Source organism: Chitinophaga pinensis, from assembly GCF_007896845.1.
GTDB lineage: Bacteria > Bacteroidota > Bacteroidia > Chitinophagales > Chitinophagaceae > Chitinophaga > Chitinophaga pinensis_C.
In genome coordinates this window covers 173015-262319 of record NZ_VOHS01000008.1, presented here as the reverse complement: position 1 = coordinate 262319, position 89305 = coordinate 173015, and the positions used below count along the sequence as shown (strand labels likewise).

The window sequence follows — 89305 nt, the reverse complement described above, 5'->3', positions numbered from 1 at the left end:
TGGCCTTCGCAGAAGCAGGTATCGAAGTAGAATTCAAAGGTGAAGGTGTGGATGAAAAAGGATATGTGAAGAGCTTGCTGCGAATGTAACCGGTGTTACTGCTGGTCAGGAAATAGTAGCGATCGATCCGAGATATTTCCGTCCGACAGAAGTTGAACTGCTGATCGGTGATCCGGAAAAAGCAATGACCAAGCTGGGATGGAAACCAAAATATGACCTGCCTGCACTGGTGAAAGAGATGGTAGCTTCAGATCTGGAACTGTTTAAACGTGAGAATGCTGAAAGAAGCAGGTTATAACATCTTAAATCAATACGAATAATAATGCAGCAGCAGGATAAAATATATGTAGCCGGGCATCGCGGAATGGTAGGCTCTGCTATCGTAAGAAGATTACAGAAGGCGGGTTATGAGAATATCGTTACACGTACTTCTAAAGAACTGGATCTGACCAACCAACAGCTGGTAGAACAGTTTTTTAATCAAGAAAAGCCAGCTTATGTATTTCTGGCCGCAGCAAAAGTAGGCGGCATCATGGCCAACAATACCTACAGAGCTGAGTTTATTTATGAGAACCTGGCTATTCAGAATAATGTGATCCATTATGCTTATAAATCAGGGTTCAAAAACTGATGTTCCTGGGTTCTTCCTGTATATATCCAAAACAGGCGCCTCAGCCGCTGAAGGAAGATTATCTGCTGACTGGTTTATTGGAGCCAACGAATGAACCTTATGCTATCGCTAAGATCGCAGGTATCAAGATGTGCGACGCTTATAGAGCACAGTACGGCAGTAACTTGTTTCTGTAATGCCGACTAATCTTTATGGCCCGAATGATAACTATGATCTGAATAAGTCGCATGTATTACCTGCACTTATCAGAAAGTTTCATGAAGCTAAAAAGAATAACGCGGCGGAAGTTGTTATCTGGGGGACCGGTACACCATTGCGTGAATTCCTGCATGCAGATGATGGCTGATGCCTGCGTATATCTGATGGAACACTACAATGAGAAGTCTGGTAAATATCGGTGTAGGTAGTGATATCAGTATCAAGGACCTTGCACTCCTGATCAAGGATATTGTTGGCTTTGAAGGCAACATCGTATTTGACACCAAGCCTGATGGTACATTCAGAAAGCTGATGGACGTAAGTAAACTGAACAGCTTTGGCTGGAAAGCATCTATCGGACTGAAAGAAGGTATCACATCTGTTTACGAACAAGTGAAAGATCAATTCTGATCATAACTGACAAAAAAAACGCGGATATTGCTGATAGCAGTATCCGCGTTTTTGTTTTATATAACAGATAGCTGCTGTTATTTGAGAGCAACTTTTTTATAAAACTGATATAGCTTTCCGCTTGTCTTGCTGGTGAATAGGTGGTTACCACATGTTCTCTGATCTGCGCTCTGTCAAATGAAGGCTTTTCCCGTACAAAGGTCTGCAATATTTCTTTGAATGATTTTGCACTCACTTCTTTGGCCATTAATCCGTTAAACCCTTCTTTGATAAACTCTCTGATGCCACCAACAGGAAATGCTATAACAGGACATCCGCATGCATTTGCCTCCAGCATAACGTTCGGGAAATTATCTTCTCTGGAAGGAAGCATAAGCGCATCAGACGCACTGAGGATCTGTGCTATTTTCTTTTGATCACTGATCCTGCCTACATTTACAACTGAGGGAAGATGATAATCACCCTGTCCGATATTAACGATCAGCACCTTACTTTTATCTTCTTCAGGTAGCAGATTGATGCTTTGCAGCAATATTTCCAGCCCCTTTCGTTTATTATCCAGACGGTCGCTCAGGAAGGTGAAGATGATTTTATCCTGTGGCAGATTTAAGGCCTCTCTGCTTTTTTGTTTATCCGTCATAGTAAATACACCCGGATCCACGGAAAGCGGAATATGGTATGCGGATAACGTGAGAACATACGACTGGCACTGGACTCGTCCATCATCCATTTGGAAGGCGTAACAATATTCAGATTGTCAGTCTGTGCGTAAGTGTTTTCTTTGATCTGTCTGATCTGCCTGTTGATATTACCCAACATCGCGGAGGTGTTAAACAACTCATCATCCTCATAGTGAAATGCTCCGGAGAAAGGATTCATATCATGCAATGTCCAGACGATAGGCTTTTTAATCGCTTTGAAGAAAGAAGGGATATCTACAAATCCGGATACCCAGTGCAGATTGATAATATCCGCTTCCTGCACGAGTTGCTCTGCTGCAAGATCATACATGGAATACGGAAAGGAAAATGCTTCATGATTAGGCTTACGGATAGGAGTCGCCATGATCATTTTATACTGGAGTTTACACCAGGTATAATGAATAGTTTTGGCCGGAGACTTTTTTTCGGCCTTATATATGCTGGCTGCATCGTCGGTATTACCATGCAGGCAAAGCAGCTTTGATTCGATCCCGGCATTGGAAATATCACGATGTAATTTCAGCGCTGCTACAGCTGCGCCTCCTGTCAGAAAGGTATTGATATGTAGAATCTTCATTTGGAAACCTGATGAACCGGTCGGTTCGTCTGTTATATATTGTTACGTTCCGGAGAGACGTATATGAGTAATAAATGTAGTGATAAGGATAGCGTAATCAGGCAGACTGACGTCCGAGCATGCGGAGGGCTTTCCTTTTGGCACGTTTAAAGAGGCTGCCATTTACCTTACGGTGAAAAGGTTTGAGTAGTCTGATGGCCTCATCACTTTCTTTAAGCGGAATGCCGGATACCTTTATGCTGTCGGCCAGTGCCGGCCAGTCATATATAGAGGTTTGCTGACAGTGTACACCTGAATTATCAAAGCCGATATTATTGACAAGCGATACATTCGGATGCAGACACAGACCTCCGTTCAGGAATACACTTCCGTACCATTTTACGGCCCAGGTGTTTATCTGTCCGGTAATATTGTGCTCCAGCTGATTGAGGTGTGTATAGGTATTTTCTATGTTAAATTTCCGTACACCATCATCCATACGGCCAATACGTTTCTTCAGATCATAGGAGTTTGTTTCAAGTTTATCCCATGCTCTCTTCCAGGTAGCCCATCCCCAGCAACTGGTCGTACGATAAAAGAAAGTTTCCGGAAGCGCCTGTTGACTATTCTTTACAGGGAACCAATAGCCGCTGATATGCATCACTTTTTCCTCCTGCTCATAGTGATCCAGTGCATCATTCATATATCTGAGGAATCCGGGAGAGGTTTCCAGATCATCTTCCAGTACGATTACCTTACCATATTTATTCACCAATTCTGTTACACCGTCTATAATAGAAGCTGCCAGTCCGGAGTTGGCTTCTTTTTCACGGATGATCACTTCTTTCGTCCATTGCTTTTTCCGGCATACCGCTCTCACTGCTTCTATTTTGGCAAGGTTTTCAGGCGATTCGTTCTTCCTGATACCGTCGCAAAAAATATAAAGTGTGGACTGGTCTGCAAATTCGTTTTTGCTTAATGCTTCCAATGTAAGCTCGGTGTGTGCCGGACGATTGTAAACAAATAACACAATTGGTGCGAAAGTGCGCATTAATATATCAGATTGGTTATAAATAACTAAAATCCCAATGGGGAAATAACTCGTATAAATTGTACAGCAAAGAAAGCACTTTTTGGCGGACTTTATCATCGGGGAGTCCGGTGGACGATATACAAATAGCAGCTGCGGCCTATATAGTCTATTTAAATAATGTGTGGGTTTGGTTCGTCCGGGTTCAAAATATCGGACTATGGCGGCTAAAGCTAATCTCTTATATTTGCAACTGGCAAGCAAATTGTTCCTTATGTTCAAGAAATGTATTACCCCTGTGTTTGTTCTGGTTTGCTTAGGAATTTCATTGAGCTCTACCGTTCGCGCACAAAGTATCGGGCGTCAGTATTCCCTTGGATTTTATAAATCCGTATCTGACAGCAACGGCTACCACTCTTCCCAAAGAGATTATTCTATTGAGCCTTCTTTTGATCTCCCGCAGGGAGATACTACGCGTAAGCAAAGTTGGCTCTATCGCAAATTATTCCGGGAACACCTTCTGGAAGTAAAAGGAGAAGACTATACTTTCTATGGAAGTATTCTCCCTGACCTTATTGTTGGTCACAGTAGTGACAATGGTACTGTCTGGACAAATACCCGTGGTTTCGTTATTGGCGGTACTATTGGTAAGAACCTGACATTCAGATCTGAATTCTATGAGAATCAGGCAAAAATGCCTAAATATCTTGATGAATTTGGATGGGATAACAGAATTGTACCGGGACAAGGCGAATGGAAGATCTATAAGAAGACCAAATTCGACTACGCTTATGCTTCCGCATTAATCAACTACAAGGCAGGTAAACATTTTGATCTGCAGTTAGGCTATGATAAGAACTTCATCGGAGACGGTTACCGTTCTATGTTGCTGTCTGATGCCGCGTTCAACTACCCGTTCCTGAAGATCATTGCTAATGTAGGTAAGGTGCAGTATACCACTATGTGGGCACAGTTCATTGATATGCAATATCCTAAAGCGTCTTATGACAATGGATATCGTAAAAAATGGGGGGTATTCAACTATCTGGACTGGAACGTGAGTAAAAAACTCTCTATCGGTTTATTCGAAGCGGTGATCTGGCAGGATTCCGATTCAACGGGTAAGCGTGGTTTTGATGCGAGTTACCTGAATCCTATCGTATTCCTGCGTCCTGTGGAGTTCTCTGTAGGGTCACCCGACAATGCAATCCTGGGGCTGAACGCGAAATATGCAATATCCCGCAACAGTACTATTTACGGCCAGTTTGTACTGGATGAGTTTAAACTGGACCAGATTACTGGTGGTAAAGGCTGGTGGGGTAACAAATTTGGCGGCCAGTTTGGTTTCCGTTCAAATGACCTGTTCAAGGTACGTAACCTCAACTTCCTGACAGAGGTGAATGCAGCGCGGCCATATACATATTCTCAGCGTAGTACACTGAACAACTACGGGCATTATAACCAGCCACTGGCTCACCCGATGGGAGCCAATTTCGTGGAGTGGGTAAATATTGCTGATTACAGATACAAGCGGATCTTCCTGCGTGGACAGCTTACGGTGGCGAAATACGGTCTTGATACCGCCGGTGTGAACTATGGTAAGGATATCAATAAGTCCTATTTCACACGTACCGTGGATTATGGCAACCATATCGGTCAGGGGCTTAAGACTAATTTCCTGTATATACAGGGAACGGCTGCTTACCTGTTGAATCCGAAGTATAACCTTCGTCTGGAAGCATCTGTGACCGCCAGAAAGGAAAGCAATAGCAACTGGGATAAGAAAGAACTGATTTTCCAGTTTGGTCTGAGAAGTTCTTTCCGTCAGCTTTATTACGATCTTTAGTCATACTGAAAGCTTTATATGAGCCTCCCGGGATACCGGGAGGCTTTTTTTATTCCAACTGTCAGGCGTCCCTACATTTTACTAACTTCGCGCCATGCATTACGTTACGGTTGAAGGACTCACTAAATCTTACGGCGCAGGGCCGCTTTTCAAGGATATTTCTTTTCACATTGAAGAAGGGGACAAGATAGCTCTGGTCGCATTGAATGGCGCCGGTAAATCCACCTTGCTACGCATTCTGTGCGGGCAGGAGTCACCAGATGCCGGTACTGTCTGGATTCATAAAGACGTGACGGTGGTAATGCTGGAACAACAGTCAGATTTTGATCCACAGAAGACGATCTCTGCGAATATCTTTTCACAGTCAAACCCTGTGCTGGCTGCCATCAGAGATTATGAATTGCTGACAGACGATCAGGAAGCTGAACCGGATCTGGATAAACTGACGGCTGCTATTGAGCGCATGGATGAACTGAATGCGTGGCATTTCGATTCTAAAGTCAAACAGATCCTCGGTAAACTGAACATCCATCATCTGGATCAACGTATGGGCAGCCTGTCTGGTGGACAGCTGAAACGTGTCGCATTGGCGAAGGTGCTGATTGACATAGGTTTTGAACACCGTCACACCCTCCTGATCATGGACGAACCTACCAACCATCTGGATATCAACATGATTGAATGGCTGGAGAACTATCTGGATCAGGAAAATGTGACCTTGCTGCTGGTAACGCACGACCGTTACTTCCTTGACAGTGTTTGTAACGAAATCATGGAACTGGATCAGCAACAGCTGTTCATTTATAAAGGGAACTACGAAAATTACCTCGAGAAGAAAGCTGCCCGTGAGGAAAGCGATCGCGCCAGTGTAGAAAAAGCCCGCAATACCTTCCGGAAAGAGCTGGAATGGATGCGTAAGCAGCCAAAGGCCCGTACCACCAAGTCCAAGTCCAGAATTGACGCTTTTGAAGAAGTAAAGGAAAAGGCCAGCGTACGGCTGGAAAGACAGCAGCTGGAACTGAACGTGAAAATGAGCCGTCTGGGAGGAAAAATCATCGAACTCAAGAAAGTCTATAAAGCCTTTGGAGATCTGAAAATCCTGAACGGATTTGACTATACCTTCAAGAAAGGAGAAAGAATAGGGGTTGTAGGTAAAAATGGTGTGGGTAAATCCACCTTTCTGAATATGCTGCAGGGTATTGAAGCACCGGATTCCGGTAAGATCAATACCGGGGAAACGGTGATCTTCGGTAACTACGATCAGCGTGGTCTTATTATTAAAGAAGACATGCGTGTGATTGAGTTTGTGAAAAACATCGCAGAAAACTTCCCGCTGGCAGATGGTACCAAGGTAAGTGCCGCCCAGTTCCTGCAATTATTCCTGTTTACGCCTGAAAAACAATACACTTATATCTCCAAACTGAGCGGTGGTGAGAAAAGAAGGCTACACCTGCTCAGTATTCTTTTCCGTAATCCTAACTTCCTGATACTCGATGAGCCGACCAATGACCTTGACCTGCCAACACTGAGTATATTGGAAGAGTTCCTGCTGTCTTATCAGGGTTGTATTATCATTGTAACGCACGACAGGTACTTCATGGATAAACTGGTGGACCACCTTTTCGTATTCGAAGGGGCCGGTGAGGTGCGTGACTTCCCGGGTAACTATAGCCAGTACAGAGACTGGGAGAAAGACCAGAATGAGAAAGAGAAGGAAGAAAGCCGTAATGAGACAAAAGTAGCAGTCAAACCAGTGGAAGAAGCACCACAGCCCGCTCCGGCCGCTAAGAAAATGTCTTTTAAAGAGAAACGTGAGCTGGAACTACTGGAAAAGGAGATTGAATCACTGGAGACAGAAAAAAAGACTATCGATGAGCAAATGGGAGCCGGTACGCTGCCTTATGAGCAATTGGAGCCACTTTCACGTCGTGTAGGTGAGATTATCCGGTTACTGGACGAAAAAGGCATGCGTTGGATGGAATTGAGTGAAATGGGTTGATTATAAATGACTTATATAAAAAGGGACGCCATCCGGCGTCCCTTTTTATTGCTTGTATTAATTTTCCTGCTTATCACGGATCTCAGAAGGTTTCAGATAGACCTTTTTACCTTTTTCATCCACGTAGTACTTCCTGTCTTTTTTGTCTATATACACAGTCTGGCCACCGGGACCTTCTTTTCCTTTATATGTTTTATCGGTGATCTTCATGGCTCCTTTTACGGCCACAGAAGCGGTTTTGTTGCCTATTTTCTTAGCGGTACTATCTACACCCTGAGCCATGCTGGTATGGCCGGCAAGAAGGGCGGCGATTGTCACTGAAGCAGCAACAAATCCTATGCGCAATGTTCTCGAGATCATAACAATAGATTTTAAAAGTTGTGTAAAGTCAGTATGAATATTATTATTCAATTTTGATGCCAGCAACATCTTCCATATTTTTAGACTGCCACCATATGTATAGTATATTTTAATTTTAACGGTAAACGGTAATAGTTGGAGGAGATCTGGTATAAGAACCTTTCAGATCAGGAGCTCTGGAGCAGGCTGATAGATAGCGATGAAGGCGCACTGGCTTTCATTTATGATACATGGTTCGCATCACTCTACAAATACGGAATGAAGATACAGGCCGACAGCAGCCTCGTGAAGGATTGTATACACGATCTTTTTACCTCATTATGGCATAGTCGTCAACAGCTTTCTGTGACGGACAGTATCAAATTCTACCTGTTTGCCAGCCTCAAGCGGAATATTGTCAAACATAGCAAGGCTGAGGGGCTTTTCAATCTGTTTAAACAGCAGCCTGTTGCACAGGAGTCACACATGCCTTCCTACGAGGAACGGCTAATCGATGAACAAACCAATAACGAGCGCAACCTTAAGCTGGCTAAAGTAATTGATCAGTTACCGAAGCGGCAGAAGGAAATTTTGTACCTGCGTTATTATGAAGGTCTGTCTACACAGGAGACAGCCGAAATTATGTCACTAAGCGTTAATTCTACATATGTACTGTTGTCGAAAGCATTGAATTATCTCAAGAGCCACAGTGGAGAATTAATGACTTTATTGATCATATCAGGGTATAGACCCAATGGTTTCTAAAGAAATTATAGTTTTTTTAAAAAAAAGTCGAAAAAGACGCTAAGATTTTTTGATTTCATTGCTTTATGTATTTAAAGCCTATCAGGAACAACGCTGATTATGGATTATAAAGATTACACAGTAAGGGAGTTTCTTCATGACAGAATGTTTCGGAAATGGATCACAGATCCGGATCACGAAACCAATGTCTTTTGGGAAACCTGGCTGCGTGAAAACCCAGATCAACGTCTTACTGTAGAACAGGCCCGGGATGTCCTGCTGATGATCGGCCCGGAAGAGCATATACCTACAGCGGAAGATCAGGCAGAAGTCTGGAGCCGCGTTGCTTATTCCATCCGTCAGGTACCTGAAAAAAGGCGAATTTTCATTGCATGGCGCTATGCGGCGGCATTTGCCGGTGTATTGGCTGTAACTGCTGCTTCGTGGTATTTAATGCATAAGAAAGAGCCCATACAGGTCAGCTACGTCACACCCTATGGTGAAACCAGAAGAATCACTTTGCCGGATAGCTCCGTGGTGAGACTGAATGCCAATTCAAAGCTCAGATTCAACATGGGAAGTGATGGCAAACGTGATGTATGGATAGATGGAGAAGGCTTTTTTACCGTTCTCCACGAAAGCCACAATGCACCATTTGCCGTACATACTTCAGACGTGGACGTACAGGTGATCGGAACTGCATTTAATGTCAGTACCAGACGTATTATGACACGTGTGGTACTTAATAACGGTGCCGTAAGACTCAGACTGAATGGCGAAGGACAACAGGACCTGAGCATGAAGCCGGGTGAAATGGTGACCTTTTCAACCAAAACAAATCAGTTATCACGCCGGAAGGTGAATCCGGCCGATTATAACGCATGGCCCGACAATATGCTTGTCTTCAATGAAGCAACTATTGCGGAAGTAGCCGAAGTATTAAACGAAAACTTAGGGATTAACATAACGATCGAAGAGCAGGAACTACAGAAGGAGTTATTTACAGGTAGTATACCAATGTCAGATGTAGAAATATTTTTCAGAACACTGTCACGGTCCTTACATGTGGTGATCGAAAAGAAGGACAATCAAAACTACAGCATCAGGAGAAAAACAACCTAGTGAAGTTTAGTCAATAAAAATTCAACCTACCAACCTTAATCTATTGCTTATGCCTGGAAATTACTTTAGGTGTATAGGGAATCGTATTGCCCTGTTATTACTGTTGCCGGCCACGGGGTATGCTGCTTCAGATAATATACACTACCACACGCAGCAGGAGTTGTATGCTGCAACAGGATTGAATCAGTCCAAGGGAAGACAAACATTAAAAGATATCCTTGTTGCATTGGAAACAAGGTATAAGGTGCATATTAACTATGTTGGTCAGTCTATTGGTAGTATTCAGACCGAAGCACCTGCCGCCAAAGGACCTGCTGTTAAATTCATTCAGTATCTCAACCAGTTTCTGAAACCACTCGGACTGGAAGCTGAAGAGTCAGGTGCTAATATGTTCATCATCTACAAACAGGAAGGCACAGCACCTGCACCAAAACCAGCGGCACCTGTTGAAAAAAAAGAAACAGCAGAACAGGCAAAACCGGCAGTGATCATTCTGTCAGGTATCGTAACGGATGATACAGGGATTCCTTTACCGGGCGTAACAGTTGTTGTAAAAGGTACCTCCAATGGTGTACATACCTCCAATGATGGTAAATATGAACTGAAGAATGTGCCTGAAGGTGCACATATCGTTTTCAGCTTTATTGGTTTCAAATCACAGGAAATTATTCTTAAGGGTCAGCATAAACTGGATGTACGCTTAAAGACAGACGTACAGGCAGTGAAAGACGTGGTAGTAACCGGGTATTATGAGATCAAAAAAGAGAGTTTTACTGGTATTGCAACAGTGCTTACTTCTGACGATATCAAAAAAGTAAATCCACAGAATGTACTGAGCAGCTTACAGGCATATGATCCTTCCTTTAAATTGGTTGAAAACAATATACTGGGTTCCAATCCAAACAGAATTCCTAATATCAATGTAAGGGGTACCACCGCATTACCAAGTGCAGATGTATCCAAACTGACGAGAAACAGTATGCTGACCGGTGTTACCAATCAGCCCACTTTTATTCTTGATGGTTATGAGGTGAATGTACAAACAGTGTTTGACCTCGATCCAAACAGGATTGCATCTATGACCTTACTGAAAGATGCTGCCGCAACAGCGATCTATGGTTCCAGAGCAGCGAACGGTGTTGTGGTAATTCGTACAAAAGCACCAAAAGAAGGTAAACTCGCTGTGAACTATGGTTATGAGATGACCCTGAATGCGCCAGATCTCTCCGACTATCACGTACTGAATGCAGGAGAAAAACTGGAGTATGAGCGACTGGCTAAGCTGTATGAATCAAATAACGTCGACGCGCCGCTCGAACTGGAACAGCAATATTATCAGAAAAAGAAAAATGTACTCGCAGGGGTAAATACTTACTGGTTATCACAGCCATTACAGGTAGATCTCGGACACAAGCATTCCTTATACCTTGAAGGTGGTACACCTGTTGTGAAATATGGACTGGATATGCGTTACCAGTCCAATAACGGTGTAATGAAAGGTTCTTACAGAAAACGTTATGGTCTCGCCGCATCACTGTCCTACAATGTGCAGAACAAAATACAGTTCAGAAACCAGATGTCCATCACACAGGTAGATGGAAGAGAATCTCCTTACAGAGAGTTTTCCAACTATGTAAGAATGAACCCTTACTATCCAAAAACGGATTCTACAGGCAGACTGTTACGTGAAGTAGATAAATGGAGTTATCGCGGTGGTGCTAATGGCGGTGCTGTAACTGATGCCGTATTGAATCCGATGTATGAGGCAACAACAGGTAGTCTGGAAAAGAATCAGTATGTGGAATTCATGGATGCATTTTCCGGTGAATGGACGATTAATCCCGCACTGAGATTAAGAGGACAGATTTCCCTGACAAAGAGAAGATCTACAGCAGATAAATTCACCTCTCCATTCAGCAATGAATATTATAATGTAACGGGTGGCGACCTGAAAGACCGTGGTAAGTATACCTATGCGGATGAAGATTTCTGGCAGGCAGATGGAAGTCTGACACTGAGTTATGCAAAACAGATCAGGTCTAACTTTCTGAACGTATCATTAGGTACAAATATTCAGGATAGAAGTAATGATGCGAAATCTTTCACAGCACAAGGTTTCTCCAATGACAGATTTTCTCAGATCGAGTTTGCCCGTACTTATGAAAAAGACGGTTCTCCAAGTGGAGAATACACACAGGATCGGCTGATTGGATCTTTCCTGTATGTGAACTATTCCTATAAAAACAAGTTCCTGATGGACGGTACCGTACGTCTGGACGGATCCTCCAAATTTGGTACCGACTCCCGTATGGCTACTTTCTGGTCTTATGGTCTGGGATGGAATGTACACAACGAAAAATTCATTCCTCGTAAAGTGATCTCACAATTGACTCTGAGAGCTACAACAGGTCTGACTGGTGATGTATCCTTCCCATCTTATTTATCTAACACTACTTATCAGTATTATAGCAATGACTGGTACTCTACCGGTGTAGGTGCCATCTTCAGAACATATGGTAACTCTTCCCTGAAATGGCAACGTACCAAAAACTATGATGCCGGTATGGAACTGGACCTGTTCAATGGTCGTTTCTATGTTGCGCCACGTTATTATTATAAACTTACTAAAGACCTGCTTGCAGATATCATCGTACCTCCGTCTACCGGTTTTACAGATTACAAAGCGAACCTTGGTGAAATGGTGAACCGTGGTTTTGAGATCAACGTCCGCAGTAATGTGCTGAGAGGAAAGAACTGGTCTTTCAACCTGTTTGCTAACCTTGTGACAAATAAAAACAAGATCACCAAGATATCCAATGCGCTGAAGAGCTACAATGATAAAGTGGATGAGAAGCAGGAGAGTGATCCTAATCTGAATTCTGTTCCATTGCTGCGCTTCCAGGAAGGACAGTCACTGAATACTATTTATGCAGTAAGATCAATGGGTATAGATCCGGAAAATGGTAAAGAGATATTTGTGAAGAAAGACGGTACCTATACGCATACTTATAGTGTGAAAGACATGGTGCCTGTTGGTGATATGACCACCAGACTGGAAGGTACATTTGGTGGTAGCCTGTATTATGGCAACTGGGTGGCTGAAGTAAGATTCTATACAAAAGGTGGTGGTGATCTGTATAACCAGACATTGGTAGACCGCGTAGAGAATGCAGATCCAAGATATAATGTGGATAGTCGTGTACTGGAATCCAGATGGAAACAACCGGGTGATCATGCACTGTACAAAGACATCGCTGATCAGGGTTCTACCCGTACATCTTCCCGTTTTGTACAACGTGATAACGCAATAGAATTAAAATCTGTTTATCTGGCATACAACGTTCCGATGGCTGTGGCCAAACGTTATAAGATGAATAACCTGCGTTGTTCACTGAACATGAATGATGTGTGGAGAACATCCACTATAGATGCGGAAAGAGGTATTGACTATCCTTTTGCGAGAACATTTACATTCTCATTATCTACTCAGTTCTAAAAAGCAGCAAGATGAAGAAATATTATACACTTATAATAGTGATGGCGACCGGTTTGATGTCCTGCAGTAAATGGCTGGATGTAACGCCGAAATCAGAAGTGTCGCAGGGGGCTTTATTCAGCACACAATCAGGTTTTGAAGAAGCACTGAACGGTGTGTACAGCCGTTGTACACAGGAAGATAGTTACGGTAAGGAGATCACTTGTGGTTTTCTGGATGTGCTGGCACAGAACTATGTTATTACGAGTCAGGATCCACAGGCTTATAAACAGACCTCCTTGTATAACTATGCAGAGGAGAACTTCATGAGAAGAAGAGACGATGCATGGAAAGCGCTGTATGCTGCTATAGCAAACAGTAATCTGATACTACATCATATAAAAGGACAGGAGAAATTATTTGCCGGTAAGGAATATTCACTGATCAAAGGTGAAGCATTAGCTTTGAGAGCATACCTCCATTTTGACCTGCTGCGTTTGTTCGGTCCGTCTTATGTGGTTGATCCGAATGCATTGGCTATTCCATATGTAATGGATTTCTCCAAAAAGGTTACACCTATGTCAAGTGTACGTCAGGTACTGGATTCTGCTATTCTGGACCTGACCGAGGCAAAAGCATTACTGAAAGTATCTGATCCGATTCTGGATGCCGGTTATAAAGTTGGTTATCCTGCAAAAGATTCCAGTACAGAAGAATCAGGTGCTTTGTTTCTGCAGAATCGCCGTCATCGTCTGAACTATTATGCTGTTTGTGGTGAACTGGCAAGAGTCTATCTCTATAAAGGCGATAAGGCAAACGCACTGGTGAATGCGCTTGAGGTAATTAATTCGAATAAGTTCCCATGGACGCGTCAGAATGATTTCCTTAATCCGAATGATGAAAAGAAAGATCGTATCCTCTACAGAGAATTACTGTTCGGGTGGTATGTACCTAATATGTCTGGTGCATTGAACAGCCGCTTCAGAAATGGTGAAAGCGCATTGTTTATTACCAGCTCTGAAGGGCAGAATATGTACGAAACCGGTGGTGTTGGTGGAGACGACTTCCGTTACAAACAATGGTTCAGTGAGCAGAGTGGTGGTCTTGGTACCCGTTTACAGCTCGAAAAATACTACCGTGACGGTGATGCGAACATCCACTACCAGATGGCTCCAGCTATCCGTCTGAGCGAAATGTATTATATCGCGGCAGAGTGTACGTTTGATACTGATCCTGCAAAAGCATGGGATTACTTTAATGAAGTAAGGCTTCACAGAGGTATAGGTACCCGTATTACGGAAGAGCGTTCAAAAGATGTATTCATGACAGAGCTTGTAAAGGAAAGTCGTAAGGAGTTTTATGGTGAAGGTCAGATCTTCTACATGTATAAACGTCTTAACAGGGCAGTAACAGGGCTGGCGGGTATCCAGTATCCGGCTACGAATAAAATGTTCGTATTCCCTTTACCTGATGATGAAATCCAATTCGGTAACAGATAAAAACCTACGGCCAGATGAAAAAGATTTATTTATTCGGAGTTCTTTGCTGTATGGTCTTGTTTGCCTGCAAGAAAGACGAAACTCCTTTATTTGATACAACAGAGAGCGTTTATTTTGATTTCACACCTGATGATCCGAATGATAAAACAGACAGTCTGTTGTATTCATTCGCCTATTTCCCTGATAAAGGAGAAGATACCGTATATGTGCCGGTGAGAATTTCAGGTTTTCGTGTTTCACACGAACGCACCTTTATATTGGAAACGGTAGATAGCAGTACTACTGCGAAATCAGGTCTGGATTTCAAAGCTCTGGAAAAAGAGTATGTCATGCCGTCGGATTCAGGTGTATGTATGGTACCATTGATCCTTTATAACAAGGATACCGTGTTAAAGTCTAAAACACTCACCATCGGCCTTACCCTGAAAGCATCCAAAGACTTCGGTGTCTCCTTCAAACTGCAGAATAAAGGTATTGTGAAGTTTTCCAACAGACTGGAAAAACCAAACTGGTGGAACACCTGGGCTGGTGAACTGGGAGACTACTCCCGTGTGAAACACGAGCTTTTCATCAGGGTATCCGGGGCAACCGAGTTGGGTACAAATTTGCAGGATTTCAACACGATTCCGAAGGCACTCTATCACACAAGACGTTTCAAAACCTTCCTGCTCGATCCTTTTAAATGGGTAGAGCAATTCGCCACAGAGGGTTATGTCATTACGAAAGAGACAGACGGTTTTTACTATTTCTACAGTAGCAAGAACCCTGATAATAAATACAAGCTGGAACTGAACCCGGATGATGGCAGATATTATTTCAGGGATGAAAATGGTAAACGTATCTAGGCAAAACTTACAACAATGAAGAAATCACTTTTTTATATACTTATTGCTGCTTTGCTTCCCGTTCTGTCATCCTGCTTCAAGGATAAAGGGAACTATGATTATGTAAAAGTCGAAGAGCCGGTTATTTCCAATCTGGATACAGCCTATACTGTTTTAACCGGTGATAGTCTGATCATCGTGCCTAAAATAACACTTCCGGGTGGCAGAACTGATATGACCTGCCACTGGATAATACAGATCCCTTCGGAAGCCCGTTCGGATGATTACGATGGGCCTGCACTGAGAATTTTGTATGGTCTTGGTTCAAACAGATACAGCTGTATCCTGACCGTAAAGGACAATACAACCGGTATGAAGTATTTCTACGAATTCTTCATCAACGGTAAAACAGAGTTTACTTCAGGCACATTGGTGCTTTCTGATGAAGGCGGACAGGCGAAACTTTCCTTTGTTAAGCCGGATGGTTCTGTGAAACCTGATCTGTATCCGGCAATCAATGGTGAAAGTCTGGGTACAAATCCATTGCAGATAGTACCATTGCGTAACCAGTATTATCTGAACGTAACGCTTTCTTACTGGATCGTGTGTGCCGGAGGTACTAATCCTGCGGTGCAGATCAGCCCTGATGATCTGAAACGTATGAAATACCTGAAGGAGAATTTTTATGATCCACCGGGAGAGATCCGCCCCTCTTATTTTCAGAAGTTGCTGGATGGAACGACTACTGCTGTAATGAATGATAAATTGTACTTCGGAACAGTAGAAACAGCGCCTTTCGGTACCTATTATGGTTATTTCAGTAATCCGATTGCAGGCGATTATAACCTGTCCGGAGACCTTGTTTTTACCAGCAATGATAAAGGCTTATACTACCTCGGTTTTGATAAAGCGAAGAAGCGTTTCCTGCGTTTTGACCGTACAACCTATTTCGGTACAAATTATACACAGGAAGATTCACTGTTTAATCCAAAGGATCTGAAGATGGATCTGCTGGATCTTGAGAAGATTACAGAAAACGATGTATACGCCTTTTGTGACAGTGTTGGTCAGACGTATGAACTCAAGTTCGCCCTGAACTTTCTGGAAGGAAATTCAAGGTTCAAAACCCTCTACAAACGTAAGTTTAAAGGAGACAGTCTGATGACAGCACAAACCAAATGGCAGTCCTCGGCCTTAGGTGTATTTTACTTCACCTCTCATGATAAGATCTATCGTTACAATCCGCTTAATCAGGAAATCAGACAGCTGGATGCGAACTTTGGTGGCAAAGACGTGACCATGATCAAAGTAATGGATGAGGTGAATAAAATGATTGCAGGCACCGATGGAAGTTATTACACCCTTGATATAAGTACCGGGAAGAACGGCAATATTCTTAATCAGACACATGGTCTCCCCGGAAAAGTAGTTGACGTCTTTATACGATGATAGCATCTATAACTATCCTGAAACCCTATCAACCAACCATTACAAAAAACGGAACGCCCCACGATTCAATCGTGGGGCGCTGTTTTTCCTGAAAGGAACAGATTATTTGCAATCTCCTTTTACAAAAGGAGTTTCCTCATATTTCAGCTTCGTCAGGTCTTTTTCGAATACAGGTACACCTTCCTTATCCAAAGAAGACGGAATAGCCTCATATGCCTTGTTATTTTCCAATTTGAATACAACAGGCCTTAAACTGGTCTGTCCCTCACTCATAAAGTGGTATTCCGCCTCAATGATGTTATTATTGATCGTACCGGTGATCGTACCCTGGTTTTTGTCTTTTTCAAAGAGATGGTATTCCAGCTCGCCATTGATTACTTCATTGTCTGTATGGAACTGCAGATAAGAAGTATCCTTGCCGGAGATACGGGTAAAGCATTGAGGACCTGCTGCTATGATGGCCGGATCAGGAGCGGTAACTGTGCTGTCTTTCCCTTCCGTTTCAGAGCTGGTATTGCCGGATTGTTGACAACTTAGCATGGTCAGTAAGGCTGCAGCTGCAAAATATAGTTTCATGTGACTGGTTTTTGCCTTATAGAACGAATAGTGTGCCAAGGAGTTACTTTACCAGATTAATTTATTTTCCCCAGAAACGGTCTTCCTGTTCCAGATCTGTGGAGTAGATCTTCGCCTTGACAATTTTGCCGCCCGTAACGGTGTAAACGTCAATGTTATCCACATTCAATGTAGTGCCTGCCGCCCCTTCCGCTGTCCATTGAATAAGACAAGCCACACTGTTGCCACTTACTGCCATCTCCCTGACCTTTGCCAGTGCAAGCGTATTATTGGTATGAGCAAACATACCGCCCACCATCTGGAATACCTCATTAATGTCCTTTTTAAAACCGGAGAAACGGTTATTGCCGGGTTGTTCCCACTCTACAGCCGGATCGAGTAAAGCTGCCAGTGTTTGATTGTCTCCCTGCTGTACCGCAGTCAGAAATTGCGTCACTACCTGTTTTGCCTGATTTTCCATGTTGTTTGTTTTTATTTAGGTGATTGTTTAATGCAAAACTATTTCCGATAAGGCGGGGGCTTATTATCTTTATACGACAAATAATTACCATTTCGCGACAGGTTATGGAGAATATGCGCCGGCGTTTTGTACTGAATCTTATTGCATACGCAGCTTTGCGTGATGTGCCGGCTATACAGTTATGTCGTCTGGCTGGTATAGATCTGCCGGCATTACAGGGTACCGGAGACTATATTATCAATAATCAACAGCTGAATAATCTGTGGCGGGAAGCCAGTACATTGGCAGACGATACCATGTTTGGCCTGCATTTCGGAGAGTCATTACAATTGTCCGCATTGGGAATTGTAGGGGAAATTATCCGGACAAGTAAAACTGTCGGAGAGGCAGTAGAGCAGGCGGCCGCATTGTCACACCTTCTTACTGATTTGTTTCGCGTGATTGTTGAGCGGAAGGAGTCTCATTTTATTATACGATTTCTGCCATTGACAGAACGGACGGATATGTTTGTTTTCAGACAAACAATCGAACTGTTTATGGTCTTTGTTGTGCATGAACTGGATGGGCTGTTGTTGCGTAAAGTGAAGCCGGAAGCAGTACAACTGCCTTACAGAGTAGAACAGGAAGCCGAATATACACGTGTGTTTCGCTGTAATATAGAAAAGAGTACAGACGACTATGCGCTGGTGTTTGACAATCGCTATTGGTCAGAATCTTTACTGAGTGCCAATTATGAAATACAACGTACGCTGCTACAGAAGGTGGCTGCGCATAACAGCACGGAAGGCGATTCATTAAGAGAAAAAATACATCAATACCTGCTGACGAATGCTTATCTCGGAATAAGATCTCTGAGCGAGATCGCAGCTAATTTTAATGTCAGTCCGAGAACACTACAACGTAAATTAAAAGAAGAAGGAATTAATTATCAGGATGTAGCAGACGAAGTCAGGAAATCACTGGCCATACATTACCTTGAAGAAGGCGGTTATGCCGTCAAGACAATCTCCTATATGCTGGGGTACAATGAACTGAGCGCATTTACAAGAGCTTTTAAAAGATGGACAGGAAAAACACCTGTCAGTTATCAGAAAAATTAAATAACAGGTCCTACTTACTATTTTTAACAACTACACTATGGAAGCTAACAAGCCGCTTGGCTGGTATCTGAAAGAAGCAGACAAACGTATTACTGCTTTTTTAAATGATGAATTTGCAGATCTTTCTATTTCCCGTCATCACTGGATGATCATGCAGCGGATCGCAGATGAAGGAAGTATTGTTACCTGGGAGTTTTTTCAGGAAATAAAGTCAACGGTCTCCGTACAGCAATTCGGAGAAATTATACAATCAATGCTTGATCGGGGCTGGGTAACTGTTTCGGTGGAGGATAAATGTATCTTCACTGCGGAAGGAATGGAAGCGTACCGGCAAATAGGAATTATGCAGCAAGAGAGATCAGGCCGTATGTTGAATGGTATCACCGAAGCAGAGTATAATCTGATGATCAGCGTATTGAACAGGATAATCGGGAACATAGGGTAACTACGACTGCAGCAGCTAAAAACTGTTTTGGCTGTAATTGATTAATCGATACTTTTGTCTGGTCCCTGTGGGACTTTTAATGTTAAAATAAAACAATATTAATATGGCAAAGTTACCCAAGTTTATGATTGCTGATGATCCTGTTACGGATCCTGACAATGAGTATATCTTCCACACAGAGCAACCCCGTTTCTTCGCTAAACGTGTTGATGAAGACGAGGAAAACGGTCATATTGATATCGTTGCTGAACTGGATAACGTGGATGAGTTCTTTAAGAACGATCCGGGTAAGAAAGAAGAGTTACTCGGACAGCTGGAAGAATGGTACTATTCTTATCTTGAATGGCTGGAAGAAGATGAGTTTGATGAAGAAGATGAAGAATAGTCAGACGATATTTTATCTTACTATGTAGAAAGTCAGCAATTTGCTGACTTTCTACGTTTAATACCCTTTCCCATGACCGAATTGAATTTATATCAGGTTGACGCATTTACTGCAGATGTTTTTGGCGGTAATCCTGCCTGCGTTATCCCTTTGGAAGAATGGCTGCCGGATGAACAGCTGTTGTTACTTGCGAGGGAGAATGCTGTGGCTGAGACCGCATTTTTATCCCGCAGGGAGATGGATTTGCATTACGCTGGTTTACACCGGAAATAGAAATGGACCTGTGTGGTCATGCTACTTTGGCTGCAGCACATGTGATTAAAACGTTCCTTAATTACGATAAAGACAGTATACTGTTTTCTTCTGCCAGTGGACCATTAAAAGTGACTTTCAGCGGGGAGCGGTATGTACTGGACTTTCCTTCCAGAAAGCCGGTATCCGCTGCATTACCCGATGTGATCAGCCGTTCTTTGAGTAAGCAACCACAGCTTGTATTAAAGGCGAGAGATTATGTACTGGTATATGCCGTTGAACAGGATATCCGTGATATACAGATAGACCGGCAGATGCTGGACCAGATCAATCTTGATCCGGGAGGAGTGATCATCACCGCACCCGGCGAAAACTGTGATTTTGTATCCCGCTTTTTTACGCCACAGGCTTCGATATTGGAAGATCCTGTAACAGGCTCTGCCCATTGTTCACTCATTCCTTACTGGAGTGAAAAGCTGGGGAAAAAGGAACTGAAAGCATTACAGTTATCTGAACGACTAGGAACCTTATTCTGTACTGATAATGGAGAGCGGGTACTCATCGCAGGCCATGCCCGTACCTACTCGGCAGGTAAATGTTGGCTATAGTTACTGTGTGTATCCCATCTTTACACTGACTATTGTTTTATTGGTAAATGCTACGGAGATAAATCAATGATTTTTTACAATTCGGCGTGGCGGCTGGTAGCTAGTTTTGTAAAAAACAAACAATGAAATTTTTAGTATTCCTGTCGGCTGTAATAGTAATGCCTTTATTATCAGCAGCGCAGACAATAAAAAAAACGGAGCATACCATGAACAACAAAGCAGTAATCAAAAAGATGTATGAAGAAGTCTTCAACAAAAGAGATATGTCCAATGTATCTCAGTTCGTTTCAGCTACTTATCCGGGTACATTCGGGCAACAATTACAACCATTGATCGCTGCCTTTCCGGATGCACAATGGCTGATTAAAGACATGGTAGCAGAAGATGATAAAGTGGTTGTATTCCAGCAATTCGAGGGCACCCATAAGGGAACTTTTCAGGACATTCCTGCTACAGGAAAACATGTGACAGGAGAGGGGATTGTCAAGTATGAACTGAAAGATGGAAAGATCATCAGCAGTCATGTGCTTACTGATCGTTTAGGCTTTTTGCAGGCATTGGGCGCCCGATAAATCCTGTTGGCTGTCCAATGCATAATATCGCTTATGCTTACCATCCCATTTTTCAAGAATAGTGTAAGGTCTTAAAATTTCTACTCTCTTTAAAGGTACGGTCGTTGCATATCCTACATATGTGTCACGGATGATCAGTGTATCTGTACTGTAATATGTTCGTAGTGATGCAACGTCTTTTTCATGAAGAGGCGTATATGGTGGTTGTTGTGTTATTCCGCCCGTTTCCTGCAGTGTGGCGCAACCAGAGATAAATAACATAGCAGATAACAGTACTATAGGAAATTTCATATGGTGGCGATATCTATGAATATACAACAAACTATACAAGCATATTCTATAATTTTGCCCGCATATAAACCGTCTTTATGAAACTTGCATTAGCGTCACCTCCTTTCCCGAAGTCCTTGCAGGATGGACTGTTCTGGCTGGAAAAACTGGTAAAAGAAGCCGTTGCTGAAAACGCTGAAATTATCTGTTTTCCTGAATCATATCTGCCTGGTTATCCGGGTATGGGATATACCCCGGAAGATCGTTCCAGAAAGTCTTTATTGCATGCGCTGGCGAAAGTATGCGACATCGCAGCGGAACACGCTATTACGATTATTGTTCCTATGGATTGGTATATAGATGAGCAGCTGGTGAATCTTGCCTTTGTCGTTTCCGCTAAGGGCGAAGTATTGGGCTATCAGACGAAAAACCAGCTTGATCCGACAGAGGATGAGTGGTGGACAGCTGGCACTACCCGTAGTATTTTTGAAGTGAATGGAGTGAAGTTTGGTATTACGATCTGTCATGAAGGATTCCGTTATCCTGAATCTGTGAGATGGGCTGCACAGCAAGATGCGAAGATCGTATTTATGCCTCATTTTGGTGGAAGTGAAACGGAAGGTGTGGAACTGAAAGAATGGGGCGCAAAAGAGAATCCTTACTACGAAAAGGCAGTCATGCTCAGAGCAATGGAAAATACAATTTATACGGCCAGTTCTAATTATGCATGCCGCTACTCACATGCTGCCTCTTCACTGGTCGCTCCCGATGGTACTTGTATCGCACATGCAGCATATGGGGATGTCGGCGTTGTAGTTGTTGAAATTGATCCGGAAAAAGCAAGCGGATTATTGGCGAAGCGATTTAAGCATGCACTCTATCATTCCTGACGTACAAAATAACAGGTCTGCTGAAACGTGGCTGCATAGCAGTAGAGTAGTTTTGTAGCGTTCAGCTCTTTCATATATGGTCTGACTATAGTCTGACTATACTCATCTTACGTTAATGCTACGTAAAAAAGGTAGCATTAACGTAAGATGATAAGGAGATAATCAGGAATAAGACTTCTTTAGCGGTCAGGACTTATTCTTCTCTGATGAAAATAAGGACTTCGCCTGCGTCGGGATCGCCTAGTGTGATTATAATGTCATAAGGTGGTTTATTACCCAAGAATCCTATGCTGGTATATTGTTTATTGAAGTTTGTTAATCCGATGCCCCAGTGTGTCTCTACGTTTGATCCGTTATCTACATTGCCTACACTTTCGATATTCCATTTTCCTTTGGCAGAAACATTGCCTTTGATCCTTTTTTTTGAACTGTTCACATGCTCTGGAAAGACGTCAGGCATATCGCAGATCGTATAAGTGCCGTTTTTCCTTAGTTCGATGTAACTCTCTTTTCCAGCCTTGTTAACTGTGTCCTGCGATACTGTTTGTTCGCCGAACCTATAAGTGCCGATAAGATCTTCGAAGTCCGGTTTATGGGTCGTATACATGTGTGCGTATGGATCATACTGACATGCTGAGTAGAATAATAGTAAAACAATAAGAAACAGGTACTTGTAAAATGTCATAAACGGGAATTGTGTGTTGAAAATGGCTAACTGTGTTACAAAGGTAAGAATTACCATTTTTCCTGTAGCTGCGTTCAGTCCCCGCCGACTAAAAGGACGCTGGTTTATGGATCGTTCACGCGCCTTTTAGTCTGCATATGGGTTGAAATGGGGATAAATAGTATATCCCCCGACTTTGTAAGAAGGAGTTAATTGATATCGTCAAACAGTTGGATATAGGCCGGAGTAATTTCGACGGCGTAAAGAAAGCAGAAATAAGGGAAGAATGTGAAAAAGGGGCATTTACAAAGCGTCTACAAGTCCTAAATATTATTGATTATCAATTGCTTATTAAGGCGGTTTTATTGGACTTTCCGGGTTTTATGCAGCTTGATAATGAAGTACTCAGACGACCATAGAGGGCGAAGTACCGAATAGCTTTTTGAATGCCGTAAAGAAATGTGAGTAGTCATTAAAGCCAACCTCCATATATACGTCTGTAGGCTTCATTTTCTTTTCTTTTAACAAGACATGTGCTGCTTCCAGCTTTTTCTGTATCAGCCACTTGCCAGGAGTCGTGTGAAATATCTTTTCGAAATCACGCTTAAACGTGGAAATGCTCCGGCCGGTGAGATAAGCCATATGTTCCAGATCGCCGCTGTATTGATAGTGCTCTTCCATAAACTCCTGCAGGTCTATTTTCCCCGGTTCACTGAAGTCAAAGAGAAGACGTTTGAGTTCGGGGTTGGCCTCCATGAATATCAGTACGGCTTCTTTCACTTTTGTTTTTAGCAATTCTCCGGTGATCTGGTGGCTATGTTCGAGGTAAGGTAACAAGGAGTCAATATAGTTTTTGAAAAGATGGTTGGGCCGTAGTGGAAGCACATTGTCATAATGCTGACTGGCTGCAATACTCCGTTCATATGGTGCTGATATATCCAGCAAGGTGTTTTTATCAATGCAGATAGCAATTGAGCGATATTCTTCGCCTTCATGCGGCAGTTTTACAAATTTGCTTAACCTGTTTCTTACCGCGAAACGGATATCACCGGCCTTAAAGGTCTGTGATTTATTGCCAAAATACGCGATCGAGGTGCCGGCAAGAATGTATTCGATCACATGTTGCCTGACCAGCAATTCTGCGTCAACGGTTTTATGTGAAACGCAGGCATAGACAATCTGCGGTATGTTTGGATCTGTTGTAGCTGCCATGTTATAAATATACTTAAAAGAAGGTCAGGCCATTGCTGACCTGACCAATGGCATTATCAGCCTAAGAATATTGTTGACATTTCATGACGGGAAGCTTCTGCTCCGACTTCCAGACGTCTTTCGTACATGCCTCTCGCATCTGCACCAGCGGTGTAGTGTACCTGATCTTTGCCGTCTGTTACGGCTTCATATACGACTGCTGCTACCTCTTCTGCGGTAGAGCCGGCAGTATTTGGATCCATCATACCTTCCACTACTTTTGTATACCGGTCAAATGCTTCCTGATAAGGAACTGCGGTCGCTTGTTTAATATTAGCCGCAAAAGCCGTACGGATAAATCCCGGCGCTACTGTCTTTACGCCGATTCCCCATGGAGCCAATTCATAGGTCATTCCTTCGCTGAATGCTTCCAGTCCCCATTTTACTGCATGATACAGACTGGCAAAAGGAAAGGTAACGAGACCGGCAATTGATGTGACATTGATGAACATACCACCTTGTTGCGCTCTGAAATGAGGGGTGAATGCATGGGTAATTCTGATTGCTCCCAGCAGATTGGTGTCTATCTGTTTGGAGATATCTTCATCTGCAAAGGCTTCTAATGGTCCTACGGCGCCATAAGCAGCATTGTTCAGCACAACGTCAATTGGTCCGAGAGCAATAGCCGCCGCTACGGTTGACCTGATCTGCTCCGGATTGGTGATATCCAATGGGAGTACTGTTACCCTTTCTAATCCGCTGAAGTCTTCCCCTTTTCCGGTATTACGCATGGTGGCAATTACATTCCATCCATGATGATGAAACAGCTGTACTGCTGCTTTGCCGAGACCGCTGGAGGTCCCTGTAATGAATATTGTTTTCATGTGTTGCTTTCGTTTTGAATTGTGATACAAAGAAAGCATGAACCGGGGTGGCGGACATTGTTGTGAAGTTCAAATCATATGGGTAGGAAGGTCATTGGGTAGAAGATGGTCTATGAAGACATCTGGAAATAAAAAAAGCCAGCAAAACTGCTGACTTTCATTTTGTAGCCCGGACAAGAATCGAACTTGTATCTAAAGTTTAGGAAACTTCTATTCTATCCATTGAACTACCGGGCCATAGGGCAAAAACCCTAAAGTGGAGTGCAAAAGTAAACGTTTTTTATATATTTCAAGCAAAACGCCTAAAAATTGCACAGCAATACCACTTAATTGTAGATTTTTTCAATTTGTTGCTCATATCGTTGAGCGATCACTTTCCGTTTCACTTTCAGGGTGGGAGATAATTCTCCGTTGGCGATTGTCCATTCTTTCGGCAGTAATTCGAACTTTTTGATCTGTTCGATATGGCTGAAATATTGGTTGTATTTCTCTACTACCTGTTTGTAAAGTTGTTGGATATCAGTGTTTTGTAGTAGCTCTTCGTGATTGCTGGTACGAATGCCTTTTTTCGCTGCCCAGCTTTCCAGATTAGGGAAAGAAGGTACTACGAGTGCACCGGTAAATTTACGGTTCTCGCCTACAACCATGATCTGCTCAATAAAAGGAGATTCCTTGAACTTGTTTTCGATCGGCTGTGGCGCCACGAATTTACCACCGGAGGTTTTGAAGAGTTCTTTTTTACGGTCGGTGATCTTCAGAAACTTATTATTAACAAGCACGCCGATATCACCGGTATGGAACCATCCATCGATGATGGATTCTTTGGTGAGATCAGGGCGTTTGTAATAGCCTGGTGTGATGTTAGGTCCTTTACAGCAGATTTCTCCGTCTTCTGCCAGTCTGACTTCTACATTACTGATCAGCGGACCGACAGTACCAAACATGCGATCTTTTTCATCAACGCGGTTCACGCTGATCACCGGTGATGTTTCTGTCAGTCCGTATCCTTCCAGAATAGGAATATTCGCAGCAGTAAAGATTTTTAATAAACGTACCTGACAGGGAGCGGAGCCCACTACAATGGCATCAATATTACCACCGAGTGCTTCTCTCCATTTTTTGAATACGAGTTTATTGGCAATGGACAGCTGGAAATTATACCACCAGCCCAATGATTTATTGATCTCATATTTTTTGCCCAATTCAACAGACCAGAAGAAGAGTGCACGTTTAACTCCTTTCAGTTCGAGGCCTTTCGCCATGATCTTTTCATATACCTTTTCCAGCAAACGCGGAACGGTTGTAAAGATACTTGGCTTCACCTCACGCAGGTTATCTGCGATAGTATCCATGCTTTCAGCGTAGTAGATAGGCACACCTGCGGTGAGGTATACATAAGTCACCATGCGTTCAAACACGTGATTCAGCGGCAGAAAACTCAATGCCCTCGCTTCCAGACTAACAGGAAGATAGGGGATACAGGCGGTAACGTTACTCATGATATTATCATGCGTGAGCATTACACCTTTGGGCGTACCAGTGGTACCGGATGTATAGATAATAGTGGCCAGCTGGTCTGGTTTTATCGCTTCGCGGATAGCCGGTATGCGATCCATATCAGCCTTTGTAGCCATTTCCGGAATTTCCAGCCAGTGGCGTACGCCTTCTATTTTATTGAAAGAATAGATCTCTTTAAGATGCGTCAGTTTATGCCGGATGGGTTTGAGCTTCTCAAGCATATCTTCTCCGCTGATGAACAGGAGGGAAGCACCTGAATCGTTCAGGATAAACTCCATTTCGTGTTCACTTAATGTCGGATATAGTGGGGCAAGAATAGCGCCTGCCTGTTGACAGGCGAGGTCTGTGATCACCCATTCCGGACGGTTAGGAGAGATGATCGCAATTTTATCACAACCTTCAGGAGTTGCATCCCCCTTACCTATTCCAAGTTGTAGCAGCCCGGCGCTGAAACGCAATGATAGATCGGCTACTTCCTGTGTGCTGTATTTTCTCCAGACATTGTTTTCTTTTCCTACCAGCATGTCTGTTTTTGGGAAATTCTTTAGCTGGTGTTCGATTACATCAAATAATCTTCGTGGCTGCTGCTCCATGTTTATAGAAAGCTTTGGTGTCATGCGTTACGCCTGTTAAAAGTAGTGGAATTTATACGCCTCTGCGCTGCTTTTCTTCCTGCAGTTTTTCATATTCTTTTACAGCATCACCAAATGGATCGCGATGCCATGCGTTAAAGTACTGGAATGCCAGTCCGAGTCCCCAGCCCAGCGCCGGCCATACAGGCCACGGTGTGCCATGGTGTCCGGGGCCTTGTGTAACGAACCAGAGCACCCAGAAAAAGGCATTCATAATCAGATAAATGAGCAGGGAATTTCTGAAAGCTGCTCTTGACTTAGCAATCTTCCAGAGTCGTTCATCACGTTGCGTCGTTGTTTCCATATGTATTTGAGATTTTTAGAAAGGCTTGAATAAATATAATGTTTTTTATTGAATAGTGTTGTAGGAGCTGAATAGTTGGGAGGGGAGGAAATGGGGGTGTTAAAATTCACTGTCCAGTCTGTAACTGCTATGTTATTTCAGCATCACCTGCTAATTTTGAAACAAGACCTGAAGGACAGACTACGTTACGCGATACAAGAATATATCCCGTTATTCCACGAATCACACTTAAACTTATTGCTTGAACATTATTACGCTATTATATAAAGATTGTGTCTTAATGGTTATTTAATTGATGAAACCCAGAGCGTTTTATCTAATAATGCACTCACCAGTCTCTGGTGATAAAATTCCTTTTACCACAAGGGACCGGTGAGCTGGTTTTTTTTATTTTGTTTTACCTGTACGATCTACGTTGGGCAGGAAACCTGTGAGCAATCCTATCAGCGGGAGATAGGCACATACATCAAATACATAGCTGATACTTGTGCTGTCAGCCAGTTTCCCTAATAGTGCAGATCCGATACCACCCATCCCGAACGCCAGTCCGAAGAATAGTCCGGCGATCATTCCTACTTTACCCGGCACCAGTTCCTGCGCATATACAAGTATTGCAGAAAATGCAGATGACAGTATCACGCCGATGAAAACACTGAGCACAGATGTCCAGAGCAGATTGGCATGTGGCAATAACAATGAGAAGGGTGCTACACCAAGAATAGAGATCCATATCACATACTTTCTGCCGATACGGTCGCCTACAGGACCGCCGATAAAGGTACCTGCAGCAATCGCAAACAGGAAGATGAACAGGTATACCTGTGCACTCTGTACGGAGATATGGAATTTATCAATGAGATAGAATGTATAATAACTGGTCATACTCGCCATATAGAAGTATTTGGAGAAGATCAGCACCAGTAATATGCTTAACGCAAATGTTACTTTCCCTTTTGATAATTGTACATGTTGTACATCATCTGCTCCTTTGGATTTACTGCGGATGCGATGTGTGTTATTCCTGTACCATGATGCAATATTTAACATCACTACAATCGCCAGTAAGGCTGCCAGTGCAAACCAGCTGATGCTGGACTGCCCTTTTGGTACGATAATCATTGCCGCAAGTAATGGTCCTAATGAACTACCTGCGTTACCTCCCAGCTGGAAGAGTGACTGTGCCATACCATGTTTCCCGCCTGAAGCCATGTAGGCCAGTCTGGAGGCTTCCGGATGGAAGATAGAAGATCCTACACCTACAAGTGCTACAGACACCAATACAAGATAGAAATGATGTGCCTGTGAAAGGCTGATGAGTCCAAGCAGGGTAAAGCCCATCCCGATAGCCAGTGAATAGGGTTGAGGACGTTTATCTGTATAAAGCCCCACCAAAGGTTGCAGCAGTGATGCCGTCAGTTGATAGGTCAGCGTGATCAGTCCGATCTGACTGAAACTAAGCTTTAATGAATCTTTTACAATAGGGTAGATGGCAGGGATCAGTGACTGTATGGTGTCATTGATCATGTGTGAAAAACTCAGTGCCAGCAGTATAGAAAATACGGTATTGCTGGCTGCCTGTTGGGCCTGTGCTTTGGCTGTTTCCTGTAAAGTCTTTTCCATAGTGACTGTTTACTTTGTTGGCTCTTCGTTGTTGTGTTGTGCAATGCGTTGCGCCCAATGCCAGGCCTTCTGCGGGTCCTGCGCACTGATGCTGTTAAGTAGATTTTTATGCAATTGCTGGGTTTCTCTGAAAGTCTCCGCGTTTTTGAATTGTGCGAGGAAGTGATTTTTCAGGTGATGTGCCACCGTCTTATACAGGTCCGTCAGTATGCTGTTGCCCGACGCTTCTGCAATAGAAATATGAAAATTGATATCCGCCTCAATGGATGCTGCCGTATCATCAATATTGGCGGCTTCTTTCCTCTGGCGAAGCCAGTCTTCCATCTTAACCAGATCCTCAGCTGTTCTGTTCAGCGCTGCTTTCTGGGCAATCTTCATTTCAAGGAGCAGGCGTACCTCATCCAGATCATCAGCTGTAGCCCGTTTTAAACGCTGCGGGAATGGTTCTTCAATGCCTGTGCTGGCTTCTACGAAAGTACCCAGACCTTGTTGTACACGAAGTACCCCGCTGTTGGCCAGAATACGTACCGCCTCCCTGATAGAAGAACGACCGACACCAAAAGTCTGCATCAGTGCAGGTTCAGTGGGCAGTTTTTCGCCCGGTTTATAGGTGCCAAGAGAGATTTGTTCCTGTAGCCGCTGGGCTACTTCGTCGGCAAGACTGTTTTTTCTGATAGCTGTCATAACTTAAGTCATCATATCATCTGATGATTCAAAGGTAAAAGAATCTCTTAATATCGGCACATCTTTTTTTATTTATCTTTGCGCCTCTTATAATGTAATAAGCGGTAAAACGTGCAACTTTGTAAGGGCTCTATCTGATTTTAAAAACAAGATTCGCAAATGAAAGCATTTAATTTATTTATTCTATATCGTCTGCCATTAGGGATCCTTTTCCTGGTGGGTGGTGTTGCGCTGGGTATTACGGTAGGATGGTGGGAAGCTACTATTCCTTTGCTGATAGCCGTAGTATGCATTGTTACGCACTTTATGTTCGGACCAATGAGGCTGGTACAGGAAGCTGTTGAAGCCGGAGATATTGACAGGGCGATGAGAATGATGGATAAGATCGCTTTTCCTAAGCTGCTGTATAAACCTATCCGCTCGGTATATTACTTCATGCAGAGTAACATGGCGATGCAGAGTCAGGATCTTGACAAAGCGGAAGCTACTATCCGTCAGAGTATCGCGTCTGGTAGTCCGATGAAGGAATATGAAGGTATGCAGTACTTCCAGCTGGGTACCATCGCTTATCAGAAGAATGACCTGAAAGGCGCAGACCTGAACCTGAAAAAAGCGGTACGTATGGGATTGCCTGATAAGGAAAATACCGCTGCTGCATTACTGACCCTTGCCTCTATCTGTATGAGCCGTCGTGACTTCAGAACTGCTAAAGATTACCTCCGCAGGGCGAAAGCACAGAAAGCTACTACAGGTCAAATAGTTAGTCAGATCAAAGAAATGGATAAATACCTGTCCCGCATGCCGGGTTGATCATCTGACCGAATCACGGAAAAGGCGTCTCTCCATTGGAGGGACGCCTTTTTTAATGTCCTTACTAGTTCGAGGTATAGTAGTATATTTCCATATGTAATAACCAATTAAACCGTTATTTTTGTTTAAAACACGTTACTCCTATGTTCAGTTTTGACCAGATTCTGGCTATTACTTTCACGCTTTTCGCGGTAATTGATATTGTTGGTTCTATCCCGGTGCTGATTTCACTGAAAGAGAAGCTTGGCCATATTGATTCCGGGAAGGCGACTATTGCATCCGGTTTCCTGATGGTGCTTTTCCTGCTGGTAGGAGAACCTTTCCTCAATTTGCTGAGCGTAGATGTGCATTCCTTTGCCGTTGCAGGCTCGATTGTGATCTTTGTAATCGGATTGGAAATGATCCTCGGCGTTGAGTTCTTCAAAAGCGAAAAAGACACAAAAACAGGTAGTCTGATCCCGATTGCATTCCCCCTGATTGCAGGTTCGGGTACACTGACAACCATTATGTCATTGAAAGCCAACTATGAAGAGACCAATATCCTCGCAGGTATTTTGCTCAATCTGGTGATCATTTACGTCGTACTTCGCTCTCTGAACTGGATAGAACGTATACTTGGTAAAGCGGGTTTGATGGTGGTGCGTAAGTTTTTTGGGGTTATTCTGCTGGCGATCGCAGTAAAGATCTTCAAGACCAATCTCAATTTGAATTAAAAAAATGAGTGGCATCCCCTTTTGTAATTGATCTTTAAATACCTTAGTTTTGCCTTCCTTTCCTGATGAACAGGATGGCTTTGGCCTCGTAGTACAATGGATAGTATAAGAGTTTCCGAAGCTCCAGATACAGGTTCGATTCCTGTCGAGGCTACTAAAAAAGGCGATATAGCAATGTCCTGCTGTATCGCCTTTTTGTTTATAAGCCCTGCGCTTAACGAACCGGCTTTTAGAATACTATTTTCGTTGCCGGGAATCCCTGCATGATTTTCTCCTTTTCCTCTTCACTGAACTTATTATATCTCAGATCAAGGTATTCCAGTGCCTTCAGCTCGTAGATCGTTTCCGGCAGGTAGGGAAGTTCGTTGAAAGACAGATCCAGATATTTCAGTCCGGGAAGCTTATTGATGTCCTGTACATCTTCAGGGGTAATGCCGGGACTGATGATACAGGAGAATTTTCCATCTGCTTCCTGCTTTTTATTGTCCATGATCTTTTGCAGATGTCTGTATTCTTCAGGATCCTCCTGTGCCATCTCCTGCCAGATCTGTAGGGTCGCTTCGTCAAAATACTCCTTTTGTTCCTTGTGCCTGTCTATTTCCAGATGCTCCAGTGTTGGTATATTGAATACTTCCTTTTTCCAGCTGAGTAACTTGCGGCTGATGACCAGTTTTTTAAGTGTTTTCAGCTTTGTAAAATCAGGAAACACAGTCGCATTGGTACGGCTGCCGGTCCATAGGAATGTTTCCAGTGACGGTAACTGGTCGAATGCGGGTGGCAGTTCTGTGAAATAGTTCTCCCGCAGGTCCAGCACTTTCAGGTGTTTCAGCTGAAGTATCGCATAAGGGAATGCAAAGAATTTATTCAGATCCTTATAAGCGCTGTAAAAACTGATCTCTTCCAGATTTGCCGGCAGTATATAGGTTTCCGGTAGTTCCAGTCCGACATGATCTGCTTTCAGCGTTCTCAGATTAGCTAATGATTTAAAACTCTCAGGCAGTTGACGCAGTTCATAATTACCGCTGATATCCAGTATACGTAGGTTGGTCAATTGTCCGATGGCTGCTGATATTTTCTGCAGATCACAATTCACTAAATACAGTTCCTCCAGCTGGGTCAATGCACCTATTTCATCCGGAATTTCCTGTATTTCATTCTTTGATAGTATCAGTTTACGCAGGTTGCTGAGCAAAGCCAGTGACTTCGGAAATGCTTTCAGTTTCTTTTCTGTCAAATCCAGCTCTGTGACAGCTTCCGGATTGTTACCCGTCAGTTTTCTCAGTTGTTCTTCGTAGACCTCTCTGGGTGGTTTGATATTCTTTTTAAAAGGAGATTTGCCCTTTCTCAGCAGACCAATAATATTCCATGCATCGGCCTCGCCATTTTTGTCCAGCGCCGGTTTGACCATGGCAGTTGCCAGATCTTTACTGGTATAGTCATAGTCAAAGAAATCATTGTGATCGCTGTATAGGTTGATCAGCACAGCGCCTTCCGGTGTGATGCCGGAAGCGTGATCTGCATTGAGCACATAAGGAACATATGTCTTGCCCTCCACAGTAATAGAACCATGGTTATAGTATCCGTAGAAAGCATACTTCACCGTTGCGTTACCGGTAATATGTATCATTTCATCTCCGCTATAAAGTACGTCACAATGCACATTACCCAGTACCATCAGCGAAGGGTAGGAATCGCCCATGGCTATATCGCCGGTTACGGTCAGGTCTCCGTTAACAAATACCAGCACAGGATCTTCGCAGAAGGTTTCTGCCCGGTTGGTATCCAGGTCACCGTCTATATGGGTGTTACCATCAAAAAGAATAACATTGCCTTCGTCGATGCAATTGATAAGATCGTAGTGGGATACATCAAACTGCTCTCTGATAGTAGAGAACGACACAATTTTTGGAGTACTGGTTTTCACGATATAGGTAATTTTTATTAATGGATGTATGTCGGCGATTATGGATGTTCCCGCATCTGGAAAAACATCTTGATGCAATACAGGAATTTCCGGAAAGGATTCCGCTTTTTCATCGCCAGCAGATATTTCTTATTACCAAAGTACAGGCGCATACGATTGAAATTGTGTATAAGCGAGTAGCTTTCGTATGTTTCAAGTAGTTCAGCAAAGACTTTCTTTTCCTTCGCAAATGCCGGCGGACAGGAATCGCGGAATGTCAGCAACCTGAATTTAGTAGCATCCACCCTTTTTTTTGTTCCTGTATGTTTGCTGGTAACATTGCTGTCATGCTGTCTCCACTTTACAAAAGGCTTGTCAAGGTATTTAATGGTCCCATGCAGCGTTGTAAAGAATCCCAGCCAAAGATCATGCGGCATATCCGGGAAGGGGATAGCAGCATCCGCAATCTCTTTTTTTATGATCAGCGCATGACCGGCCACACAGTTGTCAGTAGCAAAAACAAGCGGATTGTCAAAGTCCTGTATCACTTTAAGATCAGAGTGATTCCAGCGTTTTTCCAGCTGATCATTCACGATTTCAGAGTCAGAAGTGATCATAGGATGATCACCTATCGCCGCCATCAGTTCAGCTGTTTTTTCCGGTAACCACACATCATCCTGATCTGAAAAAGAGATATAGCTTCCTTTGGATAAGGTGACACCTTTCTCAAAATTCTTGATATATCCCAGATTAACCTCATTCTCATATACGTGTACATGAGGGTATTGGCGGGCATATCTTTCCAGTATTTCTAAGGTATTATCGGTGCTGCGGTCATCTACAACAATGATCTCGGTATTGGGATACGTCTGCGCAATCAGCGAATCCATCTGTGATTCAATATACTTTGCTCCGTTATAGGTAGCCACCACTATCGATACCAGCGGTTGCGCTGCTGCTTGGCTTGACATAGAAAATCTGCTATTAAAAAATTAGCCCCGTAGGGCATGAGGGAGTAAAAATATTGATAATATTCATATTTACATAAAATCAGCTCAAGGCCTTCGGCAGGGACTGCTTTAAAAAATAAGGCGCTGGTAACTTTCTGTCACCAGCACCTTATCGCCTTATCCGGCTTTATTATTTTTCCAGTACGCCCTTCAGTCTTGTCAGACCTGTCTGCAGGTCATCACCGATCATCTTCTCAAAGTCCATGAACAGCAGCATCAGGTTAGAAGGATAGCCCATATGGCCATTAAAACCCCATTTTACCTTCGTTTGGGTCGGGGAAACTTCTTCGGTTGTCATATAAGCCTGTTCGGTAGATTCGAAGGGCTTATAGAAACGCAGCTCGAAATCAAGGCGTTCTCCTTCCGTGATCTTTTTGATCTCCTGTTCGCCTTTACCAACATCTTTTTTATCGCTGTCCCAGGCAGAAATAAAGCCCACAGTACCATCAGTACCGGTATAAGTCTTTTTCATATCCGGGTCCATCATAGCCCATTTACTGTAGTTATTCTGGTTTTTCAGCAGCTTGATGTAATCAAAAACCATCTGTTTGGGCTGGTTGATCACAATCTCCCGCTCAACATCGTAGTTCTTCTTTGTGAATACTGCTATCAGCAGCAAAATGGCAATAACGGCTACAATTAACAGGAGGATCCTCTTTAATACTTTCATGTAGTGTAGGTTTAAGTATATGTTTACGTGGATGGTATATAGCTACCCGATTTGTAAGAAACAATGCAATAGTGGAATTGTTCTCTGTGATTACTCCTGCCAGCTCATACACCTGATCACATAGGGAAACATGGCGCATACTGCCCGTCCGTTATACGTCGCTGGTTGAAATTGCTCCATCTTAAGAAACTCTTCGCAAAGACGCTCCTGCAATACGAATGGCATGTATGTCAGGAAAAAGACGTCTATGACCTTGCCCTGACTGTTCACCAGCAGTTTGGCGTATAAACCGGACAACATGCACTCCGGATCCTTTGCTGCCATCGATCCGATAATGGGGGAAATTTTAGTACTGGCATGCCGGTACATCGTCTCCTGAAAGTCGGGAAGGACTGGCATAATGTCAAATTGGTCGTATACAACCGCACATTTAGACTGACAAAATGCGGTTTTTTGCACTCCCAGGAGTACTAAACACATGATTAATAACACTTTCATAGTCAGGATATGAACCAAAATACGACTTTCCCATTATCCACAACCGTTCACAAATCCATTTTTTTTCTCCAAATTACAGCCCTTTGGGGATTTAATATGAATAAAGACGATCTATATTGGTTAATATCCACCTCGCCAGCCATCCAAATGCTTCGCTTGCGCAATATGCAATGGATTTTACCCTTCCTATATGGTGTTTTTAAGGAGGAGAACCGGTTTTCTATATCAGAAGGCCAGCTCACCCGTCTGCTTGCCGAAACGCTCGGCCAGCAGGACGATGGCACAGAAGATCTGGAAGAAGCAAAGATCAACTTTGGTGAGGATGAAGAAACCCGCGCCAGAAAGTATATCCTGAGCTGGGTCCAGAAAAGACTCCTGCAGGATCTGCCGGATGCCGAAGGGAATACCCAGTATCAGCTCAGTGCTTATACAGAAAAGGTGTTCCAGTGGATGCAGACCTTACAACTGCGTCAGCACGTAGGTACAGAAAGCCGCTTTAAGCTGCTTTTCAATTCCCTGCGGGACATTGTGGAGAATACAGAAGATGACAGAGCTAAGAAACTGGAAATATTAAAGAATAAAAGATCGGAACTCGACAAAGAAATCAAAGCACTGGAACTGGGTATCGTACCCGACAGGTACAACAATGCGCAGGTGGAAGAACGTCTGGAACTGTTCACCCGACTGTGTTATGAACTGATCAGCGACTTCCGTGAAGTGGAAGATAACTTCAAAGCCATTCACCGTACTATTGTAGAGCAACATACCAAAGCTGAACAAAGCAAAGGCGCTATCATCGGCTTCGCATTTGAAGCATATGATTCCCTGCGCAACAGTAATCAGGGTAAGAGCTTCTATGCGTTCTGGGACTTTCTGATTTCCCGCGCAGGACAGGAAGAATGGAGAGCGTTGACTGAACAGCTCGTGCATACCGTTGAAGAGCGAAGTATCAAAGCGGATGACCAGTTCCTGTTGAACATCAAATCCATGTTGTTACAACAGGGCAAAACTGTATATGACGCCAATGATAAGATGGCAGAAAAGCTCAGCCGTATTATCTCCGAAAAAGAAATAGCACGCCACAGACGTTTACGGAAGCAGATCAATAACATTAAAGAATTCGTATTCGATCTGATTGAAGACCAGAATATTGAATGTGGTATTAACATAGACGACAGCGCGCAGATCAGAATGGTGATGGAAAAGAAACTGTCGCTGGAACAGAAAAAATCAGCAGTAGAAGTGAAACAACCTGCTAATGCAACTGAACAGATTGCAGACGTAGAACGCTTCAGCCGTATGCTGAACACTTCCTTTATCAATAGAAAACAGCTGTGGGAAAAAGTCGAAACGGTACTGAAGAATAAACAGACAGCTACATTGAAAGAAGTGCTGGAGGAATCTCCGTTGGAATACGGTCTTGCAGAAGTTATCAGTTACTATGATTTCCTGCGTGAAAAATCCAGCCGCGCATACATTGTAAAAAACACTACAGAACTGATTCCGTTAAATCCGGAACAGACAAGATTTGTAGAAGTTCCATATCTATTATTTGGTAAATAACAGCATACACTATTATGAGCACAGCGAAAATACTACCTTATGCACCAGTAGTGGTAAAACTGTTGAAAGGCCCCGTAGAATATGTGGAGAAAGGCGCCTGGGAAAAACTGCTGCAATATAAAGTTGAACTCACCGGTTTTCTGCAGCAACTGGGTCTTTACCTCGTACTTGATGAACAGGATGGATTTGCTTTTGTAAAACATGCATTGTCTGAAGATGATGAAGCTTATGTAAGCTGGGTACATCGCCGTTCCTTCAGTTACGAAGAAAGCATCATGCTGGTGCTGCTGCGTGAGATGATGGCTGAATTTGAAATCAGTGAATCCGGTTCCCGTGAACTGATTAAAAAACGCCGGGAGATCAAAGAATACGCAGAGCTGTTTTTCAAGGAAGGCGCAAGCCGTATCAAATTCCTCAAAGAAATAGACAGACTGATTGATAAAGTGGAAGAAAGCGGATTCCTGCATCGTATAGAAAATCATGAAGTACCTGATGAACAGAAGTTCAGGATCAGGAAAATTATCAAAGCAAAAGTAGACAGTGAAGCACTGGAAACTTTTCAGCAGCAGCTGAGCGAACTGGCAATCGGCAGTAGTGTGGAAGCTGAATAACATACCATAAAAACTTTTTGTAAAGAACAATGCAGTTAAACGTTTTCAGTACTGATAATCATAAAAGTGGATTCCGCTTACAATACCTCGAGGTATTGAACTGGGGTACATTTGATGAACATATTCATAGTATTAAACCTAACGGGGAAACCAGTCTGCTGACAGGCGCCAATGGTAGTGGTAAAACCACTTTCATCGATGCTCTGCTGACTCTGATGGTACCCGAAAAAAGATACCGTTTCTATAACCAGAGTAGTGGTAGTGAGAAGAAGGGAGACAGAACGGAAGATTCTTATGTAATGGGTGGATACGGAATGGTCAACAATGAGGCCACCGGCGTAGCCAAAACCCTTTATTTAAGAGAGAATAAAGAAGATGCTTATAGTATCCTGCTGGCCAACTTTGCGAATGAAGCTGACCAATACGTAACCCTGTTTCAGGTAAGGTATTTCGTCAATGGAGATATGCGTAAGATCTTCGGTGTGGCCCACCGTGCGATGCATATAGCCGACGATTTTAGTCCGTTTGATATGGGTGGTACCTGGAAACGTCGTATCGATCAGCTGTATAACAAAGGTGGTCGCAGACAGGTAGAATGGTTTGATGCTGCCAGCAAATACGCACAGCGTATGGTGGAAGCGCTCGGTATGCAGAGCATACAGGCCGTACAGCTGTTCAACCAGACCGTTGGTATCAAAGTGTTGGGTAATCTGGATGATTTCATCCGTACCAACATGCTGGAACCTCGTAACATGGAAGAACAGTTTCAGGAACTGAAGAAACACCTGACTACCCTGTTAGATGCACAGCGTAACATTGAGAAAGCAGAAGAGCAGATCCGTTTGCTGGGCCCTATCAAAGAGCACCACGAAAACTTCTCTTCTTATCTGACCTCCATCATGCAGCTGAAGCAGGAGCTCAACACAGCTACCATCTGGAATAGCTTCACACGTAATCAGCTGTTGACACAGGCACTCATCGATCGTCGTCACGAAGTAGCGTCATTGCAGAAGAAGATCGAAGAGACAAAAGTCAATATGGCTGATCTGCTGGAACAGGAGCGTGTGACCAAAAACCTGATGGAGCAGAATAAAGCCGGTCAACGCTTACAACAGCTGGAAAAGGATATTCAGGACCTCGAAAAAAGGAAAACAGAAGCAGAAGAAAGCCTGAAAGAATTTGCTGCATGGTGTGAGACACTGCATGTGAAAGAAGAGGAAGTAAACGATGATGCAACTTATCAGCGTATACTGAAAGAAGCCAATCGTGCAGCTCTGAAACTGGAAACAGAACAGCGTCTGAATGAAGAAGATGAGTACAGTGCAAAACGTGTAAAAGAACGTGCAGAAAGTGAGAAAGAAACACTGGAAAAAGAAATAGAATTACTGCATCAGTCCAGAAATAACATCCCGTCTCACCTCGTGGATCTGCGTAAAGAGATCTGTAGCAGTCTGAGAATAGATGTAAGCGAGATCCTTTTCGCAGGTGAGCTGATACAGGTGAAATCTGAAGAGATTGAATGGCAACCTGCACTGGAGAAATTGTTGCACTCTTTCTCTTTGCGTTTGCTGGTGCCGGAGAAGCACTACAAAAAGGTAACTTCCTTTGTAAACAACAATAACCTGCGCACCCGCCTGATTTATTATCAGATCAAGGAGTCAGCGTTAACACTATATCCGGAAGACGATACCGTATATCACAAACTGGACTTCCATCCTGATCATAAACTGAGTCCCTGGGTACAGCAGCAGATCATTCAGAATTTCAGTTACGTATGTGTGAACAACGAACGGGAATTGCAAAGAAATGATATGGCCATCACTGTAGAAGGTCTGATCAAGAACCGTGACAGGCATGAAAAAGATGACCGTGCACATAGTAACGATGCTTCCCGTTATGTGATGGGTTGGAATAATGAGCGTAAAAAAGATGCACTCATTTCTAAAAGAAGTAAGCTCAATGAAGCCATTATTTCTTCCAATGAAATACTGCAGACCTGCAAGTCAAGATCCGCACGTTTGCAAAAACAGTTCTATGCAGCCGGACGCCTGAAAGAGCACAAAGGATTTGATGAAATCAATATCGGTAAGATCCAGAAAGGTATCCGTAAGGCACAGGATCAGATAGGATCGCTGACAGACGAAAATCAGGAACTGGACGCACTGAAACAACAACTGCTGGATATAGAACGCCAGAAAGAAGATAATCAGGAACTGCAGGCAATGCTGATCAGAAATGAAGCGCTGGAACAGCGTAACATTGAAGAAATGGAAGAAGAACAGCAGGCCATGCAACACCTGTTGCAGCACGTTACAGAAGGCGATAAAGATGAACTGCTGAACTTCCAGCAACAAAATGGTCATCTGCTGGGTAACGTCACTTTGGAGAATGTAGCGGCGATCTATAAATCACTGCGTGAGAATAAAGAACAAGACCTGCGACTGGCAGAAGATGCCCGTCATAAGGAAGAGGTCATGCTGAACAGAAGCATCAACCGTCTGAAGAATCCGCAGGCTGAAATATTACAACGATTCCCTGACTGGATCTCTGATGTACATGCATTATCTGATGATGCAGTACATGCGACCGAGTATATCGAATGGCTGGATAAACTGACGAATGATAATCTGCCGGGATACAAGAAAGATTTCGAAAGCTATATCAACGTCACCATTACTTATAAGATCGGTGGATTGAATGAAGAGATGGAGAAATGGGAGCGTGATATCAGCAATACTATCCAGAAACTGAATGATTCTCTGGCAGGTATTAACTTCAACAGATTGCCGGATACTTATATACAGCTGGTAAAACGACCGGTAGCTTCCGGTAGTGAAGCGCGTGAATTCAAGAGCCGTTTGCTGGATGCGTTACCACAGGCAGCCAACTGGCAACAAAGTACTTTTGAAGAAAAGGCACAGCACTTCCGGGAGAGAGTACAACCATTGATCGCCGCACTGGATGAAAGCGAAGCATATCGCGCACGCGTACTGGATGCCCGTAACTGGTTTGAATTCTGGGCAGACGAACGTTTCCGTGAGACGAATGAATCCAAAAAGATTTACCGTCAGATGGGACAATTATCTGGTGGTGAAAAAGCTCAGCTGACCTATACCATCCTGTGTAGTGCGATCGCTTACCAGTTTGGTATTACGAGAGAAGGTAAGAATGCAAGAAGCCTCCGGTTCATTGCGGTGGATGAAAGCTTCAGTAATCAGGATGAAGAAAAAGCAACCTATCTGATGGAGCTCTGTAAACAGCTGCATCTGCAATTGCTGGTGGTAACACCAAGCGATAAGATTCAGATCGTACAGAACTTCATTGCACACGTACACCTTGTACAACGTGTGAATGGACGTCAGAGTATCCTGTATAATATGACGGTAAAAGAATTGCAGAACAAGATGGCGGACTCGGAAGTCCCTGTATAATCTGTCAATAATATTGTGAAAAAGAAAACGCTTCAGCCGAATGGTTGAAGCGTTTTCTTTTTATTAGTATGTGTGGGCTGACTAATAGCTCATTTCTACAATCTTCTCCACATCTGCAGGAGTGAGGTCCTTTCTTTCTCCGATACCATTCCAGCCTCTCTCTATGAATTTCTGAGAAATTGTCTGTGCAGTACCTTTGAAATCACCTGTGTATTCAGATAGTCTGGTGTTGATTTCCAGAGAGTGGAAAAAATCTTCTGTTGCTTTGATGCCGGCTTCCGCTTTTTCATCTGTAGAGCCGGTAGTGATATTCCATACGCGTGCTGCATATTGGGCCAGCTTTTCCTTTTTACCGTTGAAATTATAGCGGTAATGGGACGGGGCGATAATAGCCAGTGTCCTTGCGTGGTCGATGCCAAAGAGTGCTGTCAGTTCGTGCCCCATAGCATGTACAGCCCAATCTGTAGGAACACCTTTCTGAATCAGTCCGTTCAGGGCCATGGTACAGCTCCACATGAAGTTGGCTGCGGCTTCATAGTCTGACGGATCTTTGATAACCCTTGGCGCTACCTCTACGAGGGTTTGCATGATGCTTTCTGCAATTCTGTCCTGCAATAATGCCCCGATAGGATAGGTCATATATTGCTCCATTACATGCGTGAAAGCATCTGTGATTCCATTGGCGATCTGGCGCTTAGGTACGGATGCGACAACCTGTGGATCAAGTACAGAGAATTGCGGGAATAATCCCGGTCCACCCATAGAGAATTTCTCCTGTGTCTCATGGCGACTGATCACGGCGCCTGAATTCATCTCAGATGCAGTAGCCGGTAATGTCAGTACGGTGCCGAAAGGCAGGCCTCTCTTCGTAACAATCCGTTGAGAAAGGATATCCCATGGATTATCACCTTCATATAATGCGGCTGAAGAGAGGAATTTTACACCGTCAATAACGGAGCCTCCGCCTACAGCCAGCATGAAATCGATCTTTTCGTCTTTGATGACTTTCAGTGCTTTCAACAATACTTCATATTCCGGATTAGCGGGAATACCACCGAATTCCAGGACATTGAACCCCTGTAAAGCCGATTTTACCTGATCATAAATACCATTCTGTTTAATACTGCCACCGCCATAGAGCATCAATAACTTTGCTCCGGCAGGAATTTCTTTTGCAAGATTGGCAATCTGTCCTTTGCCAAACAAGATCTTTGTCGGGTTCCTGAATTCAAAATTTAGCATGTGGGTCTGTTTGTTAAAGTAAGTGTACTGCGCTTTTCTCTACGTAGCAAATGTAAATAGCAGAGTACTATGATTAACATGCTATTACAGTAAATAGTTTGCTGTTCATTGTTAAAAAATGATGATCAGATACCCTTTCAGGGGGTAGTCCGGACCCGGTTATATATGTTGATCGCGTCAACTATTGAAGGCGGGGAGTTACTTGTTGTTACTTAAAGTAATTAATAATCAATGTAATAAAATATTGACTTAATCAATTATATAGTAAATGGTGTTCATCAGCTGCAATAGCTCTGTGTACACTCGTCTGATACGGGGATACGCCCCTGCATTTTAGCAAAACTTTAAGGCAAACAGTCCTATCTTGTGTAGGAAACAAGGAAACAGCAGTCATGATCAGAGCAATTAAGTTATACACCGGAGAAGACGGACATTCGCATTTCACTATTGGCACCGTAACGCACAGAGATGTGAAAGAGGCAGATTCTATTATGTTCAATGAAACAGCTCCCCGTTCCACCTACGACTGGCACCCTGCGCCAACTACACAATATGTCATTACTTTATCCGGTACACTGTTGTTTGAAACTTATCACGGGGAACAGTTTACACTGAGACCGGGAGATGTCCTGATCGCCATGGACACGCACGGTACAGGTCATAAATGGGAACTGATAGATGATCAGCCATGGAGACGTGTATATGTTACTTTCAAAGACGGGGTTGACTTTAACTTCGTTCCTGACGCACAATAATTACCGACGACTGAACAGACGACGTAAGCGGGCACGCAGACTATTATCTGAATGATAAGGTTTACCATTTTTATCAATCAGCATAAGTCCGGTGGTTGCCATCGTTTTCATGATCACAACCAGTTCTTCTGAAAGAGACTTTTCATCCAGTTGCACAGTGACTGCCTCTGATTGCATACCCAGTGCCTGTATTGTCAGTCTGACTTCCCCTGCGTATAAAGCCTTCGGAATCTGCAACTGGAAATATCCATGCAGATCTGAGACTGTACCTATATTGGTATCATTAACACGTATGGTAGCGGCGATAAGCGTGTCTTTCTCTCTTCCTTCTCTCATGAATGTTCTCCTTTGATGATATATGAGGAAGAATCATTTTCTGCTGTTATCAGATTTGTTTGTTCCTCAGGAGCGATAACAACCGGGAATTGCATCGTTACCTGCTTCTCTTTTGCAGCTGCTTTTGACTGCTGTGTAAATAGTGCCAGTAAGCTCGTAAAGCCTGCAAAAACAGCAGCAGGTATAAATCTATGCCGTTCCTGTGATAATGCTTGTATTGGTGTGTTTAGCTGATCCGGAAGGAATCTTCCACAGTGATTGCCGGGATGTGTTTTTAAGAAATCAATTATTTGCTGATCGCTCATCACCGTAAAATCCGTCACTGCTTTCTGGCAGCTTTCACAGAAGCGACCTTTTTCTACCGGGGTCATATCCGACCATGATTCATGGCAGGGAGTGGGGATGGATATTGTAAATCCTTTTTTCATAAGTGGGCTTTTGATAAGGGGTAAACCCGTCAGAAATAGGTTTACTTAAAGTTACTACTAATGAAACAAAGAACCTATCTTATATTTTAACCTTCTCCAGGCATTAAGCGGTCTGCAGGTACTGATACCTCCGGCTATGACGCCTTGTTCATCAGACAGGTACGCGGGTTCAAGTATAACTACCAGATCTTTTGGTATTGCATGCAATGAAATCGGGATCTCTTTGGGTAGATATCCAAGGCTTGTAATCCGGATGACAATGGTTGTATCTTTTGCTTCTGTAAAGGCACTCAACCTGAACTTACCATCGTTGTCACTTATAACGCCATGCGACGTTTTTTCAATAATAATATTCGCTGCGGGGATAGGGAAATTTGTGCTGTCCGTTACTCTGCCCGTGATAACAGGGATGGAATCGCAGGGCAGGCGTATATTATCTTCTTCTCTGTTGTTAACCTGTATCTTCTCCACTGCCGTATGCTTTGCACTTACCGCTGGCGCTGTTAATGTCAGTGCTGATAACATGGCCGCAATTTTCATCCACGGCGCATTTTTTTCAGCTGTATATATTTCCCTGTTAAGCTGTGAAACATGCAAACGTCCACAGATCTGCTCTTTTGAACGATTCACAATATTGGCTACCTCATGATCACTCATGTTTGAAAAGTCAATCACTGTTTTCTGACAGTGTTGACAGAAGCGCCCTTTTTCATTTGGCGTCATCTGGTTCCAGTTCTCAGCACATGGCTGGGGAATATGCAGCGTAAAGGGATTTTTCTTTTTCATAACTACAGGATGCATAAAAATACCGGAATCCATAGATCTCCATAAAAAAAACCGGGTCTCCCCGGTTCCTTAATATTATTGAGTAACGTTATGTAAAAAGCGCTCTATCGCATAGGTAGAAAGTTGTCCGCCGGGACCTTTCAGATTATAGTCAAAACCATGCGTAGCCCATGGCAATGCAAGGAAAAAGTGTTTGACGCCATTATCTGTCAATTTCTTATTGAGACGGGTGCTATGCTCATAGGCAACCAATGCATCATTTGCGCCGTGGATGATAAGCGTAGGAACGGCATGTTTATCTGCAAATTCGATCGGGGAACTGGCTGCATAGTTGCCCGGTACTGCCCCATAGGTTCCTCCCAGATAGTTTTCTAATACTTTACGGGAGTCCATGACCAGCGGATTGGCGGGGAGGGAGTAACCCCATACCATATCTGCCGGGCCATAAAAGTCAACTACAGCTTTCAGACCGGGTACCTGTTGCCGGTAAGCTGCTAACAGCGCTATTTGCGCGCCTGCAGAACGGCCTAACAATACGAAATTGTCTGTGTCGATCTGGAATTCGGAGGCATGCGCACGCAGGTAATCCATTGCTGCATATACATCTTCAATAGGAGCTGGGCAAAGGAAGGCCGGGGCCAGTCTGTAATTCATAGAAACGACATGGTATCCGGCATGTGCCAGATAGCTGTTCAGTTCCGGCAGCTGCTTACTGTCTCCGCTGCTCCACGAACCTCCATGTACGACAACGACACAGGGCCGGAGTCCGGACTGTTGCGCGGGATAGAAGTCCAGTGAGGAAGAGGTTAAGTTGTCTGTACGGTAGGCATATGTTTTTGCTGTGACCTTTGGCTGTGGATAGTCGGTCAGCATCGTAATAAGACTGAAAGGAACTGTCCGGCCGGCTTCATCATCCTGTTCATCCAAAGCTTTATCCATCGCTGCAGGAAGATCTCTGGCAATGAAATACGCCCTGATAATGGGAGAGATGTACAGCAGGAGTGCCGCTATCCCGATCAGTGTACCTGCCAGCTGAAATCTGCCGGGATATAGTCCTGTAACCAGTAATACAAAGGTAATAGTGATAAATACCCATGCGAATTCAGCGACGCCGATCGCCAGCATCCATAGGTGATAGGTAGGCGCTCGGAAAACGGACAGCAGGGAGACCAGAAAAGCGATGATGATGAAGACTAAACGGACCATATGTACTTTTTGTGGAACATGTAATGTTCCTGCGGCGTAAAGATATGAATGGAACCTGATATGATCCGGTACTATTAAAATGGGTAAGGGGCCAAGCCATCCATCCCAAACTGCTTTGACATCTAAGGCAATAGCAGTAATTTGAGTCTATCGACAAAAACGTGTTGTATATGGCAGAAAGAAAAACCAATTCATCTAACTATCAGAACCAGTCTTACCTGGAAAGCAAATGTCCTCTGAACGAGCTATTGTTCACCATGAGCAGACGCTGGACCACAGACGTCCTCTTTTGCATTGAGGAAGGTAATAATCGTTTTTCCGGTATCAGGGAAGAGCTGGCTTATATTACAGATCATATTCTGTCTGACAGGCTTAAAACATTGGAGAAAACAGGACTGATCACCCGTCATCAGTTTCCGGGTATGCCGCCTAAGGTGACTTATGCGTTAACGGAACATGGTGTGGAATTATGTAATCTGTTGTCTAAACTGTGCGATTTCTCAAGCCTGATATACGAAGAGAAAGAAGAGAAAGCTGTCACCGCCTGAAAGCAATGTTCCACGTTATGAAGAACTGTGGGTTTTAAGTAAGTTTTGTATCTTGGCTTACTAAATTCCCAACATGAGAAAAGTTAGCCTGTATCTGTGTCTTCTGCTGATCGCCGTTCTGCGTGTCAGTGCACAATCAAATGACAAACAATTGCAGCGTCTTGCCGGCGTTGATAAGATCGTAGAGAAAATGTTGCATGACTGGCATGCCGCTGGTGTGGCTGTTGCTGTTGTGGAGAAAGACAAGGTGATCTATACCAAAGGTTTTGGCTACCGGGATTATGAGAAAAAACTACCGGTGACCCCTAATACTGTATTTGCGATAGGTTCCTGTTCCAAAGCATTCACTTCTGCATTACTCGGCGTGTTAAGAGAAGAGGGAAAACTGGATTTTGAAACCCCTGTACGTAATTACCTCCCTGAACTCGTATTCTACAATGATGATATGAATGCACATATCACCCTGCGGGATATGATGAGCCATCGTACCGGTCTTTCCCGTTATGACTATTCATGGTATCTGTTCGGCGCACCTACACGGGATTCTCTCTTATACCGCATTCGTTTTATGGAGCCTAATGAGCCATTGCGTTACAAATGGCAGTATAACAACTTTATGTTTATGGCTCAGGGCTCAGTGGCAGAGAAGCTGACGGGTAAAAGCTGGGAAGAAAATATGAAGCTCCGCTTCTTTGACAGTCTGGGTATGACGCACTCCTCAACTGGTATTGATGGTTTTAAAGTAGAAGATGCAGCAGTGGGATATAAGGTAACCAAAGACACGGCCATCACCAAAACAGACTATAAAGATATTCAGATCATCGCTCCCGCGGGTAGTATCAACAGTAGTGTCAGTGATATGGCACACTGGGTATCTGCATGGATCAATGGAGGAAAATATAATGGTAAGCAGGTAATACCAGCTGCCTATGTCAGCGAGGCACAAAGCGCACAAATGGCAATGGGAGGTGGAAGACCGGGAAAAGATCAGCCGGAAGTACATGGCAGCGACTACGGTCTGGGATGGATGATCTCTTCTTATCGTGGACACTATCAGGTAGAGCATGGTGGCAATATCGACGGATTTACTGCCAGCACCTGTTTCTATCCTTCAGATAGTATTGGTATTATCGTACTGGCTAATCAGAATGGTTCTCCGGTACCTATGTTGGTCAGGAACCTCTTTTCTGACAGACTGCTTGGATTGAAATACTATGCCCTGACAGATTCCATGCTGAAAAAGAGAGCGGCTCAATTAGCCATGGATAAAAAAGGGCAGGAAAGTAAAGATACAGCGAAAGTGAAGGGAGCAGGTGTGATCCGTAGCCTGAGTGACTATACAGGCGTTTATGTCAGTAAATCATTTGGCAGTTATGAGGTCGTTATTCAGAACGACTCTTTATTTGCTTTGATCCCGCAGGAAAAGAATTACCTGAAGCATGTGGCTTTTGATATTTTTCAAACATATGAGGTAGATAAATACACCGGCATTGATACCACTGCACCGGGTTCAAAGATCAAATTCAATGCAGATATGAACGGTGATATCAGTGAATCCGAGATTGATCTGGGTGTAAAAGATGCGGTACATTTTAGCAGAACACCTAAGATAGCACCACTTGGAAAAGCCGCTTTGGAGAAATACCTCGGCGTCTATTCTTTCGGAGGAATGGAGGCAACGGTACATATAAAAGGAGAGGACCAGCTGATGATGAATGTACCCGGACAAATGGACTTTACATTAGTACCTGTTGATAAAAACAAGTTCGCCTTGAAGGAAGTGAAGGGCTTTACAGTAGAATTCAGTGTGAATGATAAAGGTGATGTAGTGTCACTGACTTCTATACAACCGAATGGCCGCTTTAAAGCAGATAAGAAGAAATAATCAGGTAATAAAAAGCATAAAATAAAAGGAGGCTGTCTACCTTATGGCGGACAGCCTCCTTTTATTTTATGCTTATACAGCGGATATATTATCTCGCGGCAGTGATCCTGAACTCAAGATTTACCACTGAATTGATCAGTTTATCCTGCATGGATTTATCGGCCCTATAGGTCATACCCCACAGTGTTCTGTCAATATTGAAATTAGCCATGGCTGTGATAGTCCCATTTTCAAACCTGATAATAGCAGGAAAGGAGATATTCTTCGTGATATTCTTGATCGTCAGATTACCCTGTACTGTATAATTGGCGTTCTTCATCAATACCTCATTGCCTACAGAAGGTGTAAAGTCGCTCACATTGGTGATCTCGAAAGTGGCCACCGGGAATTGTGCCACATCAAAGAACAGCGGACCTTTTAACTCATCTTCCAGTTTACGTTTCAGAGAAGTATCTGATTTTGACAGGTCGATATTTTCAAGGGAGTTCATACGGATTATGATATTACCACCGGTGATGGCGGTATCTTTTACCAATAACTTCCCTTCCTGCAGTGTAAAACGGCCGGTGTGTTTGCCGGTAGGCTTGGTGCCTATCCAGCGTAATTCGCTGTTAGCGGTGTCAACCAGGTATGGGCTTCCTTTTCCCTCTTTTACCGGGTGAGCCTCTGTAATGGTCGCCTTGTCAGCTTTCGGAGCCTGTTCACAGGCTGCCAGCAAGGCGATCAGCATGATAGAAAGTATATATTTCATAAACAAATTATTCCGTCAGCTTCCGGCCACTTCCCGGTTTCCTACCCATACGAACCGACGCAGGATAAATTCCGGATTAGTGAAACTGGCATTTCCGGCAGGGTTGCCTCCTGTCACATGAAAATCAGAAAATGCCGCATGCTGGTTTACCCAGATGAATCCGGTAAAGTTAAAGGATACAGGTGTAAATACCCCATTCATCTCGTCGGTGATCTTCTCTTTCATTTCGGGACTGGTGGTATAGGCCGCGCAGGTGATCGCACCATGTTGCTGCGCCATTTGCCGGGCCAGCTGTATGGATTCATTGGTATCCTTTGTTTTAATCAGCAACAAAACCGGGCCAAATAATTCCTGTTCGAAGATATGTTTATCGTTGCTGCTGACTTCCAGTATTGATGGTGTGCAACCACGGGCATGGGTAAACTCTTCATTAACCAGTGGTTGTCCTTCTAGGATAACTTTTGCACCCAGTTTGCCCGCATTATGCGCCCTTTCCAGGGTGTTTTCGTTCTGCAGGGCGCCAAGTGTACCTGCTCCCATTTTAGGGTTGTTTACGAGGCTTACAACTGCATCCCTGAATTTCTGTACTACCTCATCGAAGGAAAGTTTACCATTGCTGGTTGTAATGCCTTCCGCAGGAATAAAGAAATTTTGCGGAGCAGTACACATCTGTCCTGAATATAATGACACGGAGAAAGCCAGATTCTGCATAACAGCATCTATGTCGGCCACACTGTCGATGATAACAGAGTTGACACCTGCTTTTTCAGTGAATACAGTCTTGTTTTTCAATGACTCCACATAATTACCAAAGGCACTGCCGCCGGTATAGTCAATCAGCTGAATGCCCGGATGCTCACACAGGGTTTTTGTAATAAGCTCTGTTGAAGTATCCGCTGCCAGCTGACAAAGGGAAGGGCTGAAGCCTTTCTCCTGTAATACCTGCTGGATGGCAGCTACGACAATGGCAATCGGGAGAATAGCTTTCGGATGAGGTTTTACAATGACCGGGTTACCTGTTACCAGATCCGCATAAATGCCCGGTAATGAGTTCCAGACAGGGAAGGTGGAACAACCTATCACCAGACCTACACCTTTAGGGATGGCCCGGAAATTCTTTTTCAGCTGCAGGGAGGTTTTACCCATTGGCTTTTCCCACATCAGGGATGCCGGATAACGGCTGCCTTCGTGATATCCCATGGCAATTGCTTCAAGTGCTCTGTCATTGGCATGCGGGCCGGAAGCCTGAAAGCTCATCATAAAGCTCTGTCCGGTGGTATGCATCGTCGCGTAGGCAATATCAAAGAAGCGTTCTTTGACCGCTTCCAGTGTTTCTACAAGTATGTCGGCACGTACGTCTACAGTGGTATTACGCCATTGAGGTGCTGCCGCAATAGCACGATGAACCAGTTCGTCCGGAGAGAAGATCGGGTAGGTAATGCCCAATGCTTCCTGTGTATAAGGAGACACTTCTTCTCCTGCCCAGGAAGTTTCTCCTGCCTGCAGTAATTGCTTAAAGGGTTGTTGCAACAGTGCTTTATAGCGGGTCTCGCCCTGCTCTGCTGCATTTTCACCATAGGCTTTGGGGTGTTCCGGGTACTGTGAATAGAAAGCCCGTTCATGATTCGCCTTTACGGCTTTCTCAATTGTGTTTTGGTGTTTGATGTTAAACATATGTGGAATTTGAGAATTGATTACCTGATTGGCTCAATCACCTCACCTCACCATCGTAAACTTATTGTCGTTGTAATATTCATCCGCTCTTAACTTCAGTGGGTGATTACGCTGATATTGTAAAAAAGTATCGTATTCTGCTTTGTGCATGGTTGTCCAGGCTCTGTATGCCGGCTGATTAGCTACAGGACCAAACATCCATTGGTTATATGCTTCAAACATGCCCTGTTTCAGGAGGGTACGCTGATAATCGAAAAGTGCATATGGAAAACGCAGACCGGAAAAGTTGTACCAGTCCAGCAGGAAGCGGGTACGCAGCATAATGAGGGTCTCCGGATCTATACCGGCCATTACGACACTGAGCTGTTTACCCATAGACGCTTTGAATGCAAGCGCAAAATCAGCTACTGCCTTCTTCCTGTTTTTATTTTCGTTTTCGTCTTCGATAGCTTTATTAAGCTGAGCAGGATCGTTGTATAACGATTTATAGGCATCCAGCAGCAATGTTCTGACTTCTGCGGTACGCGCGGTATAACTTTCCAGATTGACAAATATTTCCCCATATATGATTACCCAAACCGGGTTGTTCATATACACATAAGCTTTAATGGCATTGTAGTAGTTGCCGGAGAAGTTGGGTGCTTTCTCAATACCTTTCAGATAGCTACCCATACCTCCTTCAAATACTTTGAGGAACATGAGCAACTGTCCGTTATCATTATACAGTTCTCCGCTTTCCGGAAACTTACGCAGAGCTTTTTCATACAGCTTCTGTGCTGTTTTCCATTCCTGACGGGACTGATAAATGTTACCCGCGATCTGGAAAGTTTGCTCGTCTGCTTCTTTTTTATTGAGAATGGGTTCAATGATATTTTTTGCTTTATTCATATCTCCCTGGAGATAATATGCAAAGCCGAGCTGTTTTTTAAAGTCTATATTATCAGGTTCCTGTTGCAGTGCCTGGTTTAATACCAGAATAGCGTTGGAATAATCACCATCACGTATAAATCCTGTCGCTGTCGTATATAATTCCTTTGCATCCTGTGCGGACGCAGTTATTACAGAAGAAAATAATATAGCAGTAAATAACCCTGCTCTTAATAATGAAGCCCTCATATTCATGCCGATCAGACGTTTGCTGTAAAAGTAAAGAAAAAATGTGCCAAACATTCAGTCCGGCAGCCCGAATGCCTGTTTCGGGACTGTTTCTTGTGTATTAACACTATCTGTAAAAACAAACGCCCGCCGTACCGGCAGGCGTCTGAATAGTATGATGAAGCAGTTAAATCATCTGGGAGATAAGGCCATCACGCAGCTTAGGTTCAAACCAGGTGCTCTTCGGAGGCATTACATTGCCGCTGTCAGCGATGTCAAACAGCTGCTGAATAGTAACCGGATAAAGTGCAAATGCAACTTTCATTTCGCCGCTATCGACTCTTTTTACCAGTTCCTGCAGTCCGCGGATACCACCCACAAAATCAATACGTTTGTCGGTACGCTGATCTTTGATACCCAGTATTTTATCCAGTACATTGTTAGAGAGGATAGTCACATCGAGGATGCCGATAGGATCAGTTGTGTAAGTACCTTCTTTCGCTACCAGACGGTACCAGGTTCCTTCCAGATACATGCTGAATTCATGCAGCATGGAGGGCTGTTGTGGCAGGTGACCGATTGATTCTACGGTGAAATCGTATTCCAGACGGGAAAGCAGGGCTTCTTTGGTCAGACCATTCAGGTCTTTTACCAGACGGTTATAGTCCAGTATTACCAGCTGGCTGGCAGGGAAGATGGTGGTCAGGAAGAAATTAGCCGGATCATCGGTACCGATCATCTGTTTTTCTTCGAATTCTTTCTGTACCAGTGATGCAGATGCTGCGCGGTGGTGACCATCAGCGATATAAGTGTGCGGCACTTTGCTGGCAAACAGAGAGGTGATCTGGTTTACAGCGCTTTCTTCGTTCACTACCCATACAGTGTGCTGTATACCATCAGCAGCAGTGAAGTCGTAAGCAGGTGCATTCGCATGAATCCAATGATCAATCAGGGAGTTTACTTCCGGAACGTCATTGTATGCAAGAAATACATTACCTGTCTGTGCACGGGTGGTTTTGATATTGTTGATACGGTCCAGTTCTTTATCAGGGCGCGTAAATTCATGCTTTTTAATAATACCCATGTTGTAATCTGATACGGAGGAAGCACATACCAGACCTGTCTGGGTGCGGCCGTTCATGATCAGACGATAGATATAATAGCAAGCGGTATTGTCCTGAAACAGCGTACCTTCTTTGATAAATTTCTGCAGGTTTTCGGCAGCTTTATCATATACGGACTGACTGTACACATCGGTACCTTCGGGAAGGTCAATTTCCGACTTGGAAACATGGTAAAACGAGTACTGGTTACCGGCAGCTTCTGCCTTTGCCTCTGCTGCGCTGAGCACATCGTAAGGGCGGGCAGCAACTTTGTCTGCAAGTTCCGGAGTAGGTCTTAATCCTCTGAAGGGTCTGATGATTGCCATGATAATAGATTGTTAGGCCGCAAAAGTAAATAATTAATTTTTCCCGTCTAAGCGATAGTCAATTAGCAATTAGGAATTAAGAATCGGGAATCAGTGTAGTAAATGATTGAACACCCAATTAATGGTGGCATTTTTAAATGAAATGGGTCCAAATAAAAATGGCGCCTCAATAATGAAGCGCCATTCTCTTTATGACTTTAATAATATGCAGAATATTATCTATGTGACAGTCTGATCACAACAATTCCTGATTTGTAATGTCTGATTGCATTACGCTTTCTTCAGGCTGAAATACTTCATCGCTTCCACCAATACTTCTACACTCTCATATGGCAGTGCATTGTAAAGAGAAGCTCTGAAGCCACCTACGAGACGGTGACCCTTGATACCTACGATATCTTCTTTCTTGCAGAATTTGAGGAATTCTTCTTCCAGTTCAGGTTTATCCATAATGAACGATACGTTCATACGGCTCCTGTCTTCTTTCTGAGCGGTACCGCGGAACAATGGATTCTGATCGATTTCATTGTACAGCAGACCTGCTTTTTTCTCATTTTCTTTTTCCATAGCAGCAGCACCACCCTGTTCTTTTAACCAGCGGAGTGTGAGCATAGAAATATAGATAGCAAATACGGGAGGGGTGTTCAACATGGAACCGTTCTCAATATGATTACGGTAATCGAGGATCGTTGGAATCTTACGTGTGACTTTACCCAATGCGCTTTTGCGGACAATTACGAGTGTAGTGCCTGCTGCTCCCATGTTTTTCTGGGCGCCTGCGTAAATGAGCGTGAATTTGTTGAAATCCAGTGAACGGCTGAGTATATCACTACTCATGTCAGCGATCAACGGAACATCTGTCTCCGGCATCTTCTGCCACTGCGTACCATAAATGGTATTGTTAGTGGTGATGTGCAGGTAGGTAGATTTTGGGGAGATGTTGAACTGCTTAGGTATGTGGTTATAACTGCTGTCTTTTGAACTGGCAGCAACATCCACGAAACCGTACTGTTTCGCTTCTTTTATAGCCTTATTGCTCCAAACACCGGTATCAATATAAGATGCCGTGCCGTCGTTTTCGAGGAGGTTCAGCGGTATCTGCATGAACTGCGTTGTCGCACCTCCATGAAGATAGAGAACTTCGAAATCGTCTTCGAGTTGCATCAACTCTTTAACAAGATCCCGTGCTTCGTCCAATACAGCCTGAAACAATGGAGTTCTATGCCCTATTTCCAAAATAGACATTCCTGAACCTTCAAAGTCAATCAAAGCTTTACTGGCCTTGTACAGCACCTCATTCGGCAATATGGAAGGCCCTGCGTTAAAATTGTGCACCTTCATAGGTCGTTCTAAGTTAAATAAATTGTTTGCTTGTTCCACTTTGTTTGGTTTTGTCAGAGGAATGGAAAAAAAAGTATGGCATTTCACATTGTAGCTGAACGCGTGTAGGATAAGGCTAAAAAGATAGTACTAACAAAGATAATTTATATTTTTTTAAAATCGAAATTAATTGGAAGCCTGTTTTAAGCTTCCTGCCGGCCTATCATGCGTTCAGGTGTGGGATGAACGGGATCTTGTGTACTGATTCCTTTTTTCAGATTGTTCAGCACCGGCATGCCTGCGTTGACCCAGGCGGTGTACCAGTAGTTGGCTGTAGCTGAGATAGCTGCTCTCATTCTACGTTCTACCATGTCTCCTAATGCGCCATGATAGGCTTTTGTGTAAGCTGTTGCGTAATTTCTGATCAGTTTCCCGTTGCGTTTTTCATATGCAAATTTCCTGCCGGAGGAGAATTTTTCACTGACTATTTTTTCCTGCCGCAACACCGTATCCGCTGCTGCAGCGCTTTCCATCACTATCTGCCAGGTGTATGCATTAATATCTTTTATATAGCATGCTTTGCCTGTAAGGTATTGAAAGGTCTTGTCAGCCATCAATTCGGGGATGCGGGATTCCCACAGTCCGTGTATTCCCTGCTGCCCTGTGAGTTGTCCGTTGTGATTGGAACAGGCATGTAAGGGCACATGTGCATCTCCCGCGTAGTGGCCAATGTCAGCACTCAGCCGCATGATCTTATCAGCATCTTTGTCTTTGAATGCCTGCGTCAACCGGGATAATAACTGTGGAAGATACCATGGTAAAATGCCATACGTTTGCAATGTATCGGTTGTATATTGCAGCAGTGCTTCCTGCCATGATCTGGGAAGTGCCGTAAATGGTGCCTGTCCGTAATGATCTATGTCGATGTAGTGCCGTGGCCCTTCTTCAGGAATGATATATCTTCTTTTATCTGCATCTGTCGCATGTGTGGAGAGATATTCAATGTTAGGTTTATAGAATACCAGCATCTCCGGAGGCAGAGAAAATACCGCCAGACGGTTAATGCGCTCATGAGCGAAGAAACCCCATCCATAAACAGGAATAGTAATCAGGTGCAGGCAGAAGGCCAGAAAGATATGGTGCATAAGTGTGGTTGGTTAACAGACAATTGTAATATTAAGATAAATAATCAGTTCGTGGAAGGGGAGAGAAGAAGTAGTAATAATACTTTGATCTTTATTATCCTTCGTTCATCCTTCGTTCATGAACGAAGGATGAACGAAGGATAATAAAGATCAAAACGACATCAGAGCGATGTCAGCCTATATCTGTAAAAGAGAATAATCAGCGCGCCTCTTTCTTTTCGTGTTTCTCGTGTACTTCGATGTTCGTCACACCACCACTCACAGCAAATTTCATCGCTTCGCCGGCAGAGATATTAGTCAGCGGTTTTACCTTGCTGACAGGCACCATGAATACTTTACCGGTAATGGCATAAGCATGCGGTACGTATACCGCAGTATAGCCCTCCAGTCCAAAGTTAGAGACATCAGGTTGCGTAATAAAACCCATTTCCCATACGTCTTCTCCATATACCTGCACCAGCACCGGATGATCAAATTTCTTCTTCTCACCTACAAATGCATCAAACACATCTTTTACAGAGGTATAGATATATTTAATAAATGGTGTCCTTTCCAGCATGTGATCAAACAACGCAAAAATGCGGCTCACAATAAATGAGGAACTCAGATAACCCACCACTATCACGAGTAATAACACCAGCACAAATCCGACACCTTTGTAGCGCAGATATCTGAGCGGCGTTTCCAGCGGAAGGATTTCCTTAGGGATGATATTGTCAATAGTAACGAATACCCAGTACAAGGTCAGGGCAGTCACACCCATCGGAGCGAGTATCAGTAAACCCTGAAAGAAATACCTCAATATGCGGGCAGCCAGGACTTTAAGACGACTTTTAGGAGACATATAATTTAAATGCAAATACGTGAATGATCCGGGAATATCCTGGATGATGATATCTGACGGGTCAAAGTTACATCGTTTATTTTATCCCCGGGGATGTTATACCCGCACACAGTCCGGCAATAATGAGCATGATGCGAAAAGCAGCCGTATGCACTGAAATAACATGCTTATTACAATGAAGTCGTGACGGATAAGTAGAGTACCTGATGCCTCCTTAAGCTGAATATAAGGTGGACCTGATCAGTACCATCACCGGCATATGTGTTGACGCACAAGGGTATTGTAATGGAGTAATGATGGACAACAGGGGTACTTGATATCCTCTTTAGCCGGACTTGAGGTGGACTTGATCGGTACCATCACCAGCATATGTATTGACGCACAAGGGTGTTATAATGGAATAGAGGGGGACCTGCTGCCCGCTTAAGGCGGACATGAGGTGGACTTGATCCGGACTTCCCTCACAGCTGATCAGTTCCCCGAAAGGGCTTGATAAGGAGCATATAACAACATATTGAGCTTCCGGACCTTAAGATAACACTGTTATATACAGGATAAGTATATTAAAATTATTTGCGTTGGAAACTTTTGTAGTTTAAAAAGTTTCCATAGTTTTGTTCCAGCATCGCAAATCATTTAGAGACCACCAAAGAACTATGAAGCCGGAAGGTAGTGAATTAACCATCACTATAAGGATTTGCAGAAGATAATAAGAAACATACATACCGCACAAAATGGATATACAGGAACGTATTCTGGATACTGCATTCAGTTTGTTCTGTCAATTCGGAACACGCTCAATCACAATGGATGATATAGCCCAGCGAATGGGTGTATCCAAAAAGACCCTGTATGCTCACTTTGCAGATAAAGATGAACTGGTGATGCATGCCATTGCCCGGTATCTGCAACAATTGGATAAGGAATGTATTGAAAATCAGGAAAAAGCCGCGAACGCCATAGACGAACTATTCCTCGTCATGAAACAGCTGGATATGAGCTTCCGTAACATGAACCCGATCATCCTGTTCGATCTGCAAAAGTTCCATACGAAAGCCTACCAGGTATTTCAGGATTATAAGAATAATAATCTGCAGAAAACCGTCAGACAGAATTTAGAAAGAGGCGTGCGTGAAGGATTATATAGAAATGATTTTGATATCGAAATAATGACCCAGTACAGACTGGCGACTTCTATGCTATGTTTTCAGCCTGACATATTCCCCTACGGGAAATATGACATGAGCAAAGTACAGTGCATCCTGCTGGAACATTTCCTATACGGACTTGTTTCTCCGGAAGGGTATAAACGCGTGGAAGAGAATAAACTACAACTACAGTAAAACCAATGACCTTTATGCAACTTGACAAAAAGCACGCAGGTTTGACAGGACTCCTGCTGCTGATGATCTTCCACTGTGCGATGGCCCAGCAGCCCGCAAAGGCGCCGCTGCAGGAAACTATCTCACTGTCTGCACAACAGGCGGTAGATTATGCACTTGCCAATCAGGCTTCCGTACGCTCGGCTAAACTGGATGAACTGATCCAGCTGGCTAAGAATAAAGAAGTGAGCGGTATGGCATTGCCTACACTCGCCGGTTCAGGCACTTATCAGCATAACCCTATTGTACAGAAACAATTGATAGATGCGTCCAACTTTAGTGATTCTGTTCCCAAAGGTACATTGGTGCCTTTTGCGTTCGGCCTGAAGTTCAACGTAATCGGAGAAGTAACCCTGAAACAGGTACTGTTCGATCCAAGTGTACTCGTGGCTTTACAGGCGCGTGAAACGCTGGAACAACTGGCTTCTAAATCAGTAAAGAAATCAGAAGTAGATGTGAAAGTAGGTGTATATAAAGCCTATTATAACGTGCTCTCCGCCCGCAGAGGTCTGGAGATACTCGGCAATAACATCACGAATCTTGAGAAACTGCTGAACGAAACCAAAGAGACCTATAAAAATGGTCTGGTAGAAAAGCTGGACGTAGACAGATTGGTTGTACAACTGACCAACCTCCGTACTGAAGAAACAAAGCTCCGTAATGTAACCGAAGTGGGTCTCGCTGCACTTAAATATCAGATGGGAATGGCGATTCAGCAGCCGATTAAGCTGACAGATACGCTGTCAACTGCTGAGATCAGATCTGCAATCGCTTCAGAACAATTTGACTATTCACAGCGTATAGAATATCAGTTGCTCCAGACGCAGAAACAAGCATATGAATATGATCTGAAACGCTACAAATTCCAGAAACTGCCGACCCTGTCATTGTTTGGTACCGGTGGTATGAGCCGTGCAAGTGATCAGTTCAATTACTTCAACCGTGAAACATGGTATGGCTATGTGTCTTATGGTGTGAACCTGTCATTTACCATATTCAGTGGTATGCAGCGCAGACGTAAAGAAGATCAGGCCTTCCTTCAGGTGAAAAAAGCAGAACTGACATTGGAAAATACCAAACTGGGTATTGATATGGAGCAGGCGCAGTCTACTTCCAGTCTTCGGAATAATATCCTGACACTGGAAGCACAGGAAAGCAATATGAAACTGGCGGAAGAAGTATACAATACTACACAGATCAAATATCGTGAAGGTGTTGGTTCCAGTCTGGAAATGAGTACTGCTGAAAACGAATTGCTCACTGCACAGAATAACTACTTCACGGCGCTGTATAATGCAGCGGTAGCGAAAGTAGATTACCTGAAAGCATACGGAAAACTGTAAGCGAAAACTACAACTAACTATTAACTCTTTATTATATGTCCAAGATATATCGTCCCGCTCTGCTGATCCTTACACTCATGGCTGCCTGCAGCAGTCCTTCGCCGGAGGCGAAACTGGCAGAGCTTAAAAAACAGGAAGCTACTCTGAAACAGCAGATCGCTGAGCTGGAAAAACAAACGCAGAAAGGAGATACCACTGAACGTAAAAAGAAAGCTGTAATTGTTGCAGATGTGCAGGATACTGTATTTGAACATTACATCGATGTACAGGGTGCTGTGGATGCACGTGAGAATGTGAGCGTATCTGCCAAGATTCCCGGCATCGTTACTGCGATACATGTAAAAGAAGGACAGAGCGTAAGCAAAGGACAATCATTGGCACAGGTAGATGACCAGATCATGCGGGCGAATATGGCAGAGCTGCATACACAGCTGGATCTGGCTAATACTATGTTCCAGAAACAACAGAACCTTTGGAATCAGAAGATTGGTTCTGAAGTACAATATCTGAATGCAAAAACACAGAAAGAATCACTGGAAAGGAAAATGGCGACCCTGCAGGATCAGATGTCACAGGCAAGGATCATTTCTCCTATCAATGGTACTGTTGATGCAGTGATCGTTAAACTGGGTGACAATGCTGCGCCGGGCAGCCCTGCATTCCGCGTGGTGAATGGCAGTAATCTGCGTGTACTGGCAAATGTAGCAGAAGCTTATGCCAGCAAAGTGAAAACTGGCGATCAGGTAGTACTTGAATTCCCGGATATCGATAAGAATATCCGTACCAAAATCGGTTTCGCTTCAAAAGTAATTGATCCGACTAGTCGTACGATAAAATTAGAAGTGCCTTTGCAGAATGATCCTGAACTGCGTCCTAACATGATCGCAAGAATGAAGATCATCGATTACACAGCACCTAAAGCTATTGTAATACCGGTGAATATTATCCAGTACTCATTAGGTAAACCATATGTGATCGTTGCACAAAATCAAAGCGGTAAGATGGTGGCAAAAAGAAGAGAGATCGAAATGGGCCGCACCTATAATGATAAGGCAGAGATCAAAGGCGGACTGCAGACAGGTGACAAGATCGTAACTATCGGTTACCAGGGATTGAATGATAATGACCTTATCCAGCTTTAATACTCTAAAACTGGTTTATGCAAGACAACCTGAATAAAGAATTTAAACCTACCAGCTGGTCCATTGATAATAAGGTGAGCATTTATGTGGCTACCATTATCCTGGCCCTCGCAGGTATTATGTCCTACCAGAGCCTGCCGAAGGAACAGTTTCCGGAAGTAGTGTTTCCTCAGTTCTATATCAGCACCATTTACAGCGGTACTTCTCCAGAGGACATGGAGACGCTGGTGACGAAGCCTATAGAAAAACAATTGGGTGGTATTTCCGGTGTGAAGTCTATCAAGAGTACTTCCATGCAGGACTATTCTGCCATCACGATAGAATTTGATGCGAGTGAAAATATGGAAACCGCGCGGCAGGAAGTGCGTGAGAAAGTAGATGATGCGAAGAAAGATCTGCCAAACGACCTTACACAGGAACCACAGATCATCAAGATAGACGTATCGCAGATACCTATCATGAACGTGAACCTGTCAGGTGATTTTGATCTGCAATCACTGAAGAAGTATGCAGATGAAATGCAGGATCGTATCGAAGCATTGAATGAAATCACCCGCGTAGATATTGTCGGCGCACTGGAAAGAGAGATCCAGATAAATGTCGATAAATACAAAATGGACGCGGCGAAGATCACCTTTGATGATGTTGCAAATGCGATTGCCATGGAAAACCGTACCATCTCCGGAGGTCTGGTTTCTATGGACGGACAGAAGCGTACATTGAGTGTGAAAGGGGAATATAAAGATGCGAATAAAATACGCGACATCGTTGTGCGTGGTATGTCAGGCGCAACAGTATATCTGAAAGATGTAGCGGAAGTAGTAGATGGTTTTGAAGAACAGGAAAGCTATGCACGTCTGGATGGTAAGAACGTAATCACCCTTAATGTAATCAAGCAGAGTGGTAAGAACCTGATCGACGCGTCAGATAAGATCCGTGTGATCATTGATGAAATGAAAGCAGATTATCTGCCTGCAGGACTGGATGTAACCATTACTGCCGATCAGTCCAACTCTACCCGTGTAACACTGCATGATCTGATCAACACGATCATCATTGGCTTCCTGCTGGTGACATTGATCCTCATGTTCTTCATGGGTGCAGTGAACGCAATCTTCGTAGCATTGTCTGTACCGATCTCTATGTTCATTGCATTCCTGCTGATGCCGATGTACGATTTCACCCTCAATATGATGGTGTTGTTCTCATTCCTGCTGGCATTGGGTATTGTGGTGGATGATGCGATCGTGGTAATAGAAAACGTACACCGTATATTTTATGAAAGAAAAGATCTGGGTATTGTAAAGGCGGCAAAAGTAGCAGCAGGTGAGGTGTTTCTGCCGGTGTTCTCCGGTACATTAACAGTATTGGCGCCATTCTTCCCGCTGTTGTTCTGGCCTGGTATTATCGGTAGTTTCATGTTCTTCCTGCCAGTAACGTTGATCACTACACTCGGTGCATCATTGATCGTAGCATATATTATCAACCCGGTATTTGCGGTTGACTTTATGGATCGTCATGAAGGAGATAATCATCCTAAACCGACGTTTAATAAGAGTATGAAGATCCTCACTGCTGTGTTTGTGGTAGTAGCATTGCTCGCCTATGCAGCGGGCAGTAAAGGTGTGGGTAATTTCACTCTGTTTGCACTGGCGATGATCATGTTGGAAAGATTCTGGCTGGGTGGCGTAGCCCGTCGCTTCCAGACCAACACATGGCCGCGTGTGCAGGAACGTTATAGAAAGATCCTTAAATGGTGTCTTGTGGGATGGCGTCCGGTATGGATCCTGATCGGCACATTTGCATTGCTGGTATTCAGTATCATACTGACTGTTATTACCAGTCCGAAAGTGGTGTTCTTCCCGCAGGCAGATCCGAACTTCATCTATACATATATTGAATTACCGATGGGTACAGATCAGAAGTATACTGACTCGGTGACGCATATTATTGAAGGAAAGATTACGGCAGTAGTAGGTAAGAAAAATCCTATCGTAGAATCTATTATCTCTAACGTGGCGGTAGGAGCAGGTGATCCTTCCCAGATGGATATGAGTGTGCAGCCGCACAAGGGTAAGGTAACAGTAGCCTTCGTAGAGTTTGGTAAACGTGACGGACATTCCACTGTACAATACCTTGATAAAATCCGTAAGGCGGTAAGAGGTATTCCCGGTGTGGATATCACGGTAGAGCAGGAGCAGGGTGGTCCTCCGACAGGTAAGCCGATCAATATTGAGATTTCCGGTGATGAGTTTGAAGAGCTGACTGCTGCAGCTGATAAAATGAAACGTTATCTGGATAGTCTGGAGATAGGCGGTGTGGAAGAACTGAAATCAGACTTCCAGAGCAATAAACCTGAGATACTGGTAAACATTGACCGTGAAAGAGCGAACAGGGAAGGTATCAGTACGACGACTATTGGTATGGCATTACGTACGGCTCTGTACGGACAGGAAGCTTCCAAGTTCCGTGACCCGGAGGATGACTATAAGATTATGGTAAGATTCCGTGAAGATCAGCGTAACAACATCAATACCCTGATGAACCTGAATATTGTGTACCGTGATATGAATATGAACGGAACGATACGTCAGGTGCCGTTATCGGCGGTTGCCACAATTAAGTATTCTAACACATACGCAAGTATTAAACGTATTGATCAGAAGCGTGTTGTGACCTTATACTCAAATGTATTGACAGGTTATAATACGAATGAGGTGGTGCAGCAGATACAGACAGCGATACAGGATTTCCCTAAGACACCGGGTATCAGTGTGAAGATGACAGGTGAGCAGGAAGACCAGCAGGAGACTTCTAACTTCCTTGGTATGGCGATGCTGGGTGCTTTTGGTCTGATTCTGATGATCATGGTGACGCAGTTTAACTCTATTGGTCGTCCGCTGATCATTTTTATGGAAATATTATTTTCCATTATAGGGGTATTCCTCGGTTTTTCCATCTTTGGTATGGACATCTCTATTGTAATGACCGGTGTAGGTATTATGGCACTTGCTGGTATCGTTGTACGTAATGGTATCGTACTGGTAGAGTTTACTGACTTACTGGTACAGCAGAAGATGCCTGTATATGAAGCGGTGATTGAGGCGGGAAGAACCCGTATGACCCCGGTATTACTGACAGCAATTGCGGCCATTCTGGGTCTGATTCCACTGGCTGTAGGATTTAACATTGACTTTGCGGGGCTGTTCTCTTCCTTTGAGCCTCATATCTTCTTCGGAGGTGATAACGTGGCTTTCTGGGGACCTTTGGCCTGGACGATGGTATACGGACTGGTGTTTGCGACCTTCCTGACATTGATCCTCGTACCGGTAATGTATGCAATGAATAAACGTTCTATTGACGTACTGGACCGTTACGGACTGGCAAGAAGTCTGAAATATGTGCCTTTCCTTGTGCTGATATTGAAGCTGTTCCTGAAGAAAGAGGAAGTGCGGAAGATGCATGACCCGGCTTACATGTCACCAAAGCCATATCGTTTCTTCCCTGTTGGAGAAGACCATGAGGGCGAGGCGGAAGAAAATCATACAAATCATACACATCATCAAGATAAGAAGATGCATGAAAGAGTTTAGTTCACACTATACAGTGTAACAGTTGTAGGTTTAACAGGTACCGCTTCGTTTCCACGAGGCGGTTTCTTTTTTTATACCTTAACAAATTTTAACAATTGACTGAGGCAGCAATTGCTTACATTTGACGCACAAGAGCCATTCTTGTTAACCTGATTAATATATCAAACGCTATGCGACGCAACCATGAAATAGATTACCGTATCTATGGTGAAGAAATACAGATTGTCGAGATTGAGCTAGATCCGCAGGAGACTGCAATTGCTGAGAGCGGCAGTTTTATGATGATGGATCAGGATATTCAGATGCAAACAATGTTCGGGGATGGTTCACAAGCTAATCAGGGACTTTTTGGCAAACTCGTATCAGCAGGCAAGCGCATGCTGACCGGGGAGAGCCTTTTTATGACTGCTTTCACGAATGTGGGGCAGGGTAAGAAAAAGGTGAGTTTTGCTGCGCCTTATCCGGGTAAGATCATTCCGATGGATCTGCAGCGGATGGGTGGCAAGGTGATCTGTCAGAAGGATGCGTTCCTTTGTGCAGCGAAAGGTGTTAGTATTGGCATTGAATGGCAGCGGAAGCTTGGAACCGGCATTTTTGGCGGGGAAGGCTTTATCATGGAGAAGCTGGAAGGGGACGGAATGGCCTTTGTACACGCAGGGGGAATGGTCATCGAAAGAGAGCTTTTACCCGGTCAGGTGTTAAAAATAGACACTGGTTGTGTGGTAGCATATACTTCAGGAGTGCATTTTGACGTTGAATTTGTAAAAGGAATCAGGAATATGGTGTTTGGTGGTGAAGGATTATTCTTTGCCACATTAAGAGGTCCGGGTAAAGTATGGATACAGTCCTTACCGATCAGCAGAATGGCCGCAAGACTGGTGTCTTACGGTACAGGCAAGCGTAAGGAAGAAGGTAGTATCCTGGGTGGGCTTGGCAATTTACTGGACGGAGATTGATATTAAGACACGTTATAGTGATTCCGTTTGCCATAGAAGGCAGCAACAGTACTCATTTTTTTAAGTAGAGTACGGGTAATGACGGAATCAGGTTAAGAGAAACCTGGAATTTTGATTTATGTTTGAATTATCAAGGAGGTTTGCTGAAGAGCAAGACCAATCAGACCCATTAAAGACGTATAGAGAGCAATTTTATTTCCCGCAGAGAAATGGAAAAGATGCCATCTATTTTTGCGGAAATTCTCTGGGGTTACAGCCGAAGAACGTAAAACCGGCCATAGAACAGGAACTGAATGACTGGAAAAATCACGCGGTAGAAGGATACTGGAATGCAGAAAATCCTTGGCTTTATTATCAGCAATATTGTAGCAAACCACTCACAAAAATAGTTGGAGCCAGCCAGGAAGAGTTGACAGTGATGAATACGCTTACTGTAAATCTTCACCTGTTACTGATGAGTTTTTACCAACCGACGAAACAGCGCTTTAAGGTGCTGATGGAGGCGGGTGCTTTTCCAAGTGACCAGTATGCGCTGGAGACACAGGTGCGACTGCATGGCTTTGATCCGGCTGAAGCAATAATAGAAGTGGCCCCCCGGCCCGGTGAGCATTTGATCCGGGAGGAAGATATTTTTGAGATTATTGAGAAGGAAAGTAGTAGCTTAGCAATAATATTATTGGGGGGAATAAACTATTATACCGGCCAATTGTTTAATATGCAGTCCATTACGGAAGTAGCCCATAGAGTTGGGGCTGTAGTCGGGTTCGACCTGGCACACGTAGTAGGAAACGTACCTTTGAATTTGCATGACTGGGAAGTAGATTTTGCCGTTTGGTGCTCATATAAATATTTAAATGGAGGCCCCGGCGCTGTAGGTGGAGCATTTATACACGAGAAACACGCCCTCGATACTAACCGGCAAAGACTAGGTGGCTGGTGGGGCAATGAAGAAAGTACCCGTTTTAAAATGGAGAAGGGTTTTAAACCCAAAAACCGTGCAGAAGGCTGGCAAATAAGCACGGCACAGGTATTTAACATGGTAGCATTAAAAGCCTCACTGGAACTATTTGAGTCCGCCGGGATGGCAGCTTTAAGAGATAAGAGCATAAAACTCACCAATTATCTTGAATTCCTGTTAAAACATATAGAAAACATAAAATTTGAAATAATTACGCCAAAAAATTGTAAGGAACGCGGTGCTCAATTATCTTTGCTCTTTCATGAAAAAGGGAGAGAAATCCAACAAAAGATGACTGACGCCGGTATAATCGTCGACTGGCGGGAACCCGGAGTAATTCGTATTTCACCGGCGCCCTTATATAACTCATATGGAGACGTATTTCATTTTTATGAAATCATAGCTAATATTGATTCAAACGCTTAATTAAGTAAGATGACTTTTGAGAGAAACGAACGCCCCCGCAGGCCCTACTCTCCACCTGGTACAGAAAAAGACCAAGATCCCAATAAGGAGAGACCGGGCGGTTACTTCAAACCCGATTTTAATAACGAAAGGGAGGGCAGACCTAGAGAAGATAGGTCTTATAATTCTGATCGTGATAGCGGTGGTTACAACCGTGGAGATCGTGACGGCGGTGGTTACAACCGCGGGGATCGTGATGGCGGCGGCGGTGGATATCGCCCACGTGATAATGGTGGCTATGGCGACCGTGATGGCGGTGGTGGTGGCTACAACCGCGGTGGCGGTGGTGGTTATGATCGCGGCGGTGGCGGCGGTGGTTACGATCGCGGCGGTGGCGGCGGTGGTTACAATCGCGGCGGCGGCGGTGGTGGTTATGATCGCGGCGGTGGCGGCGGTGGTTACGATCGCGGCGGTGGCGGCGGTGGTTACAATCGCGGCGGCGGCGGTGGTGGTTACGATCGCGGCGGTGGCGGCGGTGGTTACGATCGCGGCGGTGGCGGCGGTGGTTACAATCGCGGCGGCGGCGGTGGTGGTTACGATCGCGGCGGTGGCGGCGGTGGTTACAATCGCGGCGGCGGCGGTGGTGGTTACGATCGCGGCGGTGGCGGCGGTGGTTACAATCGCGGCGGCGGTGGCGGAGGCTACAATCGCGGCGGTGGTGGCGGAGGCTTCAACCGTGGCGGTGGTGGTGGTATGCGTAAACCATTCCCACCAAAAGTGGACAACAAGATCTATTTTATCGCCTTACTCCCTACTGCTGAAGTAGGTAAGGAGATTATCAAAATAAAACAGGAATTTGCTGAGAAGTATGGTCCGATGTATGCGCTGAAAGTACTGCCGCATATCACGCTCCAGGTACCTTTCACAGCTGATCCTGCACTGGAAAAAGCTTTCTGTGATGAATTGGCTGAATTCGCCAAAACACAGGCTCCGTTCGAGGTATCCCTCGATGGTTACGGTACCTTCCCTAATAAGCAGAACCGCGTTCTGTTCATTAACGTAGAGAAGAGCGAAACTATGGGTGCCCTGCACAGACAGCTGATCAACTTCCTGCGTAAGGAATTTGGTTTCAGTACAATGCTGGCCCGTACCGGTTTCACTCCGCATGTAACAGTTGCTTTCAAAGACCTGGAAGATGCGCAGTTCGAAAAGGCATGGCCTGAATACGAAAACAAGGAATATAAAGCCACCTTTAAGGTGAATAACCTGTACTTCCTCCGTCATAACGGTAAATCCTGGGAAGTTTTGCAGAAATGCAAACTGGGAGGAGCCTGACAATAAAAAAGGTGGTCTGTCAAACAGACCACCTTTTTTTATTTATCACTAAGCATTGTTTTATTTGCCCAACCTGTACACACTTCCTTCTTTCGTCAGATTCACATTCGCACTTACAGCAATGGTATTTAACACTTCCTCTAACGGCTGACCCGGTGTTACCCTTGTTTTGATCCTATACTCCTGTACATTTTCATCTGCCACAATCTTCACATCATATAAGGCTTCTACTTTCCTGATCACATGGCTGATCGGCTCGTCATCGAATACCATGATATTATCCTTCCACGCGATGAAATCATGATTGGAAATCGCATCTTCCGCCAGCTGTTGATCCTTACCTACAGTCACTTTCCTGCCTTCTGTCAATACTACCTGTTTTGTTTGCTGCTCTTGTCCTGCAACCGATACTTTTCCACTTAGTACGAATACTTCTACTGGTTGTACGGTATACGCCTTTACATCGAAAGTAGTACCCAGTACCTGGGTTCTTGTTTGTGAGGTGTAGACTACAAAAGGATGCGCATCATCCTTTACCACATCAAAGAAAGCCTCGCCTTCCAGATGTATCGCTCTTTCTCCATCCTTGAAATTCTTTGCATAACGCAGCGTACTGTTGTTATTGATAAATGCTTTGGATCCATCAGGCAGCACAATGATATTGGTTTCATTCGCAGCTGTCTGCACAGTCATCTGCGCTGGTCCCTTCAACAGGAAATAAGCTGTTGCTGCGCCTCCAAGTAGTAATACAGCGGCAGCGGCACGGATAAATCCACGGTAACTGTTTACGTTTCTTACGATCGCCGTAGGCTGCGCTTGCGTACCGTGTTGCAGTTTGCGGCTGAAAGAAGCCCAGTTCGCATCAATATCCGGCATGATATCCTCATCGGCACTGCCGGTCAGATCCCATGTTTTACGCAATTCCTCATAATAGCGGCGGTTAGCGTCATTCTCCTCCAGCCAGCTTTGCAGGGTTGTCTGCTCAGCTTCACTCAGGCTGCTTTCCAGCGAGCGCACGATCAACGATTCTATATGGTCAAAGGTGTATGACATACATTAAAATTGTAAAAGTAAAGGATAAATAGCGCTGCCTGCCAGAAACAGGATCAATACCTGTAAATAATCCTGCAGGGATACCCGTAGTTTTTTAAGCGCTGTCATCATCTGGTTTTCGACGGTCTTTACAGATATATTCAGCGTAGTAGCAATCTCCCGGTAGGATAGTTCTTCATAACGACTGAGAATAAAGATCTCTCTGCATTTTTCAGGCAGTTTATCGATCGCCTGCTGTATATGCCGGGTGGTCTGGTGAAGACTCTGACCGGCAGGCGCAGCCTGTACAGGTTCCATATATTCCTCCATGGGCATATGTACACCTCTGCGTTTATTTTTATCAAGATAATCCAGTGCCATATTGATAGCTGCTCTCTGCAAATATGCTTTAAAGTATACCTGGTGCAGCTCTGTGCGCCTGTTCCAGATCTTAATGAACACATCCTGTGCAAGGTCTTCCGCTGTTGCATTGCTTTGTACAATACGGTAGATGGTCTTGCAGACAAATGAAAAGTAGGTCCTGAAGAGCGCTTCCATAAAGGCATCTTCATTCTCCATTAATAGTTGCTGTAGTTCTGCATTTTCCGGCATAGTGCAAAAATAGGTTTTGTCCTTATTCCTGCTCACAAAAGTGCTGGCAGTACCTGAAAATGCTGTTATGTAACCAGCCTGCATGTGTGACGCTTTCGGTATTTATAATTTGATAACTTTTCCTGATCCCTTTATGTCTGAATTTACGGTGGCGGGGCCTTTATACCTGACATCTCCGCTGCCACGTATGCTTACATCAAGGGAGTGTGATACGCTGAGAGTATGATTACCTGATCCTTTGACATAAAGATTGGCATCCTGACAGATCAGGTCCAGCCCGCTGATATCTCCGCTGCCATTGATCTCGCTATGGAAATTGGTGGCACTGCCAAACAACTGGATGTTACCGCTGCCATCTACCTCCGTTTCCAGTCTGTCGGTCACTATCCTGAAACGGGCATTGCCACTGCCGTCCATTTTATAGGAGAAACGGTCTGTTTTTATCGTATCAAGGCTTTCCACACTGCCGGCGCCTGAAAAAGACACCCCATAGTATCTGGTGGAATTCACATAGATATCAATATCTCTGGAGGTATGCAGCTTCACACCGCTTTTAATACGCAGATGCAATGTACTGCCACTGACATAGGTATCTATCGCCCGCATGACATTGTCATCTGCAGTTACTTCCACGGGGCCGTCGTTACCTTGTCTTAAATGTACACGGAAGGAGCCCTCAGCCGCTACGTCAGAAAAGGCAGGGACCTGTCTTGTTTCCGTGATAACAACGCCGGAACCGGATATTATTTCCTTGTTACAGGCTGTCAGCGCAATGCTGAAAAATGCAAGTAAAAGCAGCTCCCAGCCAGCGGAGCTCCATTTGCCGCAAAAAATGCTTTTATAGTTCAATGCTTTCATCTTTTTAGGGGACTTTGAACATTATAACGGCAAATGGAAGAAGTACCCCTAAACGGGCTGATTATGTACAAAAAAAAGAGCCGGCCATACGGACGTATGGAACCGGCTTTTTGATTAACCCCTATGAAAACCAACTATTGCTCTTGTTTATTGTTCTAATTTGATTTCGCCCAGGTCGGTCACTTTTCCTTCCTCTACTTTCACATCGCTCAGCGTCACATTTTTAAATGGTTGCTTCGCACTGATGATCACGGTGTAGTTACCAACTTTCGCGCCCTGTACATTGAATGTGCCGTCCAGCACATCAGCTTTGAGTGTGTCTGCACCATAAATGGCCCAGGCTGTGCTCGCTCCATCCAATGGTGTTACTTTACCTGTGATGGAACCTCCTTCCATATTGCGGAAAGAGAATGCTGCAATAGCTATAACTGCAAGGGCGAATATGCTTACTTGAACTTTGTTCATATTGTCAGATTTAAGGTTATACAAAAAAGTATGGCCTTGTGGTGTAAGCATATCTGCTGATGAAATCAATTAAAGAACTTCATATAGAAAAGATCAATTACCATGCCACCAGACCAGTTGCCGAAATATCAGGAGGGGTTTTAACATTCCTTTACAAAGGCTTTAACAATAGGGGATTAGGCCTTAACATAAACCTGTCAGAAGGTGTAAAATGGTCATGTCAATATGGAGAAGGTACACAACAAAATGGCGCATACTGCCAACAAAAGGGGCTGTCTCATAAATAAAAATGAGGCGGCCCTTTTTATATTGTTTTGAAAAGTAGATCGTAACTTAATGTTATGGCAAGAGGAAAAAGTCTTACGGTAACATTTAAAGCTACTCATCAGAATCAGCTGTCGCTAATTCCGCTCGATTTAAATGATATGGTGGCAGCCAATCATCCGGTAAGGATAGTGGCGGCCATTCTTGATAAAATCGATATTAGCAAGCTAATTGCCGAGTACAAGACAGGCGGAGCCAGTAGCTATCATCCCAAAGTATTACTAAAGATTTTGGTATATGCTTACATTAATAATATATAGCAGCCGCAAAATAGAAGAAGCAGTTAGTCAGAATATAAATTTCATGTGGTTGGCAGGTCTAAATAAGCCTGATCATAATACAATCAATAGGTTCCGGGGTAAGCGCTTGCAGCGGACGTTACGTCCCATTTTCAGCCAGGTAGTTGAATTGCTGTGCCAGGAAGGTCTTCTAAGTATAAAAGAGTTGTACACAGACGGGACTAAAATTGAAGCAAATGCGAACCGGTATACTTTTGTATGGGGCAATTCTATTAAATCAAACCGGGAAAAGATCAAAAAACAACTTTGCGAGCTTTGGGAATATGCTCAACAGGTGGCTGCATCAGAAATGGATGATACCGATCCGAGTGGGTTTGATAAAATTGATAGTGAAAAAATAACTGAGACTATTAATAAAATAAACGAAGCGTTAAAGGACAAAGACATTGACAAAAATATCCGCCAGAAACTCAGCTATGGTAAGAAGAACTGGCCTGCAGCGCTTGATAAATATGAGGGGCAAGAAAATCGGATAGGTTGCGGCCGTAGTAGCATGAGTAAAACAGATCCAGATGCGACATTTATGCGGCTCAAAGAAGACCATATGAAAAATGGCCAATTGAAACCAGCGTATAATGTTCAGGTAAGCACCAATAATCAGTACATTGTAAATTATAGCCTTCATCAACAAAGCACCGATACCAATACGCTAATCGCCCACCTGGAACAGCATATAAAGACCTACAAGGCAAAACCAACCAATATTACCGCGGATGCAGGTTATGGTAGTGAACAAAACTATCAATGGCTTGAATCTAAACAGATCACTGCTTATGTGAAACATAATCAGTTTGACAGACAGCAGCGCAAGCGAAAAAAGGAGAAAAATCCTTATTCATCTGATAAATTAGTTTACGACGAGAGCAACGACCAATATAAGTGTCCGAAAGGCAAACCGATGCATAATGTGGGCACCTACACCAAGCAAACAACAACAGGCTTTCTACAGACGATCACAAAATATGAAACAGAGAGTTGTAAGTATTGTAGGTTAAAAAAGTTATGCCATCAGGCAAAAGGTAACCGTGTGATTGAAATTAATCATAATCTAAAACGGCTAAAATCGAGGGCAGATAAGCGGTTGAAAACAAGACGGGGCATAGCTAAACGTAAACAGCGATGTTTTGATGTAGAATCTGTTTTTGGTAATATCAAACATAATCACCACTTCAGGAGATTTATGCTCCGTGGCATCGAAAAAGTCGAAATAGAGACTGGCTTATTAGCTCTAGCGCACAATCTTAGGAAGAAAATCGCCTAAGAAACCTAAAACTAAACTTCAAAATATCGATTATATACTTAAAATATCTTTTAAGTATATAATACACCGTATCGGCTGGTATAACAGTATAAAAACATAAAAGGGAACGTCTCAACTTATGAGACGCCCCCTTTTGTACTATCTATCTGTTATAAAGATTTTATCTTCTGTTCAGTTTGGCAAGCAGATTCAGAATTTCAAGATACAGCCAGACCAGGGTCAGCAGCATACCAAAAGAGGCCAGCCACTCAACATGTTTTGGAGCATGCTGTTGTGCACCTTTCTCGATGAAATCAAAATCAATACACAGGCGCAGGGACGCAACTCCAACTACAATGAGGGAAAAGATAATACCCATCGGGCTTCCTTCATGCAGAAATGGAATACGCACATTGAACATGCTCAGTATCCATGCTAATGCATAGAATATTGCGATACCGGCAACAGCAGTGAAAACGATCTGTTTGAACCTTTCCGTTACACGGATGATACGGGTTCTGTACAAGATCAGCATAGCGGCGAAAACACCAAAGGTGAGCCCTACTGCCTGGTATACAATACCATTATAGAGGTTGTGAAACAGCACGGAAAATACACCCAGTGTCAGGCCTTCCGCAATTGCGTAAGCCGGCGCAAGATACTGTGCCCACTCGTTCTTAAATATAATAATGATGGTGATGATAATACCAGCGATCATACCGCCATAAAGGAACGGAAGGGGATTCTGGTTTCTGCCGGGAACACCCCATGCATAAACTGCGGCAGCTACTACCAATGCTAATAAGAAGGCCATTTTGCCAATGGTGCCATTGATGGTCATGGTGCCTTCTGTACTTTGAGAACCTGCTTTTTGTAGTGTTTTGTCACTCAATATAGGGTTGCTGCCGGATCCAAATAATGCCATGATAAAAAGGTTTAGTCCCTACGAAATTACAATTTCAGCAAGAATTTCAGTCACTGATTACAGGGATTTATAATGTAAAAAACTAAGTATTTGTTGCACAACCTATATTTTTCAGGCAGTGAGCCCCCAATTTGAGAGGCGTAGGAATGAAAACAGTAACTGCATCATCAATTTCCCAAATACATAAACAATGAATGCAAAGCTACTATAGCTTTGCGGTCCGGATCAGGCAGACTGTAAACAGCGAAGGTGGTGTGTGGCTCGCATAATTACTTAAAGTTATGCGGCATAACATTAAACTATATAGCACTCTTCGGAAAAGTCTATCGACTTTGTGTACTTTTGTCATCCCTGACCTTGGCTGTCCGCTTTAATATATCGGAGGTTACTACCTGACGAATGATTAAATTTACAGCCTGAAAAACAAAGGATAGTTAAATAAGATATTCAATGTCAAATACTTCGGTTCAACAGATAGAAGATGTAGTGATAAAATTTGCTGGCGACAGTGGAGACGGTATGCAGTTGACTGGTACGCAGTTTTCCAATAATACCGCGTTGATCGGCAATGACCTGAGCACATTTCCGGATTTTCCGGCAGAAATACGCGCCCCGCAGGGAACCCTTGCTGGCGTGAGCGGCTTCCAGCTGCACTTTTCCTCTAACCGTATTTTCACCCCGGGTGACGCCTGTGATGTACTGGTGGCCATGAACGCAGCTGCGTTAAAAGCCAACCTGAAAAGCCTGAAAAAAGGTGGTATCATCATCGCTAATACAGATGGTTTTGATGCTAAAAACCTGCGTCTGGCCAACTATCCTGACGGCGTAAATCCATTGGAAGACGGTTCCCTGCAGTCTTATCAGCTGCACACCATGGACGTGACCAAAATGACCCGCGAGGCATTGAAAGAATCGAGCATGGGGATGAAGGAAAAAGACCGTGCAAAGAACATGTTTGTACTCGGTTTCCTTTATTGGTTGTACGACCGTAATATGGAGAGCACCGAGAACTTCCTGAATGAGAAATTTGGTAAGAAACCGGATATCCTCGATAGTAACCTGAAGGTCCTGCATGCAGGTTATAACTTCGCAGAAACAGTAGAAGCATTCAGCACCCGTTTCCGTGTAGAAAAAGCACGCATGGAGCCAGGTACCTACCGCAGCATCACTGGTAATACCGCCCTCGCTTACGGTCTGATCGCCGCAAGTCAGAAAGCTGATCTGCCATTGTTCCTGGGTACTTATCCTATCACACCGGCTTCTGATATCCTGCATGAACTGAGCCGTTATAAAAACTTTGGTATCCGTACTTTCCAGGCAGAAGATGAAATCGCTGGTATTACCTCCGCAATTGGCGCTTCTTATGGAGGCCATATGGGTGTTACCACTACTTCCGGTCCGGGTATGGCACTGAAAGGTGAAGCAATGGGTCTGGCAGTAATGTTGGAAATTCCACTGCTGATCGTCAATATCCAGCGCGGTGGTCCTTCAACCGGTCTGCCTACCAAAACAGAACAATCTGATCTCCTGCAGGCTTATTATGGCCGTAACGGGGAGTGTCCGATGCCGATTGTATCTGCGTCTACACCGTCAGACTGTTTCAGCGCAGTATTTGAAGCATTCCGCATTTCAATTGCACATATGACGCCGGTGATTTTCCTGAGCGATGGTTATATCGCAAATGGTGCTGAACCTTGGCGTTTCCCGCAGAGCAAAGATCTGCCTGCGATCCCTGTTACTTTCAAAAAAGGACTGGAAGATCACGAAGAGCAGTTCCTGCCTTATCACCGTGATGAAAATCTCGTACGTCCATGGGCAGTACCAGGTACACCTGGTCTGGAACACCGCATCGGTGGTCTGGAAAAACAGAACATTACCGGTAACGTGAGCTATGATCCTGAAAACCATCAGTTAATGGTGCGTATCCGTCAGGAGAAAGTAGACAAGATCGCTGATCATATTCCTCCACAGACCATCGAACTGGGACCTGAAAAAGGAAAGGTACTGGTACTGGGTTGGGGTTCTACCTACGGAGCTATTAAGAGTGCTGTATTGGAACTGCTGGCAGAAGGTCATGAAGTGGCACATGCACACATCAGATACCTGCGTCCGTTCCCTAAAAACCTTGCAGAAATACTGCATAGCTACGATAAAGTACTCATCCCTGAAATCAATAATGGTCAGCTGATCAAGATCATCCGTGAGCAGTTCCTGATTGATGCGGTTGGTTACAATAAAATAATGGGAGTACCTATTACTAAAGGAGAATTGGTAATCAAGATCAAAGAGATGTTGCAGCAGTAATGCAGTCATTCTTTCATGATAATTTATATAAAATCCTGCCTTTCGGGGCAGGATTTTTATTATATTTAATACTATATAACAAAACAGGCGACTGTACGTTTGCTATATAAGTAAGGATTACTACAACATAGCCAAAACCTTTATCATGAAAGGCGCCATCTGGTCTACACTGTTTATCTGCCTGTTTACGTTGAACAGTGCATTGTTACACGCCCAAACGCACAATTACGAAATACGTTTCAGTAATCACGTTATTGGTAACGTGACTGCACATTGTAAAGTAAACGGCGCATCCCGCAATATCTCTATCCAAAGTAAAGTGGACATGAAACTGCTGGCGAAATTTAATCTGGATATTTCCTGCGATTTCGATAATAACATTCTTGTACGTTCCAAAGTGATTAAAAGCTCGGGAAAAGAAGGGGATGACAAGACTATTATTACGCAGCGGGAAGCGAAAAATTATTCAGTGGTACTGAATGGTCAGAAGTCTGTACTTAACACGGCGGAGATTATTCATTCTGTAGGTGAAATGTATTTCATTGAACCTCGTCAGATCACAAAGATCTTTTCTGAGACTTTAGGCATCTTTCTGACGCTTAACTCACTCGGTAATGGATTGTATGAACTGTTACTGCCGGAGGGCAAAAAAAACGTCTATAAATACGAAAAAGGGACTCTGGTACAGGTGGAGGTATCACAAACACTGGGTAAGGCGTATATTATCAGGGTAAGCTGATGGTTTTAAACAACAATGTGATAAGATACAACATAAAAAAAGGGACTTCTCAGAAGTCCCTTTTTCATTTAAATTATATTGTACGTTCGATGATCTGACCACTCTTCTTCTCTTTCAGGATGAGTTTCTTCGCACCGAAGTGTGTCATCTCTTCTTTTACTAAATAATGATCAGCATCATAGTCTACTAGCGTCTGTGGTTTTGTCAGGCCGGTCTGACCACGCCAGATATCCAGCTTTACAGGTTCCCACTGTTTGCTTGCGGCACTGCGGTAAGCAGCATCCAGTACGGCATTTACAACATATCCGTCATAGAATGTTTCCTGTGCCGGCCGGTTATTTTCAATTGCGTTGAACATATCGGCAAACATGTGGTTATATCCCAGTTCATTCAGTTCATCTCCCACAGGGAATAACCAGCCGCTGTTGCTTTCTGCTTTTTCTGCTACATAGTCAGCACCTTTACCGGTGGTGAACATGTCAAAGCCTGTACGCAGGAAGCTATTCAGCCAGATGGTACCTTCCGTACCCATTACTTCATCACGGAGATCAAGTCCGCCACGGAATGTCCAGCTTACTTCAAACTGACCGATAGCGCCGTTTTCGTATTTCACCAGACCAATGGCATGGTCTTCTGCATCAATGGGTTTAACCTGTGTGTCAGCCCAGCACATTACTTCCACCGGTTTGATATCTTTTCCGATGAAGCTGCGGGCGATTTCTACGCAATGGCATCCGAGGTCGAGTATACAACCACCACCTGCCTGTTCTTTATCCCAGAACCATTCGCTGTGCGGGCCAGGGTGTGTTTCTCTGGACTTAGCCCAAAGGATACGTCCTAATGCGCCGCTTTTTACACTTTCCAGTGCTTTCAGGAATTTCGGTGTGTATACGAGGTCTTCGAGATAGCCGTTGAAGATACCGGCTGCTTCTACCATTTCCAGCATACGTTTCGCTTCTTCTGCATTGCGGCCCAGAGGCTTGGTACAGATCACGCCTTTCTTGTGTTTACAACAGAGTGCTACAGCTGCTTCGTGCAGGTTATTAGGAAGGGAGATACAAACCACATTCACATCCGGATGTGCAATGGATGCTTCCATATCCGTAGTCCAGTGAGCGACATTGTAGTCTTCTGCAAATTTCTTCGCACTCTCTTCTCTGCGCGAATAAATACTGACAATCTTGTCCCGGCTTCTCTGTCCCTGTAAGGAGTCTGCATAGAAGCGGCCAATAAAGCCGGAACCTAACATGGAAATACGTTGCATAATTATCTGATTGAATTAAGTGATAACGATAGGGCTGAAATAAAAACTCCGCAGTAAAACACCAGGTTGACATAGGTAGTTCACTGCGGAGTGTGATATGTTGGAACAGTACGTATTACGCCTGTTTAGCTTCAGATTTTTCGCGGAACAGCAGCAGGAACAACAGCATTACTACCAGTGCGATACCAGCAGGGATCAGCCAGATGCTGGTCCAGTTGTGCCCACCTTCTGCTGTTTTGAAAGCGCTTACGATAGGAGCAGAGATCAGGAAGCCGATCATCATACCCACACCATAAGTAGCCAGCGTCACCATACCCTGTGCAGCGTTTTTGAAACGCTCGCCTGCCAGCTGGTCGGTGTAGATCTGACCGGTTACGAAGAAGAAGTCGTAACAGATACCATGCAGTACGATACCGCCAATCAGCATCCAGTAATTGGCATCTACGTTACCATATGCAAACAGCACATAACGCAGTACCCATGACAACATCGCCAGACCAAGCATTTTCTTCACACCCAGACGTTTGAAGAACAGCGGCATGATCATGATGAAGATGAATTCAGAAGCCTGACCCAGTGCCTGTTTACCTGCGGCAGCTTTCATACCGATCTCGTTCAGGAATGGGTTGGTAAAATTATAGTAGAAGGCCAGCGGAATACAGATCGCTACAGAAGACAGGAAGAACATCAGATAAGATTTGTTCTTCAGCAGTCGGATAGCATCCAGACCGAGTATTTCGCCGACAGATATTTTCTGTCCTTTTTTAGCAGGAGGCGTGTTAGGCAGGAAGAAGCTATAGATACCCAGCAGCGCAGATGCAGCAGCAGCCATTTTGAAGGTGCCCGGTAACATACCTTTTTCTTCCCAGGCCAGATAACCGATGGTGATACCAGCTACGATCCAGCCGGCAGTACCGAAGCCACGGATCACAGGAAAGTCTTTACTGGAATCCTGCATCTGTCCGAATGATACGGAGTTCACCAGTGCCAGTGTAGGCATGAACAGTACCATGTAGGTCAGGATCAACGGGAAAAAGGTATCAAAGTTGGTAGCGCCTGCGCAGAACCAGAGCAGGATAGCGCCCGCGATATGGATAACTCCCAGAATGATCTGTGCAGGGAAATAACGGTCAGCAATAATACCCACGATGAACGGAGCAATTACGGCGCCGATAGATTGGGTCAGATAGGCAAGACTTACCTCGGTTTCGCCTGCTGCCAGGTTTTTAAAAATGAAAGTTCCCATAGTAACGAACCAGGCTCCCCAAATGAAGAACTCCAGGAACATCATGAACGATAGTTGAAAGCGAGTACCTAATTTCATAACGATTTTTAGACTTTATGCGCTGTGATAAAACATTAACGGCAAAAGATAAGTAAAATATAAACGAAATTCCAAATTAGTAGTACAGATGGTTATGATTTACAGCAATTTTTTCGGCATGACGCTGATATCGGAGCCTTCCGCCAGTAGTGCAGATACCGGCGCCTGCTGTAACATGGGTACGAAAGCGGGACCATATAAGGTTGCCGTGTCACAGCGGTAGCTGTAATCAATAATCCGGTGTGTACGCCATTGTGGGTGGCTGACCTGATATTCTCCGGTACGTGCAGCCGCCATCTGCGTATATCCCCAGTAATGATCTGTAATAAACTCTGCTTCGCTGCCGGGTGTAATAGGGAGGGCTTCCTTTTCGGCGGTGGCTTTTACAAAATTCCAATCCTGTTTTACTTTCCATTCGTAACTGACCTGCAACAGGTTATCAGGTGTATGCAGCCATTGGTGGCGCATCGGATGTGTCGCGTATTTCTCTTTGTAGACGGTATTGGCTACAAAAGTGATCATATGTTTGGGTACGATCTCTTTTACGAATACGACGCCTCTTTTCCATATACCTGCTTCTTGATAGCGTACATAGAAACGAAGGTTGACCTCTTCAAAATGGCGATGGAAGGGGAGGGAAAGTCCTTTTACGCGGGTATTCTGAAACAGGAAACCTACCAGACTGACATATAGTGTATTGTTCCAGGTATCCAGTTCGGTATTATAAGGCACAAGTGATTGCAACACAGCGGGATCCGCCTCAAAATTGATCATGAGGAGGTTACGCCAGGCTGCCGTCAGAAAGGGTTTTCCCATAATAGTCAATTAGTTACCCCGGACGAGGGAGTGGTAGTATTTACATACGGGTCTGAGTCCGCACTCTTCACATTTCGGAGAGCGGGCCACGCAGATATACCGGCCATGCAGGATCAGCCAATGATGGGCGATGTGCACTTTTTCCGTGGGAATATATTTAAGTAATTGTTTTTCTGTCTGCAGGGGAGTGGTGGCATTGGTTGTCAGACCGATACGGGCGGACACGCGGAAAACGTGTGTGTCAACGGCCATATTGGGTTGCTGGTGTACCACGGAGGTAATGACATTGGCCGTTTTACGTCCGACACCGGGTAGTTTAACCAGTTGCTCAACGGTAGCAGGGATTTCTCCGCTAAAGTCTTCCACGACCATCTGGGCCATACCGATGAGGTGTTTGGTCTTATTGTTCGGATAGCTGATACTGCGGATCAGGGGAAACAGGTCATCAAATGTGGCGTGGCTGAGCGCCTCCACATCCGGGTAAGCCTGAAAGATAGCGGGGGTGGTCATATTGACACGTTTGTCGGTACATTGTGCCGACAATATCACCGCTACCAGCAGTTGATAAGGATTGTCGTAAATGAGTTCTGTCTCCGCGTTGGGAGCCTGTTCTTCGAAATACTTGAGTACGAAGGCAAAGCGCTCTTTCTTTGTCATATCTGTAAAGATAGGGCAAAGATAATATGCCGCAAATACACAGCATGTGCAGGGGCAATGGCACCTGAGTCCGTAATTATTTTACGGGCGGGCAGCCAGTACCTTGATACTCATTAGGTTATTTCGAAGGCGTAGTAGCCTTTTTCGCATAGTCTGCGATAGCCTGTAATGTTTCTGGTCTGGGTGAGAAACGAATGGTATCGAGCGCTTTTCTGGTCTGCTTAAGACACAGTTCCTCTTCACGGGATAATTCCGGGTCCTGATTAGTCATTGTCTTTAATTTATTGGCGCTATTAGTTACAGAATTTAAGGCAAAAAATGAGTGTGTAGAATTCCCCATGCAATATATTTTTAATACAATTGATTAGTTGCTAATATTATAACGGAGATTATGGATGAAGTATTGTCAGACTAAGTGAAATATTTCGAAACCAAAGATAACCAGTCTGCGCGGAACGGTTGACAGGAAAAGGAATAACTGGTAACGTGGACCGGCATAGTTAGTTTTTCTCGGTAATAATGAACAGGTCTTCATTATCTCTTTTCATCAGGTATTTTTCACGTGCGAATTTCTCCAGCTTTTCGGGACTGGATAGTAACTCCTGTTGTTCTTTTCTGGTCTTGCGGATCTCTTCTATAAAGAAGGCTTTCTGACCTTCCAGCTTATTGACTTCTGTCTGCAGTTCGTATTGGGAGAGGAAATTTTTGCTGTCGATGAATGCCAGCCATACAAAGAAGGCAGCTGCGGAAACGAAATATTTGTTTCGCATGTAAGCTGGCAGTTTGATGGATTTGATACCTGGCATAAATTGGTGTGTGACTATGGACAGTGTTTAAAAAAAAGCCGGGTTTTGAAGTAAATCAAAACCCGGCGAATATGGACCACTAATTAAAATGTCGTCATCAAAGATCAGATCCCGAAATTCGACGTACGAGACTCAATCGAGCGTTGTTTCTTACTTCTTACCAAATTTAACGGATTTTCCCGGATAATATGCAACGTTGTCCAATTCTTCTTCGATACGGAGCAACTGGTTGTATTTAGCCATACGGTCAGTACGGGAAGCGGAACCGGTTTTGATCTGGCCACAGTTCAGTGCAACTGCCAGGTCAGCGATGGTAGTATCTTCAGTTTCGCCGGAACGGTGACTCATGATGGAGGTAAAACCTGCTTTGTGTGCCATGTTCACTGCATCGATTGTTTCAGTTACAGTACCGATCTGGTTTACTTTGATCAGGATGCTGTTAGCAATGCTCTGGTCGATACCGGTTTTCAGACGTTTAACGTTGGTAACGAACAGGTCATCACCTACCAGCTGTACGGTAGCACCTACAGCTTCAGTCAGTTTTTTCCAGCCATCCCAGTCATCTTCTGCCATACCATCTTCGATAGAAACGATTGGGTATTTTTTGCACCATTCAGCCCAGAAAGCAACCATTTCTTCGCTGCTGATTACTTTACCGGAGCTTTTATAGAATTTGTAAGTTTTGTCAGCATCGTTAAACATTTCGCTGCTTGCTGCATCCAGTGCGATAGCGATCTGCTCACCTGGTTTGTAACCTGCTGCTTCGATTGCTGCGATTACAGTTTCGATTGCTTCTTCGTTGCTCTGGATTTCAGGAGCGAAACCACCTTCGTCACCTACGTTAGTGCTGTAACCTTTCTTTTTCAGAACGGATTTCAGGTGATGGAACACCTCAACACCCCAGCGCAGACCTTCAGAGAAGGAAGATGCACCTACTGGTACGATCATGAATTCCTGGAAGTCGATTTTGTTATCAGCATGCACACCACCATTGATGATGTTCATCAGCGGAATAGGCAGGGTAGTTGCGTTAACACCACCCAGGTAGCGGTACAGTGGCAGGTTAGCTTCGTCAGCTGCTGCTTTTGCAACGGCCATGCTCACAGCCAGGGTAGCGTTTGCACCCAGTTTACCTTTATTTTCAGTACCATCCAGTTCAATCAGGAATCTATCGATACCGGCCTGGTCTGTCACTTCCCATCCTACCAGTTCTTCTGCGATGATATCGTTCACGTTATTTACTGCCTGGATAACACCTTTACCCATGTATACGGCTTTGTCGTTATCACGCAGTTCAACTGCTTCGTGTTTACCAGTAGAAGCGCCGGATGGAACGGCTGCACGGCCAAAATGACCGTCTTCTGTGGTTACATCTACCTCTACAGTTGGATTGCCACGGCTATCAAGGATCTGCCTTGCATGGATTGATGAAATGGTACTCATTGTCGTTTAGTTGTTTTAATATGATAATGTGTAAGTTATCGGTTTCCCGGATATATTGAGTGTCCAGGGAACCCCCTACTTTGTCAATTCCCTGAAGATTGACTCCAGGCTTTGTGAATTGCTCTGCAAAGAAAGGATGTTCCGGTTACTTATCAAAGCAAATTGTAGCAGGTTTTTGCGCACATCTTCCAGATTGGCGGCAAAGAGCTGCCAGGTTCCACCGTCCTGTTGTTTCACGTGCGTTACGCCTGGGATCTGCAACAGATCAGCCTCACCCGGAAGTGGCGCCCCGAAAGATACCTGGATATAACCATTTTGCTGGTCGCCTTGTTGCAGGTTCTGAAGAGAATCATCCGCAATGATATTGCCTTTGTTGATGATAATAACCCGGCTGCACATGGCTTCCACTTCCTGCATAATATGTGTGCTGAGCATGATGGTCTTGGTTTTACCCAACTCCCTGATCAGGTCGCGCACATCTACCAGCTGATTGGGATCAAAGCCGGAAGTCGGTTCATCCAGTATCAGCACTTCAGGATCGTGTATCAGTGCCTGGGCCAAACCAACACGCTGCTGGTAACCTTTGGACAGCTGTCCGATCTTTTTTTTGCTTTCCGGCTGTAATCCGGTCATAGCGATCACTTCGGAAATACGCTTTTCTTTATTAGTGCCCAGTTTATGTACTTCAGCTATAAAGCTGAGGAATTCCCGGACATACATGTCTTTATAGAGAGAATTGGCTTCCGGCAGATAGCCGATACGCTGTCTGACTTCCATAGGATGCGTCACTACATCATAGCCGCATACACTGGCGTTGCCGCCACTCGGAGGCAGGTAGCCGGTGATCATCTTCATGGTAGTGCTTTTGCCGGCCCCGTTAGGACCCAGAAAACCCACTACTTCGCCTTTGTTCAGCGAGAAGGAAATATCATTGACCGCCCGTTGCTCTTCGTATACCTTGCTTAACTGTGTTACTGTGATTGACATTAGGTTTTCCACTTTGGCGGCCCTAAAGTATGAAAATCGGTTTAGAATAAAAACCGCTGATAATCGTCTACATGTTAAATAACTGTGTAAATGGGTGATAAATGAGTCATACTACCGATTTAACTAAATTTTTATGACTAAAATTGGCACGGAATATATAATTTTAAATATATTCACAAATTGTAACCTGATGCAGGGCAGCATGTTCTGATATATTCTGGTTATATTTATTACCTACATTGTATTTGAATGCATGATCGCAACAGTTGTTAATCAATAATCACTATACATTTTAAACCCTGCAAACTTTAAGATTTCATGGCAATTAATTTATCGAAGGGACAAAAAATCGACATCGGACTTTCCAGGATCAGCGTAGGTCTGGGTTGGAATCCAAACGAGGGGACGGGTAATGATTTTGATCTTGATGCATCCGCGTTTATGATTGATAATAACCGGTTAATTCCAGGAGAAGGTTACTTTGTTTTCTATGGTAATACCACGTCACCGGATGACGCCCTGCACCATACAGGTGATGATCCTACCGGTGGAAACAGTGCAGACGGAGATGATGAAACCATCAAGGTGGATCTGTCCAAAGTAAATGCCGATATCAAAGAAATACTGTTTGTTGTCACCATCCACGATGCAGCTACACGCAGACAGAATTTCGGTCAGGTAAGAAACTCCTATATCCGTATCGTCGATGATGCGAGCGGCGAAGAAATCGCTAAATATGAGCTGGGTGAAGACTTCTCTGTAGAAACAGGTGTTGAATTCGGACGCCTCTACCAGAGAGATGGCAAATGGCGTTTCGAGGCTTCCGGTATCGGATACAAAGAAGACCTGGCTTACTTCCTGAGCAAATACTATAAGGGACAAATCATCAAATAGTCTATTCTATCAACACACTATCGAAATAAAATTTTTATGGCAATTAATTTAGTTAAGGGACAAACCATTGACCTCCGCAAAAATGATAAAGGTGAAAGCTTTGATTTGTCAACTGTAACCATCGGTCTCGGTTGGGACGTACGTAAAAAAAGCGGTGGCTTTTTTGGTAAACTGTTAGGTGGTAAAGAAGAGGAATTTGATCTGGATGCAATCGCATTCCTGCTTGATAAAAATGGTAAAGTAGCTGATCTGGGTAAAACCGTACAGACAAACGACGGTCGTAACCTGAGCCTTTATCAGGGCGATGTGATTTTCTTCAACAGTCAGCGTCACCCATCAGGCAATATCTGGCTGACAGGCGATAACCGCACCGGTGCAGGTGATGGTGATGACGAACAGATCATCGTAAAACTGGATAGCCTGGACGCGAAATATGAGAAGATTCTTTTCATTGTATCAATCTATCAGGGACGTCAGCGTAACCAGCACTTCGGTGGTATCGAAAACGCTTTCATCCGCGCGGTAGACAATAGCGGAAAAGAAATCGCTAAATTTAACCTCTCCGGAGACGCATCATATACCAACATGTGCTCACTGGTATTTGCAGAAGTATACCGTAACAACGGTACCTGGAAATTCAGAGCACTGGGAGATCCTCAGCCAGCTGATAGCTTCGTGGAAATCCTGCGGAACTATGTTTATTAATTAACCCTTTCTATAAGAGTCATTCATGAGAAGATTACCGGTTTATTTAGTGTTGGATACCTCTGGCTCTATGAGCGGCGAGCCCATAGAAGCTGTGAAAAATGGTGTGCAGGTACTGATCTCTACCCTGAGACAGGATCCGTACGCTCTGGAAACTGCATTCCTCAGCCTGATCACTTTTGACAGTGATGCGCGCCAGCTGGTGCCGCTTACAGATCTGTCTTCCTTCCAGATGCCTGAATTAAAAGCTTCAGGTGGGACCTCTCTGGGTTCCGCACTGCAACTGGTGGCTGACAGCATCAACAGAGAAGTAGCGAAATCTACTCCTGATGTGAAAGGTGACTGGAAACCGCTGGTTTTCCTGATGACAGATGGTATTCCCACCGATACGTGGCAGAATGGATTGAATGCCTTTCAGAATACCAAAATAGGTATTACAGTAGCTTGCGCCGCGGGCAATGGCGCTGATGTGAACCTGTTGAAGCAGATCACCAATACCGTTGTTTCGCTCGATACGGCAGATGCCGCTACTATCAAAGCATTCTTCAAATGGGTGTCCGCTTCTGTAAGCACCGGCAGCCAGAAAGTAGAAAGCGGCGATAAAGAAGTAGCCGGACTGAATGAATTGCCACCACCTCCACCGGAAGTGAATATCGTCGTGTAACATGGGAAAAATCAGGCACGTATCTTTCGATCTGTGGATGACGCTGATCCGTTCGCATCCTTCCTTTAAAACGAAGCGTGCAGCCCTGTTCCGCTCTTTCTTTTCTCTGGAAGCATTTGCTCCGGAAAAAGTAGAATCCGTGTTCAGGGAAACCGATGTGCTCATCAACAACATGAACGAAATTACAGGACGTAACGTGCATACATTCGAAATGTATCTGTTATGTCTGCACCTGTTGGGAATAGATATTAAAAGTGTACACCCGGACAAACTGGAGGAATTCTACAGTTTGTCCGAGGCACTTTTCTTTGAGCATGCTCCATTACATTTGTATGAGGACACAACAACGTTGTTAGCCGCTTTGCAGGAACAGGGCATTACTACCAACCTGCTGAGCAACACGGGATTTATTCAGGGTCGTACATTACGTAAACTAATGGCAGAATGGGGATGGGACGCCCTTTTTGCATTTCAGTTGTATTCAGATGAAACCGGCTATTCAAAACCGGATGCACAAATGTTCAGCCGGATGCTGGATAAAGCGGCTTCACTGCATACAGACCTTTTATCCACGGAGGTATGGCATCTGGGTGATAACCAGCTTGCCGATGTTCAGGGTGCACTACGTTTGGGTATAACTGCAACACTGACTGACATTGTCCATAACCCCTTAAACAAGTTGTTAAATGAAAGATGTTTATGCCTTACATAGCATTGTAAATGATGCTCAATTCCCGTTTGATCCTGCGGCTTACAGCTGCTTCAAATTCGGGGACGGGGCAGTTGCGGAGGCATTCGGTACTGCACTGGCTACAGGTTTCATTGCTACTTACGGAGACAGGTTGTCAGAGAATGAACAGCTGGTCGTGTTACCCAGCCCATATACTACTATCCCTACTGCTTCTTATTACATGACGACAGCATTTGTAAAAATGCTGAACCGCTATTTATGCATGAAAGGATATAGTCCGGCAGAAACTGCCAAAATTCATCGCTATAAGACTTATAGCATTGACTATGGCGCGCTGGATATGGAAAGCAGGAAAGCACTGATCATCAATGACAGATACCATCTGGATAAGGATTTCCTTGCTGGTAAAACGCTGATCTTCACAGACGATATTCGTATTACGGGTAGCCATGAACTGATCATCCGGAACCTGCTGAAGAAATTCGGGCTGAGCAACGATGCTTATTACCTGTACTATGCGCAATTGCAGAATCAGGATATTCATCCCAACATAGAAAATAAGTTAAATTACTATAGTGTACACTCCTTACAGAGTCTTGAAGCTGTGATAGGATCACCCTCCTTCTGCTTCAATACGAGAGTGGTGAAATACATACTCAATGCACCCTTTGCAGAGTATGAAAAACTACTGATGAAACAAACGCATGCGTTCCTGCAGGAACTGGCGGATTGCTGCATTGGTAACAATTATCACCAGATGGAAGAGTACAGGAACAACGCAAACTTTTTATTTGATCATCTTCAAAAAATCATACCATCATGGCAATCAATCTGCAAAAAGGAGAAAGAGCCAATATTGAGTTACCAAAATTCACTATTGGCTTAGGATGGGATATCAATGAGTCACATACAGGCGGCGAATGCGACCTGGATGCTTCTGTATTTCTCTTAGGCGAAAACAGAAAGATTATATCTGATCCATATTTCGTGTTTTATAACAACCTGGAATCTCCCGATGGTGCTGTGAAACATTCTGGCGATAACCGCACAGGTGCTGGTGAGGGTGATGATGAAACCATCCACGTAGACCTGTCTGTTATCAACCCCGCTGTAAAAGAAATCTGTGTGGTGGTTACCATCCATGAAGCAGCTGCACGTAAACAGAACTTTGGTCAGATCCGCAACTCATTTATCCGCATCTATGATGCCGCGAAAAACGTTGAACTGGTGAAATATGAACTGGGAGAAGATTTCTCTATCGAGACTTCCGTTGAATTTGGCCGTATCTACAAACGCGAAAACCAATGGCGTTTTGAAGCAGTAGGTATAGGACAGAGCGGCGGACTGGAACAGTTCCTTTCAAAATACGCTTAAGCGTATTTTGAATAATCAGGAATCAGGAATTACGAATCAGGAATGTATGATAATAAAGACTTGTAAACGTAGAAAGGCATTATTATCCTAAGTGACCCGGTCACACTTTTGCTCCTGATTTTCTATGTACAATAGTCTTCCTGATTCCTGATTCTTAATGCGTAATTATTCAATAGACCTGACATTATTATACGAGTATGAGACGTCTTCCGGTATACCTGTTGCTTGATACCTCCGGCTCCATGCGGGGCGAAAGAATAGAGGCAGTGAAAAACGGACTGCAAGTATTGGTGTCAAAATTAAGACAGGACCCCTTTGCCCTGGAGTCAGTGTGGATCAGTATCATTACGTTTGATCGTGAGGTAAAACAACTGCTGCCACTGACCGCTTTGGAGTCATTACAGTTGCCCGAAATCACTACACCTGAGTCAGGACCCACCAATATGGGCGCAGCGCTTGAAATGCTGTGTTCCAAACTGGACGCGGAAGTTGCAAAGGGCAGCGATACGCAGAAAGGCGACTGGCGCCCCTTACTGTTTTTGATGACGGATGGTAAGCCTTCCGATCTTGCGGCTTTCCGTGAAGTCGTTCCTAAAGTAAAAAGTAAAAATCTTGCCGCATTGGTAGCCTGTGCCGCCGGTGCAGAAGCACAGGACAGTTTCCTGAAAGAACTGACAGATAATGTTGTCCATCTCGATACGGCCGATAGCTCAACACTGATGTCTTTCTTTAAGTGGGTATCAGCATCCATCGGTACGGGCAGCAAGAGTGTGGGTACAACAGAAGAAATACAACTGCCACCGCCACCGGCAGAAGTACATGTGATCATTTAAACAAACGTAATAGCAATCGCTATACAACATAACCAACGTTCATACCGGCACAGCCGGTATGACATTAAAGAACTATACCAATGTTTTTATTATATCTTATCGTTAATATCCTGATAATAGGACTCTTCTTATATTCCAAACTGCTGCCTTATGAGGAGCGCTTAACCGGCACTTATAAGCAGGCGTTCAGTTTTTTTAAAAGTATCTTTAAACCCGTACTGAGCTTATTCAGTGGTATCAAGCCGTTTCAGGTAGGTACAGGATTGTCTGTGGATATGACACAGATCCTCTTACTGATCATCCTGCTCGTGCTTAATTATTTCTGTATATGAGAAGGTTACCCATTTATTTCCTGATAGACGTTTCTGAGTCTATGGTAGGAGAACAAATTCAGTTTGTTGAG

Annotated in this window: 86 protein-coding genes, 2 tRNA genes and 3 pseudogenes (1 of these 91 only partly in view); 47 read left to right on the top strand and 44 right to left on the bottom strand. The window is 44.0% G+C overall.

Annotated elements, in window-relative coordinates; translation table 11 throughout:
* Window positions 1–61: 61 nt before the first annotated feature.
* From FEF09_RS34490 to FEF09_RS32835, 4 genes and pseudogenes are all read left to right on the top strand, one after another.
* Window positions 62–181 (top strand): annotated as a pseudogene (locus FEF09_RS34490) (hypothetical protein); the annotation flags it as partial.
* Window positions 182–322: 141 nt separating this feature from the next.
* A pseudogene (locus tag FEF09_RS34725) lies at window positions 323–807 on the top strand (NAD-dependent epimerase/dehydratase family protein).
* Entirely contained in the window at window positions 807–977 is a 171-nt protein-coding gene (locus tag FEF09_RS32840) for an NAD-dependent epimerase/dehydratase family protein (protein WP_261387417.1), read from the top strand. Before FEF09_RS34725 ends, FEF09_RS32840 begins: the two are co-directional and overlap by 1 nt.
* A gap of 29 nt (window positions 978–1006) precedes the next feature.
* Window positions 1007–1240: a hypothetical protein gene (locus FEF09_RS32835; RefSeq protein WP_261387416.1), complete on the top strand. Its 234-nt coding sequence runs from the start codon at window positions 1007–1009 to the stop codon at window positions 1238–1240.
* On the opposite strand, the gene FEF09_RS11325 is transcribed toward FEF09_RS32835, so the two are convergent.
* The 3 genes from FEF09_RS11325 to FEF09_RS11315 form a co-directional block, all read right to left on the bottom strand.
* Window positions 1203–1880: a glycosyltransferase gene (locus FEF09_RS11325; protein WP_186774296.1), complete on the bottom strand. Its 678-nt coding sequence runs from the start codon at window positions 1878–1880 to the stop codon at window positions 1203–1205. The two genes, FEF09_RS32835 and FEF09_RS11325, sit on opposite strands and share 38 nt — an antisense overlap.
* Entirely contained in the window at window positions 1877–2518 is a 642-nt protein-coding gene (locus tag FEF09_RS11320) for a hypothetical protein (protein WP_146305210.1), read from the bottom strand. Before FEF09_RS11320 ends, FEF09_RS11325 begins: the two co-directional genes overlap by 4 nt.
* A 97-nt stretch (window positions 2519–2615) precedes the next feature.
* Window positions 2616–3548 (bottom strand): hypothetical protein, encoded by a 933-nt coding sequence (locus FEF09_RS11315; protein ID WP_186774295.1) that lies wholly within the window; start codon window positions 3546–3548, stop codon window positions 2616–2618.
* Between the two features lie 253 nt (window positions 3549–3801).
* Between FEF09_RS11315 and FEF09_RS11310 the strand changes: the two genes are divergently transcribed.
* Complete coding sequence (locus FEF09_RS11310; RefSeq protein WP_146305208.1) at window positions 3802–5373, top strand: hypothetical protein; 1572 nt, start codon at window positions 3802–3804, stop codon at window positions 5371–5373.
* 94 nt (window positions 5374–5467) lie between these two features.
* Entirely contained in the window at window positions 5468–7372 is a 1905-nt protein-coding gene (locus FEF09_RS11305) for an ABC-F family ATP-binding cassette domain-containing protein (protein ID WP_146305207.1), read from the top strand.
* 57 nt (window positions 7373–7429) lie between these two features.
* On the opposite strand, the gene FEF09_RS11300 is transcribed toward FEF09_RS11305, so the two are convergent.
* Entirely contained in the window at window positions 7430–7732 is a 303-nt protein-coding gene (locus FEF09_RS11300; RefSeq protein ID WP_146305206.1) for a hypothetical protein, read from the bottom strand.
* Window positions 7733–7867: 135 nt separating this feature from the next.
* On the opposite strand from FEF09_RS11300, the gene FEF09_RS11295 reads away from it, so the two are divergent.
* The 6 genes from FEF09_RS11295 to FEF09_RS11270 all read left to right on the top strand — a co-directional run bounded on the left by FEF09_RS11295 (window position 7868) and on the right by FEF09_RS11270 (window position 16824).
* Entirely contained in the window at window positions 7868–8476 is a 609-nt protein-coding gene (locus FEF09_RS11295) for an RNA polymerase sigma factor (RefSeq protein ID WP_146305205.1), read from the top strand.
* 99 nt (window positions 8477–8575) lie between these two features.
* Window positions 8576–9577: a FecR family protein gene (locus FEF09_RS11290; RefSeq protein ID WP_146305204.1), complete on the top strand. Its 1002-nt coding sequence runs from the start codon at window positions 8576–8578 to the stop codon at window positions 9575–9577.
* 49 nt (window positions 9578–9626) lie between these two features.
* Window positions 9627–13073 carry a SusC/RagA family TonB-linked outer membrane protein gene (locus FEF09_RS11285; RefSeq protein WP_146305203.1) on the top strand — a complete coding sequence of 1149 codons (3447 nt, stop codon included), beginning with the start codon at window positions 9627–9629 and terminating at the stop codon, window positions 13071–13073.
* An 11-nt stretch (window positions 13074–13084) separates the two neighbouring features.
* Window positions 13085–14551, top strand: a complete 1467-nt coding sequence (locus FEF09_RS11280) for a RagB/SusD family nutrient uptake outer membrane protein (protein ID WP_146305202.1) — start codon at window positions 13085–13087, stop codon at window positions 14549–14551.
* Between the two features lie 14 nt (window positions 14552–14565).
* A complete protein-coding gene (locus FEF09_RS11275) occupies window positions 14566–15396 on the top strand; it encodes a DUF4843 domain-containing protein (RefSeq protein ID WP_146305201.1) in 831 nt (276 codons plus the stop codon).
* A 15-nt stretch (window positions 15397–15411) separates the two neighbouring features.
* The gene (locus FEF09_RS11270; RefSeq protein WP_146305200.1) at window positions 15412–16824 is read left to right on the top strand and encodes a PKD-like family lipoprotein; all 1413 of its coding nucleotides are present in this window, start codon (window positions 15412–15414) and stop codon (window positions 16822–16824) included.
* A 102-nt stretch (window positions 16825–16926) separates the two neighbouring features.
* On the opposite strand, the gene FEF09_RS11265 is transcribed toward FEF09_RS11270, so the two are convergent.
* Both FEF09_RS11265 and FEF09_RS11260 read right to left on the bottom strand, forming a co-directional pair.
* Window positions 16927–17400 carry a hypothetical protein gene (locus tag FEF09_RS11265; protein WP_146305199.1) on the bottom strand — a complete coding sequence of 158 codons (474 nt, stop codon included), beginning with the start codon at window positions 17398–17400 and terminating at the stop codon, window positions 16927–16929.
* 61 nt (window positions 17401–17461) lie between these two features.
* Entirely contained in the window at window positions 17462–17860 is a 399-nt protein-coding gene (locus tag FEF09_RS11260) for a nuclear transport factor 2 family protein (protein ID WP_146305198.1), read from the bottom strand.
* Between the two features lie 104 nt (window positions 17861–17964).
* On the opposite strand from FEF09_RS11260, the gene FEF09_RS11255 reads away from it, so the two are divergent.
* The 6 genes from FEF09_RS11255 to FEF09_RS11235 all read left to right on the top strand — a co-directional run bounded on the left by FEF09_RS11255 (window position 17965) and on the right by FEF09_RS11235 (window position 21222).
* A complete protein-coding gene (locus tag FEF09_RS11255) occupies window positions 17965–18960 on the top strand; it encodes an AraC family transcriptional regulator (RefSeq protein ID WP_146305197.1) in 996 nt (331 codons plus the stop codon).
* Window positions 18961–18997: 37 nt separating this feature from the next.
* Window positions 18998–19405, top strand: a complete 408-nt coding sequence (locus FEF09_RS11250) for a MarR family winged helix-turn-helix transcriptional regulator (protein WP_146305196.1) — start codon at window positions 18998–19000, stop codon at window positions 19403–19405.
* 103 nt (window positions 19406–19508) lie between these two features.
* Window positions 19509–19790, top strand: a complete 282-nt coding sequence (locus FEF09_RS11245) for a hypothetical protein (RefSeq protein ID WP_146305195.1) — start codon at window positions 19509–19511, stop codon at window positions 19788–19790.
* Window positions 19791–19862: 72 nt separating this feature from the next.
* Window positions 19863–20063 (top strand): PhzF family phenazine biosynthesis protein, encoded by a 201-nt coding sequence (locus FEF09_RS32830; RefSeq protein WP_261387415.1) that lies wholly within the window; start codon window positions 19863–19865, stop codon window positions 20061–20063.
* A 2-nt stretch (window positions 20064–20065) separates the two neighbouring features.
* Window positions 20066–20650, top strand: coding sequence for a PhzF family phenazine biosynthesis protein (locus FEF09_RS11240; protein ID WP_261387414.1), 585 nt, complete (start codon window positions 20066–20068; stop codon window positions 20648–20650).
* Between the two features lie 122 nt (window positions 20651–20772).
* Window positions 20773–21222 (top strand): ester cyclase, encoded by a 450-nt coding sequence (locus FEF09_RS11235; RefSeq protein WP_146305194.1) that lies wholly within the window; start codon window positions 20773–20775, stop codon window positions 21220–21222.
* On the opposite strand, the gene FEF09_RS11230 is transcribed toward FEF09_RS11235, so the two are convergent.
* Window positions 21190–21513: a hypothetical protein gene (locus tag FEF09_RS11230; RefSeq protein WP_146305193.1), complete on the bottom strand. Its 324-nt coding sequence runs from the start codon at window positions 21511–21513 to the stop codon at window positions 21190–21192. The two genes, FEF09_RS11235 and FEF09_RS11230, sit on opposite strands and share 33 nt — an antisense overlap.
* A gap of 77 nt (window positions 21514–21590) precedes the next feature.
* On the opposite strand from FEF09_RS11230, the gene FEF09_RS11225 reads away from it, so the two are divergent.
* The gene (locus FEF09_RS11225) at window positions 21591–22382 is read left to right on the top strand and encodes a carbon-nitrogen hydrolase family protein (RefSeq protein WP_146305192.1); all 792 of its coding nucleotides are present in this window, start codon (window positions 21591–21593) and stop codon (window positions 22380–22382) included.
* Between the two features lie 193 nt (window positions 22383–22575).
* On the opposite strand, the gene FEF09_RS11220 is transcribed toward FEF09_RS11225, so the two are convergent.
* The 8 genes from FEF09_RS11220 to FEF09_RS11185 all read right to left on the bottom strand — a co-directional run bounded on the left by FEF09_RS11220 (window position 22576) and on the right by FEF09_RS11185 (window position 29879).
* Complete coding sequence (locus tag FEF09_RS11220; RefSeq protein WP_146305191.1) at window positions 22576–22989, bottom strand: hypothetical protein; 414 nt, start codon at window positions 22987–22989, stop codon at window positions 22576–22578.
* Between the two features lie 462 nt (window positions 22990–23451).
* Window positions 23452–24258, bottom strand: coding sequence for a helix-turn-helix domain-containing protein (locus FEF09_RS11215; protein ID WP_146305190.1), 807 nt, complete (start codon window positions 24256–24258; stop codon window positions 23452–23454).
* A 56-nt stretch (window positions 24259–24314) separates the two neighbouring features.
* Entirely contained in the window at window positions 24315–25121 is an 807-nt protein-coding gene (locus FEF09_RS11210) for an SDR family oxidoreductase (RefSeq protein ID WP_146305189.1), read from the bottom strand.
* Between the two features lie 165 nt (window positions 25122–25286).
* Window positions 25287–25358, bottom strand: a tRNA-Arg gene (locus FEF09_RS11205).
* 89 nt (window positions 25359–25447) lie between these two features.
* Window positions 25448–27256 (bottom strand): AMP-dependent synthetase/ligase, encoded by a 1809-nt coding sequence (locus FEF09_RS11200; RefSeq protein ID WP_186774293.1) that lies wholly within the window; start codon window positions 27254–27256, stop codon window positions 25448–25450.
* A gap of 28 nt (window positions 27257–27284) precedes the next feature.
* The gene (locus FEF09_RS11195; RefSeq protein WP_012788789.1) at window positions 27285–27575 is read right to left on the bottom strand and encodes a 2TM domain-containing protein; all 291 of its coding nucleotides are present in this window, start codon (window positions 27573–27575) and stop codon (window positions 27285–27287) included.
* 387 nt (window positions 27576–27962) lie between these two features.
* Complete coding sequence (locus FEF09_RS11190; protein ID WP_146305188.1) at window positions 27963–29195, bottom strand: MFS transporter; 1233 nt, start codon at window positions 29193–29195, stop codon at window positions 27963–27965.
* 9 nt (window positions 29196–29204) lie between these two features.
* Entirely contained in the window at window positions 29205–29879 is a 675-nt protein-coding gene (locus FEF09_RS11185) for a FadR/GntR family transcriptional regulator (protein WP_146305187.1), read from the bottom strand.
* A gap of 159 nt (window positions 29880–30038) precedes the next feature.
* Between FEF09_RS11185 and FEF09_RS11180 the strand changes: the two genes are divergently transcribed.
* The 3 genes from FEF09_RS11180 (at window position 30039) to FEF09_RS11170 (ending at window position 31556) form a co-directional block, all read left to right on the top strand.
* Window positions 30039–30689, top strand: coding sequence for a tetratricopeptide repeat protein (locus tag FEF09_RS11180; protein ID WP_146305186.1), 651 nt, complete (start codon window positions 30039–30041; stop codon window positions 30687–30689).
* A gap of 143 nt (window positions 30690–30832) precedes the next feature.
* Entirely contained in the window at window positions 30833–31402 is a 570-nt protein-coding gene (locus FEF09_RS11175; protein WP_146305185.1) for a MarC family protein, read from the top strand.
* Between the two features lie 82 nt (window positions 31403–31484).
* Window positions 31485–31556 (top strand) — tRNA-Arg (locus tag FEF09_RS11170).
* A gap of 75 nt (window positions 31557–31631) precedes the next feature.
* Here the strand turns inward: FEF09_RS11170 and FEF09_RS11165 are convergent.
* From FEF09_RS11165 to FEF09_RS11150, 4 genes are all read right to left on the bottom strand, one after another.
* Window positions 31632–33326, bottom strand: a complete 1695-nt coding sequence (locus FEF09_RS11165) for a leucine-rich repeat domain-containing protein (protein ID WP_146305184.1) — start codon at window positions 33324–33326, stop codon at window positions 31632–31634.
* Between the two features lie 38 nt (window positions 33327–33364).
* Window positions 33365–34276 (bottom strand): glycosyltransferase family 2 protein, encoded by a 912-nt coding sequence (locus FEF09_RS11160; protein WP_146305183.1) that lies wholly within the window; start codon window positions 34274–34276, stop codon window positions 33365–33367.
* A gap of 169 nt (window positions 34277–34445) precedes the next feature.
* Entirely contained in the window at window positions 34446–34985 is a 540-nt protein-coding gene (locus tag FEF09_RS11155; RefSeq protein WP_146305182.1) for an SRPBCC family protein, read from the bottom strand.
* Between the two features lie 90 nt (window positions 34986–35075).
* Window positions 35076–35384 carry a hypothetical protein gene (locus FEF09_RS11150; protein ID WP_146305181.1) on the bottom strand — a complete coding sequence of 103 codons (309 nt, stop codon included), beginning with the start codon at window positions 35382–35384 and terminating at the stop codon, window positions 35076–35078.
* Between the two features lie 195 nt (window positions 35385–35579).
* Between FEF09_RS11150 and FEF09_RS11145 the strand changes: the two genes are divergently transcribed.
* Genes FEF09_RS11145 through FEF09_RS11135 form a run of 3 tightly spaced genes read left to right on the top strand, consistent with a single transcriptional unit; the run spans window position 35580 to window position 41088 of the window.
* Entirely contained in the window at window positions 35580–37046 is a 1467-nt protein-coding gene (locus tag FEF09_RS11145) for a DUF3375 domain-containing protein (protein ID WP_146305180.1), read from the top strand.
* Between the two features lie 14 nt (window positions 37047–37060).
* Entirely contained in the window at window positions 37061–37657 is a 597-nt protein-coding gene (locus FEF09_RS11140) for a DUF4194 domain-containing protein (protein ID WP_089811159.1), read from the top strand.
* 29 nt (window positions 37658–37686) lie between these two features.
* Window positions 37687–41088 (top strand): ATP-binding protein, encoded by a 3402-nt coding sequence (locus tag FEF09_RS11135; RefSeq protein ID WP_146305179.1) that lies wholly within the window; start codon window positions 37687–37689, stop codon window positions 41086–41088.
* 81 nt (window positions 41089–41169) lie between these two features.
* On the opposite strand, the gene FEF09_RS11130 is transcribed toward FEF09_RS11135, so the two are convergent.
* On the bottom strand, window positions 41170–42330 hold the full coding sequence (locus FEF09_RS11130; RefSeq protein WP_146305178.1) for an iron-containing alcohol dehydrogenase: 1161 nt from the start codon (window positions 42328–42330) through the stop codon (window positions 41170–41172).
* 392 nt (window positions 42331–42722) lie between these two features.
* Here FEF09_RS11130 and FEF09_RS11125 point away from each other — a divergent pair, with 392 nt between their 5' ends.
* On the top strand, window positions 42723–43085 hold the full coding sequence (locus FEF09_RS11125) for a hypothetical protein (protein WP_146305177.1): 363 nt from the start codon (window positions 42723–42725) through the stop codon (window positions 43083–43085).
* On the opposite strand, the gene FEF09_RS11120 is transcribed toward FEF09_RS11125, so the two are convergent.
* From FEF09_RS11120 to FEF09_RS11105, 4 genes are all read right to left on the bottom strand, one after another.
* A complete protein-coding gene (locus FEF09_RS11120) occupies window positions 43086–43421 on the bottom strand; it encodes a carboxypeptidase-like regulatory domain-containing protein (protein ID WP_146305176.1) in 336 nt (111 codons plus the stop codon).
* The gene (locus FEF09_RS11115; RefSeq protein WP_146305175.1) at window positions 43418–43849 is read right to left on the bottom strand and encodes a hypothetical protein; all 432 of its coding nucleotides are present in this window, start codon (window positions 43847–43849) and stop codon (window positions 43418–43420) included. Before FEF09_RS11115 ends, FEF09_RS11120 begins: the two co-directional genes overlap by 4 nt.
* A gap of 57 nt (window positions 43850–43906) precedes the next feature.
* Window positions 43907–44635, bottom strand: coding sequence for a carboxypeptidase-like regulatory domain-containing protein (locus FEF09_RS11110; RefSeq protein ID WP_186774292.1), 729 nt, complete (start codon window positions 44633–44635; stop codon window positions 43907–43909).
* 75 nt (window positions 44636–44710) lie between these two features.
* Entirely contained in the window at window positions 44711–45841 is a 1131-nt protein-coding gene (locus FEF09_RS11105; RefSeq protein WP_146305173.1) for an alpha/beta hydrolase, read from the bottom strand.
* 170 nt (window positions 45842–46011) lie between these two features.
* Between FEF09_RS11105 and FEF09_RS11100 the strand changes: the two genes are divergently transcribed.
* Both FEF09_RS11100 and FEF09_RS11095 read left to right on the top strand, forming a co-directional pair.
* Window positions 46012–46389 carry a winged helix-turn-helix transcriptional regulator gene (locus FEF09_RS11100; protein ID WP_089811172.1) on the top strand — a complete coding sequence of 126 codons (378 nt, stop codon included), beginning with the start codon at window positions 46012–46014 and terminating at the stop codon, window positions 46387–46389.
* A gap of 73 nt (window positions 46390–46462) precedes the next feature.
* Complete coding sequence (locus tag FEF09_RS11095; RefSeq protein ID WP_146305172.1) at window positions 46463–48274, top strand: serine hydrolase; 1812 nt, start codon at window positions 46463–46465, stop codon at window positions 48272–48274.
* Between the two features lie 88 nt (window positions 48275–48362).
* Here the strand turns inward: FEF09_RS11095 and FEF09_RS11090 are convergent, their stop codons facing one another.
* From FEF09_RS11090 to FEF09_RS11060, 7 genes are all read right to left on the bottom strand, one after another.
* Window positions 48363–49025 carry a YceI family protein gene (locus FEF09_RS11090; protein WP_146305171.1) on the bottom strand — a complete coding sequence of 221 codons (663 nt, stop codon included), beginning with the start codon at window positions 49023–49025 and terminating at the stop codon, window positions 48363–48365.
* Between the two features lie 15 nt (window positions 49026–49040).
* Window positions 49041–50699, bottom strand: a complete 1659-nt coding sequence (paaN, locus tag FEF09_RS11085; protein ID WP_146305170.1) for a phenylacetic acid degradation protein PaaN — start codon at window positions 50697–50699, stop codon at window positions 49041–49043.
* A 42-nt stretch (window positions 50700–50741) separates the two neighbouring features.
* Window positions 50742–51869, bottom strand: a complete 1128-nt coding sequence (locus FEF09_RS11080) for a tetratricopeptide repeat protein (RefSeq protein WP_146305169.1) — start codon at window positions 51867–51869, stop codon at window positions 50742–50744.
* A gap of 112 nt (window positions 51870–51981) precedes the next feature.
* Window positions 51982–53223 carry a DUF1015 domain-containing protein gene (locus FEF09_RS11075; RefSeq protein ID WP_146305168.1) on the bottom strand — a complete coding sequence of 414 codons (1242 nt, stop codon included), beginning with the start codon at window positions 53221–53223 and terminating at the stop codon, window positions 51982–51984.
* Window positions 53224–53493: 270 nt separating this feature from the next.
* Window positions 53494–54564 carry a 3-phosphoserine/phosphohydroxythreonine transaminase gene (serC, locus tag FEF09_RS11070; RefSeq protein ID WP_146305167.1) on the bottom strand — a complete coding sequence of 357 codons (1071 nt, stop codon included), beginning with the start codon at window positions 54562–54564 and terminating at the stop codon, window positions 53494–53496.
* Between the two features lie 182 nt (window positions 54565–54746).
* Entirely contained in the window at window positions 54747–55688 is a 942-nt protein-coding gene (locus tag FEF09_RS11065; RefSeq protein ID WP_146305166.1) for a zinc dependent phospholipase C family protein, read from the bottom strand.
* Between the two features lie 199 nt (window positions 55689–55887).
* Complete coding sequence (locus FEF09_RS11060; protein WP_146305165.1) at window positions 55888–56532, bottom strand: DUF502 domain-containing protein; 645 nt, start codon at window positions 56530–56532, stop codon at window positions 55888–55890.
* A 734-nt stretch (window positions 56533–57266) separates the two neighbouring features.
* Here FEF09_RS11060 and FEF09_RS11055 point away from each other — a divergent pair.
* The 7 genes from FEF09_RS11055 to FEF09_RS32825 all read left to right on the top strand — a co-directional run bounded on the left by FEF09_RS11055 (window position 57267) and on the right by FEF09_RS32825 (window position 67646).
* Window positions 57267–57875: a TetR/AcrR family transcriptional regulator gene (locus FEF09_RS11055; protein WP_146305164.1), complete on the top strand. Its 609-nt coding sequence runs from the start codon at window positions 57267–57269 to the stop codon at window positions 57873–57875.
* Window positions 57876–57889: 14 nt separating this feature from the next.
* A complete protein-coding gene (locus tag FEF09_RS11050) occupies window positions 57890–59257 on the top strand; it encodes a TolC family protein (RefSeq protein ID WP_186774290.1) in 1368 nt (455 codons plus the stop codon).
* Between the two features lie 35 nt (window positions 59258–59292).
* Entirely contained in the window at window positions 59293–60399 is a 1107-nt protein-coding gene (locus FEF09_RS11045; RefSeq protein ID WP_146305162.1) for an efflux RND transporter periplasmic adaptor subunit, read from the top strand.
* A gap of 17 nt (window positions 60400–60416) precedes the next feature.
* Window positions 60417–63992 carry an efflux RND transporter permease subunit gene (locus tag FEF09_RS11040; RefSeq protein ID WP_146305161.1) on the top strand — a complete coding sequence of 1192 codons (3576 nt, stop codon included), beginning with the start codon at window positions 60417–60419 and terminating at the stop codon, window positions 63990–63992.
* Window positions 63993–64162: 170 nt separating this feature from the next.
* Window positions 64163–64948 carry a TIGR00266 family protein gene (locus FEF09_RS11035; protein WP_146305160.1) on the top strand — a complete coding sequence of 262 codons (786 nt, stop codon included), beginning with the start codon at window positions 64163–64165 and terminating at the stop codon, window positions 64946–64948.
* Window positions 64949–65066: 118 nt separating this feature from the next.
* Entirely contained in the window at window positions 65067–66332 is a 1266-nt protein-coding gene (gene kynU / locus FEF09_RS11030; RefSeq protein WP_146305159.1) for a kynureninase, read from the top strand.
* 9 nt (window positions 66333–66341) lie between these two features.
* Window positions 66342–67646 carry a 2'-5' RNA ligase family protein gene (locus FEF09_RS32825; protein ID WP_261387413.1) on the top strand — a complete coding sequence of 435 codons (1305 nt, stop codon included), beginning with the start codon at window positions 66342–66344 and terminating at the stop codon, window positions 67644–67646.
* A gap of 60 nt (window positions 67647–67706) precedes the next feature.
* On the opposite strand, the gene FEF09_RS11015 is transcribed toward FEF09_RS32825, so the two are convergent.
* The 4 genes from FEF09_RS11015 to FEF09_RS11000 form a co-directional block, all read right to left on the bottom strand.
* On the bottom strand, window positions 67707–68699 hold the full coding sequence (locus FEF09_RS11015; RefSeq protein ID WP_146305158.1) for a FecR family protein: 993 nt from the start codon (window positions 68697–68699) through the stop codon (window positions 67707–67709).
* A gap of 3 nt (window positions 68700–68702) precedes the next feature.
* Entirely contained in the window at window positions 68703–69374 is a 672-nt protein-coding gene (locus FEF09_RS11010) for an RNA polymerase sigma factor (RefSeq protein ID WP_146305157.1), read from the bottom strand.
* Window positions 69375–69392: 18 nt separating this feature from the next.
* Complete coding sequence (locus FEF09_RS11005; protein WP_146305156.1) at window positions 69393–70148, bottom strand: head GIN domain-containing protein; 756 nt, start codon at window positions 70146–70148, stop codon at window positions 69393–69395.
* A 147-nt stretch (window positions 70149–70295) separates the two neighbouring features.
* Complete coding sequence (locus tag FEF09_RS11000; RefSeq protein ID WP_146305155.1) at window positions 70296–70613, bottom strand: carboxypeptidase regulatory-like domain-containing protein; 318 nt, start codon at window positions 70611–70613, stop codon at window positions 70296–70298.
* Between the two features lie 341 nt (window positions 70614–70954).
* Here FEF09_RS11000 and FEF09_RS10995 point away from each other — a divergent pair.
* Window positions 70955–72497: pseudogene (locus FEF09_RS10995) on the top strand (IS1182 family transposase).
* 160 nt (window positions 72498–72657) lie between these two features.
* Here the strand turns inward: FEF09_RS10995 and FEF09_RS10990 are convergent.
* The gene (locus FEF09_RS10990; RefSeq protein ID WP_146305154.1) at window positions 72658–73401 is read right to left on the bottom strand and encodes a Bax inhibitor-1/YccA family protein; all 744 of its coding nucleotides are present in this window, start codon (window positions 73399–73401) and stop codon (window positions 72658–72660) included.
* 450 nt (window positions 73402–73851) lie between these two features.
* Between FEF09_RS10990 and FEF09_RS10985 the strand changes: the two genes are divergently transcribed.
* On the top strand, window positions 73852–75705 hold the full coding sequence (locus tag FEF09_RS10985) for a 2-oxoacid:acceptor oxidoreductase subunit alpha (protein WP_146305153.1): 1854 nt from the start codon (window positions 73852–73854) through the stop codon (window positions 75703–75705).
* A gap of 145 nt (window positions 75706–75850) precedes the next feature.
* Window positions 75851–76444 carry a DUF6134 family protein gene (locus FEF09_RS10980; protein ID WP_146305152.1) on the top strand — a complete coding sequence of 198 codons (594 nt, stop codon included), beginning with the start codon at window positions 75851–75853 and terminating at the stop codon, window positions 76442–76444.
* A 73-nt stretch (window positions 76445–76517) separates the two neighbouring features.
* Here FEF09_RS10980 and FEF09_RS10975 read toward each other — a convergent pair whose 3' ends face one another.
* The 8 genes from FEF09_RS10975 to gldA form a co-directional block, all read right to left on the bottom strand.
* A complete protein-coding gene (locus tag FEF09_RS10975) occupies window positions 76518–77708 on the bottom strand; it encodes a Gfo/Idh/MocA family protein (RefSeq protein WP_146305151.1) in 1191 nt (396 codons plus the stop codon).
* 115 nt (window positions 77709–77823) lie between these two features.
* A complete protein-coding gene (locus FEF09_RS10970; protein WP_146305150.1) occupies window positions 77824–79032 on the bottom strand; it encodes a nucleoside permease in 1209 nt (402 codons plus the stop codon).
* Window positions 79033–79131: 99 nt separating this feature from the next.
* A complete protein-coding gene (locus FEF09_RS10965; protein WP_146305149.1) occupies window positions 79132–79848 on the bottom strand; it encodes a YqjF family protein in 717 nt (238 codons plus the stop codon).
* 9 nt (window positions 79849–79857) lie between these two features.
* A complete protein-coding gene (nth, locus tag FEF09_RS10960) occupies window positions 79858–80505 on the bottom strand; it encodes an endonuclease III (RefSeq protein ID WP_146305148.1) in 648 nt (215 codons plus the stop codon).
* A 118-nt stretch (window positions 80506–80623) separates the two neighbouring features.
* The gene (locus tag FEF09_RS30690; protein ID WP_186774289.1) at window positions 80624–80776 is read right to left on the bottom strand and encodes a hypothetical protein; all 153 of its coding nucleotides are present in this window, start codon (window positions 80774–80776) and stop codon (window positions 80624–80626) included.
* A 229-nt stretch (window positions 80777–81005) separates the two neighbouring features.
* Window positions 81006–81275 carry an FtsB family cell division protein gene (locus FEF09_RS10955; protein ID WP_261387412.1) on the bottom strand — a complete coding sequence of 90 codons (270 nt, stop codon included), beginning with the start codon at window positions 81273–81275 and terminating at the stop codon, window positions 81006–81008.
* Between the two features lie 186 nt (window positions 81276–81461).
* Window positions 81462–82754, bottom strand: coding sequence for a phosphopyruvate hydratase (eno, locus tag FEF09_RS10950; protein ID WP_012788836.1), 1293 nt, complete (start codon window positions 82752–82754; stop codon window positions 81462–81464).
* Window positions 82755–82829: 75 nt separating this feature from the next.
* Window positions 82830–83741 carry a gliding motility-associated ABC transporter ATP-binding subunit GldA gene (gene gldA / locus FEF09_RS10945; protein ID WP_146305146.1) on the bottom strand — a complete coding sequence of 304 codons (912 nt, stop codon included), beginning with the start codon at window positions 83739–83741 and terminating at the stop codon, window positions 82830–82832.
* A gap of 318 nt (window positions 83742–84059) precedes the next feature.
* On the opposite strand from gldA, the gene FEF09_RS10940 reads away from it, so the two are divergent.
* From FEF09_RS10940 to FEF09_RS10900, 9 genes are all read left to right on the top strand, one after another.
* Window positions 84060–84635 (top strand): TerD family protein, encoded by a 576-nt coding sequence (locus tag FEF09_RS10940; RefSeq protein WP_146305145.1) that lies wholly within the window; start codon window positions 84060–84062, stop codon window positions 84633–84635.
* 36 nt (window positions 84636–84671) lie between these two features.
* Window positions 84672–85340, top strand: coding sequence for a TerD family protein (locus FEF09_RS10935; protein ID WP_146305144.1), 669 nt, complete (start codon window positions 84672–84674; stop codon window positions 85338–85340).
* Window positions 85341–85365: 25 nt separating this feature from the next.
* On the top strand, window positions 85366–86004 hold the full coding sequence (locus FEF09_RS10930) for a vWA domain-containing protein (protein ID WP_089811230.1): 639 nt from the start codon (window positions 85366–85368) through the stop codon (window positions 86002–86004).
* Between the two features lies 1 nt (window position 86005).
* A complete protein-coding gene (locus tag FEF09_RS10925) occupies window positions 86006–86716 on the top strand; it encodes an HAD family hydrolase (protein ID WP_146305143.1) in 711 nt (236 codons plus the stop codon).
* Window positions 86691–87581 (top strand): phosphoribosyltransferase family protein, encoded by an 891-nt coding sequence (locus FEF09_RS10920; protein ID WP_146305142.1) that lies wholly within the window; start codon window positions 86691–86693, stop codon window positions 87579–87581. Before FEF09_RS10925 ends, FEF09_RS10920 begins: the two co-directional genes overlap by 26 nt.
* Window positions 87515–88069 carry a TerD family protein gene (locus FEF09_RS10915; protein WP_146305141.1) on the top strand — a complete coding sequence of 185 codons (555 nt, stop codon included), beginning with the start codon at window positions 87515–87517 and terminating at the stop codon, window positions 88067–88069. The genes FEF09_RS10920 and FEF09_RS10915 overlap by 67 nt, the downstream gene beginning before the upstream one ends.
* A gap of 197 nt (window positions 88070–88266) precedes the next feature.
* A complete protein-coding gene (locus tag FEF09_RS10910) occupies window positions 88267–88902 on the top strand; it encodes a vWA domain-containing protein (protein ID WP_146305140.1) in 636 nt (211 codons plus the stop codon).
* Between the two features lie 80 nt (window positions 88903–88982).
* On the top strand, window positions 88983–89234 hold the full coding sequence (locus FEF09_RS10905) for a hypothetical protein (protein WP_146305139.1): 252 nt from the start codon (window positions 88983–88985) through the stop codon (window positions 89232–89234).
* Window positions 89231–89305, top strand: partial view of a TerY-C metal binding domain-containing protein gene (locus FEF09_RS10900; RefSeq protein WP_146305138.1) — the 5' end (the start) only. Its footprint extends 984 nt past the window's final position; 75 of the gene's 1059 nt are visible here — the first part of the coding sequence; its start codon is at window positions 89231–89233; its stop codon lies beyond the right edge, outside the window. The genes FEF09_RS10905 and FEF09_RS10900 overlap by 4 nt, the downstream gene beginning before the upstream one ends.

Excerpts from the sequence above, each read along its gene's own strand:
- FEF09_RS10965 (WP_146305149.1), bottom strand. The coding sequence starts at position 79,848 with ATGGGAAAACCCTTTCTGACGGCAGCCTGGCGTAACCTCCTCATGATC.
- FEF09_RS11250 (WP_146305196.1), top strand. The coding sequence starts at position 18,998 with ATGGAAGCTAACAAGCCGCTTGGCTGGTATCTGAAAGAAGCAGACAAA.
- FEF09_RS10985 (WP_146305153.1), top strand. The coding sequence starts at position 73,852 with ATGTCAAATACTTCGGTTCAACAGATAGAAGATGTAGTGATAAAATTT.
- paaN (WP_146305170.1), bottom strand. The coding sequence starts at position 50,699 with ATGTTTAACATCAAACACCAAAACACAATTGAGAAAGCCGTAAAGGCG.
- FEF09_RS11035 (WP_146305160.1), top strand. The coding sequence starts at position 64,163 with ATGCGACGCAACCATGAAATAGATTACCGTATCTATGGTGAAGAAATA.
- FEF09_RS10905 (WP_146305139.1), top strand. The coding sequence starts at position 88,983 with ATGTTTTTATTATATCTTATCGTTAATATCCTGATAATAGGACTCTTC.
- FEF09_RS11210 (WP_146305189.1), bottom strand. The coding sequence starts at position 25,121 with ATGAAAACAATATTCATTACAGGGACCTCCAGCGGTCTCGGCAAAGCA.
- FEF09_RS32835 (WP_261387416.1), top strand. The coding sequence starts at position 1,007 with ATGAGAAGTCTGGTAAATATCGGTGTAGGTAGTGATATCAGTATCAAG.
- FEF09_RS11060 (WP_146305165.1), bottom strand. The coding sequence starts at position 56,532 with ATGTCTCCTAAAAGTCGTCTTAAAGTCCTGGCTGCCCGCATATTGAGG.
- FEF09_RS11015 (WP_146305158.1), bottom strand. The coding sequence starts at position 68,699 with ATGTCATACACCTTTGACCATATAGAATCGTTGATCGTGCGCTCGCTG.
- FEF09_RS11310 (WP_146305208.1), top strand. The coding sequence starts at position 3,802 with ATGTTCAAGAAATGTATTACCCCTGTGTTTGTTCTGGTTTGCTTAGGA.
- FEF09_RS11150 (WP_146305181.1), bottom strand. The coding sequence starts at position 35,384 with ATGCCAGTCCTTCCCGACTTTCAGGAGACGATGTACCGGCATGCCAGT.
- FEF09_RS32830 (WP_261387415.1), top strand. The coding sequence starts at position 19,863 with ATGACCGAATTGAATTTATATCAGGTTGACGCATTTACTGCAGATGTT.
- FEF09_RS11115 (WP_146305175.1), bottom strand. The coding sequence starts at position 43,849 with ATGAAAAAAGGATTTACAATATCCATCCCCACTCCCTGCCATGAATCA.
- FEF09_RS11195 (WP_012788789.1), bottom strand. The coding sequence starts at position 27,575 with ATGGAAACAACGACGCAACGTGATGAACGACTCTGGAAGATTGCTAAG.
- FEF09_RS11235 (WP_146305194.1), top strand. The coding sequence starts at position 20,773 with ATGAAATTTTTAGTATTCCTGTCGGCTGTAATAGTAATGCCTTTATTA.
- nth (WP_146305148.1), bottom strand. The coding sequence starts at position 80,505 with ATGACAAAGAAAGAGCGCTTTGCCTTCGTACTCAAGTATTTCGAAGAA.
- FEF09_RS11320 (WP_146305210.1), bottom strand. The coding sequence starts at position 2,518 with ATGAAGATTCTACATATCAATACCTTTCTGACAGGAGGCGCAGCTGTA.
- FEF09_RS11300 (WP_146305206.1), bottom strand. The coding sequence starts at position 7,732 with ATGATCTCGAGAACATTGCGCATAGGATTTGTTGCTGCTTCAGTGACA.
- FEF09_RS11040 (WP_146305161.1), top strand. The coding sequence starts at position 60,417 with ATGCAAGACAACCTGAATAAAGAATTTAAACCTACCAGCTGGTCCATT.
- FEF09_RS11095 (WP_146305172.1), top strand. The coding sequence starts at position 46,463 with ATGAGAAAAGTTAGCCTGTATCTGTGTCTTCTGCTGATCGCCGTTCTG.
- FEF09_RS11175 (WP_146305185.1), top strand. The coding sequence starts at position 30,833 with ATGTTCAGTTTTGACCAGATTCTGGCTATTACTTTCACGCTTTTCGCG.
- FEF09_RS32840 (WP_261387417.1), top strand. The coding sequence starts at position 807 with ATGCCGACTAATCTTTATGGCCCGAATGATAACTATGATCTGAATAAG.
- FEF09_RS11135 (WP_146305179.1), top strand. The coding sequence starts at position 37,687 with ATGCAGTTAAACGTTTTCAGTACTGATAATCATAAAAGTGGATTCCGC.
- FEF09_RS11280 (WP_146305202.1), top strand. The coding sequence starts at position 13,085 with ATGAAGAAATATTATACACTTATAATAGTGATGGCGACCGGTTTGATG.
- FEF09_RS11270 (WP_146305200.1), top strand. The coding sequence starts at position 15,412 with ATGAAGAAATCACTTTTTTATATACTTATTGCTGCTTTGCTTCCCGTT.
- FEF09_RS11160 (WP_146305183.1), bottom strand. The coding sequence starts at position 34,276 with ATGTCAAGCCAAGCAGCAGCGCAACCGCTGGTATCGATAGTGGTGGCT.
- FEF09_RS11260 (WP_146305198.1), bottom strand. The coding sequence starts at position 17,860 with ATGGAAAATCAGGCAAAACAGGTAGTGACGCAATTTCTGACTGCGGTA.
- FEF09_RS10970 (WP_146305150.1), bottom strand. The coding sequence starts at position 79,032 with ATGAAATTAGGTACTCGCTTTCAACTATCGTTCATGATGTTCCTGGAG.
- FEF09_RS11305 (WP_146305207.1), top strand. The coding sequence starts at position 5,468 with ATGCATTACGTTACGGTTGAAGGACTCACTAAATCTTACGGCGCAGGG.
- FEF09_RS11220 (WP_146305191.1), bottom strand. The coding sequence starts at position 22,989 with ATGTATACGACCCATAAACCGGACTTCGAAGATCTTATCGGCACTTAT.
- FEF09_RS10925 (WP_146305143.1), top strand. The coding sequence starts at position 86,006 with ATGGGAAAAATCAGGCACGTATCTTTCGATCTGTGGATGACGCTGATC.
- FEF09_RS11185 (WP_146305187.1), bottom strand. The coding sequence starts at position 29,879 with ATGACAGCTATCAGAAAAAACAGTCTTGCCGACGAAGTAGCCCAGCGG.
- FEF09_RS11315 (WP_186774295.1), bottom strand. The coding sequence starts at position 3,548 with ATGCGCACTTTCGCACCAATTGTGTTATTTGTTTACAATCGTCCGGCA.
- FEF09_RS11120 (WP_146305176.1), bottom strand. The coding sequence starts at position 43,421 with ATGAGAGAAGGAAGAGAGAAAGACACGCTTATCGCCGCTACCATACGT.
- FEF09_RS11080 (WP_146305169.1), bottom strand. The coding sequence starts at position 51,869 with ATGTTTGGCACATTTTTTCTTTACTTTTACAGCAAACGTCTGATCGGC.
- FEF09_RS11050 (WP_186774290.1), top strand. The coding sequence starts at position 57,890 with ATGCAACTTGACAAAAAGCACGCAGGTTTGACAGGACTCCTGCTGCTG.
- FEF09_RS11245 (WP_146305195.1), top strand. The coding sequence starts at position 19,509 with ATGGCAAAGTTACCCAAGTTTATGATTGCTGATGATCCTGTTACGGAT.
- FEF09_RS30690 (WP_186774289.1), bottom strand. The coding sequence starts at position 80,776 with ATGACTAATCAGGACCCGGAATTATCCCGTGAAGAGGAACTGTGTCTT.
- FEF09_RS11180 (WP_146305186.1), top strand. The coding sequence starts at position 30,039 with ATGAAAGCATTTAATTTATTTATTCTATATCGTCTGCCATTAGGGATC.
- FEF09_RS11130 (WP_146305178.1), bottom strand. The coding sequence starts at position 42,330 with ATGCTAAATTTTGAATTCAGGAACCCGACAAAGATCTTGTTTGGCAAA.
- FEF09_RS11125 (WP_146305177.1), top strand. The coding sequence starts at position 42,723 with ATGATCAGAGCAATTAAGTTATACACCGGAGAAGACGGACATTCGCAT.
- FEF09_RS11110 (WP_186774292.1), bottom strand. The coding sequence starts at position 44,635 with ATGAAAAAGAAAAATCCCTTTACGCTGCATATTCCCCAGCCATGTGCT.
- FEF09_RS32825 (WP_261387413.1), top strand. The coding sequence starts at position 66,342 with ATGACTTTTGAGAGAAACGAACGCCCCCGCAGGCCCTACTCTCCACCT.
- FEF09_RS11145 (WP_146305180.1), top strand. The coding sequence starts at position 35,580 with ATGAATAAAGACGATCTATATTGGTTAATATCCACCTCGCCAGCCATC.
- FEF09_RS11000 (WP_146305155.1), bottom strand. The coding sequence starts at position 70,613 with ATGAACAAAGTTCAAGTAAGCATATTCGCCCTTGCAGTTATAGCTATT.
- FEF09_RS11105 (WP_146305173.1), bottom strand. The coding sequence starts at position 45,841 with ATGGTCCGTTTAGTCTTCATCATCATCGCTTTTCTGGTCTCCCTGCTG.
- FEF09_RS10975 (WP_146305151.1), bottom strand. The coding sequence starts at position 77,708 with ATGCAACGTATTTCCATGTTAGGTTCCGGCTTTATTGGCCGCTTCTAT.
- FEF09_RS11075 (WP_146305168.1), bottom strand. The coding sequence starts at position 53,223 with ATGGCAATCATCAGACCCTTCAGAGGATTAAGACCTACTCCGGAACTT.
- FEF09_RS11225 (WP_146305192.1), top strand. The coding sequence starts at position 21,591 with ATGAAACTTGCATTAGCGTCACCTCCTTTCCCGAAGTCCTTGCAGGAT.
- FEF09_RS10935 (WP_146305144.1), top strand. The coding sequence starts at position 84,672 with ATGGCAATTAATTTAGTTAAGGGACAAACCATTGACCTCCGCAAAAAT.
- FEF09_RS10915 (WP_146305141.1), top strand. The coding sequence starts at position 87,515 with ATGGCAATCAATCTGCAAAAAGGAGAAAGAGCCAATATTGAGTTACCA.
- FEF09_RS11055 (WP_146305164.1), top strand. The coding sequence starts at position 57,267 with ATGGATATACAGGAACGTATTCTGGATACTGCATTCAGTTTGTTCTGT.
- serC (WP_146305167.1), bottom strand. The coding sequence starts at position 54,564 with ATGAAGGTGCACAATTTTAACGCAGGGCCTTCCATATTGCCGAATGAG.
- FEF09_RS11230 (WP_146305193.1), bottom strand. The coding sequence starts at position 21,513 with ATGAAATTTCCTATAGTACTGTTATCTGCTATGTTATTTATCTCTGGT.
- FEF09_RS11155 (WP_146305182.1), bottom strand. The coding sequence starts at position 34,985 with ATGAAAGTATTAAAGAGGATCCTCCTGTTAATTGTAGCCGTTATTGCC.
- FEF09_RS11065 (WP_146305166.1), bottom strand. The coding sequence starts at position 55,688 with ATGCACCATATCTTTCTGGCCTTCTGCCTGCACCTGATTACTATTCCT.
- FEF09_RS11240 (WP_261387414.1), top strand. The coding sequence starts at position 20,066 with ATGGACCTGTGTGGTCATGCTACTTTGGCTGCAGCACATGTGATTAAA.
- FEF09_RS10940 (WP_146305145.1), top strand. The coding sequence starts at position 84,060 with ATGGCAATTAATTTATCGAAGGGACAAAAAATCGACATCGGACTTTCC.
- FEF09_RS10910 (WP_146305140.1), top strand. The coding sequence starts at position 88,267 with ATGAGACGTCTTCCGGTATACCTGTTGCTTGATACCTCCGGCTCCATG.
- FEF09_RS10930 (WP_089811230.1), top strand. The coding sequence starts at position 85,366 with ATGAGAAGATTACCGGTTTATTTAGTGTTGGATACCTCTGGCTCTATG.
- FEF09_RS10980 (WP_146305152.1), top strand. The coding sequence starts at position 75,851 with ATGAAAGGCGCCATCTGGTCTACACTGTTTATCTGCCTGTTTACGTTG.
- FEF09_RS11045 (WP_146305162.1), top strand. The coding sequence starts at position 59,293 with ATGTCCAAGATATATCGTCCCGCTCTGCTGATCCTTACACTCATGGCT.
- FEF09_RS11285 (WP_146305203.1), top strand. The coding sequence starts at position 9,627 with ATGCCTGGAAATTACTTTAGGTGTATAGGGAATCGTATTGCCCTGTTA.
- FEF09_RS11200 (WP_186774293.1), bottom strand. The coding sequence starts at position 27,256 with ATGACACCAAAGCTTTCTATAAACATGGAGCAGCAGCCACGAAGATTA.
- FEF09_RS11215 (WP_146305190.1), bottom strand. The coding sequence starts at position 24,258 with ATGGCAGCTACAACAGATCCAAACATACCGCAGATTGTCTATGCCTGC.
- FEF09_RS10990 (WP_146305154.1), bottom strand. The coding sequence starts at position 73,401 with ATGGCATTATTTGGATCCGGCAGCAACCCTATATTGAGTGACAAAACA.
- FEF09_RS11140 (WP_089811159.1), top strand. The coding sequence starts at position 37,061 with ATGAGCACAGCGAAAATACTACCTTATGCACCAGTAGTGGTAAAACTG.
- gldA (WP_146305146.1), bottom strand. The coding sequence starts at position 83,741 with ATGTCAATCACAGTAACACAGTTAAGCAAGGTATACGAAGAGCAACGG.
- FEF09_RS11325 (WP_186774296.1), bottom strand. The coding sequence starts at position 1,880 with ATGACGGATAAACAAAAAAGCAGAGAGGCCTTAAATCTGCCACAGGAT.
- eno (WP_012788836.1), bottom strand. The coding sequence starts at position 82,754 with ATGAGTACCATTTCATCAATCCATGCAAGGCAGATCCTTGATAGCCGT.
- FEF09_RS11190 (WP_146305188.1), bottom strand. The coding sequence starts at position 29,195 with ATGGAAAAGACTTTACAGGAAACAGCCAAAGCACAGGCCCAACAGGCA.
- FEF09_RS11010 (WP_146305157.1), bottom strand. The coding sequence starts at position 69,374 with ATGCAGGCTGGTTACATAACAGCATTTTCAGGTACTGCCAGCACTTTT.
- FEF09_RS11275 (WP_146305201.1), top strand. The coding sequence starts at position 14,566 with ATGAAAAAGATTTATTTATTCGGAGTTCTTTGCTGTATGGTCTTGTTT.
- FEF09_RS11100 (WP_089811172.1), top strand. The coding sequence starts at position 46,012 with ATGGCAGAAAGAAAAACCAATTCATCTAACTATCAGAACCAGTCTTAC.
- kynU (WP_146305159.1), top strand. The coding sequence starts at position 65,067 with ATGTTTGAATTATCAAGGAGGTTTGCTGAAGAGCAAGACCAATCAGAC.
- FEF09_RS11090 (WP_146305171.1), bottom strand. The coding sequence starts at position 49,025 with ATGAAATATATACTTTCTATCATGCTGATCGCCTTGCTGGCAGCCTGT.
- FEF09_RS10955 (WP_261387412.1), bottom strand. The coding sequence starts at position 81,275 with ATGCGAAACAAATATTTCGTTTCCGCAGCTGCCTTCTTTGTATGGCTG.
- FEF09_RS11290 (WP_146305204.1), top strand. The coding sequence starts at position 8,576 with ATGGATTATAAAGATTACACAGTAAGGGAGTTTCTTCATGACAGAATG.
- FEF09_RS11265 (WP_146305199.1), bottom strand. The coding sequence starts at position 17,400 with ATGAAACTATATTTTGCAGCTGCAGCCTTACTGACCATGCTAAGTTGT.
- FEF09_RS10920 (WP_146305142.1), top strand. The coding sequence starts at position 86,691 with ATGAAAGATGTTTATGCCTTACATAGCATTGTAAATGATGCTCAATTC.
- FEF09_RS11255 (WP_146305197.1), top strand. The coding sequence starts at position 17,965 with ATGGAGAATATGCGCCGGCGTTTTGTACTGAATCTTATTGCATACGCA.
- FEF09_RS11005 (WP_146305156.1), bottom strand. The coding sequence starts at position 70,148 with ATGAAAGCATTGAACTATAAAAGCATTTTTTGCGGCAAATGGAGCTCC.